Below are 98,095 nucleotides of genomic sequence, written 5' to 3'. Positions count from 1 at the left end.
TGTGGGTGTTGGTGTTTCCCATCTTTGCTAAAACCTCTTTTACGCAAGTCATCTTCATCACTGGCCTCGAAATACAAGGTTGTTACATCGTAGAATACGATTGATAGTTTTCCTCCAAGAATACCTAGAGTATGTGCAAAACTTATTTCTTTGACCAGGTCTATTTGCTCTTGATGAAGTTTATCCAAATATCTATAAATCGAATAGACGCTCACGTCTATACCTTTATACTTCATCAGGTAATCAGTCGTTTTCAGCTTACTGACAGGATAGACTATACGCGTGATAACTAAATGTTTAAATAGTTCTTCATCAATAGCATTGAAGCCAATATCATTAAAAATATGTCCTAACAACAACTCTGGACCAACGAGATTCATTGCATCTAAGCTATTCAGAAAGGTATCTATGAAGTCTAGTTCTTGGGAACGCTGGAATGGAATACTGGTTTGCCCACCATTACTTTCAATAATCCTTTTACCTTTTTTTATAAGACGATCGATCTCTTGCTGATCTGAAGAACTACCGACAGTTTGATGAACAATATACCGACCAGAAGATTTATCAATAATCTGAACACTAGTGGAACCGCTTTTATTACGTTTGCATCGAACGAACATATTGTCTCAAATGTATGAAATAGATGACAATATAACCGCGGGACACCCAAAACACATCAAAAACTGGCCTTTACAACCGCTTTAAGCTACTTTTGGAAATTAACCGCACAAAACAGGAAGAGGACTGAATCATAAATACAAAAAGGGATGCACGAATCGTGCATCCCTTTTTTGGAAGTATAAAATTATATTTCGCTAAAAAACTTTACTATGCCAACTCGCCGAAAAAGGAACTTTCCAACTCGTAGCCAGTTCTTCAGAATTTTGTACCAAGTTGTTATATACCAGCGTATCAGCTGTGACCTGAGCTGATTTGATCTTTTCCTGAAATTCTTCACGACTGGCAATTTGTAATTGACCTTCTGCATCGATATAAGCAACGCGCATACGGTCAAAGAAATTCACATTGAATTGATTGCCCAACGCTTGGACAAAATGTACAGATTTATCAATAGAACAGCCCGTTACGCCTGCTACTTCTTCGTTAACCTCTAAAATCAAAAATAAATTATCGACGATCTGCGCCTTGCCTGCTAATGCAGAACCATGTGCAGTCCAGGAAGCGACAAATTGTTGCGCTAGGGCATTTATATCATTCACTTCTTGCGAATTCAAAAAGCGATCCGCTTGATATATCCAAACTCTACTCATTGTATTTAATGATTATAATAAGGTGAAATCATAAGGTACACAATTACTCCGGTCACGGCTACATATAGCCACATCGGGTATGTAATGCGTGCGAGTTTTTTATGTCTCTCATAAGCTCCTGCTATGCCGCGTACAAATGTAAACAAGACAAAAGGAATAATGATAACCGATAGTATGATATGCGAGATCAATATAAAGAAATAAACATAGCGTATCACACCCTCACCACCATACGGCGTTGAATCGGACGTCATGTGGTAGGCTACATACATCAAGAGAAACAAACTCGAACAAGCCATACAAAGTTTGATTAAGTTCTCGTGCAACTTGGCATTACCTCGCTTTATGAAATATACTGCCGCAACCAAAAATACCGCAGTCAGTCCATTAATAGTCGCATATATCGGGGGTAAAAATGATAAAGGCTCTACGTCATAGCCCAACTTACGGAGATTGACACCAAACAATGCAGCTACCGCTAAAGGAATAACAATGGATAAAACCCATATAATTCCCTTGTACTTCTTTTCTTCTTCAGTCATTGCCATATTATTTCTGCTCTACTTTTAAAGGGTTATTACGTATTTCTTCCACTACTTGAACTTTGATTTCGTCTTCCAAGCGTTCCATCTCCTTATTTTGATTAATATCATAAAAACCTCGGATGCGTCTTTGGGTGTCAATCAGCAAATAGTTGTTGCTGAATGAATAAGTCGAATCGGCATTCCTATGTGCATCAATCAAGAGATTCTTATGAACGAAGTCAAATATAGCCGTGTCTGTTCGCGTAATAAACCAAGTGTTTGGAAAATCCTTTGCATACAGATTCTCTATATTAACGAGATTCTCAGTCGTCTCCTTTTCGTTGATGGAAATGGAATAAAATTTTATTTTCTTACTATTTTTAAATCTTTCTACTACAGGCTTCAGACTTGACAATAAAGTCTTAGAGAGTCCTTCATCTTGCGCATCAAATAAATGTACAATAGAGATAACCGAGTCCTCCTTCAGAAAATTCACCTGCTCCCCTGCCGCATTCCACAATACAATGGTATCCACTTGATGAAATACCGTGTCAGGAATTTCGCGCCCCATCTTGCGATTGATCTTGCCAGAAAGAGTTTTCTCCCCATACACAGGCAGTTTCAAATATTGATTGGAACCGATTTTATTAAGTGCTATATACAAAAATCCTGGCACTAGTAAAACTATAGCCAGGATTATGATTGTCGATATATTTCTCTTTTTAGAGCTATTATTCATTATTAATTGTTAGGGTAAAGAGCATGCTCTTGCAAGTGAGTAAGCAAGTAATTTCCTTCTATCAGCATTAATACAATGAAGTATATAATGAAAAGAAATACGATGCTACATGTCACTATAAAGCTTGATTTCTCAAATTTCAAGTGCATGAAGAATGCAACAATATAATACGCTTTTACTAATGTCAATGCAATATAAATTGTATTAACTAAAGTTCCTTTTTGTAGGATACCCCAGTGGTGAACGAAACCTAGAGCGATTAAGAATTCCAATGCTGTTAAGGCTAACAATACAAAGAATACACTCCAAATTTGTTTTTTGCCCATGCCCTCACCATGCTCGTGAGCGTCATGTGTAGCTATATGATCGTGATGTGCCATCTGTCTTTTTATAAATTATTAGTCAACAATTAGATTAAGTAGAAGAATGTAAATACGAATACCCACACCAAATCCACAAAGTGCCAGTAAAGACCTACTTTTTCAACCATTAAATAAGTACCTCTATTCTCAAAAGTGTTGTTCAAGGTCATGAACAATATAATAATATTCAACAAAATACCAATAGATACGTGAAAACCGTGAAAACCAGTGATTGTGAAGAATAAATTAGAGAATTGCAATGCAGCTGTATACGAAATTTCTTTCGTGAAATAAGGTTGCAATGCAGCAGCAATAGCGTCTGGGTCAGTTAATCCTGTAGCAGGATTTCTTCCGAACCAGAATCCTTGGTGATGTAAATGATTCCACTCAATAGCCTGACATCCCACGAATGCCAAACCACCTAAGATCGTCCACAACATCCATTTAACGACTTCTTGCTTTGAATTTCGATGTCCCGCTTCCACAGCCAATACCATAGTCACCGAAGACATAATTAAGATAAAGGTCATGATACCTACGAAAACCAAAGGTTGACCTGACTCTGCAATACCTGGTACAGATTGGAAAATTTTGTCCGCATCTATCCATGTAGGTTGCGCAAATTTTTGAGCACCGTAATAAATTAAGAATGCTGAAAAAGTAAATGCATCTGATACTAAGAAAAACCACATCATGATTTTTCCATACTCTAAATTCCAAGGTGACTTACCACCAGACCATGGTCCGTCTTTAACCTTATCCAATTGCGATACAGTTGTTGTACTCATTGTTTACTATTATTGATTCAAAAGTAAGAAAACATATATATAAATCCATAAAAGATCTAGAAAATGCCAAAAAATAGCGGCTAGATCCATTCTAAACACATTCAAATCCGAAGCGATTGGTTTAGCAGCGCCAATATAGGCTCTTATTAAAACAAACAATCCAGCGATGATGTGTGCCAAGTGCAATCCTGTAAAGATGTAAATAAATGACTGCGAAGCATTGTTGTTAATGAAATAAACGCCTTGCTCGGTCAATACACCCCATGATTTCACTTGTAATATAAAAAATACTATACCCAATACGATGGTAATAAGTAATAGCATCTTCTGTTTAGCAAGTTGATTCAATTTAGCTGCTTTAAAAGCTAAATGCAATGTCACACTGCTCAATATAATAACGATCGTACTATATAAAAATGCCTGTGGCAATATGGTTTTAATCCCTTTGTCTACACCGCTTGCTGTATATACGATAAAACCACTGGAAAGAGCAGCAAACATCATAAACATACCAATCATACCCAACCAAAGGTTGAATTTTTGTGCTTTACGGTGTCTTAATATCTCTTCCAATTTTGTTTCGTTAGCTCCCATTTTATTATTTAAAAGGAATAAAATCAAATAGTAATACTAATTGTGTCAATGGCAAATACAAAAACGAAATGTACATTACCTTTTTAGCTGATTCGTCCTTACGCTCTACTAAGTGCTTGTATCCATACCAAGTAAATCCAAGTCCACCCAAAAGCGATACTATTGTAAATACCCAGCCGCCAAAGCCAAAATACATAGGAAGAAATCCTACAGGTATCATTAACAAAGCAGATACGAAGATAAATACCGCAGAGATCTTATCTTTCTCCATCGTAGGCAATAATCGGATACCCGCTCTTTTATAATCCTCATCCGCTACCCAAGCAATCGCCCAATAATGCGGATATTGCCAGAAAAACTGAATTAAGAACAATACAAAAGGAGTAATGACAATAGCCGATTCATTTTGTGCAGCATAAGCTAAACCAAATCCCAAAGATTCGAAAGCTGCAAAATAACCTATTAGCGGTGGCAATGCACCAGGTATAGCACCTACAAATACGGCGATTCGAGATTTAGGCTTTAACGGAGTATATAGAAAAGCATACAAGAAAATTGAAAAAACGGATAGTAAGCCGGCTACGAAATTGAGCTTGACTAATACCATCGTACCCAATATGCCCATAAACACACTCAATACCAAAGCCTGACCTGTAGTCATTCTTTCGGCAGGAAGTGGACGGTCCATCGTACGCTTCATCAATTTATCGATGTCCTTTTCAATGATCTCATTAAAACCATTAGCTGCTCCTGTCACCAAAAATCCGCCAATCGTCAATAATAACCAATTGAACCACATGATATCACCCTGTTGCTTGGCGCCTATCAAAAATGCAATAGATGCTGAAAATACAACAGTTAACGTCAGTCGTAATTTGACAAGTTTGTTAAAATCTGAAATAAAAGTTTTCATTTGACTACTCTTCTCCTTTTTCCTTCTCAATAATAAGCTCTTGCGCTTACCTTTTCAGCTTCGTCATCAAAAGCATCAAATAATATTGAGCTCCGAAAAACAAACTTGCAATTACTAAGTGTGTTGTCTGCGCAAAAGCTGGAACTGCAAATCTAGCTAATATAATTCCAGACAACATTTGTATCAGTACTAATATTAAGATAATCCATGCATATTGACTCTGTATTGACGATTTGCTAAATCTGCTCTTCACCAAGAAGAATAACAAACCTGTAAGTAACAATGTCACATAAGCCAATATCCGGTGGATATTATAATTTACACCTATTGAATCTATCCATCTAGTGCGTGGAATCCCATCACTATTAAGATGATCTATTATCTCCCGTACCTCTGTACCATATACAACTTGTATCAAGGTAATGATTAAGGATACTATCGCTAAGGCTTTGAGACCTGGGAATGAATAGTTAATTAGTATCTGTTTGTTTCTTAATGTCGTCGCCACATAGAATGTATAAATGCTTACAGCAACTATTATTAATGCCAGCAACATATGCACCGTAATAATCCAAGGCATCAGATTGGTCGATACTACGATAGATCCTAACCATGCCTGAATAATGACAAGAAATACATTAAGAACGCTCCAAACGACTATGCTTGGCTTTGACTTGATATAAATGAACGAAAAAACAGCTGTAAACAATAAAGCAAAACCAGCTAAAACACCTACCAGACGATTGATATATTCTGTCCAGGTCTTAGCGGCATTAAATTCTTCATGTTGTAATATAGATTCGTCGTGGCGGATTTTGTCAGCCATCTCAGCGTATCCGAAAAAATCAATCATCTTTGCAAAACGCTGATTTTTCTTTACTCTGCCCTCTATATAGTGTTCTTCATATCCCTCTGGCAGCTGACTTACATCTGTCGGAGGAACTATTTGGTTGAAGCATTTAGGCCAGTCTGGACAACCCATACCCGAACCTGTGCTTCGGACCACACCTCCAGCGAGAATAACAAGAAACAAAGTGATAATAGTAATTCTATTAACATTTATAAATCTCTTCTCACCAGCTGGATACATTACGCCCTAATTTATATTTGTCTATTATAATTTTTAAGGAATAGAAGGTAGGAATAACCTAACCTTCTACAACTCTATTATTTTCTTTATTCCATTGCTCCTGAATACGGATAGCTTCTTCATTTCCTTCGAAATCGTGAGGCATATTCGAGCTCATAGTTTGAGAGAAAGGAATATGTTGAGGGATGAAATCCTCGTTGTGACCTGGTTTACTGTAATCATATGGCCAACGGTGTACTGTAGGGATTTCTCCTGGCCAGTTACCGTGGATATGCTCTACAGGTGTAGTCCACTCTAATGTATTCGAGTTCCAAGGGTTTTGTGGAGCTACTTTACCTTTAAAGATAGAACCAAAGAAGTTAATCAAGAATGCCAATTGACCTACACCAGCGATGATAGCAGCCCATGTAACTAAAACATTCACTGAAACCCATTTCTCCATGAAAGCAAATTCAGTAAATGAATAGTAACGACGAGGTACACCATCTACACCCATAAAGTGCATTGGGAAGAATACAAGATAAGCACCGATAAATGTCAACCAGAAGTGGAAATAACCCAACTTCTCATTCATCATTCTACCAAACATCTTAGGGAACCAGTGATATACACCACACAACATACCGAAGATTGATGCAGAACCCATTACCAAGTGGAAGTGAGCTACTACGAAGTATGTATCGTGTAAGTTGATATCCAAAGCAGCATTACCTAAGAATAAACCTGTCAAACCACCAGAGATAAAGAATGATACCATACCAATAGCAAACATCATCGCTGGAGTGAAACGGATGTTACCTCTCCATAAAGTAGCCATGTAGTTGAACGATTTTACTGCTGAAGGTACGGCGATAATCAATGTCGTGATCATAAATACACCTCCTAAGAAAGGATTCATACCTGTCACGAACATGTGGTGACCCCATACAATAAATGATAATACGGTAATACCTACTAAAGAGTAAACCATCGCGTGATAACCGAAGATTGGTTTACGAGAATTTGTAGAGATTACTTCTGAAGTCAAACCTAATGCAGGCATTACAACAATGTATACCTCAGGGTGACCTAAGAACCAGAATAAGTGTTGGAATAATATAGGAGAACCACCTTCATTAGGTAAGATCTGACCTTGTACTACTAAGTCTGACAAATAGAATGAAGTACCAGCCGAACGGTCAAAAATTAATAATACAACCGCCGAAACTAATACTGGGAATGATAATAAACCTACGATAGCTGTCAAGAAGAATGCCCAAATAGTCAATGGCATTTTCCAAAGGTCCATACCTTTAGTACGCATATTCAAGACTGTAGAGATGTAGTTAACACCACCTAATACCTGAGATACGATAAATAAAGTCATAGAAGCTAACCACATGGTCATACCTAATCCAGATCCCGCTATCGCCGTAGGAACAGCAGATAATGGAGGGTAGATAGTCCATCCTGGTGATGCAGGTCCACTTTCAATAAAGAATGAAGCTATCATGATGACACACGCAGTAAAGAAGAACCAGTATGATAACATGTTCATCAATGGTGATGCCATATCGCGCGCTCCAATTTGATATGGAATTAATAAGTTACTGAATGTACCTGATAGACCCGCCGTCAATACGAAGAATACCATCATTGTACCGTGTATAGTAACTAGGGATAGAAAGAATTCAGGTTTAATACGACCACCTTCAGCCCATTTTCCCAAAAATACTTCTAAGATCGGAAACTCTTTGTCCGGCCAAGCTAATTGGATACGGAATAAAAGAGACAATAACATGGCAAAAACTGCCATAATGATACCAGTGATCAAGAATTGCTTCGCAATCATCTTGTGATCCTGACTAAATACATATTTAGTTAGGAACGTCTCATGGTGATGACCATGTGCATCATGATGAGCTGCGTCGTGTGATAAAACTGTACTTGACATATTATTTTATAAAAATATTCTATAATTAATTGATTGAAGCTGTTTGAACACCTTCTACTGTATTGTTACTAGCGAATTCTTTTTGCAAATCTTCTGTGAAATACTTGTTTTGAGTAGCCAACCACTCTTTGTATTCAGCTTCAGTAACAACGATGACTTTTTTACCCATATTATAGTGACCTTGACCACAGATTTTATTACATAACATAATAAAGTCGTAATTAGGATCATTCATTTTATCACGCATTTCTTCAGTTGTCACAGTAGGTGTAAACTGAAAATAGTTTGTCATACCTGGTACAGCATTGATTTGAACACGGAAGTCAGGAATATAAAATGAGTGAATAATGTCTTTTGAAATAATATGGAAACGCACTGACTTATTAACAGGGATAACAATATCTTGTGTTTGTAAATCATCCCAAGAAGCTTGGTCATTGAAATCGATACCATAAGGGTTCGTTGGCGTAGTCATTTTATAATTACGCTTACCGATTTTACCATCCAATCCTGGATATCTTACATGCCACGCAAACTGCTCACCCAATACTTCAACTTGAATAGCTGATTTTTGTAATTCTTCAGGCACATTCGTAATTGATCTCCATGTGAAGAAACCAAATAACACCAATACTGTCAATACGATAGCTGGAACGATAGTCCACAATCTCTCGATAGCATCATTGTGAGGATAGTAATAAGCTTTGCTCTTTGCTTTTGCTCTATAGATGTATGTGAATACAAAAAGAACAATGTGTGTCAAAATTAAAACTACAGTAGTAATTACTAATGTAATGATAAACATGCGGTCAATGTCTTTACCGTGTTCTGTCACTGCATCTCTCCATGACCAACTACCCCATACATCATACGAGTAATACACAAAAGCTAAGAAAGCTATTAAGAAAACAAGTAATAATGTAGCCTGTAAGTTGTTATTGCCATATTCATTGTATTTACCATTCATTTTTCTAGTCAATACATAGACAGAATGGATCTTACCAATGACAGCAATGATCGTACAGATTACCAAGAATAGTAAAAAGTAGTAGAAAAAGTTTTTATAGACTTGAGGATCTATACTTTTCACTTCCTCTACGCTTGCTGTTGCCGCTGTAGTTGTGGTAGCATTTGCATTATCTGCAGATACAGCAGCGGCTGCTGTTGTATCTGTAGGTGCTGCTGAGGCACTATCAACCGTACTTGCCTCGGTAGTAGCTTGCGCTACCGCCGTAGTGTCAACTACCGTCGAATCATCCTGCACTGCAAGCACGGGTGCTGCAAAAAATAAGCTGATTAAAAGTAGTAAACCCGCTATGGATTTAAACCTGTTATTAATTTTTAAATTCATTTCTTATATAAACGTTTGAACGTAACTTCTTTCAATTCAATATTAAATCTGGTGGTTTAAACTTTCATCAAGGAATGGATGATGTTTAGGTGCCAACGCATGCTTGCTGATCTTATTCATTACTAAGAATGTAAATAAACCTGCAAATCCTATAGCTGTACCTATTTCTAAAAGTCCAAATCCTCTATCTGTTTCTACTGTACCAGGCATAATCATAATATAGTAGTCTAACCAGTGACCACACAATAATAATATTGCAACGAACAACATCATATTTTGCTTACGTTTAGCATCTCTATCAACCAATAGCAATAAAGGCGCTAAGAAATTAATTACGATACTTAACCAGAACCATGGTTTGTACTCAGGTTCCCAACGTTTGTAGAAGTATACTGTTTCTTCAGGAATATTTGAGTACCAAATTAACATGAACTGTGCAAACCATACATAAGTCCAGAATATAGAGAAACCGAACATTAACTTACCTAAGTCGTGCAAGTGATTCTCGTTTACCCACGCCATGTAACCACCTTTTTTCAAAAGAATTAAGATTACAGTGATCACTGAAATTCCACTTACCCACATCGCTGCGAAGTTGTACCAACCAAACATGGTAGAGAACCAGTGCGCTTCTAAGGACATGATAGTATCAAAAGACCAGATAGGTGTAGTAAATCCGAAGATTACTAAGAAAATAGCAGATAGTTTGAAACCTTGTTTGTACGTATTCAATCCGCCTTCTAAATCCTCTTTGTAAGATAATTTCGCTAAGATGAAAGCAAAGATACTGTAACATCCCATAAACAAAATTTGACGGATAAAGAATCCAGGAATGTTTAAGAATGCCGCTTTACCTGCTACCAACGCGTCATATTTAGGGCTGTTTGGATCGAATAGATCCGGATCAGTCCAGTGGTGGTATAATGTGTGTGTGTAGATACCTCCTGCTGCGATAATTAATAAGATAATCGATGCAATAGGCAATACAGAAGCCATAGCCTGAGGTATACGTAGTAGACCTGCCGACCATCCGGATTGCGTTACTAACTGCAGCGCTACAAAGAATGCTCCAGCAGCACATACACAAGCAAAATAATATCCCATCAATAGTAGATTGGCGAAAGTTCGCATTGTATCACCTGTATACAAACCATAAGCAATGGCAGCAACACCTAATACAATAGCAACCAAGCTAACAATCTTCGCTGTACCAGCAAATGTATATTGCTCGCTGAAATTATAATCGTGATGATGATTGTGAGTTCCCATTTATTTAATTGATGTTAGATTATTTCTTTTGTAATTCTTGAACATACATAACTACTTTCCAACGTTCTTCTGGATTCAATTGAGATGCATGTGATCCCATTGTATTCAAACCGTAGTAAATAGTATGATAAATTTTACCAGCAGTCAAATCTGCCATTAATCCACCTCTTGAAGAGTTTGCCGCAGCTGATCTATTATAAGCTGGAGGATTAGGGAAGTTCTCTAACTGACGAGTACCTCTTGAGTCCGAAACCGAACGGTCTTTAGTAATGGCTCCATCACCTTTACCTTCAGCACCGTGACATACCGCACAGTTTACCAAATATAAGTGTTGACCTTGTGCAAGATTTTCCTCATTTACTTCAAGTGGGTTAGATAATTCTACTCCCGCTCTTGCGTAATCTTCTGGTGTATTTGAATATTCAGCAGCAAATCTTTCAAATCCTTGAGGTAAAGTACCTGCTGGAGGAGTTTGTGCTGTTTGTTTATTACTAAAATTATTATTTGGCTGATCTGGATTGTAAGCTATCGGATCGTACATATTACGCGAAAATTCCCAACCAGTGTTACGCGTAGTACCATCTCCACATGCAGTAGTTACTGCTGCGAAAGCTACAGCCATACATACAGCGCCAAGAAAATTCTTCTTATTCATAACTAACATATTTTCTTTCATTGTATTTAACCTCTACTGCTCCAGCTTCTCTCAATAAACTGTCAACTAAAGCATGATCTGTATTTTCACGAGCATCAACTGCTAAGATAAAACGATCGTCTGTCGCTCTCAAGTCCATCACACGTGGTGCACGTCCTGGGAATAAATGATTGCGGTAGAAAAACGTCGCCACCATACCTAATGCACATAATAAAATCGTCACCTCAAATGTAACCGGTACAAAGTTAGGTAATGGTAAGGTAGGCTTACCACCGATATTCATTGGCCAATCATGAGCCATTGTGTAGTATAATAAGCTAAATCCTAATACGAATCCTAAAGTACCAAAGCAAAATGCTGCAATAGGTAATCTAGATGGTTTCACTCCCAACTTAGCCTCTATACCGTGAATTGGCATAGGGGTATAACAGTCATATATACTGATATTGTTCGCTTGCAATTTCTCAATCCCATGCATCATTTCATCGGGATCCGCAAAACTTCCTACTATATATTTTGTATTGCTCATTGCTATTATTTATTTACTGCTTTACGAATTTCGTTAATTTCCTCGGCTGATACTGAATCGTATTTCTCTAAAGAGTTCGCAAAATGTTGAACTTGCTCTGCAGGGAAAGCTCCTTCTTTAATAAGCTTAGTCTTATGTTGTAAACTCGAACTCTTCAATAATAATTTTACTTCGGCAATAGCTATACCAGGTAAAAAGCGCAAGAATAACAAGAAAAGAGTAAAGAATAAACCTATTGATCCAACAAAGATACCTACGTCAACCCATGTCGGGTAGAACATTGCCCATGACGATGGTAAATAATCACGGTGTAATGATGTAACGATAATTACAAATCGCTCAAACCACATACCGATATTTACGATAATAGACAATACCCATGAGATAGGAATGCTTGTACGAATTTTTTTGAACCAGAATAATTGAGGTGAAATCACGTTACACGTCATCATCGCCCAGTATGCCCAAGCATATGGACCAGCAACACGATTCGCGAATGCATACATTTCATATTCAGAGCCAGAGTACCAAGCAATGAATAACTCTGTCAAATAAGCTACACCTACGATAGATCCTGTCACCATGATGATTTTATTCATCGATTCGATGTGGAACATTGTAATGTAGTGCTCGAAGTTCATCACTTTACGCAAGATCAACAATAATGTTTGTACCATTGCGAAACCTGAGAAGATCGCTCCTGCCACGAAATATGGAGGGAAGATCGTCGTGTGCCATCCTGGAATTACGGATGTCGCAAAGTCCATAGATACGATAGTGTGTACCGAAAGTACTAATGGAGTAGAGATACCTGCCAAAATTAATGACACGATCTCGAAACGCTGCCAAGTCTTAACAGAGCCATTCCATCCGAATGAGAAGATCGAGTACATCTTTTTACGTAAACCTGTAGCGCGGTCACGTACTGAAGCGATATCAGGTAAAAGACCACAGTACCAGAATACTAACGATACCGTGAAATATGTAGAGATCGCGAAGGCATCCCATACAAGTGGCGAGTTAAAGTTCACCCAAAGGGATCCAAATTGATTTGGAAGTGGGAAAATCCAATATGCCAACCACGGACGACCCATGTGAGCCACAACGTAAGTAGCGGCACAGATTACGGCGAAAATCGTCATCGCTTCCGCAGAACGGTTGATGGAGTTACGCCAGTTTTGGCGGAAAATTAATAATACTGCTGAAATTAGTGTTCCGGCGTGACCGATACCTACCCACCATACGAAGTCGGTGATATCCCATGCCCAACCAACTGTTTTGTTTAGCCCCCAAGCACCGATACCCGTCCAAAACGTGTATCCAACGCTTATAACCCATAACATAGCTCCACATGCGGCTACGATAAATCCAATCCACCAAGCTTTGTTGGGTTTATTTTCAACTGGTAATAAGATATCATCCGTAATTTGTGCATACGTGATGTCTTTACCAGTCATTAATGGTTCTCTTAATATTGATTCGTTATGCGATGACATAGTTGTTTTATTTCAAATAAAGAATAAAATTATGCTTCAAATGTGTTTCTAACTTTAGTCATGTAACCGATATTCGGTTGAACATTGATCTCTTCTAACACATAGTAAACACGCTCGTTGCGCAATGCTCTTGACACCTCTGATTCTGGATCATTTGCATCACCGAAGATGATAGCGTTTGCCGAACATGCTGCTTGACATGCCATTTTCACATCTCCGTCAACCAATTTGCGGTTTTCCATTTTTGCTTTCAGTTTACCACCTTGAATACGTTGGATACACATCGAACATTTTTCCATAACACCACGTGAACGTGTTGTTACATCTGGGTTCAATACTAATTGTGTAAACTCATTGTTCAAGTAGTTATCAAAGCGTGAATCATTCCAGTAGTTGAACCAGTTGAAACGACGTACTTTGTATGGACAGTTGTTTGCACAGTAACGAGTACCGAAACATCTGTTGTAAGCCATATGGTTAAGACCTTCTGATGAGTGTACTGTAGCTAATACAGGACATACTGTCTCACAAGGTGCATGCTCACAGTGTTGACACAACATTGGTTGGTGAACTACTGTTACATTCTCGAAATCTTGTACATCAGCAATATCATTCTCTTTGGTGTACTTCGTGCCGTTCTCTTCGATCGTGTAGTAACGGTCAATACGCAACCAGTGCATCTCACGACGACGACGAACCTCGTCACGACCTACAACTGGAATGTTGTTCTCTACGTTACAAGCTACGATACAAGCACCACAACCTGTACAAGCATTCAAGTCGATAGCCATTACCCATTTGTGACCTGGTTGCTCAAATTTGTTCCACAAATCGTAAGTTTTGTGTGTATCAGCGAAACGACCAGATTCTGAGTTAGGATCTTTTTGATATTTAGCGAAGGTAGTCTCACGGATGATGTTACGACCTTCGATAGTATGGTGTGTTTGAGTTTGTGCTAATTCGTAAGTTCCTGAGATTTTTGATACAGAAGCTTTAGCAGCAAATTGTACTGTTCCGTTAACTACTGAAGCTAAAGGGAAAGCATTTTGACCTACATTGTTACCTGCTTTACCTACTGATGTACGACCGTAACCAACAGCTACAGATACTGTACCCATTGCTTGACCTGGTTGCATCAGCACTGGCAATTCGATAGATTTACCGTTTGCCTCAACTTTAACTTTACCGTTCTCGCCAACGCCTAATTGCTCAGCAAATTTAGGGTTGATAGCTGCATAGTTATCCCAAGTAACTTTAGATACTGGATCAGGCAACTCTTGCAAGAAAGCATTGTTTGCATAGCGACCGTCACGTAGTGTAGTAGATTCGTACAATTTCAATTCTACATCACCAGCGATTTTCTTAGCATCTGCCAGGATAGCTGCAGCAACTGAAGCTACATCTACATTAGCTGAGTAAGAGGAACCAACCGTAGTACCTTTGAATATAAAACCTGCTTGTAAAACTTCTTTCCAAGCTTTACCAGAGCCAGCTAGAATATTTGCTTCCCAATTTTGTTTTACGAAATCGTAAACATTTGTTGTATCACCTGCCCATACTAAGAAGCTTTGCTCAGCTTGACGGGTGTTGTAAATTGGGTTGATAGTCGGTTGTACGATTGTGAACAATCCTTCTTTCGCTGATGAATCACCCCAAGATTCTAAATAGTTAGGAACTGGTGCGATACCCTTAACTAATGAAGCTGTTTCATCTGCGCGATCTGCAAATGACAATGTAAATTCTACTTTCTCAATAGCTGCTTTTACATCATCTGCATTGAAGTAGTTGTACATTGGGTTGCTATTCAAGAATAAAGCTACACCAACTTGACCTGCTTTAGCAGCAGTCAAGAATTGTTGGAAGCTAGCGTCTGATCCTTGGAATTGTTTAGAGTAATTATCCAAATCGATAATTGCTCCGTAAGCACCCAATTGTGTGTTTATAGCATTTACTAAAGACTGAATGTTTACATCATTAGCTCCTGCTACCACTACTGCAGAACCTTTAGCCGCTATTAATTCTTTAGCTACTAATTTGATGGCAGTTTGTGCTTTTGCATTTGTAGTACCACCCGCTACAGTTTGACCTGCAATTTCATTGTACAATGAAATCAACACAGCGCCTTCTTCTGAAGGTTTGATAGCGATACGCACATCTGCGTTCGAACCTGTCATGGATAAACCAGACTCGAATTGGATATGGCGTGACATTTTACCATTTTTCAATGATTTGTAGTCACGATTTTTCATATAATCTTGTGAATGCTCCTCACCCGACAACCACGAACCTAAGAAATCCGCAGCTACTGAAACTACCACTTGCGCATTACCGAAGTTGTACGAAGGGATAACAGCCTTGCCAAATGAATTTTTGTTGGCTTCGATAATACCACTATAAGAAACTGCATCAACTTGAATTAACGTTGCCGTTGGGTATTTTGCAGTGAATGTAGCGATAGAAGCTAACGTTGATGGAGAATTAACTGTAGTCGAAACGATAGCGATTTGTTTACCAGCTTGAGCAGCTTTATTCAAAGCAGCAACCACTGTGCTATCCAATTTAGACCACTCTACATCTTTACCATCTAATTGCGGATTTTGCAATTTAGACATGTCGTAAAGATCCAACACCGACGCTACAGTAGCAGCATCTGTACCTTGATTCAAGCCTACACCGTTTGGATTAGGCTCGATGAAGATTGGACGACCCTCACGTGTTTTTACTAAAATACTTTGTCCATTGAATGATGAAGCATAATAGTTAGGAATACCAGGAGTAATCTCTTCTGGCTTTATTACATAAGGAACAGCTTTGTGTACCGGTGTACGGTTACACGCTGCCAAAGTAACAGCTCCCAAACCAAAACCTAAAGCCTTCAAGAAATCACGACGTGGAGTTCTTGTACTTAAGCCTGCTTCGTTTAATACATCTTCTACAGGAATAGGCTCAGCAAACTCACTCTTGCTACTCTCAACGAAAGCAGGAGTTTGATTTAATTCCTCTAAACCTTTCCAATATTTTTTATTGCTATCCATTTAAGCTGTATATAAGATTGCGTTTTCCTAATTAATTATTAATAGTGACACTTACCACACTCTAATCCACCGATCATCGCAGCTGTCATCTTCTCTCCTTTTTTCAATTTCTCGTGTGCTTCGATTAATTGATCGTAGTATTTGTTATCCGTATTCACCTCGGTAGTTCTGTGACAGTCTACACACCATTTCATTGTCAACGGAGAATATTGATATACCTCTTCCATAGACTCGATAGGACCGTGACATGTTTGACATTCTACACCTGCTACACTAACGTGTTGTGAGTGATTGAAATAAGCAAAGTCAGGTAAGTTGTGAATTCTAACCCACTCAATCGGACGAGGATTGTTACCATACTCACGAGTATCTGGATTAAAATCTACCGCACGGTACAATTTCAAGATCTCTGGAGAGATATTGCCATCGTAGTGATCCGCAGCAGTAATTGTATTATGACAGTTCATACATACATTTGCCGAAGGAATAGATGCATTTTTAGATTTGTATGCACCACCGTGACAGTATTGACAATCAATCTGATTCACACCGGCGTGGATCTGGTGAGAGAACTTAATAGGTTGCACTGGCTTATACCCAGTATGCACACCCACGTTCCACATTGTCTGCCATCCTACAACAGCCAACAAACCAACCACCATCAGAGCAGTGAAACCAACCAGCTTCTTGTTTTTCAAGAATTTCTGTGCAAATTTCACTTTATCAGACTCTTGGTAAGCTTCGTTGCGCGCTTTAGCAGCTTCGATTGCAGCAGCATTGTTAGCGATTACTTTCTCTAAAGTCTTAATAACACGACTCAAAATCACAATCACACCAATAGCTAGCAACAAAATCGCAGCAACACCAAGGATCATCAAGTTGTTTGCATCTGAGCTTGCAGCAGCACCACCAGTAGCACCACCTTTGTCACCACCAGCAGCAGCTTTCGCCTCTTCTTCTTTTACATAAGCAATGATTCCTTTGATTTGATCATCAGAAAATTGCGTAAAAGCAGGCATCGCTACTTTGTTCCACTCGTTAAAAATCTGGTTCGCCGTTTCGTCACCAGAAGCGATTAAAGCTTGTGAATTTTTAATCCATTTCACCAACCACTCTTCTGAATGTCTCTCCGACATACCTGCTAATGCAGGACCAGTCATTTTTCTGTCTACCTTGTGACAAGCAGTACAGTTCGCCTTGAATAACGCCGCTCCTTCCTTAGCATCCTGCGCATTTGACGACATCGTAACAGCAAATAACAACATCATACCAAATGATATTGACTTCGCGAATCTTCCCAAAACGGATGAGATATTTCTCATATTTAGCACTTTATACTATTTATTTATGATATAAAAATTACTTTGTGTTCGTGTAAGAAGGGTCCACACCCATCAAACATTGCACAAAAGTATAACTTTATAAGCAATCCCTGACAATTTAATGACTCAAATTATCAATTTAAAATCATTCTAAATAAGATTAATTTGTGCGCATATATTAGGTTTAAAGCCACAAATTTAATTTTAGTTTCGGAATTAATCCGTTAGTTTCAATAAATGGCTCTTGAAACATTTTTTTATTTCATTTGTCATTTATTCTTTATTAAAATAAACATAATTTTATAGCTATGCCACGACAATTTTCAATTATATTCATAGCACTTTTCTTAACTTTACTTTTAGAAGCTTGTCAAAACAACAAAACAGCTGCTTCTAAGACTAAAATCAACGCTACTATGGACAGCAACAAATACAATAAATTAACAAAAGAAGAAGAATATGTAATTGTACACAAAGGCACAGAAATGCCTTTTACAGGTGAATTACTCGATAATAAAGAAAAAGGTACATACCTCTGTAAGCGTTGCGACGCTCCTTTGTACCACTCACAAGATAAGTTCGAATCACACTGCGGATGGCCTAGCTTCGATGATGAAATCCCCGGAGCCGTAAAAAGAGAGACAGATGCTGATGGTAGAAGAATTGAAATATTATGTAACAATTGTGGCGCTCACCTCGGCCATGTATTCGAAGGCGAAGGCTTCACAGCTAAGAACACCAGACACTGCGTAAATTCTATTTCGATGAAATTTGTCGCTGCCAAATAAATTGGTCTACCTCTCAATCAGATCACAGGGTATGACTACCTGTTCAATTTGGGTAGATTTACCATTGATCTGACTCAACAATATCCGCACCACTTCACTGGCTATTTCTTTAATATTTTGAGAAATAGCCGACACAGGTGGCTCTACTAAAGCAAACGCTGTATTTTCATCAAAGGAGACAAGGTTATTAATCGCTATTTGATATTTCTTAATAGCCTTGAGGCCGTCGACCGCTAAATAATTGGTAGCAAACAGAACCGCATCCAACTTATTGTCCGCTATGAAGCTTTGCAACTGTTGCGCAATATCGTCATCCGTCAGCGACGGGTTGATTTTTTTGACCAAGAGATCCATTCCCACCTTATCTATTGCCTTCATATAGCCTTCCAGCCGACCTTTCATCTGAGATTGGGTACTTGTCGTCGTCACAAAACCTATACGCTTTGCTTTCTTTTGTTCGAGCAAATACATCGTTCCTACGTATGCGCCATTCATATTTTCTGACAAGACGGTATGAGTTTCTACATCCGCTAATGGCCTATCAAAAAGCACCACAGGCACCGCCTGCTTGATGAGACTATTTATCACTTCACTTAATCCTTCTGTCGGCGCGATGACGAAGCCATCGATTTGTCTATCCCGAAATAGCTGGATCAGCTCCTTGGCACGTTGCTCATCATTATTCATACTACAATAGATAATATGATATCCATTGTCGTACGCCATCTTCTCAATATGATCCGCAATATTCGCAAAGAATGGATTTGATATATCTTCGACCAATAGACCAATACTTTTAGACTTTCCGGTACGTAAACTTTTGGCTAACTGATTAGGCTTATAATCAACTTTCTTAACATAATCTTGCACCCGTTTGGTTAAGGCATCACTGATTCGCTTTTCTTTGGCTTTGCCATTAAGGATAAAAGAAACCGTAGTAACCGATACTCCAAGATTGTTAGCAATGTCGCTAATAGAAAGTCTTTTTTTCATATTCTATGTTAATAATAGTTAGTCGGTAATAAATTCAATTCTTGTTCAAATCATTCTTGAATCCCTTAATTGTCGATAAGTTAATCAAAAATAAACAAAAAACCGCTTAGGAAGAATTTCAAAGCCACATAAGTCATCCTGCACCATCCTGCACGCACCATACTCGGCATGCTATTATCCACATTCCAAGAGTCAAAAATGACTGATTAGACCTGCCATTAAAGATTACAAAACATGAAAATATACGACAGTTAGTCAACACTATCTGACATAATAGCATCGGCACGCAAATTGATTACATTGTGTAACACTATAATAGAAAGGATTTAATAATGAGTAATTTTAACAACATCAGCATTCAAGACATTAACGATAATAATGGTGATGATTTTTATAATACATTTAGACAGAAATTGATTGACATCGAACAGTTTCCATCTATCTATACGTACAAATTTATTGTACCTGCCGAAGCAAATAAAAAAGAGGATATCGAAAAGATTTTCGAACATCCAAGCACAAAAATATCTGTGAAAGATTCAAAAACAGGAAAATATAATTCGTTGACCGTAGAAACATTTGTGAAGTCGGCCGATGAAGTAATTGATTATTACAAAAAAGTATCCGCTATAGAAAAAGTGATTATGCTTTAATACAAAAAGGCTTTCCAATTGGAAAGCCTTTTTGTATGTTACGATGAAGCAATTAAGCTTCGACTTCTTCTGAAGCAAATTCCTCATAAAGTGACGAATACCCTTCGTAATCATCAATAAATTCTGGAGTAAACGTACGGATATTTTGTTCTTCGACAAATTTCAATACATCAGCATCCAGATTTTCATCTGCTTTCACGACGATATCCGTATAGGTCAAAGCACCTTTGTATACATCTGCATAGCTTCCTGAGCCATACACAGCTGCATCCTCAGCCGACACATCTTCTTGTGCTGCCATGTCTGCGTACTTAGCCGTCAATGTATCTTTACCAAAGTCTGATTCTTCATTGAATAAAGAATACATCACTTTTACATCTTTGAAAGTAGGATCATCATGATATACTTTCTTCAAGTATAATGGAACCATTGCTGTGAACCAGCCGTGACAGTGTACTACATCCGGAGACCAGCCTAATTTCTTAACAGTCTCTAATGCACCTTTACAGAAGAACAACGAACGCTCGTTGTTATCTTCAAAGAATTTTCCACTCTCATCTCTAAACACCTTCTTGCGCTGGAAGTATTCCTCATTATCTAAGAAATAAACCTGCATACGAGCTGTTGGCAACGATGCTACTTTAATGATCAATGGATTATCGTTATTATCCACCACTATATTCATTCCCGACAACCTTATCACCTCGTGTAGACGATTTCTGCGCTCATTAATATTACCAAAACGTGGCATTAGAATACGGATTTCAAATCCTTTTTCCTGCATCGCTTGCGGTAATTGGCGTGTTATTTCAGAAATTTTACTTATTTCAAGGAAAGGCGACATCTCGTGGGTAATAAACAATATTTTCGTTTTTGCCATCTCCAATTTGTTTTTTTTTATTATTTGAACAGTAAAATCGGTGTACAAAGATACAAATAATAAACAAATTTTACAATTCTTTGTAATTTATAGCTTTCAGATTACAAATTTATTATGCATTTTTGCCCCCTATTTTACCCGTACACGAATGAAAGTTATTCACACGCAAAATGAACTTCGTGCCTATCTAGAGGCGCCTCGTGAGCAGCCAAAGAAAATAGCTTTGGTACCCACGATGGGAGCGCTACACGAAGGTCATCTTTCGCTCATACAGCAGGCTCGATTGAAGGCCGATATTGTCATATGCAGCATTTTCGTCAACCCTACTCAATTCAATGATCCGAAAGATCTGGAAAAATATCCTAGGCCAATCGAAAATGACATGCAGCTACTGTCCGATAATGGCTGTGACGTGCTATTTCTTCCTACAGTAGAAGAGATGTATCCTGACACCAACGAACAATGGCATCTTAATCTAGGCCGACTGGATCAGATATGGGAAGGCGAACAACGACCAGGACATTTTCAAGGGGTCACACAGATTGTCTACAAACTATTTACGTTGGTAAATCCGGATATAGCTTGTTTTGGACAGAAAGATCTTCAGCAAGTCATGGTCATACAACGTATGATCGAACTGAAGAACCTAGACATCGAGTTGGTCATTTGTCCCATCATTCGTAGCGAATCTGGACTAGCATTAAGTTCTAGAAACGCTAGACTATCTGCAGAGGGCAAAGAAAAAGCACTCATATTATACAAAACCTTACAAGCTGTCAAATCGGCGTTTGCCGAAGGAACATCACTCTACGTCTGCCAGCAATTGGCCGAACAAATGATAGCCGACACTGAAGGTGTGGAACTAGAATATTTTGCCTTGAGTGAAGTTCGAACGCTAGAAAGAGCCGAATCCACAGAAGAAGGGAAGCAATATGTGGCTCATATTGTCGCTTGGATAGAAGGAGTTAGATTAATAGATAATATGTTTTTGAACGATTAAGAACATATACATTTTTAAATATAAAGCGTAACTTTGTATCATGATGATTGAAGTAATGAAATCCAAAATTCATCGCGCTCGTGTAACGCAAGCTGAGTTGAATTATGTGGGAAGTATTACCATCGACGAAGATTTGATGGATGAAGCAGATATAATTGCAAACGAGAAGGTACAGATTGTAAATAATAATAACGGCGCAAGATTAGAAACTTACGTCATCCCTGGAAAACGAGGTACAGGAACAATTTGTTTGAATGGTGCGGCGGCTAGATTGGTACAGGTAGGTGATATCGTTATCATCATTTCGTACGGTCTGATGGACAGAGAAGAAGCAAGAGCACACAAACCAAAACTTGTTTTTCCAGACGACAACAATAGAATAATAAAATAACACGTATATTGTTTTGTGATTAACCTATTTTCAACATATCGCAGACTCATAGCCACGTTGCTGACGTGCTGGATGAGTATTATTGTGATTAGTGGAATAGTGTTTATGCACAAAGAGGTAACCTCTAAGGGTGAAATTATCACGCATATTCACCCTTATGACTTTACCAAAAAACAAAAACACCATCACAAAAGCGATGCGGAGATTCGCTTTTTGGATGTGGTCTATCAAGGCGTATTTATTGAAAGTGATTTTGTCACTTTCGAGGGCCCCATTGTTTCCGAATTTACTATCCCAATTGATATAGGATACACACGCTCAAATAAGCCTGTACCCCTATTTCACAACTACCTTCGAGGACCACCCTCCCTTGTTTAATGATTTCCTAAATTTTGCTACGCGTCCGCTTGGCGAATTATTTTTTTTAGAACAGACTATAATTTGATGAACTCCATTTAGATGGGCAATATCTCTATATACAGATGTATGTAGACCTATTTCCCAGTTTAATTAATGGTTCATCTTGTACCTACTAATCATTAATCAAGAATAACAATTTATGTTACAACTTATCAAAAGCTGTACGCTAACTGCCCTATTGGTTAGCTTTGCTTTCATACTACATGCACAAAATCTACTCAAAGGAACTATAAAAGATTCGGACGGAAATCCGATCGACAACGCAACTATATCTGTGGACGGAACGAAGGTGGCAATCTCAACGGATTCGGAAGGAAAATTTACCATTCAACTGCCTACCGGAAAATCTAAAATTACTGCACGCGCTGTAGGCTATATGCCTGCAAAGAAAGACTTAACCAATACAGCCTACCAAGAAGGATTAGAAATCATCTTGGACAGTGACAACCGCAATCTTGAAGAAGTAGTCGTATCCGGCACGCTCAAACAGGTATCCAAACTGGATAGCCCAATCCCTGTAGAAGTTTTTACAGCGAAATTTTTCCAAGCTAACCCTGCGCCTACGATTTTTGAGTCGCTGCAAAACATCAATGGAGTACGTCCGCAAATCAACTGTAGCGTATGTAATACGGGAGATATCCACATCAATGGTCTCGAAGGCCCCTACACAATGGTTATGATTGATGGATTGCCCATCGTGTCAGGACTTTCTACAGTCTACGGTTTGAATGGTATTCCACAAGCATTGATCGAACGTGTAGAAATTGTCAAAGGACCCGCTTCTACCCTTTATGGTAGTGAAGCAGTGGGCGGATTGATAAATATTATTACCAAAAGCCCGAATTCCGCACCACGATTAAACATAGAAACTTTTGGAACTTCATGGCAAGAATACAATCTTGACTTGGGTGGAAAATTTGATGTGGGTTCCGCTCAATCATTAGTTGGAGCTAATTATTTCACGTATAGTAACCCCATTGACAAAAATGGCGACAATTTCACGGACGTAACGTTACAAAATAGATTTTCGCTATTCAACAAATGGAATTTTACACGCAAAGACAACAAACTGTTCACTTTGGCAGGTCGATATGTGTACGAGGACCGTTGGGGAGGCGAAATGAACTGGTCCAGAAAGTACCGTGGTGGAGATGAAGTATACGGTGAAAGTATATATACAAAGCGTTGGGAATTGATGGGGGCGTATGATTTACCCACAGCAGAAAACCTAACGTTTACCTTCAGCGTAAATGGTCACGACCAAAATTCTGTATACGGAGATATTCGCTATTTAGCCGATCAAAAAATAGCATTTGGACAGCTGACATGGCGCAAGGAAATTAAAAATCATGATTTACTAACGGGATTAGCTTATCGTTACACCTATTACAATGACAATACACCCGCAACAGTCAATTCCTCACGTACCCATCTTCCCGGATTGTTTATTCAAGACGAAATCACCTTGCATCCGCAGCACAAATTATTGTTGGGAGCACGTTATGATTACAATTCTATTCACGGAAGTATTGTTTCTCCACGTGTGAATTATAAATGGAACTCTTTGGATCGCACACAAGTCCTCCGTGTAGGTATTGGCAATGGATATCGTGTAGCAAATGTGTTTACAGAAGACCACGCCGCACTCACAGGAGCACGCGATGTGACCTTCGAAGAAGATCTAAAACCCGAAACCTCCTGGAATAGTAATGTAAATTACATTAAGAAATTCTATATGGACGGTGGTTCGGTATTTGCTATTGATGCGAGTGCCTTTTACACCTACTTTGACAACAAAATCATTCCAGATTACGAATCCGATGTCAACAAGATAATCTATGAGAACTTAAATGGTCATGCGGTTTCAAAAGGAGTGTCCCTCAACTTGGATTGGGCGCACACCAGCGGACTAAAAGCCATGATCGGCGCTACCGTAATGGATGTATACAGCGTGGAAGATGGCGTCAAAGAATGGCAGATGCTGACAGAAAAAGCTATGGGAACATGGACTATCGGTTACAACCTAAGACGTCTTGGACTGACAATTGACTATACCGGCAATGTAATCGGACCAATGCGTCTTCCCGTACTTGGGCCACAAGATACAAGACCCGATAAATCGAAAGCCTGGAGCATTCAAAATATCCAACTCACCAAAAACTTCAACAATGGATTGGAAATATTCGGGGGAGTAAAAAATCTGTTAAACTGGACACCAACACGTGGCGGTATAGAAATTATTTCGCGAGCACACGATCCGTTTGAGAGAATTGATGACCCTAATTTATTGCCATTTGACCCAAGCTACGTATACGGACCCAATCAGGGTATCCGTGGATTCTTAGGGTTACGCTATAATATTTTGTAAAAGAAAGTTTAAAGAGCGACTATGTTATATGTTCGAAAGCTGATATTATTCATGATATATACCTGTGCAGCTGCTTACGCTTCTGCACAGATCAAACCTGTACACATTGCACACCTGGATAGCCTGATGGCAGAAGACCCGAAGCCTATACTCCTTTTGATTTCGACGGACTGGTGTCAATATTGTGCGATGCAGAAACAACAAATACAGAAAAATAAACAGTTTGCTGAGCATCATCATCAGTTTTACTTCGTGGACTTTAATGCTGAAAGCAGGGATAAAGTTGTATTTCAAGGGAGAGAATACAAATTCATCCCTCGAGGAATCAATTTGGGCACACATGAATTGGCGACCGCGCTCAATGGCAGCGAGCAAATCTCCTATCCTACATGGATTCTTCTCGATGCTGCATATAATCCATTATTCAGACAACCTGGATTATTGCGTCCTTCACAATTGAATGAACTCTTACTTGTCATGAAAAAAAATTTATCAACGAATTAGAAAAAAAATGTAAAACCATGTAGCATTCCGTCAGCTTTTAGCGTTATGCTCTATTATAACTAGTAATTATTTTTTATGAAAAACTTATTTAGCACACTAACTGCTGCTGTATTAATGGCCATTACATTTACTTCATGTAATGATAGTGTTGATGTCGATTACGAACAACAAATTTTACAACAAGAGCGAGCTATAGACTCTATTCTTAGCGCAGAAAAGATCAAAATCGAAGAATATGTCAATCAACATTTTGAAAACGAGGTACAGGATACTGTAAAAATCAGATATACATACTTGGATAAAGGTCCAGTAAATAGAGGTATTTGGTACGAAATCCTTAATCCACCTACAGACAATTCTTACGAATACAAAGCCGTAAATACGCAACAATTGACAGCGCCTACTTTCAAGGCAAAGTATACTGCAAAATTATTAAATGGCACTGTAGTTCAGTCAGACTTACAAGGAACCCAATATTCATTTACCACAGGTAGTAACAATATTTTCAACAACTCCTGGTATTTTGCATTTTTCCCTTATGCAGTAAAATTCAATGGAGTAGATGTGAAAATTAGTGGATTGGGAGGATTGACTAAAGATGGTCTGAAAAAAGGAAGTAAAATCAGATACATTACGCCATCTTTGTGGGCTTTCGGTGGAAACAAAGTGGGTGACATTCCTGCGAATTCACCTCTAGTGTACGAAATTGAAGTTCTAGAAATTCAATAATCGAGCGATAAAAAAGAGATAAAAACATATGATTTTATCTCTTTTTTGTTATTTTAGAGCTATGAATTTTATTAAACAATTATTTTGCCTAACAATCACTATATCTCTTTTTGCAGCTTGTACGAAGGAGAGTAATGTCTTTGATCCTATTGCTCAGTTCGAATCGGAAAAACCTATTATCAAATCCTATGTCAACAGTAATTATCCTGAAATGACACTTAATGATACTACTGGAATATGGTTTGAGATTATTGAGGATGGAATGCCTAATAGCTATGAATATAAAGTAGTCGATACAACGAACATGTATGGACAGACGGTAAAAGCGTTGCGCATGCCAACAATTACCGTTCGTTATACAGGTAAGCTGATTTCGGATAATTCTGTTTTTGATTCCAATACAACTACAGATGGCCTTACCAGCAAATTGAACAATTTGATTGGAGCATGGCAACTGGCATTTATTCCAAAAGATATAGGCGAATATAAATTTGGTGGCCTTACTCCTACCGGTCTACAAATCGGAAGCAAAATCCGAATTGTAACACCTTCATATTATGGTTATGGAGCCAGCCAACAAGGGAAAATCCCCGCCAATTCTCCATTATTCTTCGAGATTGAAGTCGTAAATATTAAATAAAAATATTACAAGATAGATAAAGGGGTACATCTTTCGGATGTACCCCTTTTTTATTTGCCTTTATATTTTGACTTTTCTAAAATAGACTGAGCATCTGTATCTGCCAGCAATTCCTTGAGCGTGATCTCGGGATGTTTATCCATATATTTTCGAACAATCTTCCAGCCAATGTAAATACCAAGTTTTGGCGCCGATTCGTTATTCTCTCCGAGTTCCGGTGTGAAAGGCGCTTCGGTGAAATATTTCTGAATACGCAAATAATCGGTGTGGTACAGTAAATTCTCCTGCAAAAACCAAGTCCACACATCGGCTTCGTAACGTTTAGCCCATGCCAACTGCTCGGGTGTGTAACCAATTTTTATTTCGTACGAGACATCCTCCAACAACATATCCATAGCATAGAGAATCTTACCATTGTAGACCATATGCTGCAGCGTATTTTGAGTTAAATCGGGCAACGGGTAAAGGTCTTCGCGCAACAGTGCTTCAACCACTCTTGGCGTAATATTTTCAGGAGTAAAACGCCTCGAGATATAGAGAGGAATGGATTGTACCAATGCAGGATAAAACTCCGAATCTGCACCAAGGAACATGTCCAGTCCGATGCCGATATAATCTTCGCCTATTGGCGTCTGATAAGCAAAACCACTGACATATGTAATGAATCGTGGAATAGTATAATTTGGAAAATAGTGTTTTACATATTTCATCGCTGTCGCCAATTCTTTTTCGTAGCGATCCATATTTGGATACTTCTTGATGACGGCATTATTCAGGTCAATAAAATCTTTTTGTAGTAAAATCTGACGTAAATATTCATAGACGCGAATGCTATCCGTGGGATCTCAGATTTGAAGCATTTGGCTCATGTAATCCCTATAAAATGCGCCATATTTTTGTTGCCACAGCTTGTTGTAGTGTAGAAGTTCTTCTGGCTTTGTAGCTGCAAGTTCTTTATCAAATCGCTCAATCTTTACGTCGACCGCAATATGATTAACTTTAGGACGATTTATTGTAGTTGTTTCACGACAAGACGCTATAGCAACTGTAAAAAAAAAGAAATACTTTTGTAGTGGTTTTAATTTCATCAGTATCGCGAAGTTATAACCATAAATTTAAAACTAAAATTATAACAATGTTAAATTTTACAAAAACTACAATCACAACATTAGCGTCTCTAGTAATTTTATTATTTGCTTCGAAAGCGAATGCGCAAGATTATTACACGAAATCAAAAAATACGGATTACGCAGAAGAGAAGAATTTTCGTTTAGGTCTATCGGTGAATCCGAATATTGGCTGGTTACGTTATGATGATGATTATGATGCGAGCTCCAAAGTAGGATTTTCTTATGGATTGATAGCTGATTTAGGTTTTTCTAAAAACTATTATTTCTCTACCGGTTTATTGATTACATCTATCAACTCTAAGGTTGATTTTCCGGCAGGAGAACCTAATAGAGAAAAAATCCGTCTTCAATATGCAGAAGTTCCATTGACAATAAAACTAAAATCAGAAGAGAACGAAACTGGTAGATTTTATGGTCAATTTGGTTTCACAGCAGGTATCAAGGTATCGGGCAAAGAGACAATCGACGGCACCAAAAGAGCTATCGACGGAGATAACATTTTCCGCTTGGGCTTGCAATTGGGCGGCGGTAAAGAATGGGCGCTATCCGATAATTTAGGCTTAATGACAGGTATAACTTTCAACAACGGATTCAGCAGAGCCATCAAAGAAGGTAAACCAAAATCATCTTACGTAGCCCTTAATTTGGGTATTTTCTTTTAGTAGAAGCTAAAAAAGAAAATAAAACGAGGTTAATACGAATTCTATCTTTAAATTCGTATTAACCTCGTTTTTTATTTAAAATTCACCTATATGCAGACAGAAAAAATCATTGATAGAATTGTTACTTGGCTGAAAGATTATGCTCAAAATGCAAAAGTAAAAGGCTTTGTAGTAGGTGTATCGGGCGGTGTGGACTCAGGTGTGGTATCTACACTTTGTGCCATGACGGGCATGGAAGTATTGGTGGTGCAGATGCCTATACGTCAAAAGGCGGATCAAATCGATCGTGCTTCAGAACATATTGAATATCTGAAAACCAAATTCACGAATGTAAGAGGACTTAATATAGATTTGACTTCTGCATTTGATGAATTAACAAAGATCTTTGATGCAAATCAACCGGACATTCTTCATAGAGATTTAGCCTTAGCGAATACACGATCGCGATTGCGCATGTTGTCACTTTACTATTATGGGCAAACAAACTCTCTATTGGTCTGCGGTACAGGCAATAAAGTGGAAGACTTTGGTATTGGTTTCTACACTAAATACGGCGACGGAGGTGTCGACCTTTCTCCTATAGCGGATCTCTACAAAACAGAAGTCTACGCATTAGCGAGAGCGCTGGATCTGCCAGAAAGCATCAAAAATGCCATACCGACTGATGGACTATGGGATGCCGAACGGACCGACGAACAGCAGATCGGCGCTACCTATCCAGAACTCGAAAAAATACAAAAAGAATACGGCACCAAAACGGAAAGCGACTATACAGGCAGGGATTTGGAGGTATTCAAAATATTTGATCGCATGCACAAAGCGGCGCAGCACAAAATTCAACCTATACCAGTTTGTGATATTCCGGAGGAGTGGAAATAATTGTAAATTAGATTAAACCTTTTCTATGTCCCACTGTCATATGCTATATAATCTGGCTTAATTATGAAAAATTTAGGTATAATACTCATTGCTGTGGTGCTATTTGGGGTAGCTTCATGCTCATCCAATCGGTTTAATACAACACGCATCCAAAATTTAGATTTCAATCAATATAAAACATACGGATGGTTACCTCCTATCGATTCGTTGTCCAAAGACTATTTCAACAATGATATCGCTAAGCATAATATCATGACTACGGCCAATCAGGAAATAGAACGCCGCGGTCTGCGATATAGCAAGGAAAATCCAGATATATTATTCCGTTATGTGACTATTGTTAACAATAAAAAACGTTTGGTTCACGCTCGTCCATATTATGGTTATGGTGGCCCGTGGGGCTGGTACCAGCCATGGGGTTTTTATGGGTATAATTACCATCCATTCGTAGTCGGTGAACAACGCCTACGATATGGTCATATCATATTAGAAGCTATCGATACCAAAACAAAATCGGTAATTTGGCAAGCTAGAGGAACATCTGAAGTCAATGCCCCCGAGAAAGCCATCAATAACCTACCCAAAATCGTGGAAGGTGTAATGAAAAAATATCCCTTACAAATAAAATAAATCAAAAGCTCCAATCAGTTGGAGCTTTTTTATTGTAGATAGTTTTTCAAAGTCGTCTTGATTATACTTATTCAAGATTTAAAAGCTGGTATTTTTGCTATTGACCAAATTATTTAACAACTTTACCCCTAGCAATCAAGAAAATATCAAAGTACTATGTATAAAATATCTCTAGCATTCATTTTTACCTTAATATCCTTTGCTTCTATAGCCCAACCGCAGCCGACTTTACAGCAAAAACTTCAATCGAATATCCCTATAAACTCTCAATTTCAGACTTTGCTTAATCAGTCGCGCAATCAAGATGCTTATTTCAAGATAATTCGTAAAAGTAATGTAGAAATTATACAACGAAATGTAGCAGATTCTTTATCACGATATACCAAAGAAATCGCTTCACTAAAAAGTTCTACTTCTACCTCTACACAACAGATTCAGTCACTGCAAGACTCTGTACAGACGTTGAGCGCGGACCTAGCTGTTGAGCGTGCCAAAACAGATAGCATTTCATTCTTAGGAATGGATTTTTCCAAGTCTGCCTACCACACATTGGTATGGAGCATCATTACAGTATTAGGCCTCGCGTTTTTTATTGTTTTGATTTCGTTCCGAAAAGCGAAAGTCGATGCTGTAGAACATCAAAAAACTGCCGAAGAATTACAAGGTGAATTACAGACTTTCAAGAAAAAAGCGCTAGAAACTGAACAAAAGCTAAAACGTCAACTCTTGGATGAACAAATGAAAAGAGATTCGTAATAAAAAAGAAAGCCATACTAGATGGCTTTCTTTCTTATAGATACACACCACATCTTATAATGAGATAGATGGCCTTATATATACGTGAAAGGTTACCTAAACCTGACTCTTATCTATATTTTTAATCATCTGTGCTGCATACTTACCCATCAATTCAAAAACAGTCGACATTGTTGCGATGCGGTAGTAAAAAACAGCATAACAATTGCTGCTTTATAGACTAGGTTTAACGGGCAAAATACGTCCTTGCTCATCAAAAATAAGCGGATCTATACACACTTCGCGATGAAAGCCTGCCGCATCTCCAATATGTATGCCATTAGGAATACTAAAACGATGGTATACTATATGCCATTCATCTTTTCCGGGTACTTGGATTACTGAATTGTGCCCAGTACCATAAATTCCACGAGTGGGATCTTTCTCTAAAATCTTATTATTCTCCGGTACCATAATTGGACCATTGGGCGAATCCGCATAACCATATCGTACACTATAATTTTGGCTTCGTGTGTCATCTTCAGACCAAAAGAAATAATATCGTCCTGCTCTAGAAATTACAAAAGCACCTTCTCGGAAGGAACCATCTGGGGTAATGATTTTCAGCGTATTTTTCTTGATATTCATCATATCCTTTTCCAATTCGGCTACCGCCAAATATCCATTACCCCAATACAAATAACTCTTACCTGATTTGGGATCATTAAATACCGCTGGGTCTATTTCTTGTCCACCCTTTACACCCTCAGGTTTGAAATCTATCAATGCTTTTCCGGAATCGTTGAAAGGTCCTGTTGGCTCATCGGAAACTGCAACACCTATCTTCTGTGCTGCAGTGAAATAATAAAAATATTTATAGTTCTTTCCTATTTTCTTCTCTGTAATAGTCGGAGCCCAAGCATTTCTATTTCCCCAGGACACGTCTTTTTTCAAGTCTAAGATAACCCCTTCATCCCTCCAATCTTTTAGATTGTCGGAAGAAAAAGTCTTGAAATAATAACCGCCCCACCCATCAAAACCGTCACTCGTTGGGTATAAGTAATACTTTTTATGCTTATGCGAATAGATAATATCAGGATCTGCATAATAACCTTCTAAAACGGGATTTTTAGCTGGCGGAATTTCAATGCCCGCTGGCTTTCCCCATTTATTCGTTAGGGCAATCAATTCGGATCTTGAGATTGGTATAACAGAACCATGTCTGGGATGAAAATCCATGGACATCTTTTGGTCTATTAATTGAAACCTATCTAAATCGACACTTTCACAAAAATCATAGCGACCTTTGGTGTAGACATCGTACATGAGGATGTATTTGTCCGAATGATTTAATTTAAAAATACTGGACCCTTCTACCGCATCATTTGTTTGTTGTTTATATCCCGGTTGTTCAATCCATTTTCCAGAAGTTAAAGAATCTGTAATAGCTAGGCGAAGACCATTTCCGTGACCTTCGGTTTTATAGAGAAGATAGAATAAACCATTTTTATTAATGATATCGCCATCGATGCACGATCTTTTGTTTTTGGGAATAAACAGAGGTTTTGGTTCAGTTTCCAAATCCGTAAAATCAGCGTTGGCATACGAATAATAAATAATATCCGGTCCATCACCGTGCTGCATAGACCAGTAAATCATATATTTTCCTACAGCCTCATCATAGATCGTCTGTGGCGCCCACACGCGTTTAAGATCTTCATGCCCCGTAAACCGCTTTTGAATATGGATATTAGAATGTGTCCAATTAATCAAATCATTGGACTTCAACAGCACCATAGCGCGATTGGAATCCCAACCTTTACTCGAAGTCATGTCCGTGACTACCATATAAAAAGTCTTGCTATCGTGACCACGCAATACATGTGGATCACGAACTCCTCCCGTCAAACTGATGACAGAAGAATTTAAGATAGGTTGATTGTTATTTAATGTTTTGAAATTGTATCCATCGGTGCTCACTGCATAGCATACGGCCTCATCCGCTACGGCATTTCCTTTGAAATACGTGAACAAATAGCCTATATAATCTTTTTCGGCAGGTCCAGATTTATATTCTTGCGCCATGGTATAAATTCCTATCCACTGGAAGATAAAAAGGAATGCTAGAGCAATTTTTTGTTGTTTTAGGTTGATTCTATCCTTCATAATACGTTAGTTTTGAACTTGTATTTTATTATTGTATCCCTTCTGAAGTCATCACAATTCGTTTAATGGTACCATCCTCATTATACTCTAGCCGGTCAATGCATACTGAACGGCTATAACTTCCACCATCGGTTTGTATACCACCATTATGATATAGAAAATACCATTCACCCTTATATTCCACAATAGATTGATGGTTTGTATTACTATTTCCTGCAATTTCATTCAAGATCCCCTTATATTCATAAGGGCCTTCAATAATATCCGCCATAGCGTAGGCTATCTTTTCAGGAAATTCGGTGGCATAGGTTAAATAATATTTGCCTTGGTATTTATGTACCCAAGGTGCTTCAGTGAATGAAAATCCCTCAAAATTAATTTGTTTGACATCACCATCAATCTCAATCATATTATCTTTCAATTTGGCATAATAACACTCTCTATTTCCCCAAAATATCCAAGGTGTACCATCATCATCGATAAAAATTGCGGGATCAATACATGCCCATGAATGCGTAGATGCAAAACAATCTTCGTTGGTCAACAAGGGTTTTCCCAAAGCATCCTTAAAAGGACCTTCAGGCCTATCAGCGACAGCCACACCTATTCCCGTCCAATTCGTACTGATATACCAATAGTATTCTGCTACATGTCCCGCAAATGCAGACTTACTAGTCGCCCACTCAAAGTCCACAACTTTCAGTGGAACAGGATATTCAGTCCAAGTTTTCATATCCGTAGTCGAATATACCAACCAATCCCGCATTACGTAATCACGCTGACCACCTTCAAAATCATGTCCTGTATACATCCACAAGGTATCATTTATAACCAACGCAGCTGGATCAGAAGTATAATGATGTGTAATAATGGGATTTCCTTTGGATTGAAAAACATACCGATCATTTTTTTTCGTCGGCTGAACCAACTCAGGCATCACACCTCCCCATTTGCGGTCCAAATTCCTAGCTTCTTCTTTCGTAATGGAAATTATACTTCCGTGACGCGGATCAAAATTCTTCGTAAATGACTCAGGTTTCTGGGTAAAAGAGGATAAATCTTTACTTCTTTGAAACTCATAGCGACCTTCTGCGTATACGTCATACATCAGAATATATTCGTCCGAATTATTTAGTGTAAATATACTAGAACCCTCTACTACGGTAGATGTATCTGCATAACTGTCTACATATCCTTCATTTTCTTTCCAAGGTCCCCACAATGAGGCTGAAGTAGCCACTTTGATTCCATTTTTGAATTCTTTGCCAGCTGCATCCTTGGTGTTTCCTTTGTAGAAGAAGTGATAAACACCTTTATCAAAAATTATATCTCCATCTATACCTCCATATTTAGGACTGAATAACAATTTAGGCTCCGATTCAAAACCTGTAAAATCCTTATTCGCATATGCGGCATAAAAATCTAACTTATCATTATGATGATAACGAACAGTGAAATACACCAGATATTTACCCTTCTTGGTATCATAAAATGTTTGAGGTGCCCACACCCATTTTACATTTTTAAACTTTTTAGGATATGATTTTTCAAGATTGATGACCTGATGTTTCCAATCCACCAAATTGTCCGAATACATCATCACAATACCCGGATTATTATCCCATCCATCCTTAAAAGTTTTCATATCCGTCGCAACCAAATAAAACCCTTTATCTTCACCGCGTAATAAGTGAGGGTCGCGAATACCTCCTGTACTCGAAATGGTATCGGAAGAAATCACTGCAAGATTGTTATTTAATGCTTTCCATTTAAGACCAACCGAACTCGTCGCAAACCGCAAATGCTCGCGCTTCATCGGATCGCTCTTCCCTTCAAAATAAGCAAAGAGATAGCCTTCGAATTGAGTTTTAACTGGCTCTTGTTGCGCAAAAACGCTATTGGCAAAGACAATTATAAAAGGAAGAAAAATTCTTTTCAAATTCATCATGGGTAGTTTGTATGGTAGGAGTTAATCTATTTTATTTGTTAAAAGCCTAACTTCCTTAATTTTGGGAACAGATTGATTCGGCAAGGCCTGCAGTTTTACCTTGATATTTTCATTTATATCCTCCAGCAAATAGTATCTACCATCAGCATTTACTTGGGTAGGGGTTATTACAGTTCCATTGATAAGCACATTGAAATTTTGCGAATTACCTTCTAAATCAGCTATCCAAAGTAGTTTTGCACGCTTATTTTTGTTCGCTAATTCATAAGAAAACCATCCCGTTGCATTCCGCCATTGTACACCATTATCCGATCCCGTATTGGATAGTTCATATTGAATAGCATGATCGGACTCTGATTGTTGTTGGCCGCAGTGTACTTGATCAACTGTGATGGCATTGAGTTTTCTTTGGTAATCATCATGTTCGTATTTTACCAGTCGTTCTGCCAATTCTGATGAGGAATTCACCTTTGGCCAATAGATGATATAACGACTATCATGTAACTTGTAAAAGGGCATCAACTCCATTTCTGTAGCTTCAGTTCTTACCTGAAGGTTTTTTAATCTAAAGCGCAAATCTTGAGGAGAAATCATTTCCACCTGCTCTGCTAAGTTTGCATTTGACACCACCAAATGGGGAATTTCAGTTAAAGAAACTTGATCTCCTTTAGCAATATGTCCTCCTCTGCTATCGTCTGCCAAAAGTCCCAACATCTGTGCAGTATCAGTCTTAGCCGCTAAAACCAATGGCCCGTATCGAAAAGCATAATATTCCGAATGATCGGGCAATTGTTCCACGTTCACTTCCATAGCGAATGATAACTCCACTTTATCTCCGTTTTTCCATTTACGATCAATAGTTAAATAGCCATTTGCATCCTTAAAAGCTTGAATAGACTTGCCATTAACATGTACCGAAATATCTTTTTTCACCCAGTTTGGATAACGTATTTTTAAGGCTAATGGAATAGTTTTTTTTGTTTTAAATGAAAAAACAGATTTTCCTTCTGTAGGAAACAATGATTGTTGCGTTATCTGTACGCCCTTATCTTTCCAATTCAATTCCGAGGAAATAAATAAATTTACAAACAGTTCATTGCCACGATGGGCGTAAATAAATTCGCTGTATTTGGAGTGGTTTTCTATCCCTGAACCTACACAACACCAAAAACTGGTTTGCGGCTGTGAGTACACCCGATAATGCGAAGGACGCATCGATGTAAAATACACTAACCCTCCGTGTTCTGGATGCTGTGACGACAGAATATGATTGTACAAAGCGCGTTCATAATAATCTGCAAACTTACTATCTCCATCCGACTGAAAGAATTGTGTACTCAACCGCATCATATTGTAAGTATTACAAGTCTCCGGACCTTCAATATTGGTAATCATATTCGAAAAGTCGGTCGATGGATGAAAGTGCTCACTTGCACTATTACCTCCGATTGCCACAGAACGTTTGGTAACAACAGTTTCCCAAAAGAATCGAGCTGCTTCATCCCAGTCTTTTCTTCCTTCCAAGTCGGCAATCCTTTTGGCACCTATTATCTTGGGGATTTGCGTATTAGCGTGCTTTCCTGTTAGCTCATCCTTTTGTGCTATTAATGGATTTAAAATATATTGATGGGTAAATTTCTCTGCTAATTGCAGGTATTTATTATCTCCAGAAATAACAGCTGCTTCGGCAAAAACCTCATTCAGCCCTCCATGCTCACTACGCAGCATATCTTGGATTTGCGCTTCGCTTAATCCACTCACCAACTCGACTGCCCAATCAGTCAACTTGATAAGCATCTGCTGGGCATCTTCGCGACCAGCAAAATAATAGGCATCCCGTAGTCCTGCGTAGATTTTATGAATATTGTAAAGAGGTACCCATCGGTTGTTTAAGTCAAAACTTCCAGCTTTTATTTTGCCTTGCTTGATTTCATCCCACAACTGCTTACTGCCCGGTACTCCACCAACATAACCTGTTGCTAAATTATCTTGGCACTCTTTCAATTCTTGCAAAACATAATCCAAACGCTTATAAATCATGGGATCACCTGTAGATGCATACATCAGCGCCAATGCTGAGACGTAATGTCCACCGATATGCCCATCAAGTCCTGAATTTTCCCAATTCGTGTAATTAGGCTTCTTAGGATTTAATCCTGCCTCCTTAAGATAAGGCGCTAATAATCGATCTGCATCTAAAGCCAGTAGATAAGCCTTATTTAAGTCTTGTGCATGCAGAAAAGTCTCATCTTTCAACCTGACATCAGCTAATTGAAATAGAGAGATAGACTGTTTCTTTTCTTGAGCGATCAAAGACGAAAAACTAAACGCTAAAAATGTAACAATGACTAATTTTCTACAGGCAAACTTTCTCATGGCTTTATAATTTTAGTTTAATTAAATTCACGGACTGACTCGAGGCAGTGTATACTAATTTCTTTCCTTTATAATTCACTTCTGATTCAATGGGCGTAACAGAGGGCGCCTTTCCAACCTCATTATATGCTAAAGGATCATCATGGCGTAAAACCGATACTGTTGCTTTTCCTTGTGCTTTTTTAATACCTCTGAGGTCAATAGCTAACTCCTTAGCAGAATCACCAATATTGACAATTTTCAGAATCAGTTCATTGCTTTGCTTATCTACTACAGCGGACCCGTATATTTTATTTTCTCCCGTCAATGTGGCACCATTGCTGTGCAAAGGCACTACATCTGTTCCCTTATTGGTGCTAAATATCTTCTGCACATGATAACTAGGGGTAACATATACATTCAAATTATCTACCCAAATCAAATCCGGAGTCCATTGCCAACCGTCGATATGTGCAAATAAAGGGGCATATGAAGCCAATTGTACCACATCGGCATTACGTTCCACACCTGTTAAGAAAGCGGCTTCAGATAGAGCAGCTTCCCAATTGTTGCGATATTCAGGCTTTTTATTGTTTTTACTGTGTGAGGCATATTCTCCAGCAAAGATTTTCGCTCCCTGGCGGTCGTAATTGTCATAACGCTTCGCATTGGATAAGAACCAATCTGGATCTCTGTAAAAGTGCTCGTCTATGATATCTATCTTCATTGCTCGAAGCTCTTTATCCAAATACTGAAAGCGCTCACCTTCTGGATCTGTTCCCGAACTCGCTATAATCTCAATTTCAGGGTGATATTTTTTTAGAGCCTCTTGAAATACTTTTAGCCGTTCTACATATTGTGGTCCCCAGTTTTCGTTACCCACACCCAGCATCTTCAGATTGAAAGGCGCCGAATGTCCCATATCTGCACGTAATTTTCCCCATTTGGTACTCACTGCACCATTTGCAAACTCGATAAGATCTAATGCGTCTTGCACATATTCATCCAACTGATCTAACGGCACCACCTCTGCGGAATTGAACTGACAAGCCATTCCACAATTTAATATTGGCAACGGTTCAGCGCCTAAATCTTCTGCTAATTGGAAATATTCAAAAAATCCTAAACCAAAAGTTTGGAAATAATCTGGAGTCAAACGATGTGCAAACTCCGTATTCCAGCGGTTCACAATAAGTTGTCTGTTTTCAATCGGTCCTACTGTTTTTTTCCATTGAAAGCGTTGCGAAAGATCAAAACCTTCCACAATACATCCTCCCGGAAAACGAATAAAACCAGGTTTCAGATCGGCCAATGTCTGCACCATATCCGCACGCAATCCATTTTTACGCCCCTGCCAAGTATCTGTAGGGAATAATGAAATCATATCAAGATCAATAGTTCCTTCTCCTTCAAACCAGATTTGCAGATTTGCCTTTTGATCTGTTTTGTTGGACGTGAAACTTACTTCTTGGTATCGCCACTGTTTATTCTCTTGCGTGGTTTTAAGTTCTGTTTTACCAATCACCGTTCCCGCACTATCCACCAATTCTACGCGCAATGTAATACCGGGCTTTTGCTGCCGATACCATACAGAGAATTCATACGTATTACCCTGCTTTACCCCCATTCCACGAAAACCTTCATTACGCAATCCTATGGCTGTATTAGTCTTTTTATCCACACGTAAATACCGAGGATTGCCTGCATTGCTCATCTGTCTGTTCAGAATGAGATAATTTCCCTCCTTCACAGGGCCTAGATTTTTCCAACCCATCATAGGTCTAAAAAATTCAAAAGATCTGTTTTTGACGAGTTCTGCATAGATACCGCCATCGGCTCCCATGTTGATATCTTCGAAAAATACCCCCCACATATTGGGATTTACTTTGGCAAGAGAAGTGTTTACATCCACCACTAAGGAGTGTTGCTGTGCAAAGCCAAATTGCACGCTTTGCAGCGCTACCGCAGCGATAATTATATATTGTTTAAGATTCATTGCGTCTACTATTAAATTACCTTAATTATCCTGTCAGCAGTATCTAACTGATGGTCGATATTCTTGCTGATAGAGATTGCGAGAAATAGAATACCAAGCAGGGCACTTGGCCGAAGTGCTGTGCCAAAGAATTTGTTTTTCATAATAGGTGCTTTTAATTTTAGAATAAAGCTATTGTATCACGATTACAAAACCACCGTTTGTTGCGTAGGAACAATGATCTCGTGGATATATTCTTTTCCCTTACCAAATAATCGCATTCAGCATCTGTTTCCGCTGAATATTCGTTATACTCCCCCTTGATCCGGAAGATTTCTTAAAGCCTTTTTATTCGCATTGCCTCAGCGCAATACATGCTCATCGGCTGTATAACATGATTGATTATGACCTTTGAACAGCATAATCATAAAGAGAAATTATTCTATTAGCAGACGTCTTTTTGAAGACAAATCCTGTCCTAAAGTTTCCCTGCAGGTATCTTATACTTTATTTCCACTTTCTCGTTCGTCAAGACAGAACGTTCTATATTCTTACCTGACTATAGATTTGAATAGGTTGATTATTCCCTAATTAAGAGTAATGGAAAATAAAAGAACGACGCTAATAGAATATCTCATAATCAAATTCGTGTTACTATTTTCTTACTGAAAATCTATATTCTGTCTTTGTACTGTACTTTTCGCCCGGGCGTAAAGTTGTGGATGCAAAATTCTCATGATTTGGCGCATCAGGAAAGTGCTGCGTTTCCAAACATAATGCAGCACGATAAGGATAGGCTTTCCCACCTTTTCCTTTTGGATCAGCATCTTTCATGAAATTGCCACTGTAGAACTGAAGACCCGGCTCTGTTGTAAAAATTTTCATCTCAATACCGGTTTTGGGAGCATATAAGCTCGCAACTTCAGCAAAACCCTCTTTCTTATTCAATTCAAAATTGTGGTCATAACCTAATCCATAAGTAAGCTGAGTAGATTTTTTGTCAATATCCGCACCAATAAGTTTAGGCTTGGTGAAATCAAAAGGAGTTCCGGCTACAGCTAGACTTTTTCCTGTTGGAATCAATTTACTGTCTACCTCTGTTAGCTTATCTGCATCGATCCAAAGCTCGTGATCCAAAATCGTTGTATCCCCTTCGCCATTTAAATTAAAGTAGCCGTGGCTCGTAAGATTCAATACAGTCTCCTTATCGGTTTGGCCACTGTATTCTATTTCCAAGCCTCCATCTTTATTTACCTTGTAGGTCACTTGCATAGTGACATTACCTGGATATCCAGCTTCACCATCCGCAGAGACATATTCCAACGTAATGGCATCCTGAGATACAGTTTTCACGTCCCAAACTTTGTTGTAAACGCCATTTGTACCACCATGAAGAGAATTTTCTCCATCATTTTTCTCCAATTGGTAAGTTGTACCATTCAAAGTGAATGTGGCTTTACCGATTCTATTGCCATAACGGCCTACCACAGCACCGTAAAAATTGTTTGTGTTTTTGATAAATTCATCTGCCGTATCATATCCCAACATGACATCTACATCTTGCCCGTTTTTATCATCCACAACCAATGACACGATTCTTGCCCCAAAATTGGTGATGCCAACTTGTACTTTTTCATTACCAATTTTGTACAGTAACACATCTTTATTATCAACAGTAGCATGAAACACAGTGCTATCTGCATCAGTTGCGTCTGTGGAAGATTGATTGTTTTTTGCATTTTGACAAGCACTTGCCAAAAGGATTCCTGCAAAAAGGAGACTTAAATATTTTGCTTTCATAATTTTTAGTTTTATTGAAATTACCAAAATTTAACGTACAGTGCACCTACTAAAAGTAAAGTAATCACAATCATCACCATTACAGAAGGCTCTACTTTGAACATTTTTGAATCCAATTCTAGGCCTTTAGGATTTTCTTTCGGACCAAATAAACTTACGGCAATCATGAGAATCATGGTAAACATAAAAGCCAGACCCATACATATTTGGAAAGGAATCTCATATTCCCCTGCGGAATTTATGTAGGCTGTGTACAAGAATGTTTCCGGACCAAACCACGTTGGAGCGTAATTATTGAATACTATCGAAAGTACAAATCCTGTGATCAATCCTACGATAGCGGCAGAACCTGTAGTTCTCTTCCAGAACATCCCCAACAAGAACATGGCAAACACTCCAGGAGAAATAAAGCCTGTATACTTTTGGATAAATGTAAAACCACCTGCACCACCAATTCCTAACAGGTCGTCCCATGTAAAAAATACCGAAACTAGAATGGAAATAATAATAGTGACTTTACCTACATTAATGAGTTTGCGTTCTGAGGCGCCTTTATCAATGTATTTATTGTAAATATCCATCGTAAAGATGGTCGCAATACTGTTCGCTTTACCAGCTAAAGATGCTACAATAGCTGCCGTCAAAGCTGCCAAAGAAAGACCCTTCATACCATTAGGCAAGAATCCTAAAATAGCAGAGTATGCATTATCTGGGTTGAAATTGCCGCCCGGTGCCATCTCATTTTGTAATGCCCCGTTTTTATAGAGTACGTAAGCTGCAATACCCGGCAACATCACGATCACAGGCATTAATAATTTTAAAAAACCAGCGAATAATATACCTGTACGTGCTGTCTTCAAATCCGCTCCCAAAGCGCGCTGAGTGATGTATTGATTACAACCCCAATAATTCAAATTCACAATCCAAATACCCGCCAAATACATTCCAATACCAGGAAGCATTAAGTATTTATTTACCTCCTCTTGCGTACTATCAGCCGTTGGTTTATCTACGATAAGGTTAAAATGCTTAGGCGAATCAACCATCAATTGTTTGAAACCGGCCATTACATCTTTTCCTAATCCAAAATGTTCTGAGACTAATGTCAAAGCGATATAAGTTGTAGCTAGACCTCCGACAATCAACACGACGACCTGAATTACATCGGTATAACCGATAACTTTCATACCACCCAAGGTAATTACAATAGCAAATACGGCTAAGGCAATCATAATAATATGGAAGTACTCACCACCACCTAAATTACTGATAGCTAGCGCACCTAAATAAAGAATAGATGTTAAATTCACAAACACATACAAGAACAACCAAAATATCGCCATGATAAGGCTGGTTGTTTCATTGTAGCGTTGCTTCAAGAACTGGGGCATGGTGAATATCTTATTTTTGAGATAAACAGGTATGAACCATACAGCCACAATAATCAATGCAATAGCAGCAATCCACTCATAAGCAGCAACGGCAATACCCACTGTAAAACCATTACCACTCATACCAATAAATTGTTCAGCTGAAATATTAGACGCAATTAGACTGGCACCGATAGCCCACCAGGTTAATGATCCTTCAGCCAAAAAATAATCTTTACTACTTGCAGAATCTCTTTTTTGCTTGCTATACACATAGAATCCATAGCCAGCGACCACGACAAAATAAATGAGGAAAATGACGTAGTCAATAGTTGCAAACTTTTCCATATATTAAATGAAGACAGGTTAGTTTTGAAGTTTATAATACAGTTCACTGTTTCTCAACTCTTTTTCGAATTGATTTAATTTGGTTGATTTATCAATTACAATCAGCTCCAATTTAGCGATTCTCGCAAAATCTTCCATATACTCCGTTGTAAGATTTTGGCTATAAACTGTATGATGTGCACCTCCAGCGTATATCCATGCTGTACAGCCTGTTTTCATGTCCGGTTCAGGCTTCCACAATACACGAGCGACTGGTAATTTTGGTAATTCATTGGTCACCTCAACACCTTGCACGGTATTTACCACCAAACGGAATCTATCGCCCATATCTACGAGTGAAGCGTTGAAAGCTGGACCTCCTTTTGAATCAAATACCAGACGCGCAGGATCCGCTTTGCCACCAATTCCCAATGGGTGAACTTCCAATTTTGGTTTGCTAGCTGCCAAAGAAGCATCCACCTCCAACATGTGCGAACCCAATACCATTGCATTAGCAGGGTCAAAATGGTAAGTATAATCTTCCATAAAGGCATTAGCCCCATCATATCCTGTTGCCATTACTTTGCAAGCACGCACCATAGCTGGCGTTTTCCAATCCCCTTCTCCTGCAAAAGCATATCCTTCGGCCATTAAACGCTGTACAGCTAAACCCGGCAGTTGAGGTAGTCCGTACAAATCCTCAAATGTATCTGTAAAACCTTTATAATTTCCTTTTTCTAAAAATGAACGAAGACCCAGCTCAATCTTAGCCGCATCGTATACATTTGTACGGAATTTTCCTCCTTCCAATACATCTTCGGACAGGATATATTGCTCTTCATATTCTTTTAATAATGCTTTTACAGCATCCTCAGACACTTGATCTATTTCTTTTACCAAGTCCCCAATCCCATGTGTATTAACTGAAAATCCAAATTTTACTTCGGCCTCTACTTTGTCACCCTCAGTCACAGCCACATAGCGCATATTATCACCAAAACGCACAAATTTTGCACCTTGCCAATCCGCCCATGCTGCGGCGGCACGACACCACACATTAATACGCTCAGCCACTTCCGGATCTTGCCAGTGACCTGTTACAACTTTACGTGGCAGACGCATTCTTGACACGATGAAGCCAAACTCACGGTCCCCATGTGCACTTTGATTAAGATTCATAAAATCCATATCAATAGTATCCCATGGAATATCACGATTGTATTGCGTATGCAAATGCAATAAAGGTTTATTCAATATTTGTAAACCGCGGATCCACATTTTCGCTGGGGAAAATGTGTGCATCCAGGTAATCAAACCAATACAATTTTCAGTATGATTGGCCTCTAGAATCGTTTTATATATTTCTTCCGTATTTCTAACAATTGGTTTAAAGACCACACGAACAGGTATGCCCTCATGTTGGTCAAAATATGCCGCGATTTCTTTGGAATGATCTGCCGCTTGACGTAACGTTTCTTCCCCGTAAAGGTCTTGGCTTCCTGTGATAAACCAAACCTCTAATGTATTTAATGATATCATGTTTAATTTAGGTTTTTTGATATAATTTATTGTTGTCCATAGTAAGCATTGTTGCCATGCTTACGTTCATAATGTTTCTTAATTAATGAGGCTTTCAAGCGCTCAATTTGTGGATTTATTCCTTCTGAAAGGAATGCTAGTTCCGCAACATATTCTAAAACGGCGGCATTATATACAGCCTGTTTTCCATCTTTTCCCCAAGTGAAAGGCGCGTGATTGCCAACCAAAATCATCTGAACTTCCTCATGATTTAATCCTGCCTCTCTGAAGTGATTGATTATTTGATAACCTGTCTGATATTCATAATTTCCAGCTATCATATCATCTGACATCGCAGGGGCACAGGGAATATCTGTGGTCAAATGATCCGCATGGGTGGTCCCGTAAATTGGGATGCTGCGATTCGCTTGTGCCCAAGCTGTACCATATACCGAATGGGTATGTACTATAGAGCACCTAATTCAGGCCATTCTTTATACAATACGGCATGCGTTTTGGTGTCCGAAGATGGACGAAGTGTACCTTCAACCACCTGAGCATCCAAATCCACAATCACTATATCATCCGCTTTTAATAGTTCATAAGGAACGCCACTAGGTTTAATCGCGAACACTCCTTTCTGCTGATCAAACACACTAACATTTCCAAAAGTAAACTTCACCAAACCTAACTTGGTCAAGTTCATATTCGCTTCGTAAGCTTCTTCTTTTATATTATTGTACATCGTATAGATTATTTTCTAAAACCTCACCTGCCTCCAAATACCGTTCATATCTTTTTTGATAGATAGGCACGACATCTTCATTGGGATAGTAGGTTTGTTCAAATCCTTGCCCCATATTTTTCATGGCTTCTTCCACATTGGTATATACCTCTGCTGCAACGGCAGCAAACATCGCCGCCCCTAACGCACAAGTTTGATCCGATTTGTGAACTTTAATAGGCATATTCAATGTATCGGCCATCATCTGCATGATGAAATGTGATTTTTTAGGAATACCCCCCATAGCGATAATGCCTTTCACGGGAATTCCCTGGTTTACAAAACACTCCACAATCTTTCTAGCTCCGAAACAAGTGGATTCGACGATAGCGCGATAAAGCAACACCGTATCCGTCCCCAGATTTAAATCCAATAAGGAAGCTTTAAGATTTTGATTGGCGAATGGGGTGCGTCGACCGTTTAGCCAGTCCACCGATAGGGTATGTTTTACGTCTGGTAGAATAGCACTGGCCTTTTCATTCAGTTTAGAAAGAAGAGTCGATTCGATCTCTTGAAGTTTTGACTCTTCCATTTCATAGATATTTTGTAGGGGCCACATTAGAATATTTTTGAACCAAGCATATGCATCGCCAAAGGCAGATTGTCCAGCTTCCAAGCCAACCATATTGGGGATGACAGAACCATTTACCTGTCCACAAATACCTTTTAAGGTGTAATCCAATTTATCAGGAGCGACTAAAATATCACAAGTGGAAGTTCCTATTATTTTACTTAGATAGTAAGGTTCAATCTCCCCTCCGACTGCACCCATGTGACAGTCAAACGCACCTACACCCACTACCACACTTGTACTTAGACCTAATTTCGCAGCCCACTCCGGAGACAATGTCCCCACAGCTTGATCAGAAGTGTAGGTTAATGTCCCTAGACGCTGTACTTGGTCTTTTAACAACGGATCTAATGCAGAGAAGAACTCATTTGGTGGATATCCGTTAAATTCTTCTGCCCATAATCCTTTGTGACCTGCAGCACAAACTCCTCTTTTCAACAATGTCACATCGTTCCCTCCTGTCAGTGCAAACGGAATCCAGTCACAATGCTCTACCCATGTATAAGCTGCACGCTGTACTTTCTCATCAGCTCGTAGAACGTGTAACATCTTTGCCCAAAACCACTCCGATGAATAAACGCCTCCCACATACTTTAAATAATCAATTTTATATTTTTTTGCATGCTGATTGATTTCGCTAGCTTCTTTAATGGAGGTGTGGTCTTTCCACAATACAAACATGGCGTTTGGATTCTCCGCAAACTCTTCCGTCAATGCCAGCGGTGTCCCTTGACGATTCACTGCAACGGGAGTGGAACCAGTAGTGTCCACCGAAATTCCAACCACTTTATGGGCTATTTCTGCAGAAACATCGGATAAGCAGCCCTTTATTACTTCTTCGATTGATTCCAAAAAATCTAAAGGATGTTGTCTGAATTGATTAATAGCAGGATTACAATATAATCCCATTTTCCATCGCGGGTAATAACTTACACGTGATGCTAGCTCCTGACCATTCGTCGCATCTACCAAAATTGCACGTACGGAATCGCTGCCAAAATCTACCCCTATAACGCAAGGATTATTCATTATGTATTTGATTATGCTGTTTATAATTGTTATCAAAGGCAAGACGCCTTTTATTTAGTGTCAAATTAACACTTATTTTTGAAGTTTAAAATTTTTTTTTAATTTTTATACAATTATTAACTTATAAGACATGACTTTAGACTTCTACAACAAGAATAAAAAGATACATTTAGCTGTCGACTGCATTATTTTTGGATTTAATAAAGAAGAATTAGAAATATTATTAATCCAACGTGATTTTGAGCCGGAGAAGGGAAAATGGAGTTTGATGGGAGGTTTCGTGGAAGAGAACGAGTCACCAGATGATGCTGCACAGCGCGTATTGAAGTCCTTGACAGGGCTGGACCATATATATATGGAGCAATTTGCGGTTTTTGGCGCTCCCGACCGCGAACCTTATGAACGTGTCGTCAGCTTATGTTATTTCGCACTCATTAATACAGAAATCCTCAGCACAGAATATAAAGCAAGATGGTTTGCACTGGACCAATGTCCGCCTTTGATCTTCGACCACAATGAAATGGTGACGCAAGCTCATAATAAATTAAAGAAAAAAGCTGCATTGTATCCTATCCTTTTTGAGTTACTGTCAGATAAATTCACGATTCCGCAAATCACCTTGTTATATGAGGCTATTTACCAGAACCAATTGGATAAAAGGAATTTCACTAGGAAACTATTGGCTTCCAAATTATTGATTAAACTCGACGAAAAGGACAAAGAGAATTCTAAAAAAGGAGCCTATTATTATAAGGTAGACAAATCTATCTACAAAGAGAAAATCATGACGTTTCTAAACTTTTTACCAGGCTGGTATGGAGAATAAACAAACAAAGGGTTACTATTTTTAGTAACCCTTTGTTTGTTTTAACTTTTAACTTCTGTTTCGATGACGCCGCCTTTTTCACTATCCACAGTAATCGTTGCTTTATTGGGATTACCTTTCACTATCCATTTTACTTTTACTTCAGACATACCGTCTATAGAAGGGATTTCTATGCGCTCAGGTTTGTATTTCTGCTCATCCGTCACATTGAAATCATTGTTCAAGACACGCATTCCCGTCACGACCTCCACACCTTTTATACTGATATAATTAGGTCTATTAATTTTGTTTCTCACATCATGATCCGAATGCGTTGGAATAATCCTACTGTTCCAAACCGAAGCTTTTACTTCGTAAAGATTATTGCCTAAGGATTTGACTTCAACATCAGAAAACTCCAGCTTAGGCGTGTGATAAGCATGATAAATCGTAAATGCCGCATTACGATGAGCATCTTCTAGCAATAAAAAGCCAGGGTGATTACGTGTATAATTTTTCTTCGCTCCACCGATTTCGATTTTACCAAATTGAGGGTGGTCGAATTCTTTCCATGGCACATACGCATCGCCAAATAAGAGTAATTTGTCGAATTCATAATATTCATTACTCTGGCGATTACTTGCTTCCTGTTTATTATAGAACAATTTGTATGTCGTCATCAGCTCATTGGAAAAAGTGTAAATACCTCTAGCCAATGAAAAGAAATCTATTTCTCCGCCATATACGGTGTATAAATCCTTGTGAATGACAATATAATTATATCCTGGAAGCATCTTTTCGCCCACTTTACCTAGCGCATCATACACTTGCACATCACGTCTAGAGTAGTATTTTTCATCTTCTGCTGCACCGGGACCACGAAGGATCATCCCACCGTAGTTGTGATAGGATTGTGCACCAGCGATGTTGGGATGCTTGAAAAAGAAATTTTTCACTGCCATGGTCTCAGGTAATGTTCCCGGGTAATATAGCGCACCACTTTGCACATATCCAGGTTGCCAATTCCATCCCCAATCGCGGTTAGGGTCATATGTGCCGGTTATATCTTCATTTACCAGTCCATCTCCATCATTATCTATCCCTTCAAAACCCAGCATTTCGTACTGGCCCACTTCTCCAGGTTTGGCCAATATCATTCTGTTTGGATTATCAGGATCCACTTTGTATCTGCCCGTTTTGGATTTACGGCGCATCATGACGATGTGACCATCTCCGTCTAGGTCATCAAATAAATCTTCTGCTACCAAACCATCGCCATCATTATCAAATGGTCGGCGTCCTGTACGCGAGGAGTGCATGGTGTTGGGTTCGTATATAAAATAGTCACGGGAGTCAGGATTTATTGTCGGCGCTATATAAAATACTTTATCCTTCAGTAGCTCTTTAATAAAGGGTACTTGATGGAAATTTTCAACCAGATACCAGGCGGTGTACATCGCAATTTCCGAACCTTGCAATTCGTTTGCGTGAATATTGCCATCTATCCAGAGCCCCGGCTTGCGGTCGGTGTTGGCCGTACTAAAATCCGAAACAGTAAGCACATAGATGTCTCGACCTTCGTAGGATTTACCGATGGATTCATATTTCACCAAATTTGGATAAGCTTTCTGTAGGTCCCTACCAAATTGTTCTATTTGTTTATTGTCATGATACCGATTCCAGTTCATAGGCACTTTTGGGTTCGCTGGTGAACCTATTGCTCGTAGTCCTGGGACATCAATATCTTTATTTTCTTTTTGAGCCATCAACGTGGTGCTGACTGTCGCTCCTAAGAATAAGGATAGTAATATATATTTGATTTTCATTGTTGACAGAGTTTTATAATTTCACTTCTAACATTTGCTCACCGGAAGTCGGACATCCCGCTTTTATCTTAACTGTTCCTTTTCCTTTGATTAACCAAGAAAAAGTCTGTGATGCTGCTCCTGCTAACGAGGGGTAAAGCTGTAAGCGCTTACCGCTCAAAAATTGCTGATTGCCCGCCAAATCACAAACAGTCTTGAATCGCGAAACATACCGAATCCTGTCCGCTAGCTCGGGGTAAGTAGGCATCATACCGACATTCATTACCGATAGTTCGACACGATATATATCATTTCCCAAAGCAGTGACCTTTGGTGCATCAAATACGAGCTTGGCCATATTTTCAACCACCTTAACAACGAAATCCGTATGCAGCTTCACGGCAGGTTCTAAATATTCTACAGGCGGGTTGTTCTTAAATGCTTCCACTACGCCCCCTACTTCGACCTGCTGATTTGGAAAATTGGGATGATTGACCTTCTGCCATGGTAATATTGCTCCTTGGACATTATTTTGCTTCACCCAGGAATAGAATGTTTCGTTGGCATCGCCGGATGCTTTAGCAACATTTTTAGCAGAATCCACCACAGAAGGCCACCATACTGGCGTTGCAAAACTAAATTTACCCAGATGATAGTACGCCGTATTGGTAAAATTGCCCGATTGAGCAGGCATTTTGGTCGCTTCGCCTAAAGATTTGGTTATGTCCTTATAGATCGAAGAAATATACTTAGATACTTCTGCGTCGCTAGCACTCCAGGATTTGACTATCCGCTGATTACTCGAGCGGCCATCCGATTTCTCTGGCTCCGAAAGATTATTGTTCAAGCCAAAATGTATTACACTCGCTATCTGTGGATTCTCAAATACAAAGTCGATCAGCGCACGTGTTTCAGGTTCTGATGCAGCATAGTCGCCACTCTCGGGCATGAAAGCTGGATAATCGAACGTGAAATTGCGATCAATATTGACACCGCTAGCACCATCTTCTCCATATTTACCGTCAAAATCTTGATCTTCTCCTTCAGGAAGAATCAAATAAGAACCGATTTGTCCCCTAGATCTATCTGCTTGTACCAGAATGTCGCTATGCGTTTTGTGCAGCGTATAGTCTCCTACCGCGGATTGTATACGCATCTGTGCGATTACACCATCCCCATTCAAATCCTTGGGAGAATCTTCGTCAATCCGGCCATCGCGGTCATTATCTATTTGTCGAGCATTGCCCGATATCCAATTTTGGGAGGCACTATTGCGTTTGTACGCATCGGGATTAGCCAATGGTAAGATCCAAATGGACTTGTGCTGTAAGATACTACGCAAAGAATCCGCAGGCAGGGTGAGCAAGTTTTTGGTCAGCTGTAAGGCACTTAACGTACCAGCAGGATGCTTGCCGTCTATGCCCGCCACAACCAGCAAAGTAGGTCTTGCTGTATTGTCCAATTGCAACTTGATAACAGGTATGCCCTCATTTCCATAGCTTTTTCCTATGACATCATTAGACACCAATCCCATGGTGTTGAATCCTTTGACCATAGATACCACCTCATTGTAGGAGGGGTATTTCAGTTATCCAATTGCCAGTATTGGACACAGAAAAAACAAGCCCAAAAAGGTTTTTTTCATAATAAATAGGTTAGTTGAATATATTATTAAGAGCTAAAAATACTTTTTTTAGTGGAATAAATGGGGAGCTAATAAGTAACTTGTTTGATATAAATATAAACCCTGTTTATTATTTATTTTGGACAACAAATTTTGTGTTTTGAAGGCATAATTATAAATTTTAAATTATTCTTAACAAACCCTTTGCTTTTAATAAGATATACATTATTTTTGCATTCCAAAATGTAGCCTGATAAAACAGGCTGTGAATAAATAGATTAATAAATTTTAGTCCCTATAATATGCCCAATATTGGTAAAATAGCGCAGATTATCGGCCCAGTGGTTGACGTCAACTTTGCCGACAATGAAAATCTTCCTAAGATTTACGATGCATTGTACATTGAAAAAGAAAATGGACAACGTATCGTTTTAGAAGTTCAACAACACTTAGGTGAGGAACGTGTTCGTACGATTGCGATGGATGCTACAGAAGGTTTAGTACGTGGTATGAAAGTGGTTGACACTGGTGCTCCTATCAAAATGCCTGTTGGTGAAGAAATCAAAGGTCGTGTATTCAACGTAGTTGGAGATCCTATTGATGGTATTCGCGAATTGGACAAAACTAATGGACGTCCTATCCACAATACTCCTCCTAAATTCGAAGATTTGTCAACTGAAACTGAAGTACTTTTCACAGGTATCAAAGTTATTGACTTATTAGAGCCTTACGCTAAAGGTGGTAAAATCGGTTTGTTCGGTGGTGCTGGTGTAGGTAAAACAGTATTAATCCAAGAGCTAATCAACAATATCGCAAAAGGTCACGGTGGTCTTTCAGTATTTGCTGGTGTGGGTGAGCGTACACGTGAAGGTAATGACTTATTACGTGAGATGTTGGAATCCGGTATCATCAAATACGGTGAGCACTTCATGGAAGGTATGGAAAAAGGTGAATGGCCTTTAGATACTGTAGACCAAGAATTGATGAAAGAATCTAAATGTACTTTCGTATTCGGTCAGATGAATGAGCCTCCAGGTGCACGTGCTCGTGTGGCATTATCAGGTTTGACAGTAGCGGAATACTTCCGTGATGGTGATGGCGATGGTCAAGGTAAAGACGTATTATTCTTTATCGATAACATCTTCCGTTTTACTCAAGCGGGTTCTGAGGTATCAGCTTTATTAGGCCGTATGCCATCAGCAGTAGGTTACCAACCTACATTAGCTACAGAGATGGGTTTGATGCAAGAGCGTATTACTTCAACTAAAAACGGATCAATCACTTCAGTACAAGCGGTATACGTACCTGCCGATGACTTAACTGACCCTGCTCCTGCGACGACATTCGCTCACTTGGATGCAACCACAGTATTGTCACGTAAGATTGCTGAGTTAGGTATCTATCCTGCGGTAGACCCATTAGATTCTACATCTCGTATCTTATCTCCTGCAGTATTAGGTGCAGAGCACTACGATACAGCTCAACGTGTGAAAGAAATCTTACAACGCTATAAAGAACTTCAAGATATCATCGCTATCTTAGGTATGGATGAGTTATCTGAAGAAGATAAATTGACAGTACACCGCGCACGTCGTGTACAACGTTTCTTATCTCAACCATTCCACGTAGCGGAGCAATTTACAGGTTTGAAAGGTGTATTAGTAGACATCAAAGACACCATCAAAGGATTCAACATGATCATCGATGGTGAAGTAGATGAATACCCAGAAGCAGCTTTCAACTTAGTAGGTTCGATCGAAGAAGCTATCGAGAAAGGTAAGAAATTATTAGCAGAAGCAGTTTAATTATAAGTATTGCGTACTGAGTATAGGGTAATGAGATTTTCTCTACTCCATACTCAATACTCCATACTCAATACTATATAACACATGAAATTACAAGTAATAACTCCAGACAAGTTAGCATACGAAGGTGAGGTAACAGCAGTTACAGTTCCGGGTTCGGCGGGATCTTTTCAAATTTTGAAAGGCCACGCTGCTATTGTCTCTACGTTAGAAGATGGCAAAGTCATTATCAAAAAAGATGGTGTCGAAGAAGTCATTATTATTAAAGGCGGTGTAGTTGAAGTTAAGGACGACAATATCATCGTTTTGGCGGAAGGAATTGCGCAAGGATAACGAGAAAAAATAATGATACAATAGCCCTTAAGACTTTGAGTTCTAAGGGCTATTTTTTTGAACTTTTTTCCGCAGAAATCCGATTTTAAGAAGAATTTTTGATAAAATTCACAAAACTAATTTAGAACAAAAATAAACCAATTTTAATTTGGGTTCATCTATCGCAGAATATTGTTTTGTTAATAAATATATTTCGGCAATATTTTCTAAATATTGGAATCCAAACCAAATAAAAAACTTTATGAAAATAAAGTGTTTGTCTATTGTAAAGAATTATATTTCGTCTTAACTTGACGAAGCGTCTATTAAGAAGAAGTCTATGCAATCCATGGGGAGGACTGTACACTTAATAATATAAGTTATGCAATACTATAATCAGAACACAAAGATTTTTTTGAATGGAGAATTTGTTCACGCAAATTCTGCGGGAATAGACCTTTTTGGTCAATCGTTGCATTACGGCTATGGCGCTTTCGAAGGGTTGAGAGCTTACAGTACACACAATGGAACACGTATCTTTAAGGCCGAAGCTCATTTCGATCGCTTACGCAAATCTTGTGAGTCTATAGGTCTACCCTATAAATGGGACAACAGAACCCTTATAGAAAAATGCTATGAACTTCTAGAGATTAATAATCTACGGGCGGCATATATAAGACCCTTGGTTTTTTCGGGTTCTAATATGCACTTGACCTCTTCCGAGGATGCAAACCTCATGTTGGCAGCGTGGGAATGGGGACCGTACTTAGGGCAGCATTTATTACGTGTAAATATTTCCAGCTATGAGCGTCCAAATCCCAAATCTTTTCACATTGATGCAAAGATTTCAGGGCAATATATCAATTCCATTTTAGCATCTACAGATGCTATCCGCAAAGGTTTTGATGAAGCACTTTTATTGGACCAAGATGGCTATGTAGCCCAAGCCTCCAGTGAGAATCTTTTTATAGAAAAAGACTATAAAATATACACCTCACCTCTGGACAATATATTTCCGGGCATCACAAGACAAACGGTGATTGGTATCTGTAAAGAACTGGGATTTGATATCATCGAAAAGAAACTAACTATCCAAGATGTCTACACCGCTGACAGCGCCTTCTTGAGTGGCACTGCTGCCGAGATCATCGGGATCAAACAAGTTGATCATATTATTTATAAAGAAGAATGGGAACATAGCATTGGCGCTACGATCCAAAGAAAATATAAAAACTTAGTATTAGAGCAAGAGAATTATGAAGTCATCATCTGATAACCAAAAGGGAATCAATAAGTATAGTCGCATATTTACACAAGACGAGACACAACCTGCTGCCAAAGCTATGCTTTACGGCATCGGGTTGACGGATGCCGACATGGACAAAGCACAAGTGGGTATTGCCAGCATGGGTTATGATGGTAACACATGTAATATGCACCTGAATGACTTAGCACAGGTCGTGAAAAAAGGGGTTTGGAACAATGACTTAGTCGGCCTTACTTTTGGCACTATTGGTGTGAGTGACGGTATGAGCAACGGTACAGATGGCATGCGCTACTCCTTGGTGTCACGCGATGTGATAGCTGACAGCATTGAAACAATTTGTGGCGGACAATATTACGATGGACTCATTGCGATCCCTGGATGTGACAAAAATATGCCGGGAGCTATTATGGCAATGGCACGTTTGGATCGCCCTGCTATTATGGTATACGGGGGTACTATCGCTCCAGGTCATTATAAAGGTGAAGAATTAAACATCGTTTCAGCTTTTGAGGCCTTGGGTCAAAAAATTTGTGGCAACATGTCGGAAGAAGACTTCCAAGGTGTAATCAAACATACCTGTCCTGGCCCGGGGGCTTGTGGTGGTATGTACACGGCCAATACAATGGCATCAGCGATTGAAGCTTTGGGTATGAGTTTACCTTATTCATCTTCTCATCCTGCTATTTCTAAAGAAAAAGAACAAGAATGTCTTGATGCAGGTAAATACATCCGCATCTTATTAGAAAAAGATATTAAGCCTTCGGATATTATGACGCGAAAAGCATTTGAAAATGCGATTCGATCGATCATAATCTTAGGTGGAAGTACCAATGCGGTATTGCATTTTATAGCGATCGGTAAATCTGTGGGTATCGATATCTCGCAAGATGATTTCCAACGCATGTCGGATGAAACACCTGTTTTAGCTGATTTCAAACCATCAGGAAAATACTTGATGCAAGATTTACAACAATATGGTGGTACACCCGCCGTATTACGCTATTTATTGGATAATGGCTTGTTACATGGCGATTGTATGACGGTAACAGGTAAAACAGTTGCTGAAAACTTAGCTGATGTAAAATCTATCATTGATTACAACCAACCTATCATCAAACCATTGAGTGAACCAATCAAAGCAACAGGTCACTTGCAAATCCTTTACGGAAACTTAGCAGAGAAAGGTTCTGTGGCGAAGATTTCGGGTAAAGAAGGAGAACGTTTTGTTGGCCCTGCGCGCGTATTTGACGGTGAGCATGATTTGGTAGCGGGTATTGCACAGGGACGTATCAAAAAAGGAGATGTCGTGGTCATCAAAAATGAAGGTCCTATTGGTGCTCCTGGCATGCCTGAAATGTTGAAGCCTACTTCTCTAATTATTGGCGCTGGTTTAGGTAAATCTGTTGCACTGATTACAGATGGACGTTTCTCTGGTGGTACACACGGATTTGTCGTTGGACATATTACACCAGAGGCTTATAAAGGTGGATTGATTGGTTTGGTTGAAGATGACGATATCATCGAAATTGATGCCGTTAACAATACAATCACATTAAAAGTGGAAGATAGCGTAATCGCTGAACGCCGTGCAAAATGGACACAACCGGCACTTAAAGTAACGAAAGGTGTATTGTATAAATATGCTAAAACCGTTGCGGATGCCTCACAAGGCTGTGTGACAGACTTATAAGAAAGTAGAGTTCAAAAATCAAAGCAAAATTGGTATTTGAATACTGGATTTAAATAATAAGAACTTTAAAAGGTAGATAGCTAGAAATCACTTATGCCTTTTTATTATAACTTTTTGACTTAATACAATGAGTACACTGGAGAAAACAGAAACAAAGAAACCTCAGACCATTGCAGCCGACACACAGATCTCGGGTTCGCAAGCAGTGTTGGAGGCTTTGATTCATGAAGGAGTTGAAACGGTATTCGGCTACCCAGGGGGTGCAATTATGCCTATTTATGATGCATTATACGATTATAATGATAAGATAAATCATATTCTGGTCCGCCATGAGCAAGGTGGTATTCATGCTGCTCAAGGCTTCGCGCGCACATCCGGTCGTGTCGGTGTTGCTTTTGCTACTTCGGGCCCTGGTGCGACAAACTTGGTGACAGGTCTGGCAGATGCTATGATTGATAGCAATCCTATCGTCTGTATCACAGGTCAAGTATATGCCTCCTTATTGGGTACGGATGCTTTTCAGGAGACGGATGTCATCAATATTACCAGTCCGGTGACCAAATGGAACTACCAGGTAACAGATGCAACTGAAATCCCTTCTGTTTTAGCCAGAGCATTCTACATTGCAAGTACAGGTCGTCCAGGTCCCGTATTGATTGATATTACAAAAAATGCCATGCTTCAATTGTTTCAATATGAAGGATACGAAGCATGTACACATATCCGTAGCTACCGTCCAAAACCGATAGTACGCAATGAGTATTTAAAAGCAGCTGCTGAATTAATTAATTCTGCCAAGAAGCCATTTGTACTATTTGGGCAAGGGGTAATCTTAGGAAAAGCCGAAAAAGAATTTAAATACTTCATCGAAAAAGGAGGTCTTCCTGCCGCAGCCACCGTAATGGGCTTAAGCGCTTTGGAGACTGACCATCCCCAACATATGGGTATGCTGGGCATGCACGGCAATTATGCACCCAATGTGATGTCCAACGAGTGTGATGTACTAATAGCAGTAGGTATGCGTTTTGACGACCGTGTAACAGGCCGTTTGGACAAATATGCGAAACAGGCAAAAATCATCCATCTGGATATTGACCCGGCAGAAATCGACAAAAACGTTAAAAGCGCAGTTCCAGTGTGGGGAGATTGTAAAGAAACATTGCCTATGCTCACCTCATTAATCAACAAAGCGGACCATTCCCAATGGCTTCAAAAATTCCGAGAATTGGAAAAAGAAGAGATTAAAGAGGTCATTTACGATGAACTGAATCCTACGAGTGACATCATGACAATGGGTGAAGTTATCCGCGTATTGAATGAACTAACGGGTGGCGATGCAGTTATTGTGACAGACGTAGGTCAGCATCAAATGGTTGCTTGTCGCTATGCAAAATTCAATTCTTCGAAATCCAATGTCACTTCGGGTGGACTAGGTACCATGGGATTTGGTTTGCCGGCAGCGATTGGCGCCTGGTATGGCGCTCCTGAGCGTGATGTCATAGCGATAATTGGAGATGGTGGATTCCAAATGACTTTGCAAGAGCTCGGAACTATCATGCAATTCGGTGCTAAAGTAAAAATATTGATTCTGAATAATGAATTCTTAGGCATGGTCCGTCAGTGGCAACAATTGTTTCATGACAGACGCTATTCTTTCGTAAATATCACGAGCCCTGACTTCGTGGCATTAGCTAAATCTTATTACATCGATGGACAAAGAATCTCAGAGCGTAAAGATTTAGAATTAGCATTAAAAACAATGTTGGACCATGATGGCGCTTATTTGCTGGAAGTAATGGTTGGAAAAGAGAACAACGTTTTCCCAATGGTTGCGCAAGGAACTTCAGTATCAGAAATTAGATTGAAATAAGAAAATGGAAAAGCAAGAATTTACCATTACACTATATACAGAAAACGCTATCGGTATGATAGGTCGTATTTCTAATATTTTTTCCAGAAGAAAAATCAACATCGAAAGTTTGAACACCTCTCCTTCTGAAGTTGACGGCATTCACCGTTTCACGATTTTGATAACAGAATCAGAAGACGTAGTCCGCAAACTTTGTCGTCAAATCGAAAAGCAAGTCGAAGTGTTAAAAGCCTATTTCAATACCAATGACGAGCTAATCTGGCAAGAACAAGCCTTGTACAAAGTCCCTACAGAGGTTGTGAACGAGAAGGTTTATGTAGAGCGCTTACTTCGCCAATATGGCGCGACAGTTGTCGTGATTCGTCCCGATTATATCGTGTTCGAAACGGCTGGCCATCGCGAAGAAATAGATAAATTAACAGAAGAATTGACCAAGTACGGACTTATTGAATTTGTGCGTGGAGCACGTATTGCCATTATCAAGGCAAGCGCTGGATTCCACGAAAAACTAAAACAATTCGAGCAAGAAGAGCCCGCGCCAGAAATCATAGAAAATGAATTCTTAGATCAACAGGACCAAGTATTCACGATGTAATAATGAAAGAGGTATTTAAATTTATTATAGATGCGCGTAAAGCTTTCATTAAGGATATTGAAAGTCTTTCTCTAGAACAGCTAAACGAAATTCCGGTAGGATTTAATAATAATATCATCTGGAATTTTGGACATATTGTGGTAACTACGCCTGTATTATGTTATGTGCGTACGGGAATTATACCCGATGCTTCGAGCGTAAAATATGTTTCTGCATATGCTAAAGGGACAAAGCCAACTTATTTCGTAACCCAAGAAGAAGTTGACGAATTGAAAAAATTAGCTATTTCAACGATTGAATCTATAGAAAAAGACTACAAGGAGGGTAAATTGAACAATATTACCCCATTCCAAACAAGCACTTATGGTGCACTTCTGGAATCCATCGAAGATGTTATCGTCACTACTGCGGGTCATGATAATACACATCTTGGCTATGTGACAGCACAAAAAAGAATAATCAACAACAAATAAACACTTAAGAAAAGACTAAATTAAAATAGTACTACAATGGCAAATTATTTTAACACATTACCTCTTAGAGAGCAATTGAACCAACTTGGTGTAGCAGAATTTATGGATTCATCAGAATTTGCTGATGGCGTAAATGCTTTAAAAGGTAAAAAAATCGTAATCGTAGGTGCAGGTGCACAAGGTTTGAACCAAGGTTTGAATTTAAGAGACAGCGGTTTGGACGTATCTTACGCTTTACGTAAAGAGGCTATTGAACAAAAAAGAGATTCCTGGAAAAATGCTACAGATAACAATTTCACAGTAGGGACATACGATGAGTTAATTCCTACAGCTGATTTAGTTATCAACTTGACTCCAGATAAACAACATACTTCAGTAATCAATGCGGTAATGCCATTGATGAAGCAGGGAGCTACATTATCATATTCTCACGGTTTCAATATCGTAGAAGAAGGTATGCAAATCCGTAAAGATATCACTGTTATCATGGTAGCGCCTAAATGTCCAGGTTCTGAAGTACGTGCTGAATATTTAAGAGGATTTGGTGTTCCTACATTGATCGCTGTTCACCCAGAAAATGACCCTCAAGGTAAAGGTTGGGCTGAAGCGAAAGCGTATTGCGTAGGTACAGGTGGCCACCGTGCTGGTGTATTGAAATCATCTTTCGTAGCAGAGGTTAAATCTGACTTAATGGGCGAGCAAACTATCCTTTGTGGTTTGTTACAAACAGGTTCTATTTTGTCATTCGACAAAATGATTGAAAAAGGAATTGACGCAGGGTACGCTTCAAAATTAGTTCAATATGGTGTGGAAGTTATCACAGAAGCTTTGAAACACGGTGGTGTGTCGGGCATGTTGGATCGCTTGAGTAACCCTGCTAAAATCAAAGCTTTTGAACTCTCAGAAGAATTGAAAGATATTATGCGTCCATTATTCCAAAAACACCAAGATGATATCATGTCGGGTGAGTTCTCCAAAACAATGATGGAAGACTGGGCAAATGGTGATGCAAACTTATTAAAGTGGAGAGCTGAAACTGGTGAAACTGCTTTTGAAAAAACACCTGCTGGCGATGTTAAGATCGACGAACAGGAGTATTTTGACAATTATCTATTGATGGTGGCTTTCGTAAGAGCGGGTGTGGAATTGGCATTCGAAACGATGGTAGAAGCTGGTATCAAACCCGAATCAGCATACTACGAATCATTGCACGAAACTCCATTGATCGCCAACACCATTGCGCGTAAAAAATTATTCGAAATGAACCGTGTAATCTCTGATACAGCTGAATACGGTTGCTACTTATTCGACCAAGCATGTAAACCTTTGCTTGCGGATTTTATGAAAAAAATTGATACGGACGTCGTGGGTAAAAACTTTAACGAAGGTAAAGACAGTTCTGTAGACAACGTGAAATTGGTTCAAATCAATGAGATTTTACGTAATCACGAAGTGGAAATTGTAGGTCGCAAATTGCGTAAAGCGATGACAGCAATGAAAGCAATTAAAACTGTTTAATATTTTGTAATTTTGATAATAAAGGGATAAAGCCCACTAAGCTTTATCCCTTTCGAAATTACTTAGAAGATATAAGAGAGAAATGGGAAAAACATTAGTAGAAAAAATTTGGGATGCACATGTCGTCAAGCGTGCAGAAGGCTTTCCAGATGTATTGTACATAGATACGCATTTGATTCATGAGGTGACTTCTCCTCAAGCATTCGATGGATTGCGCAAAAGAGGTCTTCCTGTACTACGCCCTGATCAAACTGTAGCGACTGCTGACCACAATGTACCTACCTTAAATCAACACCTTCCTATCAAAGAAGAATTATCCCGCTATCAAGTGGATATGTTGACCAAAAACACAAAAGAATTTGGCATTGAATTATACGGACTAGGTCATCCTTATCAAGGTATCGTACACGTTATCGGCCCTGAGTTGGGTATCACTTTGCCTGGTAAAACGATGGTTTGTGGGGATAGCCATACCTCTACGCATGGTGCTTTTGGTGCTATTGCCTTCGGTATTGGTACATCACAGGTAGAACAAGTTTTCGCTACACAGTGTCTTTTGCAGTCGAAACCAAAAACGATGAAAATCGAAGTAAATGGCCAGTTGCAAAAAGGTGTAGGCGCAAAAGATATTATCCTTTACGTCATTTCTAAAACTACCGCAGCTGGTGGAACGGGCTATTTCGTAGAATTTGCCGGCTCCGCTATTCGCTCATTGAGCATGGAAGGCCGTATGACGGTATGTAATATGAGTATAGAAATGGGTGCGCGTGGTGGCTTAATTGCACCCGACGAAACTACTTTCGAATATATCAAAGGCCGTGAATTTGCACCTAAAGGTGAAAAATGGGATGAGGCATTAGCGTATTGGAAAACATTGTATTCGGATCAAGACGCACAATTTGATGCGGTATTGACATTCGATGCTGCTGATATCCAACCGATGATCACTTACGGTACGAATCCAGGAATGGGTATCGGAGTATCTCAAAATATTCCAACTACGGCAGCGCAACCAGATAGTGAGCAACCTTCTTATCAAAAAGCATTAGACTATATGGGCTTTGCTGACGGTGAACAAGTATTAGGTAAACCCGTGGATTATGTTTTCATCGGTTCTTGTACAAATTCTCGTATCGAAGATTTACGTCAAGTAGCGGCTTTTGTTTCTGGTAAACAAAAAGCTGAAAATGTAGAAGTTTGGATTGTTCCAGGTTCCAAACAAGTAGAAGCGCAAGCAAAAGCGGAAGGTATTGACAAAGTATTCGAAGCTGCAGGTTTCCAATTGCGTGAGCCAGGATGTTCGGCTTGTTTGGGTATGAACGAAGATAAAATTCCAGCAGGTAAATACTGTGTATCGACTTCAAACCGAAACTTCGAAGGTCGTCAAGGTCCGAATGCACGTACCATGCTCGTTAGCCCATTAACTGCCGCAGCTGCCGCTATCACAGGTAAGGTTGTAGATGTAAGGGAATTAATTTAATAGCTATACCATGTGCCAAATTTGCCAAACAGCAACTGTTACCGAAAATAAAGTGATTGATCGTTCTGCTCAACAAGCAAACACTATTTATAACCAACGTACTTTGGAACAGGATTACAGAACACTTAAATCGGCATTAAAGCCAGGTTTGAGGGTTTTGGATGTCGGCTGTGGCACAGGCTCCATTACCAAAGACATCGCTGAGTTGGTCGGTCCCACTGGATATGTTGTAGGAATTGACCATACGGCATCTTTTATTTCGGAAGGAAAATCGCAATACGCTGATGTAGCGAATCTAGAATTTATCTATGCAGATATTTTAAATTTCCAAACGGAAGAAAAATTTGATCTTATCGTTTCTGCGCGTACTTTTCAATGGATTTCGACATTAGATCGAGCTATTGAAAAGTTAAAATCTTTACTAAAACCGAATGGTCAATTGTCGATTTTGGATTACATCCACGAGGCAATTACTTGGACACCTAAAATTCCTGCTGCTATGCAGAATTTTTACAATATGTTTTTGATGTGGCGCAAAGATGCAGGTATGAATAACCGTATAGGTTATGACATTATCGACATTTTTGCAGAACATGGTTTTGAAGAAATTGAGGTTTTTAACGCCGATGAGCATTATGAACGGATATTTCCTGCGCATGTCGAAAAACTTAAAATATGGTCCAAAGTAGCCGCATCCAAACAAATGGTCGAAGAGGGTTATGTTTCTGAACAAGAAAGATTGGACGCTATTGAATCGTACAACCATTGGGTGGATAAGGAAGCCACGAGCATGACACTAAAATTGAGAGAAGTAAGAGCTATTCTAAATTAATCAACACCATAAAGACAAATTCTATTCAAATAGATAAAATATTCTAATGAAAAAATTTGAAAAATTAACTTCAACAGTAGTTCCACTACCTATTGAAAATATAGATACAGATCAGATCATTCCTGCTCGTTTCTTGAAAGCCACGACACGCGAAGGTTTTGGTGAAAACTTGTTTCGTGACTGGCGATTTGATAACAACAATCAACCAAAGACTGATTTCGTGTTGAACAATCCACAATATTCAGGTCAAATTTTGGTAGCTGGTAAAAACTTCGGTTGTGGTTCATCACGTGAACATGCTGCTTGGGCTATTGACGACTACGGTTTCAAAGTAGTTATCAGCTCATTCTTTGCGGATATTTTCAAAGGAAATGCACTCAACAACGGTGTATTGCCGATCACAGTCACTGAAGAGTTCTTAGAAAAGATTTTTGCACAAGTTTTCGCAGATCCGAATGCGCAACTTGTTGTGGATTTGGAAGCACAAACGTTGACTATCGCCGCGACAGGTGAATCTTTCGAATTTGAAATCAATCCATACAAAAAATCATGCTTGATTAATGGTTACGATGATATTGATTTCATTTTAAGCCACAAAGCAGAGATCGAAAACTTCGAGCAAACAAGACCTTTTTCTTTTTATAGATAAAAATGTCATTTCAAACGCAGTGAGAAATCTAAACTTTGATTCCTCGTCAAGTTCGGAAAGACAAAGAAAATAAAATGACAGAACCAGTAGCCCATATCGATAATTTAACCATTCAATACCCAAATAATGTGGTACTGAATAGCCTTTCTTGGCCTATCCAAAAAGGCAAGAATTACGTTATCGGGGGAACATCTGGTTCTGGCAAAACCACCTTAGCTAAAGCAATCGCTGGATTAATTCCTTCGAATAATGCTGTTCAGTTGAATTTTGACAACAATCTTCCGCTTCCTGCTAAGGTCGTTTATATTTCTAATTGGTATCAATTCACCAATTTAGAAGGTGACCGCAACTTCTACTACCAACAACGCTATAACCATCATCAAGGGCATGATACCTTGACCGTGAAAGCCGAGTTGGAACATTATGCACAAAAAGAAAAACTAGATTTTTCGGCAATCGAAGAGCGTATTGCGGCGTTTGGATTCGAAGATGTGCAATCTTCCCAATTGATTGAGTTATCAAGCGGCGAACACAAGAAATTACAATTAATTCGCGGGCTTTGGGCTAAACCTCAGCTACTCATTATAGACGAACCCTATACCGGGTTGGATAAAAACTCCAGAATAGTTCTCAATAAGTGGTTAGATGATTTAGTTGCAGAAGGTGTACAGCTTATTCTGATCACTAATGATAACCACCTTCCCCACTCCATCAATTCCTTTGCACATATTGTAAATGGAAAGTTAGAGAAAGTAACTTCACAAAGTGAATTTGCCCGGGATGAAAAACGTCAAAGAAAAGAGTTACCGGCCTTCCTACGAGAATTTCCACAGACTCAATACGACACAATAGCCGAAATGAATAATATTCATATTCGCTATGGTAAAAAAGTCGTGCTGAAAGATGTAAGCTGGAAAGTCAATGTGGGTGAAAAGTGGTTATTACAAGGACCAAATGGTTCGGGCAAATCAACCCTTTTGAGTTTAATAAATGGTGATCATCCTCAAGCTTACGGACACGACCTTTCTCTTTTTGGCAACAAAAGAGGATCTGGTGAAAGCATTTGGGACATCAAACAAAAAATTGGGATTATATCGCCCGAAATGCATTGGTATTTTGACCAAAACGCTACTGTTTGGCATACCATTGCATCTGGATTTTATGATAGTATCGGTTGGTTTATCGACGTAAAATTCCACGAGAAAAAACAAATAGAAGAATTGTTGGAGTTTTTTGATTTGACGGATGTCAAACACCAAAATCTCAACACCTTACCGCTAGGCAAACAACGTCTAGCCATGTTAGCAAGAACAATCATTAAGAATCCACCTCTGTTGGTGTTGGATGAACCTTGCCAAGGTTTGGATAATGACCAAGCCAAATATTTTAACGATGTAGTAGATGAATTGGCAGAATATGGCAAAACATTAATTTATGTGGGTCATTATGAATCGCAAATCCCATCATGTCTCGAACATAGAATTGTACTAGAAAAAGGCGAAGTTAAAGCCATTGAAAATATATTAGATACCGTAAGTTAAGAAATGAAGAAAAATATTCTAATCATTCCAGGTGATGGAATTGGACAAGAAGTAACGACTTGGGGAAAGCAAGTTTTAGAAGCTATTGCAACAAAATACAACCATGAATTCGTATTTGAGGAAGCAATCATGGGACATACTGCAATCGAAGCTACTGGAAATCCCCTTCCTGAGGAAACTTTAGAGAAAGCTAAAGCTTCGGACGCAATTTTATTTGGTGCGATTGGTCATGCCAAATACGATAATGACCCTTCAGCAAAAGTTCGTCCTGAGCAGGGTTTATTAAAAATCCGTAAAGAGTTGGGCTTGTACGCCAACCTCCGTCCTATTCTATTATTTGATGAATTGTTAGATGCTTCGAGCTTAAAACCCGAGGTGTTACGTGGAACAGACATTTTATTCTTCCGCGAATTAACCGGTGACGTTTATTTCGGTGAGAAAAAACGCAACGAAGACAACACTTTTGCATCGGATTTGATGAATTATCACCGCTATGAAGTAGAACGTATTGCACGCAAAGCCTACGAAGCAGCACGTACGCGTGGCAAAAAATTATGTTCGGTAGATAAAGCTAACGTATTGGAAACTTCCCGTCTTTGGAGAGAAGTGGTACAAGAGTTAGCGAAGGAATATTCGGATGTGGAGACAGAACACATGTTTATCGATAATGCAGCTATGCAATTAGTAAAAAACCCGAAAAAATTTGATGTGGTATTGACTGCTAACTTATTTGGTGATATCTTGACGGATGAAGCGTCACAAATTGCAGGTTCGATGGGTATGTTAGCATCCGCATCGATCGGTGATAGCACAGGTTTCTTTGAGCCAATCCACGGTTCAGCACACGATATTGCTGGTCAGAATAAAGCTAACCCGTTAGCTTCTATCCTATCGGCAGCTTTATTGTTGGATATTGCATTTGGTCTTCAAGAGGAGGCAAAAGCTGTAACCACAGCTGTAGCGGACACTTTGAAAGCAGGTTGGAGAACGGGTGACATTGCGAATGCTGAAACAGCGGCAGACAAAATTTTAGGCACTAATGAAATGGGGGCTAAAGTTTTAGAATTTATTAAGTAGAACTAACCGAGGTATAAACATAGATTCACAATTAAATCGTCTAAAACTTTTTTTGACTTTTTAATTTTATCTTTTTAATTTAAAAATATGTTACACGATCCGAATCACTTATACATTTTTGACACGACACTACGCGATGGGGAGCAAGTGCCGGGATGTCAATTGACAACTCCTGAGAAAGTCGAAATCGCAAAAGATTTAGAACGCTTAGGCGTTGATATTATCGAGGCTGGATTTCCCGTATCAAGCCCTGGTGATTTTCAATCGGTAGTAGAATTATCCAAAGCCGTGAACGAGGTTATCATTTGTGCATTGACTCGTGCCAACAAAAATGATATTGACGTAGCTGCTGACGCGCTGAAATATGCAAAAAGACCACGTATCCACACAGGTATAGGTGCCTCAGACATGCATATCAAATATAAATTCAATAGCACTCGCGAAGAAATCCTAGAACGCGCCGTAGCAGCTGTAAAACATGCTAAATCGTATGTAGAAGATGTGGAATTCTATGCAGAAGATGCTGGTCGCGCTGATGTAGAATTCTTAGCGAAAATGGTGGAAGCCGTAATCGGAGCGGGTGCCACTGTCGTAAATATTCCAGATACTAACGGTTACTGTCTACCTGATCAATATGGTGCAAAGATTAAATTTTTAAAAGAAAACGTACGCAATATCGATCAAGCAATTATCTCTGCGCATTGTCACAATGATCTAGGATTAGCGACAGCAAATTCTATTGCTGCCGTACAGAATGGCGCACGTCAAATCGAATGTACCATCAACGGCATTGGAGAGCGTGCTGGTAATACCTCTTTGGAAGAAGTAGCTATGATTCTGAAAGTACACAACCAATCTTTCGGCGGATTGACATCAAATATTGATAGTAAATTCTTCACGTACATTTCTCGCAAGGTGTCCGAAATGATGAACATGCCAGTGCAACCAAATAAAGCGATTGTTGGTCGCAATGCATTTGCGCATTCTTCGGGTATTCACCAAGATGGTTTCTTGAAGCACCGTGAGAATTACGAGATTATACGTCCTGAAGATGTAGGTTTGGAAGAAGCCGATATCATCTTAACTGCACGTTCGGGTCGCCATGCGCTGAAACATCACCTTGAGCGTTTGGGGCATCACCTCGACAAAGATGCGTTAGCCTCTACATACGAGCGGTTCTTAACATTAGCAGATGCTAAAAAAGATATTACCGACGAAGATTTATTGACGCTGGTAAAATAAAAGTATCCGAGCGACAGCATTTGCTGTCGCTTGTATTTACTTCATATCCGATAGACTAAATTTCGCCTTTATAGTTTGCGTCAAAATCTACCATCCATTCGATGCCATATTTGTCGCGAAATATCCCAAAATAGCTTCCCCATGGACTTTCTGCAATCGGAAATTCAATCTGCCCATCAGCGGAAAGGCCTAAAATTTCAGGCACATCATTACCCATTAATAAATTATTTCCTATTGCCAAGGCGATATGCATAATCTTATTCGCCTGGTGTGGGGAAACTGGGAGACGATCACTTGTTAAATCTTTAAAACGGACGATTTTGGCAAAATCACCGCCAAAAACGGACCTATAAAAGTTAAATGCTTCTTCTGCATTCCCGTTAAAATTAATATGTGGGTTTATTAAAGCCATGGTGAATAAGTAAAATGTAACTGTTGTTTATTCAACATTCCTGACTACATATTATTAATTTAGTAATACGTTTTAGGTTTATATTATTAAATTTGAAATATCAAGTCATACTAATACTGTAGCATAATGAGTTTAGATTTATCAACGTTAGACATAAATTCCTTACAAGCCAAGGAAAGGATCAAAGCTATAGTAACACGGACACCTTTGCAGTATAACCTGCATCTATCTGAAAAATATGGTGCTGATGTTTATTTAAAAAGAGAAGACTTACAAGTCGTACGTTCGTACAAATTACGTGGTGCTTTTAACAAGATTTCGTCCTTATCGGCTGAGCAGCGAGCTGCAGGTGTTGTATGTGCTAGCGCCGGAAATCATGCCCAAGGGGTAGCCTTTTCTTGCAAAAGATTAGATATCCAAGGGGTTATCTTCATGCCTGGACCTACACCTCGACAAAAAATTACACAAACAGAAATGTGGGGTAATGGCAATATCGAAATTATCCTTACTGGCGACACTTTTGATGATTGTCAAAAAGCGGCAATAGAATATTGTGCGCAGAATAATATGACATTCATCCCTCCTTTTGACGACTTACAAATCATCGAAGGTCAAGGAACTGTTGCCGTTGAAATCTTGGAAGACCTGCCCGACGTGGATGCTATCATCCTACCAATTGGTGGTGGTGGATTATCATCGGGGGTAAGTTTTCATATGCGCAAATACTCACCTACGACCAAATTATATGGTGTGGAGCCCGAAGGAGCGCCATCTATGCAGGCAGCCCTAAAAAATGGCGGACCTATAGCATTGGATCAAATCAACAAATTTGTCGATGGCGCTGCGGTGAAGAAAATAGGCCAACTGACATATGATATTAGTTCCCAGCTTTTGGATTCGGTGAAGTCTATACCCGAAGGTAAAATCTGTACCACCATACTAGAACTATACAATAAAGACGCTATCGTCGCCGAGCCTGCGGGCGCGCTTTCTATTGCTGCCTTAGAATTTCATAAAGAAGAGATTAAAGGCAAGAAAGTTGTATGTGTTGTATCCGGCGGAAATAATGACATCGACCGCATGGGTGAAATAAAAGAAATGTCCTTGCTGTACGAGGGCTTCAAACATTATTTTATTGTCCGTTTCCCGCAGAGACCAGGTGCCTTGCGCCTGTTAGTAACCGAAGTATTAGGCCCTAAAGATGATATCACACGTTTTGAGTACATCAAGAAAACCGAACGCGAACGCGGTCCCGCTTTGATAGGTATAGAATTGAATAGCCCTAAAGATTATATTCCTTTTATCGAACGACTCAAAGCCTATAAATTTGATTTTATAGAAATCAATAAGGATCAAACATTATTTGAATATTTGGTCTAATGAAAAATACATTCTAAAAAAGGTTCTGGTAATTTCCCAGGGCACTGAAAACTATCCACTAAATAAGGGCTTATGAATTTTTATGTTCATAAGCCCTTATCTTTTGCATATTCAAAATCTTCTAATTGAAAGTTTGCAGATATTCGATTATCAAAGGTTAAGCTGGCAGGTTTTTCCGGTAATGGTAGCTCTTAATTTCATTAAGTCTTTTTCAGTACCCTTTAATTTCTAGAGCCTTTTTTGGCAAGCCTCAATGTATTGAATTTCAAGTTTCTACAAAATTTTTTAGAACAAATTAGCACTTTAAACGTTAATAGATTAGAGGAGCCTCGTAATTCATTCACGAGGGATTAGTTAACACATAAAACCCACAAGTATTATGAAAAATAAAATGACAACCCCGCAAGACCACAGCCGCAACATCGAAATGGGTAACCCAACCTCAGACAAGCGTTTTAGAGACACAAAAACAATGAAAAGACATCAAGGTCTACCGAATCTCGATGTACCTAAAAATAGAACCGACAGAGATAAAAAATCCAATAACGAATAAACATAACATTATGAAATCTAAATTAACCCTAGCGGCTGTTATTCTGGCCTTTATTACTATCAATTTTGCATTTGCACAGCAACAGGATAAATCTACACGCCCTAGTCCCGCGGATTCCGTGCACGCTACAACAAGCGATGGAGTACACATTACCATTCATTACAGCAAGCCATCCTTAAAAGGACGTCAGCTCGGTGTGGATATCGCCAAGATAGGTGAAGTATGGCGCACTGGTGCCAATGAAATCACTACGATTGAATTCGACAAGGATGTGTTAGTACAAGGCAAAGCATTGCCTAAGGGAAAATATGGATTGTGGACAATTCCGGGAGAGACCGAAAGCACCATCATTTTTAGTAAAAAATGGCAAGGATGGGGTGTTGGCTACAGCGATAAGGAAGATCAGCTACGTGTACCGGCTCAATCTACTACGGGTAACCCTATGGTTGAGCAATTTAATATATCAGTAGACCCCGCAGGTGTAATCAATCTAGCTTGGGGAGATATTATACTCCCAATCTCGGTAAGGGCCGCAAATTAATTCACTAAGAAGAAGTTCTAAAATAGAAAAGCTTTCAGTTCTTATGCTGGAAGCTTTTTTTTTTTGAGATCACAATAATCTATTTCTTTGCTTTCAGGTATTTTTCTAAAAATTGATCCTGTTGGCCACAATAGGTAGAAAATGTGTAACTAAATACCTCCCATTCCATAGACATCCGAGAATGACCATACATAATGACCCTCCCAAATTTTTCAATGTTTGGAAATAACGATCCGTTTATTAGTGATAAGTTTGTTGAGGTTTTTATCCGCGAGAGGCTTAAATATTTTATTGAGAAATGCTCATTAGTCACCCAATGTCGCTAAAAAAAAATTAAAAAAAATAGAATTATATTTTATTCTAAAATTTTTATGTATATATTTAAATTAAGAATAAGTATTTGTGCTAAAAAAGCTAAATCGATTTAATAATTAAGAATCATATTATGAAATCTTATAACTAAATTGATATTTATTCTGCATAACCGATATAAACTATACCATTATAAAATCTGAAATTAAGGCTAATACCTAATTTTTTAAAAATACATTTTCTGAAGAATAGTTAATTCTTTATAAAAAATTTATAGTTCCGAAAATTGACTTGAATAATTATAAAGAAAAAAGCGAGGCAATATGTGTTGCTAAACCGAATTAATTATTTAAGAAGATATAGGAAAGAAACAGAATGTATTCTAGTTTTAGACTTTATATATAGAAATTGTAATGTGACTGATAGTGCCAGCTATATATATTGCTGTTACTACCAGACTTTTTGAACAATATTATAACCTATTAATTAAAATAATACTAAACCTAAATTTATATGAAGGAGAAAATTCCAAGCACATATAATGTTGGTATTCCTGCTGTCCTTATTATGCTATTGCTTCAGGTGCAGCTATTAGCAAAGCATACAGAAAGGGAATTTGACACTGCTAGATCACTTCATGTGTGGCAGGACACCGTGCCTGAGTTGCAGGATTCCGTTCTGGACCTTAATTTCAAAAATCTCAAGACTAAATCCGTGCACAAATCTATTCAGGATATTGCATTGCAGGGGTATGCTACTATCCCGCAATTCCTAAAGGGTGAGGCAGCGGGTTTATTTCTGAGTGAACCTACGGGTGAGCCTGGAACGCCTAATTATATGTTTATCCGTGGCATATCGTCACCTATATTCAGCAATAAGGACGCGTATCAAAACCAGCCGTTAATCGTTTTGGATGGGATACCTATGATTGGTCCACACCCCTTTTCTTATATGATCCAGTCTTACGATATTGATCGTATTGGTCCAGAAAACAACCTATTGAGTAATATTGACATAGACAATATTGCTTCTATTGAAGTGCTTAAGGATATGGCAAGCACTGCCATATACGGTCCCTTGGCTGCTAATGGGGTGATTAAAATTATCTCCAAGAAAAGTGTAACAGACAATAAACGAAGAATCAGTGTCAATAGTTTTGTAGGTATGGCCAATAGACCGCAGGTCACTACGATTAACGGAGATTATGAAAATCGTTTTAGAAAACAGTTTTATGACCTCTATACCACCGATGGACGTTATAACGAAGACGACACCTATCCTGTCTATCTCAGTGATTCGTTGAATTATCGCTACTATGGCGTATCCGACTGGAGCGATAGCTATTATAATAATGGGTTGAACTACGGCGTGAATGCCCGTCTGTCTGGTGGGGGCAGACGATCGAATTTCCAATTCTCTTTAGGTACGTTACAAAATAGCGGAATCGCGGAGGAGACAAACTTTAAGAAATACAATGCACGTTTCCAACTGGATTTACAGCCGCTAAAGTGGCTATTTTTCCACACGAATATAAATGCAGCACGTCTAGATAGAAATCGGAATCAAAACTTAAGGAACCGCTATGCTATGTTAGCTTATATTCCCGATCTCAGTGCTCCACTGGCTCCCAACAAGGACACCTACGATGCATACAAGCGAATTCTGGATAAAGGGTTTGATGACAACTATTCCAATATATTGGAAGGAAACATGACCCTCCATGCCCAATTCGGTTCTTTCAAATTAAGATCAAGCACGATGGTAGACTATAATGAAGGATTTCGTGATCTTTTTCACCACGATGACCTGATGGAAGGAAACAGTTTTGCTTCAAACTATTACGGTTATAGCCAGCGGTTAATACAGGAAAGTGTAGCCTCTTATGATTGGAAAATGGACAATAGTAACTTTTTTGTAGAAGCAGGAAATGTCTTACAATGGGATTTACATAAATACAATTATGCGTATGCCTATAAAGGCATCAATCCAAATATCAAGATTAACCTTTTAAATTCCGATCCAAATAGCGGAGACTTCCTTAATCCTACCGCTTTTCCCAGACAGCTCACTTACAAATTCCTAGACCGCACAAGACATAATTTAGTTTCCTTCTTCGGCAGGGGAACCTATAACCTGCAAGACAAATATACGGCGAGCCTGTTGCTTCGCTACGATGGATCTTCCAATGCTCAACCTACAAACCGATGGTTGTTTACACCCGCGCTATCCTTAGGATGGAATATCAAAAAAGAATTCATGCAAGACAACAATCTAATTGAAAGTTTCAAAGTCAGAGCCAGTGCAGGCCGATTAGGCATACTGAATACCTATGACAATATCTCCCAAGGCCCTGTCTATACGGCACAGATAGGCTATACCGGAAATGTAATCGTACCTGCCTATAATGGCATTGCAGCCTTGGTAAGACCCTATGAGGACGGTTGGATCGGCTATGATATGCCTTGGGCCTATACAGATCAGGCTAATATAGGTTTTGACCTTTCACTCTCAAAACGAAATTTCTACCTAACCTTGGATGCCTATGTCAAAGAAAACAAAAATCAAGTATTGACGATTCCGGCATATGCGGAATACGGCTATGAGTATAGTCTGGAGTCTGGAATGAATGTTCGTAACACCGGTGTTGAACTGGCTTTTGGTGGCGATATTATTCCAAGTGTGCATAGCTTTCGTTGGAATTCGGGCATCAATCTGAGCATTAATAACAACACCTTAACGGCTTTGCCGGGCGGTCTGGACGAGGTAGTCATACAAAACCGTAAACTAAAGGTTGGCGAGCGCATTGATGCTTTTTGGCTACTAAAGAATGAAGGGATTTATCAGTCAGACGCTGATGTACCGGAAGTAAACGGCGTAAAGAAAAACTATAATGGCTTAACTTTTAAAGCCGGGGATCCGAATTGGAAAGATCAGAACGGAGATAACCGTATCTCCTCGGAAGATAGGGTCCTACAGGGCAATTATATCCCTAAGCTGACAGGATCTTGGCAAAATGATTTTTTCTATAAAAATTTCGATCTTAAAGTTAATCTATATTTCAACCTAGGCCGTAAGATCCTAAACCAAGAAATGGCTAATCGCTTTGATTTTATAAATAATGAAAATTCGAAGAATGTAAGGGTGATCAAAGAAATCACCTATTGGGAAAAACGAGGGGACTATAGCAAATATCCGCTATACAACCCTTGGAGCAAGGTAAATGCTTATCAGTCTTCGCAAGACCTTTTTCTTGAAAATGGTTCCTTTATGAAATTGAGACAGGTATCGCTAGGTTACAACCTGACAGACTTGTTGTCTTCTAGATTGGGCGGTGGCAATGTTTATGTGTATATAGCTGCCAACAACCTCTTCACGGTGTCCAAATACTCCGGACGCGACCCCGAGATTGCCAATTACCTTGGTTACGACGAAGGCTATAATATGATTATCCCACGAACATTTTTGATGGGCTTCAAACTAAACTTATAAAATAACCACATGAAAAAGATACTTTATAACTTATCGTTTTTGATCCTACTATGTACAGGTTGTAGTAAGATGCTTGACATCGATTCTACGCGGGTGGTTTCTGAAGAAAATATGTGGGAAAAAATTGAGGATACCCGTGCCAAATTAATGGGCGTCTATGCGATGACTAAATCTGCTTTGGTAGATCACAATGCCTTCTGGCTATATGGAGAGGTACGAAGTGGCGAATATGCTATTCCATCGCGTATGGATTTGCGTGCTATTGCAGATAATGAACTAAATGCCAATGATCCGACACTGGAAGCTTTGCGCAATTGGCGACGCTGGTATGCCGCGGTCAACGAGGCCAACATCTTCTTGGAACGTGCACCAGAGGTGCTTGAAAAAGATCAACGATATACGCAGAACAATTTAAATGTTGACATTGCCCAAGCCCGCTTTCTTCGTGCTTTCGCTTACTTCAATTTGACACGAATCTGGGGTAACGTCCCTCTTATTACCCGCTCGGATGAAGGCAGCTTTACCACAAAAAAGCAAGAAGAAAAAGGAAAATTAATGGCATGGATAGAACAGGAACTTCAACAAGCGGCCTTAGATCTTCCGGTGCGTTACAGTGTAAATGAGCCAGAGCAACTCGGCAATTATTACAATGAAGCTACATCGCGATGGGATGGGACTTTGGCTACAAAAATTGCTGCTTATGCAATCCTAGCGCACCTGTCTGCTTGGCAGGAAAACTACCCCAATGTAGCGACCTATACAGCCTATGTCATGGACAATTACTCCAGAGCAAATATCAATTATGTAGCCACATCAAGTCTGGTGTCCCCGAGTGGATTCTTTTATGACAAACACAGTAGTCAGATGCTTGCTTTTCCTTCGATATGGGGACATGCAGAAGCCAACTTCACAGGACAAGTAGAAGAACTAACACTGGCCGCACCTATTGTCAATAAGAGTATTCCTGACATGTATTACACCAAAGAGACCATTTCTTCGGTTTTTAATGAGGCAAAAGATGAACGCTTTAGTATCGATACCCTAGGTAATCCTGTAAACGAAAATTACTTCCGCAATTTCAATGGTAGATACCCGATACTAAGCAAAATAAAATGCATACAAGGTGGTAACACAGACCCTTCGTTTCGTATTTTTTCTAGTGCGCTGGTATTTTCCAGGCTAGAGGATATGACACTCTTGCGCGCAGAGGCTCTAGCGGTTTTAGGAGATCGTAATGGATCAGTCGAGTTATTAAATAATATCCGTGAAAATAGAGGATTACCTATTTACGATGAGACTATAAATGGTGATCTGGTAGATGCTATTTTTCTGGAAAGACGTCGGGAATTGATGGGTGAAGGACATCGCTGGTATGACCTTGTCCGTTACCACAAAATTAAAAATAATGATCCAAAATTTGTACAGCTCATCAATGAAGGTGGCATATATTGGCCTATTGCCGAGTCCCTGATCCGACAAAATGGGCTATTAGAACAAAACAACTTTTGGCAATAAAATACATAAATAAGAAATATCATGAAAGCTCGAATACTATATCTTTTATGTTGCCTACTGGCCTTATCGTGTGCTAAGGATAATGGCTTCTATAAATATCAACTGAAAAAGGAGCAATTTAATGGAAACACCTATACCTATTTACAAAGTAAACCTGGTGTATATGATTCATTGCTGAAAGTTATCGATCGCATAGGACTGGAACAACTCTTGAGTAATGATGGGGTGACACTATTTGCACCGACGAATGAAAGCTTTAGATTGGCAATACAAAATCTGAACACGGTACGTAAAAAGGCAGATCAACCTAGGGAATATTTATCCGACGTGAACCTCCTCCATCTGGACACGATGCTATCCCAATATATTATCCGGGGTAAGATGAGTAGTGACTCTTTAAGTTCCAAGGACGGAAAGTCTCTAAGCGATTTTCGATATGGCTATCCCATGCACGGTAAACTCATCCAATCTTACTCTTCGGGCTACATTGATGGAGGACCTTCGGTTATTGAATTTAGCGACACTAAAAAAAGTTCATTTACGCGCAATTGGGTAACTACCAACACAGCATCAATAAATATTGAAACGAAAAATGGAATAGTACATGTACTATCGCCCGATCATGTCTTTGGCTTTGCAGACTTTGTGAAACGTCTCACCTTTATTCCGCCTCCCCCTAGCCTATTCGACCTTGTAGGAGGCACATTTACAGCTTCTACAGAACATAGCGGTGGTCCCAATGCGGTAGAGGCGTCCAAGTATGTCTTTGATGGCAATTCACAAACAAAATTTCTCGTAAGTTTTAGCAATTCATTATGGTTGCAGGTACAGTTAAACACTCCTTCGGTAGCCAATGCATATACATTGACCTCCGCAAATGATGCAATAGAAAGGGATCCGATCGATTGGCGACTAGAGGGTTCGCAGGATGGCAGTAGCTGGACGCTACTGGATTCCAGAACATCTGAAGAATTTGTCGACAGGTTTATGCAACGGGTATTTAGGTTCAGAAATACCACGCCTTTTGCCTATTATCGTTTGACTATCACACGTATTAGATCGGGTTCGACATTCCAATTGGCAGACTGGTCAGTAAATTATGAAGAGTTATAACAGACAAATAAACTTAACAATAGCCTATATATGATAAGTTATAAAAAATACAATATTTTGGGGATTGCAGCAGGTTTGTGCATGTCTATAACCTCTTGCTCGGAAATGTACAATCTGCCGGAAGACAAAGATTTTATTAGTGAAAACCTTAATTATTCCGATAAAATACTGGAGACTAGATTAGGGAGAACAACGGTAATAAATCGGCTAAATGCGGATAACTCTACTTTGCCAATTAAATTTGAGATTATCAACCCACGCTTTGGCGATGGTAAGGCAGTTACAGATTTCTTACAGGTATTTCCAACCTATGAATGGATCGCAGAATATGATGGAAAGGAAACTTCGCTACAGGATATTGAAAGTAAACGCCGCTTAGTAGACAAACCCATCTTTGAAGTGGATTCAGGTGGTCGTTTTATTATGCATCCCTCAGCTACTGCAGAACGCATAACTCCACGTCCCGTAGACACCATTTTGAAAACGCAAGATATTCGGTTTTTTGACCTCAAGCTCACAAATTCGGGTGGGATACGCTATATAAAAGATTTTCAACTGATTCCTTGGCGAGAACTGCCGTATGAACCATCCTCTGACATCAATCCCTATACGGGAGGTGTGGCACCAGACCCCAACGCGCCTAATGACCCGCGAAAAAGGGCATATATCTTACCTAATATCTCCAATATAACGGGTGAGCGGACGAACGTTTTACTGGTTAATAACAACCTCAAAAAAGATGTCGTTGTGTATATCCGGCCATTTGAAGGAGGGAATGGCAATAAACTACGTTTTAAATTTCTGAATAAAGATAGTCTCGCCATCAATCCTGTGGAATTCAATGAAACCCGATGGGATCAATTAGTGCACGGCTTTAATAAAGAAATGACATCCCAATACGTACAATACGACGTCGCCTATCCCATCCCATTATCTTCGATACGGACAGATTATGCACAAGGCGACAGAGCCAATGTAGTATTTCAATATTCCCGTATAGGCTGGGGGGGAGTTAGGACAGTTTCCACATTTTCTTTAGCTTTTAAGATCTTCAGGAAAGGCGATTGGGAAATCGTATTTCATTTCAAAAATGACAATCCAAAATTTGACAACGACTAATAGGGCCTTTTTATGAAAAACAAGATATTATATAGCATACTTTTATTTTGTATGAGCCTCTGCCTCCAAGGAATGGCACAAACGACTGTACGCGGAAGGGTATTAGACGAAGACGGCAAGGCCCTGCGTAGTGTTACAGTCATCAATGTGAGTACAGCTCGCCAATTAGTAGCAACCGATGCCAATGGTGGTTTTTCGGTATCCGTTGCATCCGGCACTACACTCCTATTCAAGCTTGTGGGTTATAAAGAAAAGCGTGTGAGCTTAGCTGCTGGACAAACTTCCTTGACCGTCAATCTTGAACCTTCTAGTACAGAAGTGGATGAGGTCGTGGTAACACGTGGTTATGTAAAAAGACCAAAAGAAACCTCTACCGGAGCTTCCAATATCATCACTGCGGAGGACATCCGTGATATACCCGGTTCTTTGGAAACCCTATTACAAGGAAAGGCTCCTGGTCTGAATATACAGGTCAACACAGGTGCTCCTGGTTTCCGTGGCACGACCCAGATTCGTGGTCTCTCTACACTAAGCACTGTAGGTAGCGGAAATGAATCTATCCTGATGCCTACCTCTCCTTTATATGTAATCGACGGTGTACCTCTGGATGCCGACCGGGCCTCCGAAATGGGATTGCAGCAACAAGGACCGGGTGTGAGCCCACTGTCGATGATACCGCCAGAAGATATAGAAAGTATAGAGATTCTTAAAGATGCGCAGGCTACCTCATTATATGGTTCTCTAGCCGCCTACGGGGTAGTTATTATCAATACTAAACGAGGCAATTCAGAAGTACCGCGTATTAATTATGTTAACAATTCTTTTATGCGGACTCCACCAAAACTAAGAGAAACATTGGGTGGTAATTTAGAACGGAGACTCAAGCTAGAGCAGATCTTTGGTAATGCACTGACGCAAGCAGATATCGATCGAATTCAAACCACGCCTCATCTATCGGATAGTTTGAATGCCTATTTTAATAATTCAACAAACTGGCAGGATCTTTATTTTCAAACTACTTACAACCATAGTCACAACTTAAGTGTGGATGGAGGAAATAGTATACTATCTTACAAAGCCAACATTGGCTACTATAGCGAAACGGGTATTATCCGAAATACAGGTTTTGATCGCTACTCTACTAATCTGCGCATGGACTATAGTCCGGATAGCAAGCTACGGTTTACCGGACAGGTATTTGCACAACTCGGTAAGATAAACAAGGGTGACGGATCAGGGATCCTGCAAACAGGAGTTGCAGCAGGAGGCTTATCCTCGACCCTCTTACCTCCACCTTCCTTTTATTCGGTATCATCGGAGTACATTTCATCGATCAGTACCAACAACGAAAATGGCGTACGCCTTATCCGACCATATGTCGAAGGATCTTATCAGATCATAGACGGTCTACGCATTACCTCCGCATTGAGTTATGAATTTGTTTCGAGCACGGAAGACACTTTCTCGCCTGCAGCAGCTAACAACCAATTTTCCAAAGTCTATTCCTTTGCAGGAAGACAAACTCAGTTGTATAGCCGAAGTTCTTTGAATTATAGCAAAACTTTTAATGAATCACATAATATTTTCATCAACCTTTTCAATGAAGTTAGAAATGTAACCCGGCAGGATTTTCCGATACAGCAAGATCGCACCCCAAATGACAATTTTCAAGGACCTCTGGGCTATGATGGTTTTTTCTCTAGAGGTGGGGGACTATTGGATAATTTCAAAAATGAAAGAGCCCTATCCTTTGCCCTATCGACGTCCTACGATTACAAAAGAAAATACATCCTAGATCTATCCTACCGGATGGATGGTTCCTCTGGGAATGGGTTCGGAAATCTCTATACTAAAAACCCGGCGATTGGTTTACGTTGGAATGCGCATAATGAAGAGTGGATCAAAGATGCCGCTCCCTGGCTAAGCTTAGGCTCTATCCGTGGCAGCTGGGGAATTAATGTGATGCCAAACAGTACGCTGGAAAGGATCTACGGCCGCTATGACATCACGGGCAACTATAACCAGCAACAAGGCGTAGGTATCCGTTTTGGTCAGATCCCGAATCCGAATCTAAAACCGACGACCTCGATGCAATATAATTTTGGGCTAGATATCGCCTTATTTAATAATCGCATAGACTTTGTCTATGACACTTATTACAAGAAAGTAGACAACTTGCTCTTTGATCAGCGATTGAACAGCACGGTTGCATTTGATGTATTAGCATCCAATGATGCCGCAATCGCCAACTACGGCCATGAGTTAGCATTAAACATAAGACCACTACGCCCCGGAGGAGATTTTTCTTGGACATTTTCTATCAATGGAGCTCTCAACAAGGATATATTACTTAAACTACCCGCACATTACGGAGGACAATTTATAAAATGGAATGTAGATAATCTTAATGGACAGCATAATATATTCCGTGTAGGTACCGCAACTATGTCTAACTATCTTTTTATCAATGAAGGTGTGTATTCTAGAGATGAGGATGTGCCTATTGACCCCACTTCTGGATTGCGCTATCGTAATAGTGATGGAACATTTTTTCAAGCGGGAGATCCGATTTGGAAAGACATGAATGGTGACTACATCTTGGACAATAGAGATATGGTCCGCACCGGGAACAATCAGCCTTTGATAACAGGTGGTGTTCAAAACACATTTTCTTATAAGAATATACAGTTTAGCATTTATGCTTCCTACACAGCTAAGCGAACTATATTGAATAATGCACTTGCTGAACGTATGGGACTCATGGCCAACCCTTTTGGTCAAGGTAAGGACAATAAAGTAGTCGTGCCTCTAGATGGCTACAATATGTGGCTCCAGCCAGGAGATGTAGCGATGTACCCCTATGCTTATGCCTACACACGAAGTGGAACTATACGACCGTTTCGATACGATCAGACATTATGGGCCGAAAATGGGTCTTATTTTAAAATCAACAATATGATATTGGCGTACAATTTCAACCGGGGGCTATTGAGTAGATATGGGTTGGAACGTGTGCGGGTATATGCATCCTTGGACAATGTGGTGACCTTTTCGACGTACAGCGGCCCAAATCCGGAAAACGTAACTAGTATGGGACGTGATCTTTCCAACGGATACCCAATACCTAGAACATATAATATAGGTTTAAATCTTTCATTTTAATAGGCCATGAAAAGAAAAAAATATATGATATCGGCAAAGATCTTTCAACGCATTCTCTTAATGGCGACTATTTTTGTAAGTGCGGGCTGCCAAAAGTACCTGACTGTAGATCCTGTAGATCGTTTGACGGGAAACAACTTCTACTTGAATAAAGATGACGTAGAGGCCAATATGGCATTTATGTATTCTAAGTTTTTTGATAAAATAAGAGAAAGTTGGGTAATGGGAGCGATTGGGGAGGCACGATCGGGGGAAATCAAGGCAACAACCAATCAGGGAGATGCCCGAACACGGCCATTAGATCCTGCCGAGCGCTTCGTTGTAGAAGTACTCGGTGACAATGATTTACTTACTGCTATATTCTCTCCGACTTATGTAGATTACGAATTAAGTAAAATAACGAACTGGAAAGGCTATTACCAGGTTATCCAAAGTGCAAATATATTGCTATCCAAATTGGATGAAGGCATCCCTGGAGTAGATGGTGCGGATAAAGAACGCTACATAGCTGAAGCAAAATTTATCCGGGCTTTCACCTATTTTTGGATGGTACGTCTATATGGTGATGTGGTGTATTATACAGAACCCTACTTCTCGCAATCGATAGGTCGCGAAAATATGGTGTCCGTCCTAAACAAATGCATAGCCGATCTGACTCCCCACAAAGACCAGATGCCTTGGACACATAGTGATCCTTCAGAACGCGGCGCACGTGCCGGACGAGGAGCAATTATAGCGCTACTGATGCATATGCACGCTTGGAATGCATCCTTCGATCGTGCCAACAGCCAAAGTCATTATACAGTTGTAGCGGCACTAGGTAAAGAACTAATAGACAGTAAGGCACACCGATTATATGATCTGACCCCGCAAAATTGGGCAGAAGTATCAAAAGGTAGAACCGCAGAATCCCTGTTCGAATTCTACCGCAGCATCAACTACGGGGATAACAACTGGTTTAGCGAGACCTGGGACGATTTTGATCCTAGAAATCATTACCAATTCTGGAGTCACTTTTTAAGATGGCCGTATTTATTTCCAAGACATGACAAATCGATAAGCGCTGCTTATTATGTTTCCGAATACATGAACGCTATCTATCCCGATGGTGAAGCTGACCTACGGCGGGACATGTGGTTTGATGATATCGCATCAGATAATGGACAGTTTGCGCTGAAAAAATTTGCCTACAATGTATATACCTCGGGCAATGAGCAAGGCTATCCGGACAATTCCATAATTATTTTTAGGTACTCCGATGCTATTTTGCTACAAGCAGAAGCGTTGGCAGAACTAGGCCGTGATAATGAAGCTATCGCAGCTGTCAATCTGGTCCGCAAAAGAGCAGATGCATCCTTATATGTGGGTGCAGGGGGCAGTGATCTGAAGGATTTTATCTATACCGAACGATGTAGGGAACTCTTTGGTGAGGGACATCGCTATTTTGACTTAATCCGTACGCGTCGAATTCTAAATTCTCAATGGACCATGGCTCCGATGAACTTGGATCAGTATACCCGCGGTGCATGGACTTGGCCCCTAGATCAAAGTGCTAGGGAGTACAACCCACATATCGTTTTAAATGAATATTGGACAACAACAGGAAGATAATATTGAAAGTTATGAAGAAATCATTAATAAAACAGAGCGCACTACTCTTCCTCAGCACAGTATTATTCTTTGCTTGTAAGAAAGACGAATATTATACCGATGGTGGACGTGCAGAAGCTGCTTTTGAAGGTTCGATTATGGATTATCTTGATGCTAAACCTAGAGAATTTGACTCCATTGCCCAGATCATCCGTCTAGCTGGTATGGAAGATAAGTTTAAGGAGGAAACATTTACATTTTTCGCCCCTAGGGATGAAAATATTAAAAAGCTGATTGGATCATTCACAGCGGGAGGATTGAATCAAGAACTGTATTACCTCGGCTTGGACACGATAAAAGTGCTCGCTGATGTGGACCCTGAAATCTGGAAATTTTACCTGCACAGACATATTTTTAATGGGAAAAACAAATTGGCTGATTATCCGCAAATAGATTTCAATCTGATGAATGTCTATGGCGGACAAAATTACCAATCTCAAGGAGATGCAGTATGCAATATAGGAGTTGTATTCAATGATGCCGTAAGTTCGGACGGCAAATCAGTCCTCCGCTATATGGGCTACCGCAAACTGCATATTTCCTTCATCAGCGATTTATCCAATCCTGATAATATGAAGAGGGTACCTGTGGCATCATCTGATATACAGCCTCACAATGGAGTGGTTCACGTATTGGACTACCTAGAGGGAGGATTGGGGTATATCGATTCGCACATCAAGTCGGATATTATCCAAAGTAAAAGAAATTAGTATGGAAGCCTCTCAATATTCACACATGTGGCATTTAATTAACATTCTTTATATATGAAAAATGCAGTTATAAAATATATAGTAGTGGTACTCTTCCTATCCATTTTGATAGGTTGCAGAAAAGAAACTACTTTTTTCTCGGAACCTTATGGAGAAGGTAAAGAAACGCTGGGTATTGTTTTTAACCGCTCAATTGTACCTTCACCTGCAACTGGTAGCGTGGGAACAATCGTTTCCCTGAAAGTATCAGGACTATCCGAATATCGGGACAAAGCGATTATCAAATTTAGTGGACAAGAAGCAGAGATCGTAAGTCTCAATGGGGATGATCTTCAAGTGAAAGTACCTCCATACGCAAGCAGTGGCATCATGTCCATCACAGTAGATGATATTATCATCTTTGGTCCTGAGTTTGAAGTTAATGGGAGAATAAAAATTGACCCGACCTGGGAAGCAAAGCAAGGAACTAACAATGTCGTTAATGACCGACTGGTCCTTCCTGATGGAAAAGTTATATATATTGGCAATTTTACAGATTATAACCGAAGGGGTTTGGTCAGACCAATCAACCGCCTAGCACGAACTTTTTCTAATGGCAATTATGATGTGAGCTGGCGGACAGGCCTAGGGGCAAATGGTTCGCTCAATGCCATCATCCAGATAGCAGACCGATATTACATCGGAGGATCCTTCTCGGGCTACGACTTGAAACGGGAGAATATCTCCAACTTGACCAGTTTGCACTTGACAGGCGGTTTAGATTCAATAGGTATAAGACCATACAGGAGGCCTGACCAATCGGACACAACGAAGTATGTTCCTAAATTTAATGGGGGCTTTAATGCCGCTGTGGCCCGTCTCTATCCGCAGGGTGACAAACTTATAGCAACAGGTAATTTTAGATATTATGTAAGCCGGAGATATGATAAACCAAACGCTAGAGAAACACGGGACACTACTATTTTGGACAGTATCGAGATAAGACATATAGCACGCCTAAATCTCGATGGATCATTGGATAAAAGCTTCCGCTTCAATGGCAATACTCCTTTTACGGGTGCCAACGGCAATATAGGAACCGTGTCACATGAGTCTGGCCCCCATCAAGGTAAGTTTTTGGTTTTCGGGCAATTCACACGTTTTGATAATAAAACTACAGGTTACATAACGCGTCTGAATCCGGACGGTACCATCGACGAGACCTTTAATCCAGGAGGAACAGGTGCGGATTACAACATCACGAATGTTACTTACAATCCCACGACGAATAAGTATATGCTTGTCGGATTATTCTCGAATTACAATGGCAAGTCTGCACGCTATATGGCTTTGTTAAATGCTGATGGCACATTGGATGAAAGCTTTCAATCGAAAACCTTTATAGGAGCTGCTCCAAACTACGCTAAACAATTAAATGACGGACTCATTATTGTATCGGGAAATTTCTTAAGCTATGATGGAATTACACGAAATCGCTTTATGGTACTTAGCCCAACCGGAAATTTGGCGGCTCCAGATTTGAACGCCACCGGGCAGTTTAACGGGTTTATCCAACAAGCTTTTGAAACCACATCTGAGGATGGTAAACGTGCTGTATTGCTGATAGGTCAGTTTAGTAAATTTGATAACAAGGATGTCTCTAATATAATTAGGGTGATTATAGAATAAATAAAGGATTATGAAAACGGAAAAGCTACAACGAAATATAAAACTGCTGGTATTGACTTTACTGACTATAAGTTTGTTTGGTCGATGTCAGGAAGATTTTAGCAAAACTATTCCCCTACCTGGAGAGGATGAAGAAATAGATGTGGTGTATGGGGAGCGTAAAGTATTATTGTTGATTGTGGATGGCGCGCGCGGACAATCCGTAAGAGATGCAAAAACTCCTACACTCACTCGCCTGCTGCCCAAGGCAATACATACATGGGTTGGTCTAAGCGAAGAAAATGCGCAGGGCATTGCCGCAAACTGGACGGATATCTTTACCGGGGTGAACTATGTAAAGCATGGTGTGGTAGATAATAATTTTGCAACTAATAAATTGGATATTTATCCCTCTATTTTCAGTCGGATTACCGAGTTCAACCCAAATGCCAAAATAGAAATCATCAGTCCCAATTCAGAGTTTATAGCAAACTATGGAACCGACGCAGAAGCTAAATTGGCAACAAATGACAACGACGTTAAAAACAAGGTAATCGCCACTTTAGCTACAACAGACCTTTCAATGGTCACGGCTCACTTTGAAGATGTACTGCAAGCGGGTGAAAATAGCGGTTTTGACCTTTCTTTCCCCCAATATAGGGAAGCAATCAACAGTTTCGACAGCACGGTAGATGAAATATTAAAAGCTTTGGAAAAAAGGGAACAGTATGCCCGTGAAGATTGGCTAGTCATCATCACTTCAAGTCAAGGAGGTCATTTTGAAATCCCTCCCACCGAAAATGACAACACTATATTCAGTAATCCAACTTTAAATACATTCAGTATCTTTTATTCGCCTAAATACAGCAGTAAATTTATTGGTAAGCCTTATATAGGCAATAAACTGTCTGGGGAGTTTATGCGTTTTAATGATGTTAAATATGCAGAACTGCCTACCGAAAATGAATTATTCAACCTAGGAAATGCTGATTTTACTATTGAGTTAAAGATTAAGAAAAATAGAGGGTCGAACAACAACTATAGATTCAGTCACCCTTCTATTATTGGTAAGCGTCAGACCTGGCAAGGCGGTTGGGATAGGGAACTTATGTATGGGTGGGTCATCCACCTTTCGGATAATTTTTGGGTATTCAATGCTCGAGGTGATAAAGGGTATGGCGAAGTAAAAGCTGATCAAAACCAACGCTTGAATGACGCCACTTGGAATACCATTACGATAGTCGGATTACATAGAGAGGATAAGCGCTGGGTAAGGTTGTACACTAATGGTCAGTTCAATCGGGAAGCAGATATCACAGGATGGGGCAACCTGGATTCGGAATGGCCCCTACGCATAGGATTTTTGCCTACCCGCGAAAGCTGGCGCTCGGATGCATACTTGGCGGATGTAAAAATATGGAAAACAGCTATGCCAGATGATATGGTTAGACAGTTCAGCTGTGATCTTGGGGTAGATCCTAACCATCCTTACTATGATAACCTAGCCGGATTTTGGCCAATTATAGGGAGCAATACGGGAGGTAAAATTATGGATGATGGACCGTTTGGAGCGCATCTTAATCTTGGTAATGCCAACTATCCTACCACCGTTCTTAATGATTTTATCTGTGCTCCTTCGACCACACAATTGGGCCAACTGGTGCCACGTACATACGATATCTCAGCACAGATAATAAGTTGGTTAAAAGTACCACGTCAATTGAATTGGCAGTTGGACGGACGGGTATGGTTGGATAAATAATTAATAGATCATGAAGCGATTTAAAATAATCACATGGGTAGCAATGGTTTCGGTATCCTTCGGTATCGTAGCTTGTCAAGATACAGATCTTGAAGACTTTGATTTGCAAAAATCTCAAGGGGTGAGGGTGACTGCGAGCAACACAATAGGAAATATTATCAAAACTAATGAATCACTCACTATCCCTGTTCATCTCAAATTGAGTGGAGGTGCTGGAAAAGCTTTTGAGGTCGGACTTCAAGTTAACCAAGATACTGTTCTCAAGCAGATACAAGAAGGCAAATTAAGGGACATAGTAGCAATTGCATCGAGTGCGGTAATGATCGACAATGTTGCCAAAGTGACCTATGGATCTGATGCTGCTCAGTTTAACCTAACGGTTACAAGGACTGAGGTCGAAAAATATTTTGGCAAAAAGATCGCAATAGGTTATACCATAGCAAATGTTGGAAAGGGCAATACAATAGATGCAGCGCAGAATACGGGTATTATTGTATTAAACACTGCGGATCTGCTTACCCTAGCGGATATCCATTACATATCCTTACAAACGGGAGGAGCTCTTATTGAGGCTAAAGACCGACAAAATTACACGAGTAGCTCAGGGGGGATATCGATTCCCATGCTGGTAAACTTAGCAAGTTTTCCTGGATCTGCTTTTTCTGTGGATGCGGTGGCAGATGCAGCTATTATACCATCCTTGATTCAGGACAAAACACTACCTGAGAATACCGTAGCTTTGAAAAATGGCGAATTTACGCTTACTTCCAAAGCAAACTTTCCAAGTAATGCCAGCGAAGCTAGACTGTCCCTGGATATACCTTGGACAGTAATCAACAATAATCTGGGTAAACAGCTGGCTATAGTGGTACGTCTCCAAAATCCAACTTTGCATATTCTTAATGCAGAAAAAAGTTTTACCATTATCCTGGTCGACTGTGATAATATCTTGGAAGAAGATGTAACACATCTAGGGGTATTTACAGTAAATCGGGACAACAATAGTGGTGCAAATAGTAATGAAGGATCGCTAAAACTTGTAGATAATAATCTTGACAGTAAATTCTTGCAATCAGACTATATCGGTGATTTGGAATGTACACTGGTATTTGCTCAACCACAGAAGATAGGCGCTTACACGCTGACATCAGCAAATGACGCGGATTCAAGGGATCCAAAGGATTGGGTTTTGCAGGGTTCAAATGATGGGATAGTATGGACAACCATAGATAGCCGTAGCGGAGAGATGTTTAGTGCAAGAAAATTGACACGTAGGTTCAATGTCCAATTTCCAACCTCTTATCTGCGCTATAGACTGAATATTACCGCTATAAAAGGAGGTACAAACTTATTCCAGCTCGCAGAGTGGCGGATGATAAAAGTACGCTAGTCTACAACTTTAAAATATAACGATTATGACTATAAAACATTGGTGTATAGCACTCTCCCTTATAATAGGGATCTCTTCTTGCTCGAAAAAGGAGGAAACAATCACTGACAACGAGGGTTTGTTGCCAAAACCTACTGCTGCTTTTACTACACAAATAGTTGATCCGAAAGACCCTTTTACGATTAAATTTATAAATAGCTCTACCAATGCGGTACAAAGTAGGTGGTCTTTTGATGACGATAGCACTTCCTCGGAATCCTCTCCTACACATACTTTTCTCAATACAGGCGTTTACAATGTCAAGTTGATATCCCTGAATAAAGAAGGATATTGGGCGCAGCGAGAGGAAACGGTAAGCATATTGCCTACCTCTTTGGTCGAACTTATTGCCACTCGATCTGCAACAAATCTACATATGTCGTATAATACGAGTATGGCAGTATCTAAAACGAATTGGTTTATTAAGCGAGGAAATTCAAATTATCAAAAGCATGCCGAGACGGCTAGTATGCTTCTTGATATCAACCCCGGGGAATTTGTCAATGCTTACGTGGAATTGATCACACCAAAGGGGTCGAAAACCAGACTCGATATGCTATTGATGGCATCTGGTGTAGTAAAGGATTTGACTACCTTTGAAAATGAGTTTTCGGTATCGCACGAAAATAACGGTGGAAAGGAAAACAGTGAAGGTTCGCTAAAACTTATCGACAATAATATTAACAGTAAATTTCTTAATTCCAATCTTGATCAGATCGGTTATACTTTTCATTGGCAATTTGAGTACTTTCAACCTCAGGTTATCAATGCGTATACCATGACGACAGGGAATGACGCGCCAGGTCGGGATCCGAAAAACTGGGATATGCTAGCCTCGAATGATGGTGTAACTTGGGTAACTCTGGATAGCAAAGACGATTTTATATTCCCTACCACAGGAGGACCTAACAATAATGGACGCACGGTAACTCACACGTTTACTTATAACAATACAACGCCCTACAGCTTCTATCGGCTGCGGGTAAGGGCCGTAGGATCCGGTACGCTATTTCAGATGGCTGAGTTCCGTATGTTGCAATTACCTTATTAGATCTCTATTTAAATCAAAAGGGCGCATCAGCGCCCTTTTGATTTACTATTTTTTCCCTTTTAGGTATTTTTCTAAGAATTGATCTTGCTCCCACAATAGGTGGAAAATGTTTTCTTGGGCTGCATAGCCATGGGATTCGCGTGGAAGAATAACCATACGAACGGGTGCTCCTAAATTTTTCAATGCTTGAAAATAACGCTCCGTTTGCAAAGTGAATGTTCCTGGGTTGTTATCGGCAGCACCGTGCACCAATAACATAGGTGTCTTCATTTTGTCAGCACTCATAAATGGTGACATCTTGATATATAACTGCGGATCATCCCAGAAGTTACGTTGCTCGGATTGGAAACCAAATGGTGTTAATGTACGGTTGTACGCACCAGAACGTGCAATCCCCGCGGCAAATAAGTTTGAATTGGACAACAAGTGTGCAGTCATAAAAGCACCATAGGAGTGTCCACCAACAGCTACTTTTGTGCGGTCAATATAACCCAAAGCATCAACAGCATTAATTGCTGCCTCTGCGTTTGCCACAAGTTGAGGAATGAATGTATCATTAGGCTCTGCCTTACCTTCACCAACGATAGGGAAAGCCGCATTATCCAATACGGCATAACCTTTGGATACCCAGTAAATAAACGATCCATAGCTTGGGAAAGTAAATTCTTTCGGGTTAGCTGTGCTTTGTCCTGCAGTTGCTTTATCCTTATACTCACGTGGGTAAGCCCAAATTAATAACGGAAGTTTTTCTTTTTTGTTGAAATCATATCCCGCTGGTAAATAAAGGGTACCAGACAATTCAACGCCATCATTACGTTTGTAATTCAGCACCTCTTTGTGGACAGTTTCTAAACTTTTGAATGGATTTTCAATCGCTGTAACAGCCTTTATTTTACCCGACTTGATGTTTTTCGCATAATAGTTAGGGTAATCTTTCGGGGACTGCAAAGAAATCAAGATATCACCTTTGGTAATATCCACGACCTCTGCAATACGCTCTTGCTTGTCCGAAGCTGGCGCAGTATAGATACGTTTTTTCTTTAGTGTTTTGAGATCTAACTCATCAATGAATGGAAACTCCCCTTCTTTGGTATGACCAGCTCCTACCCAATATGTTTTGTCTTTATTAACAAACATGGTATACGTTCCCAATTGATTTCTCTCGCGATGCACGCTGCCTGGGTGTGAGTAGATATCTTGGCTATTGCGGTCGATCAATAATTTGGTAGCTCCAGTAGAAGGATTCAACACAAATGTTTTCGAATTACGCGTATCATACCAGCTCGAGGACACCAATGCATACGTGTCATTACCCCAGATAATACCCGCAAAACGGTCTTTCACTTTTGTCAACGATTTTGGCTGCTGGTCAAAAGGAAAATCCCAAGTGAACACCTCATCTCTATATTCAACTTGTTTGTTGGCATCACCGCCATCCAATGCTTGTACAAAAAACAAGGTATTTGCTTTATCCGATCTCCATGTCAACATGCGTTTCCCTGGACGCGTTGAGGAGAATCCTTTAGGCATGATCTCCATCAATGGTGTTTCATTGACTTTTTTGATCAATTTACCATCTATATCGTATACATTTGTTTCTTGCGGAAAAGAATTGTAAGGTACTACATATGAAAATGGCTTTTTCAGTTTAGATACCAGCACATATTTTCCATCAGGGGAAACGTTAGTTTGTGTGTACATATCCGCAGGCAAGAATTGTTTTTGCTGTCCAGCTATATCAATCCAATACAATTCAGCCGTAGCTAATGCTACAAAATCCTGTTCGTCTTGAGGATTTTTCAACAAATCTTGGTATGTTCTCAATTGCGAAACTTTACCTCCGCTCGTCGACACCACAGGACCAGATGGAATATCCTTACTGTGATCGGTCAAAGCAGCGCGATTAGCAGGCGATTTACTGATCAACAGACCTGTGGAACTGCGTAACCATTGATAAGGATTCGTGATGACAGCATTCAAATCGTAGTCTGTCATTTGTTTGGCTTGCTTGTTAGCCACATCTACTAGCCACAAGGAAACACCAGAATCATTAGTATGTGTAAAAGCGATATACTTGCTATCCATCGAAAATGAAACGTTGGATATCAGGGCATTGGCAGGTAACCCGGCGATGTTGTACTCGCTGCCATCATGAGCAGCACGAAGACGCAAATTATGAAAATAATTCTCTGTACTGGAGATTCGTGTTTTGGCATTGATACGTAGACCCGCCAAACGAATTTCTTCTTGGCCTAATTCTTCCAAAGTCTTATACGTAGGACGGTAGCTTAATAGTACCCAAGCTTTGTCCGGGCTTAAACTTACCGCAGGGGGACGTTGGTAGTCAGCTAAAGCTAAAATTTCTGCTGAAGGCTTTTGAAAGGTGACATTCTCTTGAGCCTGCACCGTGACACCCGTCAACAACAATAGGAATAAAGATATTTTTTTCATAAAATGAGATAATATTTGTGCTATAAAAATAGTAAATACTACCTGTATATTGGCCAAAGGAGCGCGTAAAACTCTTGTTATATATAGGCTTAAAATTTAAGAAAAGTGAAATGATTTTACTAATAAAACTATTTTTTTTACATTCAAATTTTAAACGTGATTGACTGCAAAAATTAGTCTACAAAATCAAATTTTAAAGTTATCCACAACTACCAACAATTGATTTACAGTGCTTTACAAACAAAACCACCCAACAAAGGCACTTTTAAAAACTTGAATGTGTATAATGTGGAAAAGTATAACTACCGCCCCGAAATAAAATATAAGATATTTGTTAGAGGATCGCAGTCAATCTTCTGCGCTCGCAGCGTTATTTACAAATATCAGCAAATTTTTATCCAAAAAAGCACTTTTTGGAAAAGGGTTTGCTATCAAAACTTAATAAACAACATGGCAAGAATCATTAAATTCGAAAAAAACGATTGTGCTCCATGCGCACAAGTATCTGCATATTTAGATAATAAAGGTATTTCGTATGAGACGATCAATCCGTTTGATGAACCGGAATTGGCTGTTAAGTTTAAAGTGAGAACAGTGCCTACGGTAATCGTATTGGATGGTGAGGAAATCAAACACCGTATCATTGGTTTCAAGCCAGAAGAATTAGAAGTCGCAGTAACCCAATAATATTTATCATAATAACTACCTATTTATGATACTATATTACGACACAAAAACAGGAAACGTACAGCGCTTTATTGACAAGGTTGTACAGATTACTGGATGGACAGCAATTCGCATTCAAAAGGATATGCAGATTCAGGAGGAAGGCCATTTGGTGACTTTCACGACAAACTTTGGTCAAATACCGGCGATTACAGAGGATTTTGCAAGTAGAAACTGTGCAAAGTTATTTTCTGTGACCTCTAGCGGTAACCGCAATTGGGGTAGAAATTTTGGCGTAGCTGGAGATAAGGTCGCTGCATTATTCGAAATCCCTTTGGCATTTAAATTTGAGCTGTCCGGGACAATGGAAGATATTAATCAATTTATAGACATAATTAAGAATCAATACTATGATAGCAAACGAGGTAGCAAAAAACTGGATATTGCTTAATAACGAAATCATGATCAAACATGATGACGAGTACAGCTTACACAAAGACAAGGAAGCTGTGCGCGCCTATTTCTTAGAGTATGTAAACAAGAATACGGTATTCTTTTACACACTGAAAGAAAAAATTGATTATTTGATTGAGCACGATTATTACATCAATTTCTACCAGTGGTTTACATTTGAAGATATGGAACAAGTGTACAATTTTGTGTACGCCAAGAAGTTCCGTTTTCAGTCGTTCATGGCGGCATTCAAATTCTTCCAAAGCTATGCGCTTCGTGATGATTCTGGAGAAAAATTTTTAGAGCGCTATGAAGATCGCGTTGTAGCGGTATCATTGTTTTTAGCACGTGAGGAAGGTGTACAAAAAGCTATTGAGTATGCCGAAATCATGATTAATCAAGAATATCAGCCTGCTACCCCGACATTCTTGAATGCTGGTAAAAAACGCTCCGGTGAGCTGGTTTCTTGTTTCTTGGACGAAATCGGCGACAACTTGAATGGTATTGGCTATGCAGTTGATTCAGCGATGAAACTATCATCTATCGGCGGTGGTGTATCATTTAATATTTCAAAAATCCGTGCACGCGGTGAAGCTATCAAAGGTGTAGACGGTCGCGCAGGAGGTGTACTTCCGATTATGAAAATCATGGAAGATACGTTCTCGTATGCCAACCAATTAGGTCAACGTCCTGGTGCTGGCGCCGTATATTTAAACATTTTCCACTCAGACATCGAAGAATTCTTAGACTGTAAGAAAATCAACGTCGATGAGAAGGTACGTATCAAATCATTGTCAATCGGTATCATCGTTCCGGATAAATTCATGGAATTAGCCGAGAAAGATGAGCCCTGCTACTTGATCTATCCACATACTGTCGTGCAAGAGTATGGTCAGTATTTAGATGAAATGGATATGGATCAATGGTATGATGCATTGATTACAAACCCGAACGTCAAGAAAAAGAAAATCAATGCACGTCACTTGTTAGTGAAAATTGCACAGACACAAAAAGAGTCTGGATATCCATATATCTTCTTTAAAGAGAATACAAACCGTGCACATGCCTTGAATGGTATCGGCCGTGTGAAATTCTCCAATCTTTGTACAGAGATTATGCAAGTATCTGAAGTATCAGATATCGAAATCTATGGCAAAGAAGACACCATCCGTTACGGTATCTCTTGTAATCTAGGTTCACTGAATATTGCCACGGTAATGGACAACAATCGTATCAAAGAATCTGTGAAAACAGCTATGCGTGCACTGACTGTAGTGACAGACGTAACAGATATTGCAATGGTTCCTTCGATTGCAAAAGCCAATAGAGAATTACACTCTGTAGGTCTTGGTGCGATGAACTTACATGGTTATCTAGCGAAGAGTTTTATCATGTACGAATCGCGTGAAGCCTTAGACTTTGCCAATACATTCTTCATGATGATGAACTTCTATTCGTTGGAAGCATCCATGGAAATCGCTAAAGAACGCGGTCGCACATTCGTAGGTTTCGAAAAATCAGATTACGCTTCTGGTGCTTACTTTGACAAATACACCCAGAGAGATTACATACCACAAACGGATAAAGTCAAAGAACTATTTGAAGGCGTGCACATCCCGACTATCGAGGACTGGAATAATCTAAAAGCGCAAGTAAAAGAGCACGGTATCTACCATGCATACCGCTTGGCAATTGCGCCAAATCAATCTACATCATACATCATGAACGCTACGGCGTCTGTGATGCCGATTGTAGATATTATCGAAGTACGTGAATACGGAGATAGTACCACCTACTACCCTATGCCGTACTTGACAAATGATAACTATTTCTACTTCAAGTCTGCATACGACATGGATCAGATGAAAGTGTTGAAACTTATATCAGTTATTCAACGCCATATCGACCAAGGGGTATCAACGATCTTGCATACCAATTCCAAAGACAGTACACGTGACTTGGCCAAGTACTATATCTATGCACACAAATTGGGCTTAAAATCGTTGTACTACACACGTACGCGCAAGTCGTCAATCGATGAGTGTATCTCGTGCTCGGCATAACACATCATGAATTAGGAACTTTAAAATATTAACCAAATAAAAGACGACGCTGAATAAATAAACTTATTCAGCGTCGTCATCAAAAGATATTTAAAACAACAATGAGTAAGCAATATACGGCAGTAAATTGGAATACACCAGACAATGATTATGCCTTAATGTTCTGGGAACAAAACATCAAACAATTCTGGATTGACACAGAGTATATCCCATCTAAAGATATCGACAGCTGGAAAGGGCTGAGCTGGGACATGAAAGAGTGTTACAAAAAAGCATTAGGCGGCTTGACTTTATTAGATACGCTACAAAGTCATACCGGTATGCCTAAAATCATTGATCACATCACCTCTTTACAAAATAAAGCTGTATTGTCTTACATGTGTATGATGGAAGCCATCCACGCCAAATCATATTCTACGATTTTCTCTACGGTATCGACGACAAATGAAATCAATGATGTATTCGGTTGGGTGTCGCAAAATAAATTTTTGCAATTCAAAGCGGCTACTATTGATCAATATTATCGCGCTATTGACAAAGAAAACCCAACAGACGAAGAATTATTTATGGCATTGGGCGCATCTGTATTGTTAGAATCGTTCTTATTCTACTCTGGTTTCTTCTTGCCATTGTGGTTATGTGGACAAGGTCAGATGGTCGCTTCTGCAGATATCATTAAAAAGATTGTGGCTGATGAATCCATTCACGGTGTATTTGTAGGGCTGATCGCTCAAGAAGTGTTTGCTAAATTGCCTAACAAAGAAGAGGTGAAAGGCAAATTCTTAAAACTTCTAAATGATCTTTACGAAAACGAAGTGAAGTACACCGAAGAACTCTATACGGTGGTAGGATTGACAGCTGAGGTGAAAGAGTACGTTCGTTACAATGGAAACAAAGCGTTGATGAATTTAGGTTTCGAGCCTATTTTTGAAGTAAAACAAGTAAACCCTATCGTATTGAACGGTCTTAATACGGAGACTACACAGCACGACTTCTTTTCCAAAAAATCAACGAACTACGAGAAATCGACGGAAATTGTGCATTTAATGCACGAAGACTTCGAATTAGATGCTTCCGTAGATATTTAAGAAATATAATTTATAAAGTGATTGTAAATCCCTTTCCAGAGTTTCTGTAAAGGGATTTTTATTTTTCAAGGCTTAATCGTTGTTTTCGCGGATGAATAAGTTTTTTGTTAGCTACCTAAAATTTCCTACATTTAGATTAATTATAAAACATAGACATACCGAATAATTTATGAAAAGACTGGCTGTAGCTACATTAAGTCTATTGCTTTTTGTTACCATGAGTTGTGACAAAAACGACAATCCAACTCCAGAACCTACCAATAAGTGGGACACCTCTCCAGAAGCATACTTGAAGGACACAACTTTGTATTGGACAAAAGTGCTCTCGCTTTGGCAAGACAACATCATACCTGCAAATATTAATGATGTGATGGATTCAGTGAAAGTAAGAAACATCACCAAAGATTTTCAAACGGCAGAAGCCCTACTGGAACACCTAATAGGTATGACTCCTAAAGATCCGGCAACAAACCAACCGTATGATCGCTTTAGCTTCCTAGATAGAGAGAGTGTGGTCAGTGAGGAGATTCAAAATGCACGATCCACAAGTTATGGTATGTACGTAATTTACTTACAAACTGCAGAATCTGTAAAAGACAATAACAATGCGGATTTGTATATCCGTATGGTTGACCAAAATTCCAGTGCTTATCAGGCAGGATTACGCCGTGGAGATCGCATTCTTAGCATAAATGGGAATACAAAATATGATTACAATACCCAACGTGCACAAGGTTTCAAAGGTATCAATGATGCCTTGAACACTGAGAGCATGACCGTAAAATGGCGTAAACCGAATGGTCAGGAAGTAGAAAAAAAGATTACGCAAGCACAATATAGTGTAAATCCTATTCTAAATTCTTGGGTAGCCGAGCTTGATGGACAGAAAGTAGGTTACTTTGCTTTTAGTTCGTTTATTAGCATCATCAGTAACCAAGGGCAGCCCACGAATTTATTCAACTCATTAGAAACCCTATTCACCAATTACGAAAATCAAGGTGTGAAACATCTGATTGTCGACTTGCGCTACAACGGTGGTGGTGCCACGCTTACAGCTGAATATCTAGCCAATAGAATAGCTCCTGCTATAGCAAATGGCAAAAGAATGTATTATTACAAACTGAACCCAGTGGTACAGCGTGAGCTTGGTGATGAGTTCCCGCCTACAGATTTCAACAAAAGAGGGAATTTAGAGTTGACTAAAGTGTATTTTCTAGTAACAAGCTCCACAGCTTCAGCGAGTGAATTATTGATAAACTCTTTAAAACCGTATATGGATGTACAGGTCATAGGTTCTGAAAATACCTACGGCAAACCTGTTGGATTCTGGGGTATTCCAATCGGCAAAAAGCCTGCTAAAGCAGATATTTATGTGACCTCATTCCAAATGTTTAACTCTGCCAATTTTGGTGACTACTTTAATGGTTTGACACCAAATAAATTGACACGAGAAGATTTCTTAAGAGATTTTGGTGATCCTCAAGAAGGATTCATAGCAGAGGCCTTATACCACATCAAGAATGGTGCGTATTCATCGGGCACCCGCTCAGCAATCGCATCAAAAGATCTACAACGCGTTAATAGTACGCACCAAGTAAAAGCTATCAATACACGAATCAGCGATATGGGTATGTTTAAATTTGGTACGGAGAATATCAAGTTAAAATAAGAACATACAGAGATGAAAAAAGGCGACATAAAATTTAGGTCGCCTTTTGCTCCTGACTTGTCCCCTTGTAGAACTAAGAAAATATATTCAATTGATAATCAGTATTTTATTTAATAAAAAATCGTAATTTGTCGCACTAAGGGTGTTCTATGTTGCGAA

General features: G+C 39.4%; 79 protein-coding genes and 2 pseudogenes. 47 read left to right on the top strand and 34 right to left on the bottom strand.

Annotated features, from left to right (window positions below; all coding sequences use genetic code 11):
- The 17 genes and pseudogenes from EDC17_RS04040 to EDC17_RS03960 all read right to left on the bottom strand — a co-directional run.
- Nucleotides 1-620 (bottom strand): annotated as a pseudogene (locus tag EDC17_RS04040) (IS1634 family transposase); the annotation flags it as partial.
- Between the two features lie 195 nt (nt 621-815).
- Nucleotides 816-1,271, bottom strand: coding sequence for an ABC transporter ATPase (locus tag EDC17_RS04035; RefSeq protein WP_132776865.1), 456 nt, complete (start codon nt 1,269-1,271; stop codon nt 816-818).
- Between the two features lie 5 nt (nt 1,272-1,276).
- Nucleotides 1,277-1,819 carry a DUF420 domain-containing protein gene (locus EDC17_RS04030; protein WP_132776864.1) on the bottom strand — a complete coding sequence of 181 codons (543 nt, stop codon included), beginning with the start codon at nt 1,817-1,819 and terminating at the stop codon, nt 1,277-1,279.
- Between the two features lies 1 nt (nt 1,820).
- Nucleotides 1,821-2,534, bottom strand: coding sequence for an SCO family protein (locus tag EDC17_RS04025; RefSeq protein WP_132776863.1), 714 nt, complete (start codon nt 2,532-2,534; stop codon nt 1,821-1,823).
- A 2-nt stretch (nt 2,535-2,536) separates the two neighbouring features.
- Complete coding sequence (locus tag EDC17_RS04020) at nt 2,537-2,914, bottom strand: cytochrome C oxidase subunit IV family protein (protein ID WP_132776862.1); 378 nt, start codon at nt 2,912-2,914, stop codon at nt 2,537-2,539.
- 29 nt (nt 2,915-2,943) lie between these two features.
- Nucleotides 2,944-3,684, bottom strand: a complete 741-nt coding sequence (locus tag EDC17_RS04015) for a cytochrome c oxidase subunit 3 (RefSeq protein ID WP_132776861.1) — start codon at nt 3,682-3,684, stop codon at nt 2,944-2,946.
- A gap of 9 nt (nt 3,685-3,693) precedes the next feature.
- Nucleotides 3,694-4,278, bottom strand: a complete 585-nt coding sequence (locus EDC17_RS04010) for a cytochrome c oxidase subunit 3 (RefSeq protein ID WP_132776860.1) — start codon at nt 4,276-4,278, stop codon at nt 3,694-3,696.
- A 4-nt stretch (nt 4,279-4,282) separates the two neighbouring features.
- Entirely contained in the window at nt 4,283-5,191 is a 909-nt protein-coding gene (cyoE, locus tag EDC17_RS04005; RefSeq protein ID WP_132776859.1) for a heme o synthase, read from the bottom strand.
- Between the two features lie 46 nt (nt 5,192-5,237).
- Nucleotides 5,238-6,281: a COX15/CtaA family protein gene (locus EDC17_RS04000; RefSeq protein WP_132776858.1), complete on the bottom strand. Its 1,044-nt coding sequence runs from the start codon at nt 6,279-6,281 to the stop codon at nt 5,238-5,240.
- A 58-nt stretch (nt 6,282-6,339) separates the two neighbouring features.
- Nucleotides 6,340-8,214: a cytochrome c oxidase subunit I gene (locus EDC17_RS03995; RefSeq protein ID WP_207895670.1), complete on the bottom strand. Its 1,875-nt coding sequence runs from the start codon at nt 8,212-8,214 to the stop codon at nt 6,340-6,342.
- A gap of 25 nt (nt 8,215-8,239) precedes the next feature.
- Nucleotides 8,240-9,565, bottom strand: a complete 1,326-nt coding sequence (locus EDC17_RS03990; RefSeq protein ID WP_132776857.1) for a cytochrome c oxidase subunit II — start codon at nt 9,563-9,565, stop codon at nt 8,240-8,242.
- 42 nt (nt 9,566-9,607) lie between these two features.
- Nucleotides 9,608-10,834, bottom strand: coding sequence for a quinol:cytochrome C oxidoreductase (locus EDC17_RS03985; RefSeq protein WP_132776856.1), 1,227 nt, complete (start codon nt 10,832-10,834; stop codon nt 9,608-9,610).
- Between the two features lie 19 nt (nt 10,835-10,853).
- Nucleotides 10,854-11,498 carry a c-type cytochrome gene (locus EDC17_RS03980; RefSeq protein WP_449441393.1) on the bottom strand — a complete coding sequence of 215 codons (645 nt, stop codon included), beginning with the start codon at nt 11,496-11,498 and terminating at the stop codon, nt 10,854-10,856.
- A complete protein-coding gene (locus EDC17_RS03975; protein WP_132776854.1) occupies nt 11,482-12,018 on the bottom strand; it encodes a DUF3341 domain-containing protein in 537 nt (178 codons plus the stop codon). Before EDC17_RS03975 ends, EDC17_RS03980 begins: the two co-directional genes overlap by 17 nt.
- Nucleotides 12,019-12,023: 5 nt before the next feature.
- Entirely contained in the window at nt 12,024-13,514 is a 1,491-nt protein-coding gene (gene nrfD / locus EDC17_RS03970; RefSeq protein ID WP_132776853.1) for an NrfD/PsrC family molybdoenzyme membrane anchor subunit, read from the bottom strand.
- A 29-nt stretch (nt 13,515-13,543) separates the two neighbouring features.
- On the bottom strand, nt 13,544-16,549 hold the full coding sequence (locus tag EDC17_RS03965; protein ID WP_132776852.1) for a TAT-variant-translocated molybdopterin oxidoreductase: 3,006 nt from the start codon (nt 16,547-16,549) through the stop codon (nt 13,544-13,546).
- Nucleotides 16,550-16,587: 38 nt separating this feature from the next.
- The gene (locus tag EDC17_RS03960; RefSeq protein WP_132776851.1) at nt 16,588-17,871 is read right to left on the bottom strand and encodes a cytochrome c3 family protein; all 1,284 of its coding nucleotides are present in this window, start codon (nt 17,869-17,871) and stop codon (nt 16,588-16,590) included.
- Between the two features lie 308 nt (nt 17,872-18,179).
- Here EDC17_RS03960 and EDC17_RS03955 point away from each other — a divergent pair, with 308 nt between their 5' ends.
- Nucleotides 18,180-18,659 (top strand): methionine-R-sulfoxide reductase, encoded by a 480-nt coding sequence (locus EDC17_RS03955; protein ID WP_132776850.1) that lies wholly within the window; start codon nt 18,180-18,182, stop codon nt 18,657-18,659.
- A gap of 6 nt (nt 18,660-18,665) precedes the next feature.
- On the opposite strand, the gene EDC17_RS03950 is transcribed toward EDC17_RS03955, so the two are convergent.
- Entirely contained in the window at nt 18,666-19,652 is a 987-nt protein-coding gene (locus EDC17_RS03950; RefSeq protein WP_132776849.1) for a LacI family DNA-binding transcriptional regulator, read from the bottom strand.
- Nucleotides 19,653-19,984: 332 nt separating this feature from the next.
- Between EDC17_RS03950 and EDC17_RS03945 the strand changes: the two genes are divergently transcribed.
- A complete protein-coding gene (locus tag EDC17_RS03945) occupies nt 19,985-20,305 on the top strand; it encodes a DUF493 domain-containing protein (protein WP_132776848.1) in 321 nt (106 codons plus the stop codon).
- Nucleotides 20,306-20,357: 52 nt separating this feature from the next.
- Here the strand turns inward: EDC17_RS03945 and EDC17_RS03940 are convergent, their stop codons facing one another.
- The gene (locus tag EDC17_RS03940; RefSeq protein ID WP_132776847.1) at nt 20,358-21,185 is read right to left on the bottom strand and encodes a glycogen/starch synthase; all 828 of its coding nucleotides are present in this window, start codon (nt 21,183-21,185) and stop codon (nt 20,358-20,360) included.
- A 148-nt stretch (nt 21,186-21,333) separates the two neighbouring features.
- Between EDC17_RS03940 and panC the strand changes: the two genes are divergently transcribed.
- The 7 genes from panC to EDC17_RS03905 all read left to right on the top strand — a co-directional run bounded on the left by panC (nt 21,334) and on the right by EDC17_RS03905 (nt 27,237).
- Nucleotides 21,334-22,185 (top strand): pantoate--beta-alanine ligase, encoded by an 852-nt coding sequence (panC, locus tag EDC17_RS03935; RefSeq protein WP_132776846.1) that lies wholly within the window; start codon nt 21,334-21,336, stop codon nt 22,183-22,185.
- Between the two features lie 40 nt (nt 22,186-22,225).
- The gene (gene panD / locus EDC17_RS03930; protein ID WP_132776845.1) at nt 22,226-22,576 is read left to right on the top strand and encodes an aspartate 1-decarboxylase; all 351 of its coding nucleotides are present in this window, start codon (nt 22,226-22,228) and stop codon (nt 22,574-22,576) included.
- Nucleotides 22,577-22,681: 105 nt separating this feature from the next.
- Nucleotides 22,682-22,954, top strand: a complete 273-nt coding sequence (locus EDC17_RS17185; protein ID WP_243646032.1) for a hypothetical protein — start codon at nt 22,682-22,684, stop codon at nt 22,952-22,954.
- Nucleotides 22,955-23,135: 181 nt separating this feature from the next.
- On the top strand, nt 23,136-25,364 hold the full coding sequence (locus EDC17_RS17395) for a TonB-dependent receptor (protein WP_132776844.1): 2,229 nt from the start codon (nt 23,136-23,138) through the stop codon (nt 25,362-25,364).
- Nucleotides 25,365-25,415: 51 nt separating this feature from the next.
- Complete coding sequence (locus tag EDC17_RS03915) at nt 25,416-25,868, top strand: thioredoxin family protein (protein WP_207895668.1); 453 nt, start codon at nt 25,416-25,418, stop codon at nt 25,866-25,868.
- Nucleotides 25,869-25,943: 75 nt separating this feature from the next.
- Nucleotides 25,944-26,597 carry an FKBP-type peptidyl-prolyl cis-trans isomerase gene (locus EDC17_RS03910; RefSeq protein ID WP_132776842.1) on the top strand — a complete coding sequence of 218 codons (654 nt, stop codon included), beginning with the start codon at nt 25,944-25,946 and terminating at the stop codon, nt 26,595-26,597.
- Nucleotides 26,598-26,658: 61 nt separating this feature from the next.
- Nucleotides 26,659-27,237 (top strand): FKBP-type peptidyl-prolyl cis-trans isomerase, encoded by a 579-nt coding sequence (locus EDC17_RS03905; protein ID WP_165894360.1) that lies wholly within the window; start codon nt 26,659-26,661, stop codon nt 27,235-27,237.
- A gap of 50 nt (nt 27,238-27,287) precedes the next feature.
- Here the strand turns inward: EDC17_RS03905 and gldB are convergent.
- Nucleotides 27,288-28,325 (bottom strand): annotated as a pseudogene (gene gldB / locus EDC17_RS03900) (gliding motility lipoprotein GldB).
- A gap of 47 nt (nt 28,326-28,372) precedes the next feature.
- On the opposite strand from gldB, the gene EDC17_RS03895 reads away from it, so the two are divergent.
- From EDC17_RS03895 to EDC17_RS03880, 4 genes are all read left to right on the top strand, one after another.
- Nucleotides 28,373-29,029: a porin family protein gene (locus EDC17_RS03895; RefSeq protein WP_132776840.1), complete on the top strand. Its 657-nt coding sequence runs from the start codon at nt 28,373-28,375 to the stop codon at nt 29,027-29,029.
- 90 nt (nt 29,030-29,119) lie between these two features.
- Nucleotides 29,120-29,908 carry an NAD(+) synthase gene (nadE, locus tag EDC17_RS03890; protein WP_132776839.1) on the top strand — a complete coding sequence of 263 codons (789 nt, stop codon included), beginning with the start codon at nt 29,120-29,122 and terminating at the stop codon, nt 29,906-29,908.
- A gap of 63 nt (nt 29,909-29,971) precedes the next feature.
- The gene (locus EDC17_RS03885; protein WP_132776838.1) at nt 29,972-30,538 is read left to right on the top strand and encodes a DUF4136 domain-containing protein; all 567 of its coding nucleotides are present in this window, start codon (nt 29,972-29,974) and stop codon (nt 30,536-30,538) included.
- A 156-nt stretch (nt 30,539-30,694) separates the two neighbouring features.
- Nucleotides 30,695-31,294 carry a hypothetical protein gene (locus EDC17_RS03880; RefSeq protein WP_132776837.1) on the top strand — a complete coding sequence of 200 codons (600 nt, stop codon included), beginning with the start codon at nt 30,695-30,697 and terminating at the stop codon, nt 31,292-31,294.
- 213 nt (nt 31,295-31,507) lie between these two features.
- Here EDC17_RS03880 and EDC17_RS03875 read toward each other — a convergent pair whose 3' ends face one another.
- From EDC17_RS03875 to EDC17_RS03835, 10 genes are all read right to left on the bottom strand, one after another.
- A complete protein-coding gene (locus EDC17_RS03875; protein ID WP_207895666.1) occupies nt 31,508-33,439 on the bottom strand; it encodes a family 43 glycosylhydrolase in 1,932 nt (643 codons plus the stop codon).
- Between the two features lie 28 nt (nt 33,440-33,467).
- Entirely contained in the window at nt 33,468-35,378 is a 1,911-nt protein-coding gene (locus tag EDC17_RS03870; protein ID WP_207895664.1) for a family 43 glycosylhydrolase, read from the bottom strand.
- Between the two features lie 30 nt (nt 35,379-35,408).
- Nucleotides 35,409-37,763 carry a glycoside hydrolase family 127 protein gene (locus tag EDC17_RS03865; RefSeq protein WP_132776836.1) on the bottom strand — a complete coding sequence of 785 codons (2,355 nt, stop codon included), beginning with the start codon at nt 37,761-37,763 and terminating at the stop codon, nt 35,409-35,411.
- A gap of 4 nt (nt 37,764-37,767) precedes the next feature.
- The gene (locus EDC17_RS03860) at nt 37,768-39,738 is read right to left on the bottom strand and encodes an alpha-L-arabinofuranosidase C-terminal domain-containing protein (protein ID WP_132776835.1); all 1,971 of its coding nucleotides are present in this window, start codon (nt 39,736-39,738) and stop codon (nt 37,768-37,770) included.
- A 633-nt stretch (nt 39,739-40,371) separates the two neighbouring features.
- Nucleotides 40,372-41,517 (bottom strand): aldose epimerase family protein, encoded by a 1,146-nt coding sequence (locus tag EDC17_RS03855; protein WP_132776834.1) that lies wholly within the window; start codon nt 41,515-41,517, stop codon nt 40,372-40,374.
- Between the two features lie 20 nt (nt 41,518-41,537).
- Nucleotides 41,538-43,235, bottom strand: a complete 1,698-nt coding sequence (locus EDC17_RS03850; protein ID WP_132776833.1) for a sodium:solute symporter family transporter — start codon at nt 43,233-43,235, stop codon at nt 41,538-41,540.
- Nucleotides 43,236-43,253: 18 nt separating this feature from the next.
- A complete protein-coding gene (araA, locus tag EDC17_RS03845) occupies nt 43,254-44,753 on the bottom strand; it encodes an L-arabinose isomerase (RefSeq protein WP_132776832.1) in 1,500 nt (499 codons plus the stop codon).
- A 26-nt stretch (nt 44,754-44,779) separates the two neighbouring features.
- On the bottom strand, nt 44,780-45,148 hold the full coding sequence (locus EDC17_RS17480) for a class II aldolase/adducin family protein (RefSeq protein ID WP_394343344.1): 369 nt from the start codon (nt 45,146-45,148) through the stop codon (nt 44,780-44,782).
- 50 nt (nt 45,149-45,198) lie between these two features.
- The gene (locus tag EDC17_RS17475; protein WP_317126028.1) at nt 45,199-45,477 is read right to left on the bottom strand and encodes a class II aldolase/adducin family protein; all 279 of its coding nucleotides are present in this window, start codon (nt 45,475-45,477) and stop codon (nt 45,199-45,201) included.
- Entirely contained in the window at nt 45,467-47,116 is a 1,650-nt protein-coding gene (locus tag EDC17_RS03835) for a ribulokinase (protein WP_132776831.1), read from the bottom strand. Before EDC17_RS03835 ends, EDC17_RS17475 begins: the two co-directional genes overlap by 11 nt.
- Nucleotides 47,117-47,246: 130 nt before the next feature.
- Here EDC17_RS03835 and EDC17_RS03830 point away from each other — a divergent pair, with 130 nt between their 5' ends.
- On the top strand, nt 47,247-47,942 hold the full coding sequence (locus tag EDC17_RS03830; RefSeq protein ID WP_132776830.1) for an NUDIX hydrolase: 696 nt from the start codon (nt 47,247-47,249) through the stop codon (nt 47,940-47,942).
- Nucleotides 47,943-47,983: 41 nt separating this feature from the next.
- On the opposite strand, the gene EDC17_RS03825 is transcribed toward EDC17_RS03830, so the two are convergent.
- Both EDC17_RS03825 and EDC17_RS03820 read right to left on the bottom strand, forming a co-directional pair.
- Nucleotides 47,984-49,747 carry a M14 family metallopeptidase gene (locus tag EDC17_RS03825; RefSeq protein ID WP_132776829.1) on the bottom strand — a complete coding sequence of 588 codons (1,764 nt, stop codon included), beginning with the start codon at nt 49,745-49,747 and terminating at the stop codon, nt 47,984-47,986.
- Nucleotides 49,748-49,760: 13 nt separating this feature from the next.
- Nucleotides 49,761-51,281 carry a M14 family zinc carboxypeptidase gene (locus EDC17_RS03820; RefSeq protein ID WP_132776828.1) on the bottom strand — a complete coding sequence of 507 codons (1,521 nt, stop codon included), beginning with the start codon at nt 51,279-51,281 and terminating at the stop codon, nt 49,761-49,763.
- A 371-nt stretch (nt 51,282-51,652) separates the two neighbouring features.
- Here EDC17_RS03820 and atpD point away from each other — a divergent pair, with 371 nt between their 5' ends.
- The 14 genes from atpD to EDC17_RS03750 all read left to right on the top strand — a co-directional run bounded on the left by atpD (nt 51,653) and on the right by EDC17_RS03750 (nt 67,701).
- Nucleotides 51,653-53,155: a F0F1 ATP synthase subunit beta gene (atpD, locus tag EDC17_RS03815; protein ID WP_132776827.1), complete on the top strand. Its 1,503-nt coding sequence runs from the start codon at nt 51,653-51,655 to the stop codon at nt 53,153-53,155.
- Between the two features lie 84 nt (nt 53,156-53,239).
- On the top strand, nt 53,240-53,488 hold the full coding sequence (gene atpC / locus EDC17_RS03810; RefSeq protein ID WP_132776826.1) for an ATP synthase F1 subunit epsilon: 249 nt from the start codon (nt 53,240-53,242) through the stop codon (nt 53,486-53,488).
- Nucleotides 53,489-53,849: 361 nt separating this feature from the next.
- Entirely contained in the window at nt 53,850-54,740 is an 891-nt protein-coding gene (locus tag EDC17_RS03805; RefSeq protein ID WP_132776825.1) for a branched-chain amino acid transaminase, read from the top strand.
- Complete coding sequence (ilvD, locus tag EDC17_RS03800) at nt 54,724-56,424, top strand: dihydroxy-acid dehydratase (RefSeq protein WP_132776824.1); 1,701 nt, start codon at nt 54,724-54,726, stop codon at nt 56,422-56,424. Before EDC17_RS03805 ends, ilvD begins: the two co-directional genes overlap by 17 nt.
- A gap of 127 nt (nt 56,425-56,551) precedes the next feature.
- Entirely contained in the window at nt 56,552-58,294 is a 1,743-nt protein-coding gene (gene ilvB / locus EDC17_RS03795; protein WP_132776823.1) for a biosynthetic-type acetolactate synthase large subunit, read from the top strand.
- Between the two features lie 4 nt (nt 58,295-58,298).
- Nucleotides 58,299-58,889: an acetolactate synthase small subunit gene (ilvN, locus tag EDC17_RS03790; protein ID WP_132776822.1), complete on the top strand. Its 591-nt coding sequence runs from the start codon at nt 58,299-58,301 to the stop codon at nt 58,887-58,889.
- A gap of 2 nt (nt 58,890-58,891) precedes the next feature.
- Nucleotides 58,892-59,362: a DinB family protein gene (locus EDC17_RS03785; RefSeq protein WP_243646029.1), complete on the top strand. Its 471-nt coding sequence runs from the start codon at nt 58,892-58,894 to the stop codon at nt 59,360-59,362.
- A gap of 36 nt (nt 59,363-59,398) precedes the next feature.
- Nucleotides 59,399-60,880 (top strand): ketol-acid reductoisomerase, encoded by a 1,482-nt coding sequence (gene ilvC / locus EDC17_RS03780; RefSeq protein WP_132776820.1) that lies wholly within the window; start codon nt 59,399-59,401, stop codon nt 60,878-60,880.
- A gap of 82 nt (nt 60,881-60,962) precedes the next feature.
- Nucleotides 60,963-62,360, top strand: coding sequence for a 3-isopropylmalate dehydratase large subunit (leuC, locus tag EDC17_RS03775; protein WP_132776819.1), 1,398 nt, complete (start codon nt 60,963-60,965; stop codon nt 62,358-62,360).
- Between the two features lie 10 nt (nt 62,361-62,370).
- Nucleotides 62,371-63,192, top strand: a complete 822-nt coding sequence (locus EDC17_RS03770; RefSeq protein WP_132776818.1) for a methyltransferase domain-containing protein — start codon at nt 62,371-62,373, stop codon at nt 63,190-63,192.
- Nucleotides 63,193-63,238: 46 nt separating this feature from the next.
- Nucleotides 63,239-63,841, top strand: coding sequence for a 3-isopropylmalate dehydratase small subunit (leuD, locus tag EDC17_RS03765; protein WP_132776817.1), 603 nt, complete (start codon nt 63,239-63,241; stop codon nt 63,839-63,841).
- A gap of 74 nt (nt 63,842-63,915) precedes the next feature.
- Nucleotides 63,916-65,382 carry an ATP-binding cassette domain-containing protein gene (locus EDC17_RS03760; protein ID WP_132776816.1) on the top strand — a complete coding sequence of 489 codons (1,467 nt, stop codon included), beginning with the start codon at nt 63,916-63,918 and terminating at the stop codon, nt 65,380-65,382.
- A 3-nt stretch (nt 65,383-65,385) separates the two neighbouring features.
- The gene (gene leuB, locus EDC17_RS03755) at nt 65,386-66,459 is read left to right on the top strand and encodes a 3-isopropylmalate dehydrogenase (protein ID WP_132776815.1); all 1,074 of its coding nucleotides are present in this window, start codon (nt 65,386-65,388) and stop codon (nt 66,457-66,459) included.
- 87 nt (nt 66,460-66,546) lie between these two features.
- Nucleotides 66,547-67,701: a 2-isopropylmalate synthase gene (locus EDC17_RS03750; RefSeq protein WP_132776814.1), complete on the top strand. Its 1,155-nt coding sequence runs from the start codon at nt 66,547-66,549 to the stop codon at nt 67,699-67,701.
- Nucleotides 67,702-67,756: 55 nt separating this feature from the next.
- Here EDC17_RS03750 and EDC17_RS03745 read toward each other — a convergent pair whose 3' ends face one another.
- Nucleotides 67,757-68,113 carry a VOC family protein gene (locus tag EDC17_RS03745; protein WP_132776813.1) on the bottom strand — a complete coding sequence of 119 codons (357 nt, stop codon included), beginning with the start codon at nt 68,111-68,113 and terminating at the stop codon, nt 67,757-67,759.
- 126 nt (nt 68,114-68,239) lie between these two features.
- Here EDC17_RS03745 and ilvA point away from each other — a divergent pair, with 126 nt between their 5' ends.
- The 14 genes from ilvA (at nt 68,240) to EDC17_RS03680 (ending at nt 89,546) form a co-directional block, all read left to right on the top strand.
- The gene (ilvA, locus tag EDC17_RS03740) at nt 68,240-69,493 is read left to right on the top strand and encodes a threonine ammonia-lyase IlvA (protein ID WP_132776812.1); all 1,254 of its coding nucleotides are present in this window, start codon (nt 68,240-68,242) and stop codon (nt 69,491-69,493) included.
- A gap of 379 nt (nt 69,494-69,872) precedes the next feature.
- Nucleotides 69,873-70,046: a hypothetical protein gene (locus EDC17_RS16810; RefSeq protein WP_165894359.1), complete on the top strand. Its 174-nt coding sequence runs from the start codon at nt 69,873-69,875 to the stop codon at nt 70,044-70,046.
- Nucleotides 70,047-70,056: 10 nt separating this feature from the next.
- Nucleotides 70,057-70,587 carry a DUF2911 domain-containing protein gene (locus EDC17_RS03735; protein WP_132776811.1) on the top strand — a complete coding sequence of 177 codons (531 nt, stop codon included), beginning with the start codon at nt 70,057-70,059 and terminating at the stop codon, nt 70,585-70,587.
- Between the two features lie 825 nt (nt 70,588-71,412).
- On the top strand, nt 71,413-74,388 hold the full coding sequence (locus EDC17_RS03730) for a SusC/RagA family TonB-linked outer membrane protein (RefSeq protein WP_132776810.1): 2,976 nt from the start codon (nt 71,413-71,415) through the stop codon (nt 74,386-74,388).
- Nucleotides 74,389-74,397: 9 nt separating this feature from the next.
- Nucleotides 74,398-75,903, top strand: coding sequence for a RagB/SusD family nutrient uptake outer membrane protein (locus EDC17_RS03725; protein WP_132776809.1), 1,506 nt, complete (start codon nt 74,398-74,400; stop codon nt 75,901-75,903).
- A gap of 21 nt (nt 75,904-75,924) precedes the next feature.
- A complete protein-coding gene (locus EDC17_RS03720) occupies nt 75,925-77,016 on the top strand; it encodes a discoidin domain-containing protein (protein WP_132776808.1) in 1,092 nt (363 codons plus the stop codon).
- A gap of 30 nt (nt 77,017-77,046) precedes the next feature.
- Nucleotides 77,047-78,135, top strand: coding sequence for a DUF5007 domain-containing protein (locus EDC17_RS03715; protein WP_132776807.1), 1,089 nt, complete (start codon nt 77,047-77,049; stop codon nt 78,133-78,135).
- A gap of 72 nt (nt 78,136-78,207) precedes the next feature.
- A complete protein-coding gene (locus tag EDC17_RS03710; RefSeq protein ID WP_243646028.1) occupies nt 78,208-81,297 on the top strand; it encodes a SusC/RagA family TonB-linked outer membrane protein in 3,090 nt (1,029 codons plus the stop codon).
- A 6-nt stretch (nt 81,298-81,303) separates the two neighbouring features.
- A complete protein-coding gene (locus EDC17_RS03705; RefSeq protein ID WP_243646009.1) occupies nt 81,304-82,908 on the top strand; it encodes a RagB/SusD family nutrient uptake outer membrane protein in 1,605 nt (534 codons plus the stop codon).
- An 11-nt stretch (nt 82,909-82,919) separates the two neighbouring features.
- Entirely contained in the window at nt 82,920-83,657 is a 738-nt protein-coding gene (locus EDC17_RS03700; protein WP_132776805.1) for a fasciclin domain-containing protein, read from the top strand.
- A 54-nt stretch (nt 83,658-83,711) separates the two neighbouring features.
- Nucleotides 83,712-85,325: a DUF5008 domain-containing protein gene (locus EDC17_RS03695; RefSeq protein ID WP_132776804.1), complete on the top strand. Its 1,614-nt coding sequence runs from the start codon at nt 83,712-83,714 to the stop codon at nt 85,323-85,325.
- 10 nt (nt 85,326-85,335) lie between these two features.
- Nucleotides 85,336-87,066 (top strand): LamG-like jellyroll fold domain-containing protein, encoded by a 1,731-nt coding sequence (locus tag EDC17_RS03690; RefSeq protein ID WP_132776803.1) that lies wholly within the window; start codon nt 85,336-85,338, stop codon nt 87,064-87,066.
- A gap of 10 nt (nt 87,067-87,076) precedes the next feature.
- Nucleotides 87,077-88,456, top strand: a complete 1,380-nt coding sequence (locus EDC17_RS03685) for a discoidin domain-containing protein (RefSeq protein WP_132776802.1) — start codon at nt 87,077-87,079, stop codon at nt 88,454-88,456.
- A gap of 25 nt (nt 88,457-88,481) precedes the next feature.
- The gene (locus EDC17_RS03680) at nt 88,482-89,546 is read left to right on the top strand and encodes a discoidin domain-containing protein (protein WP_132776801.1); all 1,065 of its coding nucleotides are present in this window, start codon (nt 88,482-88,484) and stop codon (nt 89,544-89,546) included.
- Nucleotides 89,547-89,591: 45 nt separating this feature from the next.
- Here the strand turns inward: EDC17_RS03680 and EDC17_RS03675 are convergent, their stop codons facing one another.
- Nucleotides 89,592-91,997, bottom strand: a complete 2,406-nt coding sequence (locus tag EDC17_RS03675; RefSeq protein ID WP_132776800.1) for a prolyl oligopeptidase family serine peptidase — start codon at nt 91,995-91,997, stop codon at nt 89,592-89,594.
- 450 nt (nt 91,998-92,447) lie between these two features.
- On the opposite strand from EDC17_RS03675, the gene EDC17_RS03670 reads away from it, so the two are divergent.
- The 5 genes from EDC17_RS03670 (at nt 92,448) to EDC17_RS03650 (ending at nt 97,936) form a co-directional block, all read left to right on the top strand.
- Nucleotides 92,448-92,684 (top strand): glutaredoxin family protein, encoded by a 237-nt coding sequence (locus EDC17_RS03670; protein ID WP_132776799.1) that lies wholly within the window; start codon nt 92,448-92,450, stop codon nt 92,682-92,684.
- A 25-nt stretch (nt 92,685-92,709) separates the two neighbouring features.
- Nucleotides 92,710-93,114, top strand: coding sequence for a class Ib ribonucleoside-diphosphate reductase assembly flavoprotein NrdI (nrdI, locus tag EDC17_RS03665; RefSeq protein ID WP_132776798.1), 405 nt, complete (start codon nt 92,710-92,712; stop codon nt 93,112-93,114).
- Complete coding sequence (gene nrdE, locus EDC17_RS03660; protein WP_132776797.1) at nt 93,074-95,179, top strand: class 1b ribonucleoside-diphosphate reductase subunit alpha; 2,106 nt, start codon at nt 93,074-93,076, stop codon at nt 95,177-95,179. The genes nrdI and nrdE overlap by 41 nt, the downstream gene beginning before the upstream one ends.
- Nucleotides 95,180-95,280: 101 nt before the next feature.
- A complete protein-coding gene (gene nrdF / locus EDC17_RS03655; protein WP_132776796.1) occupies nt 95,281-96,267 on the top strand; it encodes a class 1b ribonucleoside-diphosphate reductase subunit beta in 987 nt (328 codons plus the stop codon).
- Between the two features lie 169 nt (nt 96,268-96,436).
- On the top strand, nt 96,437-97,936 hold the full coding sequence (locus tag EDC17_RS03650) for a S41 family peptidase (RefSeq protein WP_132776795.1): 1,500 nt from the start codon (nt 96,437-96,439) through the stop codon (nt 97,934-97,936).
- The last annotated feature ends 159 nt before the right edge of the window (nt 97,937-98,095 follow it).

Origin of the sequence: Sphingobacterium alimentarium, assembly GCF_004342685.1 — a bacterium.
Classification (GTDB): Bacteria; Bacteroidota; Bacteroidia; order Sphingobacteriales; family Sphingobacteriaceae; genus Sphingobacterium; species Sphingobacterium alimentarium.
The sequence above is the reverse complement of the archived record's forward strand: the minus strand, read 5'-3'. Positions and strand labels throughout refer to the sequence as shown.

What these genes read in the sequence shown, in the direction of transcription:
- EDC17_RS03945 (WP_132776848.1), top strand. Translation starts at nt 19,985, where the DNA reads ATGAGTAATTTTAACAACATCAGCATTCAAGACATTAACGATAATAAT.
- cyoE (WP_132776859.1), bottom strand. Translation starts at nt 5,191, where the DNA reads ATGAAAACTTTTATTTCAGATTTTAACAAACTTGTCAAATTACGACTG.
- EDC17_RS03990 (WP_132776857.1), bottom strand. Translation starts at nt 9,565, where the DNA reads ATGAATTTAAAAATTAATAACAGGTTTAAATCCATAGCGGGTTTACTA.
- EDC17_RS03750 (WP_132776814.1), top strand. Translation starts at nt 66,547, where the DNA reads ATGTTACACGATCCGAATCACTTATACATTTTTGACACGACACTACGC.
- ilvD (WP_132776824.1), top strand. Translation starts at nt 54,724, where the DNA reads ATGAAGTCATCATCTGATAACCAAAAGGGAATCAATAAGTATAGTCGC.
- EDC17_RS03960 (WP_132776851.1), bottom strand. Translation starts at nt 17,871, where the DNA reads ATGAGAAATATCTCATCCGTTTTGGGAAGATTCGCGAAGTCAATATCA.
- EDC17_RS03820 (WP_132776828.1), bottom strand. Translation starts at nt 51,281, where the DNA reads ATGGTCAAAGGATTCAACACCATGGGATTGGTGTCTAATGATGTCATA.
- nrdI (WP_132776798.1), top strand. Translation starts at nt 92,710, where the DNA reads ATGATACTATATTACGACACAAAAACAGGAAACGTACAGCGCTTTATT.
- EDC17_RS03680 (WP_132776801.1), top strand. Translation starts at nt 88,482, where the DNA reads ATGACTATAAAACATTGGTGTATAGCACTCTCCCTTATAATAGGGATC.
- EDC17_RS03745 (WP_132776813.1), bottom strand. Translation starts at nt 68,113, where the DNA reads ATGGCTTTAATAAACCCACATATTAATTTTAACGGGAATGCAGAAGAA.
- EDC17_RS03705 (WP_243646009.1), top strand. Translation starts at nt 81,304, where the DNA reads ATGAAAAGAAAAAAATATATGATATCGGCAAAGATCTTTCAACGCATT.
- EDC17_RS04020 (WP_132776862.1), bottom strand. Translation starts at nt 2,914, where the DNA reads ATGGCACATCACGATCATATAGCTACACATGACGCTCACGAGCATGGT.
- EDC17_RS03725 (WP_132776809.1), top strand. Translation starts at nt 74,398, where the DNA reads ATGAAAAAGATACTTTATAACTTATCGTTTTTGATCCTACTATGTACA.
- araA (WP_132776832.1), bottom strand. Translation starts at nt 44,753, where the DNA reads ATGATATCATTAAATACATTAGAGGTTTGGTTTATCACAGGAAGCCAA.
- EDC17_RS03830 (WP_132776830.1), top strand. Translation starts at nt 47,247, where the DNA reads ATGACTTTAGACTTCTACAACAAGAATAAAAAGATACATTTAGCTGTC.
- EDC17_RS03835 (WP_132776831.1), bottom strand. Translation starts at nt 47,116, where the DNA reads ATGAATAATCCTTGCGTTATAGGGGTAGATTTTGGCAGCGATTCCGTA.
- EDC17_RS03895 (WP_132776840.1), top strand. Translation starts at nt 28,373, where the DNA reads ATGTTAAATTTTACAAAAACTACAATCACAACATTAGCGTCTCTAGTA.
- ilvB (WP_132776823.1), top strand. Translation starts at nt 56,552, where the DNA reads ATGAGTACACTGGAGAAAACAGAAACAAAGAAACCTCAGACCATTGCA.
- EDC17_RS04030 (WP_132776864.1), bottom strand. Translation starts at nt 1,819, where the DNA reads ATGGCAATGACTGAAGAAGAAAAGAAGTACAAGGGAATTATATGGGTT.
- leuD (WP_132776817.1), top strand. Translation starts at nt 63,239, where the DNA reads ATGAAAAAATTTGAAAAATTAACTTCAACAGTAGTTCCACTACCTATT.
- EDC17_RS04035 (WP_132776865.1), bottom strand. Translation starts at nt 1,271, where the DNA reads ATGAGTAGAGTTTGGATATATCAAGCGGATCGCTTTTTGAATTCGCAA.
- EDC17_RS03995 (WP_207895670.1), bottom strand. Translation starts at nt 8,214, where the DNA reads ATGTCAAGTACAGTTTTATCACACGACGCAGCTCATCATGATGCACAT.
- EDC17_RS03695 (WP_132776804.1), top strand. Translation starts at nt 83,712, where the DNA reads ATGAAAAATGCAGTTATAAAATATATAGTAGTGGTACTCTTCCTATCC.
- EDC17_RS16810 (WP_165894359.1), top strand. Translation starts at nt 69,873, where the DNA reads ATGAAAAATAAAATGACAACCCCGCAAGACCACAGCCGCAACATCGAA.
- EDC17_RS03700 (WP_132776805.1), top strand. Translation starts at nt 82,920, where the DNA reads ATGAAGAAATCATTAATAAAACAGAGCGCACTACTCTTCCTCAGCACA.
- EDC17_RS03760 (WP_132776816.1), top strand. Translation starts at nt 63,916, where the DNA reads ATGACAGAACCAGTAGCCCATATCGATAATTTAACCATTCAATACCCA.
- EDC17_RS03860 (WP_132776835.1), bottom strand. Translation starts at nt 39,738, where the DNA reads ATGAATCTTAAACAATATATAATTATCGCTGCGGTAGCGCTGCAAAGC.
- EDC17_RS03975 (WP_132776854.1), bottom strand. Translation starts at nt 12,018, where the DNA reads ATGAGCAATACAAAATATATAGTAGGAAGTTTTGCGGATCCCGATGAA.
- EDC17_RS04025 (WP_132776863.1), bottom strand. Translation starts at nt 2,534, where the DNA reads ATGAATAATAGCTCTAAAAAGAGAAATATATCGACAATCATAATCCTG.
- EDC17_RS03735 (WP_132776811.1), top strand. Translation starts at nt 70,057, where the DNA reads ATGAAATCTAAATTAACCCTAGCGGCTGTTATTCTGGCCTTTATTACT.
- EDC17_RS04000 (WP_132776858.1), bottom strand. Translation starts at nt 6,281, where the DNA reads ATGTATCCAGCTGGTGAGAAGAGATTTATAAATGTTAATAGAATTACT.
- EDC17_RS03650 (WP_132776795.1), top strand. Translation starts at nt 96,437, where the DNA reads ATGAAAAGACTGGCTGTAGCTACATTAAGTCTATTGCTTTTTGTTACC.
- EDC17_RS03720 (WP_132776808.1), top strand. Translation starts at nt 75,925, where the DNA reads ATGAAAGCTCGAATACTATATCTTTTATGTTGCCTACTGGCCTTATCG.
- atpD (WP_132776827.1), top strand. Translation starts at nt 51,653, where the DNA reads ATGCCCAATATTGGTAAAATAGCGCAGATTATCGGCCCAGTGGTTGAC.
- EDC17_RS04010 (WP_132776860.1), bottom strand. Translation starts at nt 4,278, where the DNA reads ATGGGAGCTAACGAAACAAAATTGGAAGAGATATTAAGACACCGTAAA.
- EDC17_RS03670 (WP_132776799.1), top strand. Translation starts at nt 92,448, where the DNA reads ATGGCAAGAATCATTAAATTCGAAAAAAACGATTGTGCTCCATGCGCA.
- leuB (WP_132776815.1), top strand. Translation starts at nt 65,386, where the DNA reads ATGAAGAAAAATATTCTAATCATTCCAGGTGATGGAATTGGACAAGAA.
- EDC17_RS17395 (WP_132776844.1), top strand. Translation starts at nt 23,136, where the DNA reads ATGTTACAACTTATCAAAAGCTGTACGCTAACTGCCCTATTGGTTAGC.
- nrfD (WP_132776853.1), bottom strand. Translation starts at nt 13,514, where the DNA reads ATGTCATCGCATAACGAATCAATATTAAGAGAACCATTAATGACTGGT.
- EDC17_RS03850 (WP_132776833.1), bottom strand. Translation starts at nt 43,235, where the DNA reads ATGGAAAAGTTTGCAACTATTGACTACGTCATTTTCCTCATTTATTTT.
- EDC17_RS03880 (WP_132776837.1), top strand. Translation starts at nt 30,695, where the DNA reads ATGTATAAAATATCTCTAGCATTCATTTTTACCTTAATATCCTTTGCT.
- ilvN (WP_132776822.1), top strand. Translation starts at nt 58,299, where the DNA reads ATGGAAAAGCAAGAATTTACCATTACACTATATACAGAAAACGCTATC.
- EDC17_RS03770 (WP_132776818.1), top strand. Translation starts at nt 62,371, where the DNA reads ATGTGCCAAATTTGCCAAACAGCAACTGTTACCGAAAATAAAGTGATT.
- EDC17_RS03905 (WP_165894360.1), top strand. Translation starts at nt 26,659, where the DNA reads ATGAATTTTATTAAACAATTATTTTGCCTAACAATCACTATATCTCTT.
- EDC17_RS03980 (WP_449441393.1), bottom strand. Translation starts at nt 11,498, where the DNA reads ATGTTAGTTATGAATAAGAAGAATTTTCTTGGCGCTGTATGTATGGCT.
- EDC17_RS03730 (WP_132776810.1), top strand. Translation starts at nt 71,413, where the DNA reads ATGAAGGAGAAAATTCCAAGCACATATAATGTTGGTATTCCTGCTGTC.
- EDC17_RS03965 (WP_132776852.1), bottom strand. Translation starts at nt 16,549, where the DNA reads ATGGATAGCAATAAAAAATATTGGAAAGGTTTAGAGGAATTAAATCAA.
- nrdE (WP_132776797.1), top strand. Translation starts at nt 93,074, where the DNA reads ATGATAGCAAACGAGGTAGCAAAAAACTGGATATTGCTTAATAACGAA.
- ilvA (WP_132776812.1), top strand. Translation starts at nt 68,240, where the DNA reads ATGAGTTTAGATTTATCAACGTTAGACATAAATTCCTTACAAGCCAAG.
- panC (WP_132776846.1), top strand. Translation starts at nt 21,334, where the DNA reads ATGAAAGTTATTCACACGCAAAATGAACTTCGTGCCTATCTAGAGGCG.
- panD (WP_132776845.1), top strand. Translation starts at nt 22,226, where the DNA reads ATGATGATTGAAGTAATGAAATCCAAAATTCATCGCGCTCGTGTAACG.
- EDC17_RS03955 (WP_132776850.1), top strand. Translation starts at nt 18,180, where the DNA reads ATGCCACGACAATTTTCAATTATATTCATAGCACTTTTCTTAACTTTA.
- leuC (WP_132776819.1), top strand. Translation starts at nt 60,963, where the DNA reads ATGGGAAAAACATTAGTAGAAAAAATTTGGGATGCACATGTCGTCAAG.
- EDC17_RS03865 (WP_132776836.1), bottom strand. Translation starts at nt 37,763, where the DNA reads ATGAGAAAGTTTGCCTGTAGAAAATTAGTCATTGTTACATTTTTAGCG.
- EDC17_RS03825 (WP_132776829.1), bottom strand. Translation starts at nt 49,747, where the DNA reads ATGAAAATCAAATATATATTACTATCCTTATTCTTAGGAGCGACAGTC.
- EDC17_RS03685 (WP_132776802.1), top strand. Translation starts at nt 87,077, where the DNA reads ATGAAGCGATTTAAAATAATCACATGGGTAGCAATGGTTTCGGTATCC.
- EDC17_RS03915 (WP_207895668.1), top strand. Translation starts at nt 25,416, where the DNA reads ATGATATATACCTGTGCAGCTGCTTACGCTTCTGCACAGATCAAACCT.
- EDC17_RS03715 (WP_132776807.1), top strand. Translation starts at nt 77,047, where the DNA reads ATGATAAGTTATAAAAAATACAATATTTTGGGGATTGCAGCAGGTTTG.
- EDC17_RS04015 (WP_132776861.1), bottom strand. Translation starts at nt 3,684, where the DNA reads ATGAGTACAACAACTGTATCGCAATTGGATAAGGTTAAAGACGGACCA.
- EDC17_RS03885 (WP_132776838.1), top strand. Translation starts at nt 29,972, where the DNA reads ATGAAAAATTTAGGTATAATACTCATTGCTGTGGTGCTATTTGGGGTA.
- atpC (WP_132776826.1), top strand. Translation starts at nt 53,240, where the DNA reads ATGAAATTACAAGTAATAACTCCAGACAAGTTAGCATACGAAGGTGAG.
- nadE (WP_132776839.1), top strand. Translation starts at nt 29,120, where the DNA reads ATGCAGACAGAAAAAATCATTGATAGAATTGTTACTTGGCTGAAAGAT.
- EDC17_RS03985 (WP_132776856.1), bottom strand. Translation starts at nt 10,834, where the DNA reads ATGGGAACTCACAATCATCATCACGATTATAATTTCAGCGAGCAATAT.
- EDC17_RS03855 (WP_132776834.1), bottom strand. Translation starts at nt 41,517, where the DNA reads ATGAAAGCAAAATATTTAAGTCTCCTTTTTGCAGGAATCCTTTTGGCA.
- EDC17_RS03950 (WP_132776849.1), bottom strand. Translation starts at nt 19,652, where the DNA reads ATGAAAAAAAGACTTTCTATTAGCGACATTGCTAACAATCTTGGAGTA.
- EDC17_RS03710 (WP_243646028.1), top strand. Translation starts at nt 78,208, where the DNA reads ATGGCACAAACGACTGTACGCGGAAGGGTATTAGACGAAGACGGCAAG.
- EDC17_RS17185 (WP_243646032.1), top strand. Translation starts at nt 22,682, where the DNA reads ATGCACAAAGAGGTAACCTCTAAGGGTGAAATTATCACGCATATTCAC.
- EDC17_RS03805 (WP_132776825.1), top strand. Translation starts at nt 53,850, where the DNA reads ATGCAATACTATAATCAGAACACAAAGATTTTTTTGAATGGAGAATTT.
- ilvC (WP_132776820.1), top strand. Translation starts at nt 59,399, where the DNA reads ATGGCAAATTATTTTAACACATTACCTCTTAGAGAGCAATTGAACCAA.
- EDC17_RS03875 (WP_207895666.1), bottom strand. Translation starts at nt 33,439, where the DNA reads ATGAAGGATAGAATCAACCTAAAACAACAAAAAATTGCTCTAGCATTC.
- EDC17_RS03690 (WP_132776803.1), top strand. Translation starts at nt 85,336, where the DNA reads ATGAAAACGGAAAAGCTACAACGAAATATAAAACTGCTGGTATTGACT.
- EDC17_RS03785 (WP_243646029.1), top strand. Translation starts at nt 58,892, where the DNA reads ATGAAAGAGGTATTTAAATTTATTATAGATGCGCGTAAAGCTTTCATT.
- EDC17_RS17475 (WP_317126028.1), bottom strand. Translation starts at nt 45,477, where the DNA reads ATGTACAATAATATAAAAGAAGAAGCTTACGAAGCGAATATGAACTTG.
- EDC17_RS03910 (WP_132776842.1), top strand. Translation starts at nt 25,944, where the DNA reads ATGAAAAACTTATTTAGCACACTAACTGCTGCTGTATTAATGGCCATT.
- EDC17_RS03940 (WP_132776847.1), bottom strand. Translation starts at nt 21,185, where the DNA reads ATGGCAAAAACGAAAATATTGTTTATTACCCACGAGATGTCGCCTTTC.
- nrdF (WP_132776796.1), top strand. Translation starts at nt 95,281, where the DNA reads ATGAGTAAGCAATATACGGCAGTAAATTGGAATACACCAGACAATGAT.
- EDC17_RS03675 (WP_132776800.1), bottom strand. Translation starts at nt 91,997, where the DNA reads ATGAAAAAAATATCTTTATTCCTATTGTTGTTGACGGGTGTCACGGTG.